Genomic DNA, 115,343 nt, shown 5'->3' with positions numbered 1-115,343 from the left:
ATATGCAGGTGGTCTTCCGATGACCGGTTCTCCAAACCGGAGTAAAGGGTGGTGGTATCAAAACAAGCAGTGGAGCTTTAGTTGGGCAGTTGCTCATTCGCTAAGGTGGCATTTAAGCGGATCTTCAGCAGGATTAAGAGGAAAAGAAGTGACCTCTGCTGAAGATCTACGCGTTGGTGATGTTATTTGTTATGATTTTGATGGGGATGGCAGATGGCAGCATACAACGTTTGTTGTTGCAAAAGATAAGAATCAAATGCCCTTAGTGAATGCTCATACAACCAACAGCAGAATGCGCTATTGGAAATATGAAGATTCTACGGCTTGGACTCCAAATATTCAATATAAGTTTTTTCATATTGTAGATGATCATTCATAACTCGCTTGAAATAATAGATAATGATATAATAAATGGCGTTATTTATGAAAAAAGAGAAGAACAATAATATGAGGTGAAAAATATGGGCTTACATATCGTAATGTATCAACCTGAAATTCCAGCGAATACAGGTAATATCGCCCGTACATGTGCAGCAACAAATGTTGTTTTACATTTAATCCATCCCCTGGGTTTTTCAACAGATGATAAGATGCTGAAGCGAGCAGGATTAGATTACTGGGAACATGTCGATATCCGCCATTATGATTCGTTAGAGATCTTTTTTAATCAAAACCCAAATGGTGAGTATTTTTATTTAACAAAGCATGGGGAAAAAACGCATACGGAGTTTGATTATAGTGATCTAAACAAGGATTACTATTTTGTGTTTGGGCGAGAAACAAGCGGGCTGCCTGCTGAGTTAATTAAAGAGAATAAAAACCATTGTCTTCGTTTGCCGATGACTAATGTGGTTCGTTCATTAAACCTTTCTAATACCGCTTCAATTATGGTATATGAAGCATTAAGACAGCAGGGATACCCTGGTCTAAATTAAAAGCTCCAAATAAAAATGACCTTCTCCTAATAGGAGAAGGTCATTTTTATTTGGAGCTTTTATTTATTAGAACCTGGACGTTCGTTATAACCTGCTGTAAAGATAGCAGTTAAAAAGGCGAGCATTACGCCTAAAATTACGACAAAGCTCATCTTAAGCCCTCCTTATAGGAATAGTTTGTCCTCACATATATTTTATTATAGACGAAGATAATCGATATGTGAACGTTTTACTGAAAAGTGATCTGAGATTGTTACACCTATTATTTGGTTTTTTTTTGCATATTGAAGTAACATAGTAACAAAGAAAATTTTTGTGCATAAGGAGAGATAAACATGTATGTCGTTATGAATGAGCTTCATGTGCCAAAACAAGCGAAAGAAGAGATGAAAAAACGTTTTGGCAAAAGCGCTGAAAACATGAAAAATGTTCCGGGCTGTGTAGAATTTCTTTTTTTAGATAATGAAAGCGAAGATGGAAAACAAATCGTTTTTACAAAATGGGAGTCTAAAGAAGCTTATCAAGCTTGGGTTGAAAGTGATTCGTTTAAAAAAGCTCACCAAGAAAAACGGGAATCACGAGAAAAATCACCTGCAAGCGGTAATGAATTAAATGCATATGAAGTCGTCTATCACACATAAGAATTTTAATAATGGGGCTGTCTCTATGCTTTTGAGACAAGCCTCATTATTTTTTATTTATTAGAAAAATAAAAGCAAAACAGCTGCCTTTTTTATTAATTTTGTGAAGGTAATCTTAACTGTTTTAAAAGATACCGGTATGAGAAAGGACATCCCTGCATACGATGTATTAAATCGCTAGACACCTTATGGAGGGGGTACTTATGGATATCTTAAGAAAACTGCAAGACCACCGTGAACAGGAAGAACGTCTCAAATGGGAAGGTACCTTCGGGGAATATTTAGAACTTATTAAAGAAAAACCTTATATTGCTCAATCAGCTCATTCACGCGTTTATAACATGATTAAAGATGCGGGTATTGAAACTGTACAAGGGGAGAAAAAGTATACTTTTTTTAACGACCAACTTTTTGGACTTGACGAATCAATTGAAAGGCTGGTAGAAGAATATTTTCATCCTGCTGCTAAACGTCTCGATGTACGTAAACGGATATTATTGTTAATGGGACCCGTCAGTGGTGGTAAATCAACTCTTGTAACCATGTTAAAACGAGGCCTTGAACAATACTCTAAAACTGATGCCGGTGGTGTTTATGCGATTAAAGGATGTCCGATGCATGAAGATCCGCTGCACCTTATTCCACATCATCTGCGCAAAGATTTTGAAGAGGAATATGGTATTCGCATTGAAGGAAGCTTATCGCCGTTAAATATGATGCGTCTAGAGCAAGAATACAGCGGTCGTATAGAAGATGTTATTGTCGAGAGAATCTTCTTCTCAGAAGACAAACGGACAGGTATAGGAACATTCAGCCCTTCTGACCCTAAATCTCAAGATATTGCTGACTTAACTGGAAGCATTGATTTTTCAACAATTGCTGAATATGGCTCAGAATCAGATCCGCGTGCATATCGCTTTGATGGAGAATTAAATAAGGCCAATCGTGGAATGATGGAATTTCAAGAAATGTTAAAATGTGATGAGAAGTTTTTATGGCATTTATTATCTCTCACACAAGAAGGCAACTTTAAAGCTGGCCGTTTCGCTTTAATTTCAGCAGATGAATTAATTGTAGCCCATACAAATGAATCAGAATATCGCTCCTTTATTTCAAATAAAAAGAATGAGGCGCTTCATTCTCGAATTATTGTAATGCCAATTCCTTATAATTTAAAAGTTAGTGAAGAAGAGCGTATTTATAAAAAAATGATCAGTGAAAGTGATATGACACATGTTCATATTGCCCCACATGCATTACGTGTTGCTGCCATTTTCTCTATCTTAACAAGACTAAAAGATTCCAAAAAGCAGGGCATTGATTTAGTGAAGAAAATGCGCTTATATGATGGAGAAAATGTAGAAGGGTTTAATCAAGTAGATGTGGATGAATTAAAGAAAGAGCATGCAGATGAAGGGATGAACGGCATTGATCCGCGTTATGTCATTAATCGAATTTCTTCTGCTATTATTCGAAAAGATGTGCCGTCCATTAATGCATTGGACGTATTGCGCTCCTTAAAAGATGGACTTGATCAACATCCGTCGATTTCAAAAGAAGACAAAGACCGCTATATGAACTTTATTTCTGTAGCGAGAAGAGAGTACGATGATATTGCCAAGAAAGAAGTACAAAAGGCATTTGTTTATTCGTATGAAGAATCAGCGAAAACGCTTATGGATAATTACTTAGATAATGTTGAAGCGTATTGTAATAAAGCGAAACTTTCCGATCCAATTACAGGTGAGGAAATGAGTCCAGATGAAAAACTTATGCGTTCGATTGAAGAACAAATTGGCATTTCTGAAAATGCGAAAAAAGCGTTCCGTGAAGAAATTTTAATTCGTATTTCTGCTTATGCACGAAAAGGAAAGCGATTTGATTATAATTCCCATGAGCGTCTTCGTGAAGCTATTCAGAAAAAGCTATTTGCCGATTTAAAAGATGTTGTTAAAATTACTACATCTTCTAAAACGCCTGATGAGTCTCAGTTAAAGAAAGTAAATGAAGTAATAGCGCGTCTTATTGATGAATATGGATATAATTCTGTATCAGCAAACGACCTTCTTCGCTATGTAGGCAGCTTATTAAATCGCTAACATTTTATTTCCACAAGAAAAAGCCGTATTAAACAAATGTTTAAGCGGCTTTTTCTTGTGGAAATAAGATGAAAATGATAAATTATTGATAAGCAAATCAATTTCATCCATAGTATGTATTATCTTTGATTTGGTGTGTGTATTTTTGGGCCGCATACAAATTGGATAAAGGAAGGTCTAGATATATGTCTGAGAAACAAAACGGCTTGTGGGATTGGGTTAAGGCTTTTACAGTAGCAATTGTTATTGCTTTTATTATTCGTGAATTTTTATTTACAAATTATGTTGTGCATGGCGAGTCAATGATGCCAACCATTAAAGATGGCAATCGTTTAATCATAAATAAAATTGGTTATGAGGTAACAGAGCCTGAGCGGTTTGATTTAATTGTTTTTCATGCTAATGAATCTGAAGATTATATTAAACGCGTAATCGGATTACCAGGCGATACGATCGAATATAAAGATGATGTTTTATATGTGAACGGTAAGAAGGTAGAAGAGCCTTATTTAAAACGCTATAAAAAGAATTTATTTGATGGAAGATTAACAGAAGACTTCACTCTTCAAGATAAAACGGGACTCTCTGAAGTTCCGGAAGGTTTTTTATTTGTTATGGGCGATAACCGCCGGCACAGCTATGACAGCCGACATATAGGGTTTGTAAATATAAAGCAGCAGGTAGTAGGAGAGGTAAATGTCCGTTATTGGCCGCTTGAGGAATTTCAACTGGACTTTTTTCAAAAAGATTAGAATAAATCTCGTTCGGGTATAGAAAGAATGAGGTGATTTTATGAGTAAAGAAGAACATAAAAAACCATGCAACAGTTCGATGGCAAGAGATCAAAAAGAGATTGAGGAACTTGGGAAAGAAATGGAACATCTAAATACGAATAAGCAAGTAAAAGAAGAAGGTCACCAACCAGATCCAGAACAACATCGTCCAAAAAGTGCACAATAAATAAATGGAGGCTGCCTTATTTTGAAGGCAGCTTTTTTCTTTGCTGTTTTAGTAACCATCTTTAGGTGTTTTTCTTATTAATGATAAATTATTTTGTGATTTGTCTGAATTAATTGGCAATTATGAGTAGAACTTGCATAGGATAAAGTAACCAAGTTATTCTCTTTATCACTTCTATATCTATTTACATGTGAGAGTTGAATAAAATTATAAAAAGGAGGGGATGAAGGTGAAGGATAAAAGTTCAAAAAATTATGTTGTTTCTCAGGAGAATTGGTCCCTCCATCGCAAAGGATACCAAGATCAACAGCGCCATATGGATAAAGTCCAAGATGCTATTCGGAATAACTTGCCAGATCTCATTAGTGAGGAAAATATTATTTTATCCAATGGTCGAGATGTCATTAAAATACCAATTCGTTCTCTAGATGAATATAAAATTCGCTATAACTATAATAAAAATAAGCATGTTGGCCAAGGCGATGGTGACAGTGAAGTTGGAGATGTTATTGCGAGAGATGGAAATGCTGATCAAAAAGGGAGTGCAGGTCCTGGGAAAGGAAAGCAAGTTGGAGATCAACCGGGAGAAGATTTCTTTGAGGCAGAAGTATCAATTGCTGAATTAGAAGAAGCGCTCTTTAAAGAATTGGAACTGCCAAACTTAAAACAAAAAGAACAAGCAGAGATTATTCGTGAAAAAATTGAATTTAATGACGTACGCAAAAAGGGACTTATGGGTAATATTGATAAAAAACGCACTATTTTATCAGCAATTAGAAGAAATGCCCGTATTGAACGAAAGGCTTCAATTACACCAATTTTCAATGAAGATTTACGCTTTAAAACTTGGAATGAAGAAGTAAAGCCTGAATCAAAAGCTGTTGTTATTGCGATGATGGATACATCAGGTTCAATGGGGAATTGGGAAAAATATATGGCAAGAAGTTTTTTCTTTTGGATGACACGTTTTTTACGTTCAAAATATGAAACGGTTGAAATTGAATTTATTGCTCATCATACAGAGGCAAAAGTTGTATCAGAGGATGACTTTTTTTCAAAAGGCGAAAGCGGTGGGACAATTTGTTCTTCAGCTTATCGAAAAGCATTAGAATTAATTCATGAAAAATATCAACCAAGTCGCTATAACATTTATCCATTCCATTTCTCTGATGGAGATAATTTAACATCTGATAATCCGCGTTGTGTAAAGCTTGTAAACGAAATTATGGAAGTGTCCAATCTTTTTGGGTATGGAGAAGTAAATGCTTATAATCGTCACTCTACGTTGATGAGTGCTTATAAAAATATAAAAGATGAAAAATTTCGCTACTATATTTTAAAAGAAAAACGAGATGTTTATCATGCGATGAAAAGCTTCTTTAAAAAAGAGGCCCATGTATAGTATGAAAAAAAACAGCTTCCTGTGCATTCAGGAAGCTGTTTTCGTTAAAATTAACAGTAAGATATTTAAGTCTGAAAGTGGGATGCCGCAATGAGAAAATTGTTCATTGTGTCTATGCTTATTCTTTTTTACAGTAGTGTTTTTCATGATTTCGCTTATTCAAAACGAAATGAAATCCAACTGCATTTTTTAGATGTTGGACAAGCAGATGCGATATTGCTTGAAACATCAACAGGAAAAACAATGTTGATTGATGCAGGAGATCAGCATCATGAACAGCAGATGATGGAATATTTACTTAAGCTTGGAATTACAAAAATTGATGTTCTTTTAGCGACCCATCCTCATCATGATCATATTGGCGGCATGGACAAAATCATTGAAACATTTTATGTGGATAAATTTTATATGACAAGTATTTCTTATCACACAAAGCATTATGAGAATTTATTAACAGCTTTAAAAAGTGAACAAATTCCTGTAAAGCGAATTGAAAGAGGCATGTCAATTTCCTTAGAACATTATCTTGATATAAAAGTGCTTGGCCCTTTTAAAAAAGAGTATGAGGATTTAAATAATCAAAGTGTAATTATTAAAATAAAACATGGAAAAAATCGCTTTTTATTAATGGGAGATGCTGGTATTGAAGCAGAAGAGGATTTAATAAAACATAAGGGTGAGCTAAAGACGGATGTCTTAAAGGTTGGCCATCATGGGGCAGACACAGCAACTTCTGATGCATTTTTAGAAAAAATAAAACCAGATTATGCAGTTATTTCAGTTGGAAGAAAAAATCGTTACGACTTTCCGGATAAATCAGTCTTAAAGCGTTTAAAAGACCATAATATTGCGGTTTATCGAACAGATCAACTTGGTACAATTATCGTTGGAAGCAATGGAAAATCGCTTTCCTTTATAACAAAAATTTCTCAGCATCATGATAATGAAGTTAACGAAAAAAGGAAAAATAATTTTTGAAAGAAAGGTCACACTAATCAAGGAAAGGAGATGAAAAACATATGCAAGAATCATTACAAAACATTATGTCAAAACAGGTAGTTTCAGTTACTCCAACTCAAACTGTTCAAGAAGCAGCCGCTCTAATGAGTGAGCATAACATTGGAGCAATTCCAGTTGTTGAAAATGGACAAATTAAAGGGATGATTACAGACCGTGACATTACGCTGCGCTCTACTGCCTCAGGGGGAAATGGTCAAACACCTGTCTCCCAATGTATGACAGATCATATCGTTTCTGCTACACCAGATATGACTGCAGATGAAGCAGCACAGCTTATGGCACAAAATCAAATTCGTCGTCTTCCGATTGTTCAAAATAACCAAGTTATTGGTATGGTTGCACTTGGTGACCTTGCAGTCCGCAACCAATATGATCAAGAAGCAGAGCAAGCATTAACAAATATTTCAAATCCTTCACATCCCCAGCAGTAATTCTAAAGGGCTCTCCATATTGGAGGGTCCTTTCCTATATTAATAAAAAGGTAAATAAAAGTGCTTTTACTTGATTGATGAAAGGAATTTATGTCATATTCAACTTAAGTAAAGAATTTGTAATGGAGCGAAGAGATCTAGATGGTTAAAGCGTTAATTTTTGATTTTGACGGTCTTATTTTAGATACTGAAACATCAGAATACCGCGCCTTACAGGAAATATTTAAAGAACATAGTGCTGAGCTTCCGCTTGTGTTTGGTGATGTAGATCATAAAATGGAATCAATGGCAGAACTTGAATTAAAAGAATTAATGACAATGCTTTATTCTTAAATGTGTAAGGCTTCATTATAAAGGGAAAAAGCTAATAAGACTATGATATGAAGGGAAAGGATTTAACAAGATGCCAAAGCTTGATGTCTCACAATTTGAGAAAAAAATTGAAATTCGTAATATTCGTTATGAAGATATTGATGAAATTTTAAATATGCAAAAAATTTGTTTTCCTGGAATGGTTCCTTGGAAAAGAGAGCATTTAGAAAGCCACCTAAGAATTTTTCCTGAAGGGCAATTTTGTGTGGAATATGATGGTGAAATCATTGGTTCATGTGCAAGTTTAATTATAAACTTTGATGAATATGATGATCAGCATACATGGGATGATATTACAGATGAAGGGTATATTACAAACCATGATCCTGACGGTTATAATTTGTATGGAATAGAGGTAATGGTTCACCCTAACTACCGGCGTATGAAAATTGGAAGAAGGCTTTATGAAGCAAGAAAAGATTTAGCGAGACGGCTTAATTTAAAAAGTATTATTATTGGCGGACGAATTCCAAATTATCATAAATATGCAGAGGAAATGACACCTAGAGAATATGTTGAAGAAGTAGCGCATCATAATATTTATGATCCAGTATTAACGTTTCAGATGATGAACGGCTTTACAATGATGAGACTTAATCCGAATTATCTTCCAGATGATAAAGCATCGCAGTCATATGCAACGCTTATGGAATGGAACAACGTTGATTATAAAGCGCAAACGAAACGCCATTTTAAAACAGCGTTTCCTGTAAGAATTTGTGTGATTCAATATATGATGAAAAATATTGATTCGTTTGAAGAGTTTGCGCAGCAAGTAGAATATTACACAAATGTTGCTTCAGATTATCGCTCAGACTTTGCAGTATTTCCAGAAATTTTTACAACGCAGTTGATGTCCTTTTTAGATGAGAAAAGCCCAAGTTTAGCTGTTCGCCGCTTAACAGAGTTTACGGAAGATTATATTCAGCTGTTTACAAAGTTAGCAGTAAAATACAATGTAAATATTATCGGTGGATCTCATTTTGTCGAAGAAGAAGATCGCATTTATAATATTGCCTACTTGTTCCGTCGTGACGGTACAATTGAAAAGCAGTATAAAATTCATGTAACACCAAATGAATACAAATGGTGGGGCATTAGTGAAGGTAATGAAGTGCGCGTCTTTGATACAGACTGTGGAAAAATTGCAATTCAAATTTGTTATGATATCGAATTTCCAGAACTTGCTCGTATTGCAACAGATCGCGGTGCAAATATTATTTTTACCCCGTTTTGCACAGACGACCGCCAAGGATACTTAAGAGTACGCTATTGTGCGCAGGCAAGAGCGGTCGAAAATCAAATTTACACAGTTATTGCGGGTACAGTAGGTAATTTATCGCAGGTGCCGAATATGGATATTCAATACGCTCAATCCGGTATTTTTACTCCGTCAGATTTCGAGTTTGCACGTGACGGTATTGTTGGAGAATGTAATGCCAATGTTGAAACCGTCGTGATTGGGGATGTGGATTTAGAAAAGTTAAGAAGACAGCGAAAATCAGGTACGGTAAGACATTTAAGAGACAGACGCCGTGATTTATATGAAATTAAATATGATATTTGATTAAAAAAGCTTACGCAAACATGATGCGTAAGCTTTTTCCTATGGGGAAAAGGTAAAAAAGGAAAAGTGTGTAATGAAATATTACACAAATATGGAAAGTAGTGGAATGCATTGGTAACATTTGAAACATGAGATAGAAAATTCAGAAAAAATAAAGGGAGATGGACGGACAAGTGAAATTAAAACCATTCCAAAAACTATTTGCGGTATTTATGGTAGTAATGTTAATTGCGGCAGCTGGATGTGCAGAACAGCAATCAGCAACAGAGACAGAGGAAAATGAAGGAAGTTCAGCAAATGATGGAGATGTCATTGAAGTAGGTATTTTACATTCATTAAGCGGAACGATGGCAATTAGTGAAGTATCCCTGCGCGATGCAGAACTATTAGCCATCGAAGAAATTAACGCCAATGGTGGGTTGTTAGGCAAACAAATTAAACCGATTATTGAAGATGGTGCATCTGATTGGCCGACATTTGCTGAGAAAGCAAAAAAACTTCTTCAGCAAGATGAAGTAGCAACAATTTTTGGAGGCTGGACTTCTGCGAGTCGTAAAGCGATGCTTCCAGTTATCGAAGAAAATAACGGTTTATTATGGTATCCAGTACAATACGAAGGAATGGAATCATCACCAAATATTTTTTACAGCGGCGCTGCGCCAAACCAGCAAATTGTTCCTGCAGTAGAGTGGCTGTTAGAAAACCGCGGTAAAAAGTTTTATTTACTAGGATCTGATTATGTATTCCCAAGAACAGCAAACGGTGCAATTAAAGTCCAGCTAGCAGCTGAAGGCGGTGAACTTGTTGGGGAAGAGTATACACCGCTTGGACATACAGACTATAATACGATCATTGCTAAAATCAAAAAAGAAAACCCTGAAGTTATTTTTAATACATTAAACGGTGACAGCAATGTGGCATTCTTTAAACAGCTAAAAGATGCGGGGATTACATCAGATGACATTACTGTTCTTTCTGTAAGTATTGCAGAGGAAGAAATTCGCGGAATTGGTGCTGATGTATTAGAAGGACATTTGGCAAGCTGGAATTATTACCAAACAACAGATACGCCTGAAAATGAAGAATTTGTAAAAAAATATAAAGAAGCATATGGAGAAGATCGTGTTACAGATGATCCGATTGAAGCAGCTTACTTCCAAGTACATTTATGGGCACAAGCAGTGGAGAAAGCAGGATCAACTGATGTAGAAAAAGTAAAAGAAGCCGCAAAAGAATTAGAATTTAATGCACCAGGCGGTCCGATCAAAATTGATGGCGACAACCAGCATGTGTATAAAACCGTGCGCATTGGAGAAATTCAAAGTGACGGTCAGTTTACAGAGCTTTGGAACTCAGGTGAGCCTGTAAAACCAGATCCATATTTAAAAGGTTATGAGTGGGCAAGCGGCTTAAGTCAATAAAGATAAAGGCGGAAAGAGGGGCTCGTAAAACGATCTGCCTCTTTCTCTTTCTTATATAAGGTAACGAGTTGGGAAGGGAGAAACACGATGGAAAGTACGCTTTTAACGTTATTTAACGGAGCGAGTTTAGGCTCTATTTTGCTGTTAATTGCTTTAGGATTGGCGATTACATTTGGGTTAATGAATGTTATTAACATGGCGCATGGGGAGTTTATTATGATTGGTGCTTATGTTACCTACATTATGCAAACAATCTTTATAAAAAATGTTTCCGAGCAATATTTTGATCTTTATTTTTTAATTGCCATTCCAGCAGCTTTTATTATTACAGCGGCAATCGGCATGCTTTTAGAAGTTTCACTAATTCAATTTTTATATAAGCGTCCGCTTGACAGTTTGCTTGCAACATGGGGTGTTGGACTAATGCTGCAGCAGCTCGCACGAACGATTTTTGGAGCGCCAAACGTGGGTGTTACAAGCCCGAGCTTTTTAAAGGGCGGTCTTGAGGCTGCAGGTCTTGTATTACCATACACACGTATTTTTATTATTTTTCTTGTTGTACTTTGTTTAGGAGCTGTTTATTTATATTTTTATCAAACATCAAACGGTAGAAGAATTCGAGCGGTTATGCAGAATAGACAAATGGCTGAATGTTTAGGTGTTCAAACGCGAAAGGTCGATCTAATGACATTTGCGATCGGTTCTGGTTTCGCAGGTATTGCCGGCTGTGCGTTAACATTACTTGGTCCGATTGGTCCTTCTATTGGAACTTATTATATTATTGATGCATTTATGGTCGTTGTAGTTGGCGGAGTCGGTATGCTTGCGGGCACGGTTGCTGGTGCGTTTGGGATTGGCTTTTTTAATACATTATTTGAATATTGGACGACTGCAACGCTTGGTAAAGTACTTATCTTCCTTCTTATCATTACCTTTTTACAATGGAAGCCATCAGGCCTTGTTGGCACGAAATCAAGGGCATTAGACTAAATTTTTAGGGGCGTCGTGTTATGCAAAGAGGTTTAACTTATAAATTGTTAAATAAAAAATGGTTTTTATTGGCATTATTGATTTTATTATGTCTTGCTCCGCTGTTTTTATCAGATTTCCGTTTAAATTTACTTGGTAAATTTTTAGCGTTTGCAATTCTTGTTATCGGATTAGATTTATTATGGGGCTATACAGGGGTTTTAAGTTTAGGTCATGGTATTTTTTTCGGCTTTGGAGCTTACGCGATGGCGATGTACTTAAAGCTTGAATCAGGAGGAGGAAGTCTGCCGGATTTTATGCAGTGGAGCGGTGTAACAGAACTTCCTCTTCTTTGGATCCCGTTTCAAAATCCGGTGTTTGCTGTTTTACTCGGGATTGCCATTCCTGCTGTACTTGCCCTTGCATTAGGATATTTAACTTTTCGAAATCGGATCAATGGTGTTTACTTTACAATTTTATCGCAGGCGCTCGTTGTAGTTGTCGTAACCCTTTTTGTCGGACAGCAGAGCATTACGGGTGGAACAAATGGAGTAACCGGCTTTACTACTATTTTTGGTTTTTCGTTGTTTTCTCCCGGTACGCAGATGATGATCTATTATGTGACGTTATTTATCTTAATCGCGGCATTTTTAGCGGTGACTAAACTTGTGAGCGGCAGATTAGGAAAAGTGTTAGTTGGAATTCGTGATGGAGAAAACCGTCTTCGTTTTTTAGGATATAATCCTTCTGTTTATAAAACATTTGTTTATGCGATCTCCGCAGGATTAGCAGGGATTGCTGGTATGCTTTTTGTTTTGCAGGTAGGAATTATTTCACCGACAATGATGGGAATTATTCCTTCAATTGAAATGGTGCTTTGGGTAGCGCTTGGCGGCCGCGGTACTCTAATTGGTCCAATCATCGGAGCGGTCCTTGTCAATGCGGCGAAAACAGGTTTTAGTGAAACGTATCCAGATATATGGCTTTATTTCTTAGGTTTAACATTTGTAATTGTTGTTGTTTTCTTACCGAATGGATTAATGGGACTGTTTAAAAATTTAATGGGAAGGTGGTCATTTAAAGGTGTCAAACAGCAAACTGATTCTGAAGTCCGAAGACATTACGGTTGATTTTAGCGGATTTAAGGCGATTCACAATTTGACGTTTGAGCTGGGAACGTGTGAGCTTCATTTTTTAATAGGACCAAATGGTGCGGGGAAAACAACGCTTCTTGATGTTATTTGCGGCAAAACAAAAATTAGCAGCGGAAAAGTTCTTTTTAAAGGAAAAGCAAATATTTCAAAACTGCAGGAGCACGAAATTGTCCATAAAGGAATTTCGAGGAAATTTCAGGCGCCTTCAATTTTCTATAATCTTACTGTTTATGAAAATTTAATGATTGCCATGAAACAGAAAAAAACGTTATGGAGTATTATCAAAGCAGTTCTTACAAACGATCAAAAAATACGTTTAGAAGAGATGCTTTCCCTGATTAACTTAACCGATGTAAAAGATCAAAAAGCAGGTTCGCTTGCACACGGTCAAAAGCAGTGGCTTGAAATTGCCATGGTTCTTCTTCAGGAGCCGGAGCTTATTTTATTAGACGAACCAATTGCCGGCATGTCAAAAGCGGAACGAACGAAAACAGGGGAACTTATCCAAAAAATTGCTGAAGAACGAACAGTCCTCATTGTCGAGCACGATATGGACTTTGTACGGGAATATGCTGAAAAGGTAACGGTTATGCATGAAGGACAACTGCTCTGTCAAGGAACGATGGAAGAAGTTCAAAGCAATTCACGAGTAAAAGAAGTGTATTTAGGAAGAGAAGGGGATCGAGATGCTAAATCTTCAACAGCTTGAAGTAGGATATGGAGAAAGTATGGTGCTGCGTGACGTCAATTTAACAGTGAAAAGCAATCAAGTCGTTTGTTTAATGGGGCGTAATGGGGTAGGCAAAACAACATTGTTAAAAGCTATTATCGGCATTTTAAGCCCAAAAAGCGGGAGCATTCATTTTCAAGAAAACGACATTTTGAAGCAGCGTCCTTCTGGGCGTGCACTAAATGGAATAAGCTATGTGCCGCAGGGGCGCGAAATTTTTCCGAAGTTAACAGTTTATGAAAATTTATTAATCGGTTTAGAAGCAAATAAAAAGAAACAGAGCATTTCAGAAGAAGTGTATGAATATTTCCCGATTTTAAAAAGCTTTGCTAAAAGGAATGGCGGTGATTTGAGCGGTGGACAGCAGCAGCAGTTAGCAATTGCCCGTGCCCTTGTGGCAGATCCGTCTTTCTTATTATTAGATGAGCCGACAGAAGGCATACAGCCAAACATTGTTGAGGATATTCAAAATGTTATTCGTAAAATTAAAGAGAATTCCAATACATCTATGCTTCTTGTCGAACAAAATTTAGATTTTGCCAAAAGTGTAGCTGATTACATTTATGTCATGGATCACGGTCAAATCGTTTATGAAAGTGATGTGGAGAGTGTAGTAGATGAAGAAGTGTATAAGTATTTAAGTGTTTAGAGATAAAAAATGATCCACGCCGTCCGGCTTGGATCATTTTTGAATTATGAAGCAAACACTTGTGTAAAAATAAGTGCTACAGCACCGATTGAAGTTGCGTCATCACCTAGTTCTGAAATCATCACTTCAGTTTGTTTTGCAGATTTTGTTAATGCTCTTGTTTCAATCGTTCGTTTAACGGTTTTTAAAATAAATTGATTTGCTTTGGAAACACCACCGCCGATTACAATGCGTTTTGGATTAACGGTATGAATTAAATTAGTAAGACCAATCCCGAGATAACGTGCTGTTTCGTGTAAGATGTCAATGCTGAGTTGATCTCCCTTTAAAGCAGCGTTATAGATTAGCGCACCGTCAATTTTCTCTAAATTGTTTTCGGTAAGTTCTGTTAGCAGACTTTCTTTACCGATCGCAAGTTCTTTTATCGCCCGTTCTGCTAAAGCGGGACCAGAAGCAAGTGTTTGCAAACAGCCGTAATTCCCACAGCTGCATTTTAATCCGTCAATATCAATTGTCATATGCCCGATTTCACCGCTAATATCATTTTCCCCGTATAACAGCTTACCGTCTATTACAATGCCAGCTCCAATTCCGCTCCCGACATTTACGGCTACCATATGATCAATTTCTTTGCCTATACCAAACCAATACTCGCCAAGTGCCATTGCACGGGCATCGTTTTCAACTTTTACAAGAATATTAAATTCATTTTCTAAGTATTCTTTAATTGGAATATCCCGCAGCTGTAGGTTCGGAGCAAAGAGCGAGAGACCGTTTTTGACGTCAACCATTCCGTGCATGGCAACTCCAATTCCGAGCAGCTTACTTTCATCTAAATTTTTTTTCATGTTGTAAATGACTTCTTTTAATAGTTCAAGCAGCTTTTCATTTGTAGCAGGAAAGGGGATTTTTACTTTATAACGCTGAAGTATATTAGCGTTTAAATCTGCTAACACTGCTTTTACGTGTTTTGGCCCAACATCTAAGCCGATAATGAAAAAATTCTTTGCATTAATGACTAACATTGTTGGTTTACGGCCGCCTTTTGAAACCCCTAAATTACTTTCAATTACCATTTCGGTTTCTAACAATTCACGTACTAAGTTGCTAACCGTCGGAGGAGTTAGTTTCGTTACCTTTGCAACATCTGCTCTTGAAATGGGTCCTTTTTCACGAATAGTATTTAAGATCAGAGAAAGGTTCAATGATTTCATTAATTGAAAACTTCCGGTCATATATTTTTGTTTCATTTATATTCCTCCAATTGTTTGTAAAGCTAATAAATAAATTTAATTTATTATAACATTATACCGGAAATGAAAACGGTTTTATATGATTCATAAAAATAATAAGATAATGAATAATAGTTGACATCGTTTTCAATTCTTGGTGTAATAGATTTACAAGTTAATATTAACAGTGTGACGGAGAATAGGAGATCCACACAAAAGCACCTAATATAGCGAAATAGGGGGGTTTTGTGTGGATTTTTTTGCACTTTAAGAAATTTAAATTTTTTAAACGGTTAAAGTATAAGAAAAACTAAGGCTTTCGCTAAAAGGGCTTGGCGGCAAGCCAAGTTTTTCTAAGCTGTTAAATAAGGGGGAGTTAAAATGACAAAAAAATATATTTTAGCGATTGATCAAGGGACAACAAGTTCAAGAGCGATTTTATTTAATAAGCAAGGTGAAGTTATAGCTTCTGCACAACAGGAGTTTACGCAGCATTTTCCTAAGCCAGGCTGGGTAGAGCATGGCCCACAGGAAATTTGGAGCAGCGTGCTTTCGGTTATTGCTCAGGTACTTTCCTCAAAGGGTGAACTTTCCCCAAAGGATATTGCTGCTATTGGAATTACAAATCAGCGTGAAACAGCTGTTGTATGGGATAAACATACAGGAAAACCTGTATATAATGCTATTGTATGGCAATCACGACAAACAGCTGACATTTGCGAGGAGTTAAAAGAGCAGGGGTATAGTGAACTTGTTCGCAATAAAACGGGACTTTTAATTGATGCTTATTTTTCAGGTACAAAAGTAAAATGGATTTTAGATCATGTGGAAGGAGCTCGTGAAAAAGCTGAAAATGGTGATTTGTTATTTGGAACAATCGATACATGGTTGATTTGGAAGCTTTCAGGTGGAAAGTCTCATGTGACTGATTATACGAATGCGTCACGAACATTACTGTATAATATTCATGAGTTAAAATGGGATGAAGAGCTGCTGGCGATGCTTGACATACCGGCATCAATGCTTCCAGAAGTACGACCTTCTTCAGAAATATATGGATATACCATTGATTATCATTTCTTTGGTGAAAGTGTGCCGATTTCAGGTGTCGCGGGAGATCAACAGGCAGCCTTATTCGGGCAGGCTTGTTTTGAAAAGGGAATGGCTAAAAATACGTACGGTACGGGCTGCTTTATGTTAATGAATACTGGTGAGCAAGCAGTAAAGTCTGAGCATGGTCTTTTAACAACAATTGCTTGGGGAGTAGACGGTAAAGTAGAATATGCATTAGAAGGAAGTATTTTTGTAGCAGGTTCAGCAATTCAATGGCTCCGCGACGGTCTTCGAATGCTTAAGGATGCAAAAGATAGCGAACAATATGCACTGCGCGTAGAATCAACTGAAGGTGTTTATATGGTTCCTGCTTTCGTTGGATTAGGAACGCCGTATTGGGATAGTGAAGTACGTGGTGCGGTATTTGGTTTAACACGTGGCACAACGAAGGAGCATTTTATTCGCGCAACACTAGAAGCTCTTTCTTATCAAACGAAAGATGTCCTTGATGCTATGATTGCCGACTCTAACATTGATTTAAAAACACTTCGTGTGGATGGAGGTGCCGTCAAAAATAATTTCCTCGTTCAATTCCAAAGCGATCTTCTGGGCGTACCGGTCGAACGTCCTGTAATCAATGAAACAACAGCATTAGGTGCCGCTTATTTAGCAGGTCTGGCAGTTGGCTTTTGGAAGAACAAAGAAGAAATTGCTTCCCAATGGAAAGTCGAGGCCGCTTTCGAAGCGAATATGGATGAAGAAAAACGCGAAAAACTGTACAGCGGATGGCAAAAAGCTGTACAGGCTGCCATTGCTTTTAAATAAAATGATTTTATTTTTAGAAAAACTATGTTATAATTAAATTAAGTTAATAACTGGTCGGAGAATAGGAGAGGACCATAACACACATAGCTAGCAGTATAGCGTTTGTGTTGTTATGGTCCTCTTTTTGTTTTCCAATTATAAGAAGGAGTGTAAAATGATGGCGAAACCATTTTCAGGATTACAACGTTCTGTAACGATAAATAATATGGCATCAGAAGATTTAGACTTACTTGTCATTGGCGGGGGAATTACAGGCGCTGGTATTTTACTTGATGCCGCTGTGCGCGGTATGAATGCAGGCTTAATTGAAATGCAGGATTTTGCGGCTGGAACGTCAAGTCGTTCAACGAAATTAGTACACGGTGGTTTGCGTTATTTAAAGCAGCTTGAAGTAAAGTTAGTTGCTGAAGTTGGAAAAGAACGGGCGATTGTTTATGAAAATGCCCCCCATGTGACAACACCTGAGTGGATGATGCTTCCGCTTATTCAAGGCGGTACGTTTGGTAAGTTTTCAACGAGTCTTGGTTTATATGTATATGATGTTCTTGCTGGTGTGAAAAGACATGAGCGCCGTCAAATGTTAGGGCGTACTGAAACACTTAAACGAGAACCATTATTAAGAAAAGATGGTTTAAAATCAAGCGGTTATTACGTAGAGTATCGTACAGATGATGCACGTTTAACTCTTGAAATTATTAAAGAAGCAGTAGCACGAGGTGCAAAGGCAGTCAACTACGTAAAAGCGGAAGAACTTCTTTACGAAAATGGGAAACTTGTTGGAGTAAGGGCTGTTGATCAGCTAACAGGGGAATCACGTGACATTCGCGCTAAGAAAATCGTAAATGCTGCTGGTCCTTGGGTTGATGAGATTCGTGAAAAAGATCAATCTAAAAAAGGCAAACATCTCCGTCTGACAAAAGGCGTACACTTAGTCATTGACCAAAGTCGTTTCCCTTTGAAAAATGCTGTCTACTTTGATACACCAAACGGTGATAAACGGATGGTGTTTGCAATTCCACGCGACGGAAAAACGTATGTTGGAACAACGGATACAAATTATACGAAAAACCCGGTTCATCCAAGAATGACAGTTGAAGATCGTGACTATATTTTAAGTGCGGTTAATTATATGTTCCCGGAAGTGAATCTTAAACCTGAAGATGTAGAATCAAGTTGGGCAGGGCTTCGTCCATTAATTCATGAAGAAGGAAAAGATCCGTCAGAAATTTCTCGTAAAGATGAAATTTTCCTTTCTGATTCAGGACTCATTACAATTGCTGGTGGTAAATTGACGGGATATCGTAAAATGGCGGAACGTACTGTTGACCTTGCAGCAGCACAGTTAAAAGATGAAGGGAAAGGTAGCTATTCAGGCTGTTCAACAGAAAAAATTAAGCTTTCAGGTGGCGATGTTGGTGGTTCTGCTAAGTTTGAAAGTTTCTTTAAAGAAAAAGTGCGTGAAGGGATAACGCTTGGTTTAGCGCAAGAGGAAGCACAAAAGCTTGTTCAGCGCTATGGTTCGAATAGTAGCCGCGTGTATGAAATAATTCGTACTGTAGGCGAAGAGGCTAAATTTCATAACTTATCTTTAGAAGTGTTTGTTTCATTAGTGTACGGAATCGAGGAAGAAATGGTGGCAGCACCAATCGATTTCTTTAACCGTCGTACAAGCGCATTATACTTTGATATTAACTGGGTTCGTAAATGGAAAGACCCTGTTATTGACTATATGGCACAGCGTTTTAACTGGAAAGAAGAAGAGAAGAGTGCACATATGGAAAAGCTTAACCAATACGTTCACGATGCTTCAACAGCTATACCAACAGAATAAATGGAAATGCCAGCATTCAATTGAATGCTGGCATTAAATTGTTTAAAGTAAATACTAGAAGGAATTTTAAAACTTATCACGAAAACAAATTAAGCAGAAAAAATACATATCAGATATTGGGAGGAAGTTATGAGCTGGAAAACAACATATGAAAAATGGGCTAATGCAGAAAATCTTGACCTTGAAATGAAAGAAATTCTAGAGAAAATAAAAAATGACGATCAAGCATTAGAAGAATGCTTTTATAAAGATCTTGAATTTGGAACAGGCGGTATGCGCGGGGAGATTGGTGCAGGAACAAACCGTATGAATGTGTATACGATTCGAAAAGCATCAGAAGGATTAGCGCGTTATATTGAAGAACAGGGTGAAGAGGCGAAAGTACGCGGTGTTGTAATTGCCTATGATTCTCGTCATAAATCACCTGAATTTGCGATGGAAGCAGCAAAAACACTTGGGGCACATGGAATTCAAACATATGTATTTGATGAACTGCGCCCAACACCTGAATTATCGTTTGCAGTTCGTTATTTAAATGCTTATGGCGGAATTGTTATTACAGCAAGCCATAATCCACCTGAATATAACGGTTTTAAAGTATATGGTCCAGATGGTGGACAAGTTCCGCCAAAGCCAGCTGCAGAAATTATTGCAAAAGTAAATGAAGTTGAAAATGAACTTGAAATTGAAGTTGCGAATGAGGAAGAGTTAAAACAATCAGGTCTTCTTCAAATGATTGGTGAAAAAGTGGATCAAGCTTATATTCGTCAATTAGAAACTATTTCAGTTAATCCAGACATTATTAAAGAAATGGCTAATGATTTGAAAATTGTTTTTACACCACTTCATGGAACAGCAAATAAACCTGTTCGTGAAGGATTAAAAGCATTAGGCTTCAATAATGTCACGGTTGTAAAAGAACAAGAACTTCCAGATCCTAATTTCTCTACGGTTAAATCACCAAACCCTGAAGAACATGCTGCATTTGAATTAGCCATTCGTGAAGGGAAAAAAATTGATGCTGATCTTCTTATTGCAACAGATCCGGATGCAGACCGTGTTGGTGTAGCTGTAAAAAATCCTGAAGGTGAATATGTTGTATTAACAGGAAATCAAACTGGGGCTTTAATGCTTCACTATCTTCTTTCAGAAAAGAAAGCAAAAGGCACTCTTCCTGAAAATGGTGTAGTCCTTAAAACAATCGTAACATCTGAAATTGGGCGTGCAGTTGCTGAAAGCTATAACCTTACAACAGTGGATACGTTAACAGGTTTTAAATTTATTGGTGAGAAAATTAAAGAATATGAAGAAAGCGGCAAACACTCTTTCTTATTCGGTTATGAAGAAAGTTACGGTTACTTAATTGGTGATTTTGCACGTGATAAAGATGCAGTTCAAGCTTGCTTAATGGCAGCAGAAATAGGAGCATATTATAAGGCTAAAGGAAAAACATTGTATGAAGCATTAATCGATGTATTTGCTGAATACGGTTATTATCAAGAAGGTCTTGAATCTTTAACACTAAAAGGCAAACAAGGTGCAGAACAAATTGTATCTATTATGGCAAACTTCCGAGATAATCCTCCTCAAGAAATTGCAGGTTATAAGGTTGCTGTCATTGAAGATTATAACCAAGGTAAACGTACTTATCTTGGTAAAGGCGAAACAGAAAATATTACCCTTCCATCCTCAAACGTATTAAAGTATAAATTAGAAAATGGTGTATGGTTCTGTCTGCGTCCATCTGGAACCGAGCCAAAAATTAAATTTTACTTCGGTGTAAACGAAAGCAGCCTTGAAAAAAGCCAAGTATTATTACAGGACATTAAACAAGATGTAATGGCAAAAGTTGATGAGCTTTTATTAAAGCTTGCATAATAAAAAAATCAGGACTGAAATTTTCAGTCCTGATTTTTTTATGGAAGTCTAGAAATCATATAAGAGCCTCTATCAGTTTTGAAATAAAAACGCAGTCCATCATAATGGTAGTCATACAGTTCATTAATGGGAATATCATAGGAAGCAGTTGGAAGAGTTGTTAAAGTATTATCTGTAACAATTTCGCCATTTCCTTGAAAATGAATCGTGAATTCTGATTGATATCCTTCACCGTCTGTTCGTTCATGATGGGAATAAGAAATATCACTTAACTGTAAAATTGTTTGATCATAATCATCGCGTTCTGTTTTGGAAATAGCGATATGATTACCGTTCCAGTAGTCCATTAGCGCTTTAAATTCTTGAAGGTTAATTTTATCCCCCATACGATCACCTCAATCATAGCATTCCAATTTTGTGTGAAATTAATCTGTATTTTCATAAGATTTCTTACTGTTATTTTAAGTAGGTTGTCTTCCATTTATCATGAATTTAAATCCTTGTCATAAAATGAGAAAAAGGGGAATCATAAGGAGGAATATTAGATGACCGATAATAATACGCTCGACCGAGCAATTGATGAAATTACAGAAATTGCGACTGGTTTTGGACTGGATTTTTACCCAATGCGCTACGAAATTTGCCCTGCTGATATTATTTATACATTTGGTGCTTATGGTATGCCGACACGTTTTTCTCATTGGAGTTTTGGAAAACAATTTCATAAAATGAAACTGCATTATGATTTAGGATTAAGTAAAATTTATGAACTTGTCATTAACTCTAACCCTTGTTATGCCTTTTTATTGGATACAAATACATTAATTCAAAATAAGTTAATTGTGGCGCATGTATTAGCTCACTGCGACTTCTTTAAAAATAATGTTCGTTTTTCAAATACACGCCGAGATATGGTGGAAAGTATGACAGCAACAGCTGAGCGAATTGCCCATTATGAAATGGTTTATGGGAAAGCCGAAGTAGAACAATTTCTTGATGCGGTGCTGTCCATTCAAGAGCATATCGACCCCTCTATTATGCGGCCAAAACTTGCATATGATTTAGAAGAAGTAGTAGAAGAACCATTGAAAAAAGAGCCAACTCCATACGATGATTTATGGAAAATTGATGCTCCAGAAGAAGAAAAAACAATGCTGCTTCCAAAAAAGAAAAAGAAATTCCCACCTCATCCAGAGAAAGACCTTTTATTATTTATTCTTCAATATAGTCGTGAACTTGAAGATTGGCAGCGCGATATTATGACAATGATGCGTGAAGAAATGCAGTATTTTTGGCCGCAGCTTGAAACAAAAATTATGAATGAAGGTTGGGCAAGTTATTGGCATGCGAGAATTTTGCGGGAAATGGACTTAACGTCCGATGAAGTGATTGAGTTTGCAACATTAAATGCAGGGGTTGTGCAGCCCTCAAGAACATCCATTAATCCCTATTACTTAGGAATAAAGGTCTTTGAAGATATCGAAGAACGATACAATAATCCTACTGAAGAAATGAGAAGACAGGGAATTAAACCTGGATCAGGTCGAGATAAAATGTTTGAAGTTCGTGAAATTGAATCGGATATTTCGTTTATTAGAAATTATTTAACAAAAGATCTTGTAAAACGTGAAGATATGTACTTGTTTCAAAAGCAAGGGAAAGACTATCGCATTACTGATAAAGAATGGGAAAACGTGCGGGATCAACTTGTCTCTATGCGTGTCAACGGAGGTTTTCCATATATTACTGTAGAAAATGGTGATTACTTAAGAAATGGTGAATTGTATTTAAAACATGGTTTTGAAGGAATTGAGCTTGATCTTCATTATTTAGAACATGTGATGCCGTATATTTATCAAATTTGGGGGCGTGCGGTTCATATGGAAACCTTTATCGAGGGTAAAAATGTTTTATATTCTTATGATGGTAAAAAAGTACATCGGAGATATTTATAAAACCACCAATTTTAGGTGGTTTTATCTTTTCTATGGCATGTAGAACGTTTAAGAGTCATTAAGGAACATGTAGGTAAGTGGGGGAGGTTCATTACTTCCATTGCTTGAAATAGGAAAGTATGAATAAAGTTATCCATGCTCTGCATATGAATGTTTAGGGAACAATATTTAGTATATAAGTACATTGTTTCCGAAAATATATTTATAGAAGGGATAAAATGGGTATAAATCTTATTAAAATTTCTGTTGTTTACTTTTTAATTGGTGTTTCAATGGGAATGTTTATGTCTATGTCGCATCAGTTTAATTTAACACCTGTACATGTTCACATTAATTTACTAGGTTGGACTTCATTAACATTAGCAGGACTTCTTTATCACTTCTTTCCGAAGGCTGGAGAAAGCATGCTGGAGAAAATTCACTTCTGGCTTCATAATATTGGACTACCAATTATGATGATTGGATTAAGCTTTGTTGTTTATGGAAAACTTAGCTTTGAGCCAATTATAGCAGTGGGTGGAACAATTACATGGCTTAGTATTTTATTATTTGTAATTAATATTATTAAAAATGTACAAAGAGACACTTCGATTGATCAGAATATTCAAAACGATAAAGGGACTTCAATTTAAATCGGGTATTTATGTTTTATATTTAACTATGCTTTCTATTTGGAATTTATAGTAAAATAATTAAATGATAAAAAGCGCTTCCCAATAAATTGAGAGGCGTTTTTGTATTTCTATTTTTTTAGAGTGATTTTAGGATGTTCTATTCCTTTTTCTGTAAGTCTATATCCTAAATAGGAATGGGGAGATATATAAAGAATTTAAGAGTAAATGAGAGAAAAATTATTATGTTATACGCTTACATAATGGGTTTTGCATATAGAAAAAACTAGGAAATGCGTGTATAATCCGTTTTGTTAAGAACGGCTCGGCTTTCATGAGAGTTGAAAGTCATATAATTAAATAGAAAGAGGTGCTTGTTTGAACACAGCAAATTTAAAGGCAGAATGGTTCTCAAATATTCGCGGAGACATTCTAGCAGGTATTGTTGTTGCGTTGGCATTAATTCCTGAGGCAATTGCATTTTCAATCATTGCAGGAGTAGACCCAATGATTGGCTTATATGCATCGTTTTGTATTGCAGTTACAATTGCTTTTGTTGGTGGACGTCCTGGGATGATTTCTGCTGCAACCGGAGCCACTGCTTTATTAATGGTTACATTAGTGGCAGAACACGGGCTGCAATATTTGTTAGCGGCAACGATCTTAACTGGAGTGCTGCAAATTATTATGGGTGTTCTTAAGCTTGGGCGTTTGATGAAATTTGTTCCTCGTTCCGTTATGACAGGTTTTGTAAATGCTTTAGCTATTTTAATTTTTATGTCGCAGCTTCCTCACTTTGTTGGAGAATCATATGTAATGTATGCTCTAGTAGCAGGTTCATTAGCGATTATTTATATTTTACCGCGTTTTACTAAAGCAGTTCCATCACCGCTTGTAGCCATTATTGTAATTTCAATAATAGCAGTGACGGCTGGATTTGATGTTCGTACTGTAGGGGATATGGGTGAATTGACACAAAAATTACCAATTTTCTTACTGCCAGACATTCCATTAAATTTTGAAACATTACAAATTATTTTTCCATATTCATTAGCAATTGCGCTTGTAGGATTACTAGAATCCCTTCTTACTGCGGCAATTGTTGACGATATGACGGATACAGAGAGTGATAAAAACAAAGAAGCAAGAGGACAAGGTATGGCAAATATTGTTTCTGGTTTCTTTGGAGGTATGGCAGGTTGTGCGATGATTGGACAATCTGTTATTAATGTAAAATCGGGTGGTAGAGGCCGTCTTTCTACACTTATTGCTGGTGTATTTTTAATGGTATTAATTATTTTGTTAAATGATCTTCTTGTACAAATTCCTATGGCTGCATTAGTAGGTGTTATGATTATGGTTTCAATTGGTACGTTTGATTGGTCATCCATTACAAATCTTCATAAAATGCCAAAAACGGATGCGGTTGTAATGGTTGTGACAGTTGTGACAGTTGTTATGACACATGATTTATCAAAGGGTGTATTTGCTGGGGTTATTTTAAGTGCTGTATTTTTTGCGGCCCAAGTTTCCAAAGTAAAAGTAACAAGTATAACTTCGAAACAGTCAAATAAGAAAGTATATCATGTGTCAGGTCAGATCTTTTTTGCATCTGTTACTGATTTTGTGAATTCTTTTAATTTCAAGGATAATGTCAAAGAAGTAGACATTGATTTAACCAATGCTCATTTATGGGATGACTCAGCAGTTGGTGCAATCGATAAAATCGTTATTAAATATCATCAAAATGGAACAAAAGTTCATTTAGTTGGTTTAAATGAAGAAAGCACAAGGTTAATTAATAATCGTGCTGTTCATAATAAGCCTGGTGGGCTGGACAGCGCTGTAGGCCATTAATAAAAACTGCTGCACTTCTTTGTGCAGCAGTTTTTATTATGAAAAGTTTTTTAATAAGTCGACGATGAAATGGACTTTCTATTTTCTTCTGTTATTATTATAAATTAAGTATAATTAAAGGGAATTGGTGTATATTATATGAGTCTAAGTCAGAAGCAGCTTTTATATACCAAACTTAAAAAGTGTAAAGAGCAGCAACATTTAAAAAGTTTTTTAGGAGAGAGCATTGACTATTTTTTGAAATCCGATAATATAAGTGATGCTGATGTAAATAGTTAAGGGTGTGAAATACACATGCTGCAAAAAGTGAAAGAGCGTTCAAGACAATTAACATCTGTTCAGTTAATTGTTTTATTTTATTTAACAGCGATTATTATTGCAACAACTTTATTAAGCTTGCCTGCAGCCCATAAACCGGGTGTTGAGTGGCATTTTATTGATGGATTATTTACCGCAGTAAGTGCGATTAGTGTAACTGGTTTAAGTGTATTTTCGGTTGCGGATACGTTTAGTGTAATAGGCGTTTTTTTGTTAGCTTTCGTTTTGCAAATTGGCGGAATAGGGATTATGGCACTTGGTACATTTATATGGGTTATATTAGGGAAAAGAATTGGGTTAAAAGAACGTCAGCTTATTATGACGGATCACAATCGGACAACTTTATCAGGGCTTGTTAATTTAATGCTGCAAATATTTCGCTTAATTCTTGCGATTGAAGCATTTGGTGCGTTTGTGTTAGGAACTTATTTTACAAAGTATTTTGATACATGGCAGGAAGCTTACCTACAAGGTTTTTTTGCTTCAGTAAGTGCTACGACAAATGCTGGATTCGATATTACAGGTGCTTCCCTTGTTCCGTTTGCCAATGATTATTTTGTTCAATTTATTATAATGATTTTAATTGTATTAGGTTCCATTGGCTTTCCTGTATTAATTGAATTAAAAGAGTTTTTAACCCATTCAGGATCAGAGATACCATATCGTTTCTCATTATTTACAAAGTTAACCTCAATGACATTTCTTGTTTTAACGGTTTTGGGAGTTGTTGTTATTTTATTATTAGAGTTTTCATTCTTTTTCCAAGATAAAGCGTGGCATGAAACCTTTTTTTATGCGCTATTTCAGTCAATCACAACTAAAAGTGGTGGCTTATCAACAGTAGATGTTAATGAATTTACTTCAGCAACACAATTATTTTTAAGTGGGATGATGTTTATTGGTGCATCCCCAAGTGGCGTGGGAGGCGGCATTCGAACAACTACTTTTGCGATTGTAGTATTAACGATCTTCTTTTTTGCGAAAGGAAATAGTGCCGTTAAAATTTTTGGGAGAGAAATTCATGAAGCTGATATTATGAAAGCTTTTGTTGTCACAAGTGTGGCTATTCTTCTTTGTGGTACTTCAGTAATTATTCTTTCTGTTACTGAAACTGCATCGCTTATTGCCATTATATTTGAAGTTAGTTCGGCTTTTGGTACAACGGGATTATCAATGGGAATTACACCAACTTTAAGTGCGCCGGGTAAAATTGTCATTATGATTTTAATGTTTATTGGAAGAATTGGACTGCTGTCTTTTCTATTTATTATTCGCGGAAATACTTCAGCAGATAAATATCATTATCCGAAAGAGCGGGTTATTATTGGCTAACAAACGAAGGAAGTTTTCCTTCGTTTTTTTATGCTAATAATTGGCAATAAAAGTTATACATAAGCAAGCGTTTTTTTCACACACTATGTTTACAAAGGAGGTGAAGAACATGCCAAACAACAACAGCTCAAATCAATTAGTAGTACCTGGTGCACAACAAGCACTTGATCAAATGAAGTATGAAATTGCACAAGAATTTGGGGTGCAGCTTGGTCCAGATTCAACAGCTCGCGCTAACGGTTCTGTTGGTGGAGAAATTACAAAACGTCTTGTCCAAATGGCGGAACAGCAATTTGGAGGTTACCAACAATAATTGCATAACATGGCTGTGAAGAGGTGGACATGCTTCCGCCTCTTCTTTATACGTTAAGGATTGACAGTCAAATTATTTTTTATTCCATGTAAAAATAAAAGAGAGGCAGAAATGTATGTATTCTCTATGTCCATTATGTAATCAGTTTGAAAGCACAATGATAACTTGTCCGACTTGTCTTCATAATATGTATGATTTAGGAAGAGTAAGCGACTATTTTGATGATTATAGTCCTTATGAAGATATTGATGGTTTAAAAAAAGTGGATGGCTATTCAGCAGACTTAGAAGAACACAAATGTCCTCATTATTTTTCTTGTCCAATTTGTCATAAAAGTGAAGTGTTTTTAATTGATGAATGGTTGACACAATAAAAAGCAAAAAGAACAGCTCTACATAGCTGTCTCTTTGCTTTTTATTGTGTTCTTATTTAATGCGAAGTTCAGTTTCTTTATCAAAGAAGTGACACTTATTCATATCGAAAGCTAAAGTAATATTGTCACCGTTATGAATATCAGAACGAGAGTCAATACGCGCTACGAAATCTTGCTCTGCAAGTTTTGAGTATAGATAAATTTCAGCCCCCATTAATTCAGCAACTTCAATTTTAGTTGTAATTTTTGCCTCTGGATTTGAATCAATAAACACAGGCTCATCATGAATATCCTCCGGACGAACACCAAGAATAATTTCCTTATTTAAATAACCTTGTTCACGAAGCATTTTCATTTTTCCTTCAGGAACTTTAATTGAAGTATTGCCAACTTTAAAGAATCCATCGTTAAGAACCCCGTTGAAGAAGTTCATTGCTGGAGAACCGATAAACCCGCCAACGAATACGTTATCTGGTGTGTCATATACTTCTTTTGGTGTACCAACTTGTTGGATAACGCCGTCTTTCATAATAACAATACGTGTTGCCATTGTCATTGCTTCTGTTTGGTCGTGTGTTACGTAAATTGTTGTCGTTTGAAGACGTTGGTGTAATTTTGAGATTTCAGCACGCATTTGAACACGAAGTTTTGCATCAAGGTTTGATAACGGCTCGTCCATTAAGAATACTTTAGGATTACGAACGATTGCACGTCCTAATGCAACACGCTGGCGCTGACCACCAGACATTGCTTTTGGTTTACGATCAAGGAAGTTTTCAAGTCCTAAAATACGAGCTGCTTCTTTAACACGCTTATCAATTTCCTCTTTACTGAACTTACGAAGTTTTAATCCAAATGCCATATTGTCATAAACATTCATATGTGGATAAAGGGCATAGTTTTGGAATACCATTGCAATGTCACGATCTTTTGGTGCTACATCATTTACGCGGCGGTCGCCGATGAAAAGGTCGCCTTCTGAAATTTCCTCAAGGCCTGCAATCATACGAAGTGTCGTTGATTTACCACAACCAGATGGACCTACGAATACAATAAATTCTTTATCTTGAATATCAAGATTGAAATCTGTTACTGCTGTTACTTTATTGTCATAACGCTTATAAATGTGATTTAAATTAATCGATGCCATTTTAAAATTCCTCCTGTGAAAACGTTTTATTTGTATTAAGTGTATCTTGTGAATGCGTTTTCGACAATTGGAAGCGTGCACAAATATTTTTGTCATTTTTGTGCACTTTTTATAAAAATCTGTCTAGAATAAGGCATATTATTTGTTTTTTGTGCATACTGTCCATTAATTTTGTACATTTTGCATTAATAATGTTAAATAAACGGTTACACCACCAGAAAAGGTTCGCACATCAATACCTGTTCTTTCAATGAATTTATCAACCCGATATTGAAGACTATTACGATGAATAAATACTTTTTTTGCAGCCATGGAAACATTTTGGTTGCATTCTAAATAAACTTGGATGCTTTCAAGAAGTTCTTTATCATCTAGGACATTTTTTAAATAGTCATGAACTAATTGGTCTCGTTCATTATTCTCTAGTTTTTGAAATAGAATATAAGGAAGTACTTCTGTATGTTGATGTACAATGTTTTTTGGGCGAAATGTCTTAGCTATTCCAAAAAAGTTTTGTTCTTGTTTAAATTGATTTTGTATTTCATGAAGGTGATTAGGATTACTTACACTAGATCCTATGTAAAACGAAACTTTAATTAAAAAGTCACTCATCAATGCTTCAGCTGTATGGTATATGTTTTCAACATCTTCAATACCTTCATGTTCAATAATAATACCTTGATTTGTATTTTCCCACACAATTGTTACTTTTGAAGAGAAAAGAGCAGCAAGTGCTTCAGTAAAACTATCTGCTTCTTCTAATCCATTTACAGTAAAATGAATAAACCGGATTTTATGAGGAAGTGAAAACTGGGATGAGACTTGGTTATTAAATAAAAGGTCATGCCATTGTTTTTCTAATTTTGTTTTCGGAAGCGGCGAGTTTGAATGAAACGGAAACAAGTTTCGTAATAAGTTTATCTCTTCGGTTGAAAGAAATTCTTTTTGAATGCCAAACCACTGTCCCTCTTCTGTCTGAAACCATTCGTATTGCTCAGGAAATTCTATATTACGATTGGAAATAAAATATGTGCCGTAGTGCTTCTTTAATTGGTTGATCATACAAACTATCTGCTCCTTCTTACCTTTTTCTTACTATTATAACAATAATATTATCCGAAATGACACCATTGAAAAACCTCAGCTAATATAGCTGAGGGAGTGAATAATTAGCAATCTCCTTCTTCACATTTTTTAGGAGGTTCTTCTTCATAAAAATCAACAGCCTGGTCAATTTGAGGATGGTCGTAATGTAAATTTACTGTTCCACCGGCCATTCCTTCATTAATCATACGATCAATATCCATATAAGCTTTGTCTCGTCCTTCATAAAGAGAATCAGTTTTTCGTTCATTCATTTTTATTATCTCCTTTTTATGTTTCTGTTATAGAGGATTGAAGGCAGCGCAATCCTTGTTTTTAATATGAGCCTCTTTTATTGAATTATGCTGAACAATGAAACAAGTTACGTTTTCGGTAAATGAAAAGAAAAGCACATTCTAAGTATTTCGTGAATGTGCTTTAATTATTGAAAACCGCTTTCGTGAAAGAAGATGTTAATTAAGTTGTTCATTCGTTTTGCTTGAATATTCTTTTCATCAAACGACATCGGTTTTGCATTTATTTCAAAAATCGAGTAATTACCTTCTTTATCACGACCAATATCCATGGAAAATTCTTTTACGTTATCATAGTTTTTCTCAAGAATTGCGGCAGAGTTTTTTATAAGCATGTGAACGATGTGAAAGTTAATCGGCGGTTTAACGGCATTTAGTGGGAACACTGTACCACCTTTTGGGACATGTGTTGTAATGCCCTTTTCTTTTGCCATGCGAATGCCAATACCAGTAATTATCCAATTTAAATTAATTTTCTGAGCAAGTACTCTAAAGTCAAAAATACAGTTGTTATAGGTTTGTAACCTGACAGATTTTTGCAAGATATAAGGTTCTTTTTGTAAGTAAGGGTTTAATATATTCCAACAGGATTGAAAGGGAAGGGCGTCACTTTTGAATTGGTGGGATTGAAGAGTGTAATGATTATTCTTCTTTTTTAAAGTGAATATGCCATTCCCTTTATTTCCATATACTGGCTTTATATAAATATGTCGATGCTTTTCTACAAAAGCTGCAGCTTGCTGCTTTGTTTGAAAAAGAATTGTTTCAGGAAGAAAGGGATGTAAGGTCGTTTCTTTCTGTAATAGTTGAGTAATCTCCCACTTGTTAAAAAAGCTCGGGTTAAAGTAAGGGATTTTTTCTGTCTGCAATTTTTTAAAGGCTTCTTTTGTAGAAGGTTTATTTTCAATTGCAGGAGATGAAATACGATTATAAACCATATTTGGATAAGGGAAAATAGCTTCCACCCATTTTTTATCCACATACATCCAACCAATTATGCTATTTTTCTTCATTCGTTCAGAGGTGAAAACAAAAGAAAGGCCGCCCTTAGCAAGCATTTTTATTTGGATGGATTGAAAATAGTCTAAATTTCCCCCAAACGGCCTTTTAGAATGAGTGTTTGTTAAGATACCAACTAGAGGTCCTATTTTACCAGCTTGCTCAATCATGGAAAAACGAATACAGTTAGAGTGAGAAGGGGGAAATGGTAAAGGAACTTGATGGTATCCCCATGTTAATTGTTTTTTTCCGCGATAGTAAAAGGATTTAGTAGGCAAGTGGTAATCTAACTGAATCATGCAAGCACAATTCCTGGTTTTAATAATGAAAGCTGTGATAAATAGAGTGCATATTCAAATGGAAGAGTGCGGGAACGAATTTCCTCGCTTTTTAAATCAGGATGTGCAAAAATGCTCCTTCCTGGCTTTGAATTTGCTTCAAACAGCCAAACCTGCCCTTTTTTATCAATCCCTAAGTCAAAGCCAATTTCACCAATAAGTCCGTCAACTCTGTTATCAATGGAATGACTTAAAGCTAAAGCTGCAGCATTTAAGTGTTGGAAATAGTCTTTTGACTCTTTCATTTCTTGCAAAATTTCAGGCATTGATTTAATAACTCCACCATTATTAATATGCGTTGTAACGCTGCCGGGACCAGCTATTTTTGCTCCTATGGCACTAACGCTCCATTCTCCCTTTCCGTTTTTATTCGTATGAACTCTAAAGTCAACAGGACGATTATTAAGCTGTATTAACTGAATTCCCTGTTGGACAAGGATATGATCTAGGCTTCCATTCGGAAATTGTTGTTGAATGAGCTGTTTTAATGTTTTAAAACGCCGTAATTTATTTTGATTTCCTTGTCGAAAACGGCAATAGTAATACTCATCTGTTTTTAATTTAATAATTTGCTGAACGCCAATACCAAGACTGCCGTTTGCAGGTTTTACGTAAACTTGTTGATATTCCGTAAGCATTGTTTTTATTTCATCAAGTGTAGGGGCTAGACGAGTTTGGGGTAAGTAATGTTTTACAGTTTGATCTTGTTCCAAGTGTGTATGAATGTTCCATTTATCAAAAAAGTTTGGATTAAACCATGGAATAAGATATTCTTTACTAAGTTTTTCTTTACTTTCAATAATTTGATCGGCCTTTTCAGATTTTCGATTAGGAAGACGATCATAAATAACATTCGGTAAAGGAATGGTGCATTTTTTCCACCCTTTTTCTGTATAAAAAAATCCTTTTGTCACACCTTGTTTCCAATCAATGTGATGAGCGCCAAAAATACAAAAATAGCCCCCAAGTTTTTTTGCTGCCGAGAGATATTGAGAAAACATGATGGAACGGTTCCCAATTGGGCGATGCAAATTATCGGTAAATCCTGCTGAAAAAATGCCGACAAGAGGACCGAGGTAAAGGGCCTTATCCTTTTCAAAAACGTGAATAGCAGTTTCGAAAGGAATCGAGAGGACCTGCCATAGATCTTCGGATAACTGCCATTCTATTTTATTATCAGGATGAGGAACAACTTGACATAGGACAGTTTTTGACCCAAACGAAATTTGGTTAGGAAACTCCCCTTTTTTTACCCATTTTTGAAAATAAGTACTCGGCACATAAAGCGTATTTTTTTGGTCTATCCCCTTTTTAAAGGGAATCGGTCTTTCAATACTCATTCTTATCAACTCCTTAACTTCCATAAATAGCGGCAATAAGCTAATGGTGCACGATATATGACTGGCTTTATTTTAAGGTTTGTTTGCAGGACAACTTGATGACCGGGCTTTGAATTTACTTCTAACAGCCAAACATGACCTTGCTCATCAACACCAATGTCAATACCAACTTCAAATAATGGACCAAATTTTTTTTCAAGAAGTGATGGTACGAATGTTTTAATGTTTTCTATTTGTTGATGCACTTTTGCTTGTTTCCAAAAAGGCAATGAATAAAACCAGTGCTCAAATTTGTGAATGATGCCTCCATTATGAATATTTGAAATAAGGCTTCCTTTTTTTCCAACCCGTAAGCCGCGCCCGCGCTCAACCCATTGTCCGTTTTCATTCTTTTGTATTAAAATTCGAATATCGAATGGTTGTTGCTTTTCGTTGAGAAGTGATAAAAAATCTTGTGCAATATACTTTGTTTTAGAAAGACGTTTTTTCAGCCATTCTTGGAATTCCTTAAGACTTTGAAAAGTATGTGTTTGAATACAGCCGTTTATATGGGTTTGGCATACGGGAATGCGATCTTTATACCAAAAGAAAAAAATTCCTTTTCCTTGAGAGCCGCTTTCTGGCTTTAACACGATTTTATGCTTTAGATTTAACAAATTGACAACTTCTTTAGGATTTTTAATACGAACAGTTAGAGGAAGCATGTAAGAAATAAATGGACTCTTCTTTAAGGATTGGTAAACAGCCCACTTGTTTGGAAGACCGTGACCGAGAAAAACAGCCTCGTTTTTAAGCCATTGTACAATAGGGTAATTTCGTTTATATAAATGGCGCGTCGAATAAAAGCAGCGGTCATAAATAAAAGTTGGAATAGGAAATCGTTCATTTATCCATGTTTGTTTCGATTGGTCATAACGCTTTCCTGTAATTATTTTTTCTTTTAAATCAATTGCTTCAGGAAGAAAGGTATATAAGTTCATTCCATATTCATCTGCGGCATCACCCATTTCATTGAAATAGGCTTTCTCCTGATCAGAACGAAGTACGATAATTCCAAGAGAGTTTGAAGGCATACGCAACCTCCTTTATTAAGAAAACTGTGACAAAAATTTCGCAAAATTTATCACCGCTTTTGCTGATGGACGAATGGTCATTGACTGATCATCATTTGTTGTTTTAGAAGGTTTGCTGTTCACTTCTAACAGCCATGGTTGACCACTTTCATCAATTGTAAGATCAATTCCAAACTCTCCAAAACTCCCCGTCATTTCCTGATCAATACGCTTAGAAATTTCTAAGGCCAATTCGAGCAGGAGCCGTTTAATGGATTTAACTGTTTGGTCATTAAATTTTTCACTTAATACTTCATTAATTGAATAAATCTCTCCGCCTTGAGCAATGTTTGATACGAACTTTTGTTCTTGGGAAACTCGAGCAACACCAGAGGTTACTTTCCATTCACCGAGTTGATTTTTATTGCAGAGTATTCGAAAGTCAACAGGACGTTTTCTAAAGTGAAGTAAAGGAATTCCCTGCTGAAGCAAAAAATGACGTTTTTTTATGATTTGACTAAGTGCATTTTTTAAGGAATGCAAGCTTTGAAATTCATTCGGAAATTCATGTCCATTGCTTGAATAATCAACAGAATAACAGCCATTGTTTTTTTGAATCCTTAAAATCCGCTTACCAAGACTTCCGTTAATTGGCTTGGCGAATATCGAATTATATTTTTTCATCATGTTTTCAAGATCACCTATTTTTTCATAAAGAAGTGATTCTGGTAAATAAGGAGTTAATTCCTCGTACATAAGCAGTGCTTGATGAACTTCCCATTTATTTAAAAAACGATTATTAAAATAGGGAATTTCTTTCTCCTCGCAATTTTGAAAAAATGCTTGAACAGAAGAAGAAGATTCTAGCTTTCTGGAATGAATTCGATTATAAATCGCATGCGGAATAGGTAATTGAGATGCACCCCATTTATGATGCTGCCATCGATAGCCGTAAATAAACTCGTTGTTTACATGTTTTAAGGAAAATAAATAGAAGAGGATATGCTCTTTCATACAACATCTTGCCATTTCTTGATAAAATGAGGTTAAAGTACCAAATGGTTCGTCTAGATCAGTCTTCATTGTTGTAAGAACAGCGATGATAGGGCCAATCTCAAAATGATTTGTTGTATGATCAAAGGTTAGATGGAGGGCAAGTGTTTCATTAGGAAGATGAAGTTCATTTGCTAGGGTACAGCTGATCTCAACCATTTCTTTGCTTTTAGATGGTAGACAATCAATTGCTCTTTCTTGAAAGCCGCATTTTATCCTATACTCCCTAGGGCGAAGATTCCACTGCTGCCATAATTTTAATGGCAGACGGATATGATAAGGGTGTTGGAATGCTTCATCAGAAAGAGGTTGAATATGAACCTTAATTGTACTCATAACGTTCCCTCGTTTAATTTATAATGAATGATTCAATAGATTTCTTTTTTAACAGTACACTAGATAGGCAGTTGCTGATATCGTATACTATGTGAAGAACAAAGACGATGTGAAAATTTAAAGAAAAGGTTGATGGTTAGTAATGGAAATTGTTTTTACGTTTCTTATATTAATAAGTGTTGGAGCGTTAATTGGAGGAATGACAAATTCATTAGCAATTAAAATGCTGTTTCGTCCCTATAAAGCATTGTACATAGGAAAGTGGAGGGTTCCTTTTACACCCGGTTTAATTCCAAAGCGTCGAGATGAACTAGCGGTTCAGTTAGGGAAAATGGTTGTAGATCATTTGTTAACAGCAGAAGGAATTCAAAAGAAGCTTTATGATTCGACGTTTAAGAAGGAGATGGTAACACTTGCAAAAACTGAAATAGAACGTCTTTTATTTAAGGACGAGTCATTAAATGAATTTTTAAGTGGATCTTTAGGGATAAAGAATGGTCAAGCAAGACTAGAATCGCTGATAACCGCCTGGATTGAAAACCATTATGAAAAACTTAGAGAAGAGTTAAAAACAAAAAAAATTGGTGAGATTGTTCCTCGTGAGCTTCATGAAAAAATTGAGAAAGGCATTCCACTTGCTTCAGCTTATATTGCTGAAAAAGGCATTGACTATTTTGAAAGTCAAGAAGGAAAAGCGAAATTAAGGGAATTAATTGATAAATTTTTAGAAGAACGCGGGACACTAGGTAATATTATTAACATGTTTTTAGGCAATGAAAGTCTTGTAAATAAAGTGCAGCCTGAAGTCATTAAATTTTTGCGCCAGCCGGCAGCGAAGAATTTATTGGAACAGTTAATTGAAAAGGAATGGGACAAGCTTAAAGAAAAAGCCTTGTATGAGTTTGATGATAAAATCAATCATGGACGTATTCTTTCTACTATTCAGGAATTTGCATTAAAAAGAGTAGCGCTCTTTTCATTGTTTGAAAAGCCCCTTAATCAATTATTTGCTCCTTACAAAACTGTACTGTTAGATCATTGGATACCAAAAGGAGTTGATTTGGCAGGACATTATTTAGCTGAACGAATTGAGCCGCTTATGAAGCAGCTTCATCTAGCTGATGTGGTGGAAAAACAAGTGCAAGGTTTTGCGGTTGAGCGTCTTGAAGAAATGGTTCTTTCCATTTCGAGACGAGAGTTTAAGATGATTACGTATTTAGGAGCCCTTCTTGGTGGACTGATTGGTATTATCCAAGGAATTTTATTTTTATTTCTATAAAAAAAATTTAATGTTTAACCGATTTGTCTTAATGAAGTGCATTTCCTTCTATCATTTGTTATAGTGGAAAGGACTGTCGCATAAAGGGCGGCAAAAAAGTAAGAGGAGGAATGAAAGATGTCAAATTTATATGATCATGCATATGAGTTAGAAAAAGCACTTCGTAACAGTGAGGAGTTTCAAACATTGAAAAAACTTCATCAAGAGGTAGAACAAGATGAAGTAGCAAAAAAGCTATTTGCAAGCTTTCGTCAACTGCAAATTGATCTTCAGCAAAAACAAATGATGGGTCAGCAGCTGTCAGAGGAAGAAGTAGAAAAAGCCCAACAGCAGCTGCAGCTTGTTCAACAGCATGAAACAATTGGGAATTTATTAAATGCTGAACAACGTCTTAGCCAAGCTATTTCAGATATTAATAAGATTATTACAAACCCGTTAGAAGAAATTTACGGAAGCCCAGAAGAGCAGCAATAAAAAAAACGCGTTATCCTTGTTAGAGGGATAATGCGTTTTTTTATGTTTGATATGAAAGTATTAATTTTCTGTCTATCTTCAGCTCCTACCTCCTCGAGTCAAATGTTCTTACGACGTAAAGGTAAAAAGCATCTTTTCATCGTAAGAACATTCGTTTGCTTGGGGGTAAACAAGGCGCTTCCGCTTTTCTTATCCATTGAAACGTTCTAATTTAGTTTAATAGTCATAAAAATAGTGATAGAAAGGAGGGGCAATGATGGTTTATAAATTATTAGCGTTAGATGTGGGTGGGACACTGCTTCGCTCAAATCAACGACTTGATCGACAAACAAAAGAAGCGGTTGAATTTGTAAAGCGAAAAGGTGTGTATGTTACGCTGGTAACAGGGAGACATTTTACTTCTGCAAAAAAAATTGCCAAATCATTAAAGCTTGAAACGGCTCTCATTACTCATAATGGAGCCTTTACCGCAGCTTCTCTTGATGAGCCATTATATGAAAAACGGATGTCTTCTGATAAAGTATATGAAATTACATCCATACTTGATAAATATGATTGTCACATTCGAATTCAACATGAACGTTTTTCTGTTGGCAATCGTGTTCGGCAGCAAAACGGTCTTATTGCCAAAATGACATTAGGTGATCCTCTTTTTTATCCAGTTACGTTTGTAGACTCTTTAACTGAACATTTAAGGGAAACTCCGATTGCCGCTTCAAAAATGGATGTGTACTTTAAAAATAGTGAGGAACAGGAAGCGGCTAAGCGTGAATTAGCTGCTGTTATTAAGCATCTTACATTATCAAATAGTGAAGATGTTCACTTAGAGATTTTTGAGGGAAATGTCTCAAAAATAAGAGGACTGCGGCTTTTAGGAGAGGAACTCGGTATTTCCCTAAATGAAATGGTAGCTGTTGGTGAATCTCTTCATGACAAAGATATGATTGAGCAAGTAGGGTTAGGTGTCGCTATGGGGAACGCTCATCCTGAAGTTAAAAAAGCTGCAAAGTGGGTAACGCGTTCAAACGACCAATATGGTGTTTCTTATATGATAAAAGAAGTATTTCGCAAGCAGCTTCGTGTACAAATAAGAGCCAGGTGATTTTTCGCCTGGCTCTTATTTTAATTTTCCTTCATCAAACGTTTGTTTAATGAAGGGGTTGTCCTCTTTTTAGGGATAAAATAACAGATGTTTTTGCTGTTTTTTGAAACTTTTAGCTATCTCAATCGTTTATTAGAGAGAGGAAGAAGGGAGGAGTTAATGGTGGCATTAGAGTTAAAAAGTGTAACAAAAAAGTTTGGAGATTTTACAGCAGTAGACCATTTAAACATTACAATCACAGAGCAGCAAATATTTGGATTGTTAGGAGGAAATGGAGCAGGTAAAACTACGACATTTCGAATGATTTTAGGATTGATTGATCAAACAGATGGAGAGATTCTTTGGAACGATGAAAAAATTAGCTATTCAAAAAGTCATGTCATCGGTTATTTACCAGAAGAAAGAGGGCTCTACCCAAAGCTAAAAGTGAAAGATCAGCTTGTTTATTTAGGACGTTTAAGAGGAATGAAAAAAAATGATGTGATAAAGGAAATGAAATACTGGTTAGAACGATTTAAAGTGCCGGAATATGCAAATAAAAAAATTGAAGAATTATCAAAGGGAAATCAACAAAAAATTCAATTTATTGCCTCTGTTATTCATCGACCGCAGCTTCTCATTTTAGATGAGCCATTCAGCGGCTTAGATCCTATTAATGTAGAAATATTAAAAGAAGCGGTAATAGATTTGAAGGAACGAGGAACAACAATCTTATTTTCAAGTCACCGTATGGAACATGTAGAAGAGCTTTGTGAACAGCTTTGTATTTTACAAAAAGGAAAAACCGTTCTTTACGGATCTCTTGCTGAAATTAAACGTTCTTTTGGAAAAAAGAATTTAAATGTAAACGGGGAGTTTGACTTAACCTTTTTAAAAGATATAAACGGTGTTACACGTTTTCAGCGGTTAGCTGAAGGTGTTCGTTTGCAAATTGCAGAAGAAGCTGTGGCCCAAGAAATATTTAAGCACATTCAAGGTAAAGGATTTGTGCGAAAATTTGAAATTGAAGAGCCGTCCTTAAATGATATTTTTATTGAAAAGGTAGGGACTTCCTATGAATAAATTTTTAACAGTGCTGTTTCATACATATATAACCCGTATTAAAATGAAATCGTTTATTATTACAACACTGATTACAATTTTGTTTTTGTTTGGAGTTGTCAATTTGCCGACAATTATTAATACATTTGATGATAATAAACAAGATAAAATTGCAGTGCTTGATCAAACGAACGAACTATTCGAGCCTCTTCGTGAACAGCTTAAAACAAATGAAAATTTAGAGTTAGTAGACTATAAAAAAAGTGAAGCAGAAGCAAAAGAAGAAGTCGAAAAGGAGGTGTATAAAGGTTATTTTATTTTATCCTATTCAGAAGACGGGCTTCCAAAAGGGACTTATAAATCGTCTATCGTTGCAGAACAAACAGCTGTTTCTGAACTTGAACAAGCTTTACAGCAGGTTAAAGCAATGCTTGTTACGCATCAACTTGGTCTAGATTCTGCAGCCTTAGCTAAAATTTATGAGCCTGTTTCGTTTAAAGCGGAAGCTCTTCAAAAAGGAGCAAAAACAGAAGAAGAGTTAGATCAAGCTCGTGTAGTTGTGTATATTTTATTATTTCTGCTTTATATTTCAGTTATGTTTTACGGGACAATGATTGCAACAGAGGTAGCAACTGAAAAATCATCTCGTGTGATGGAAATTTTAATTTCGAGTGTTTCTCCTGTTAAACAAATGTTTGGAAAGATTTTTGGAGTGGCTTTAGTTGGATTAACACAGTATCTGCTCATTTTATTAGGTGGATTTTTAGCGGTGCAGAGCGTTTTAAGAAAGGAAAGTGAAAGCAGTGATTTTTTAATATTTTTAAACTTTGATGAACTTCCAGTTTTAGTGATTGTTTATGCCGTTGTTTTCTTTCTGTTAGGGTATTTATTATTTGCGACTCTATTTGCTATGCTCGGTTCTCTCGTTACTCGTGTGGAAGAAGTAAATCAGTTAGTTTCTCCTGTAACGATGATTGTTGTCGCGGCCTTTATTATTGCAATGTTTGGTCTTGGAAACCCTAATTCACCGATAATTACGATCACATCATTTATTCCATTCTTTACACCGATGATTATGTTTTTACGTATTGGAATGTTAAATATTTCTAGTTGGGAGATAGGTTTAAGTATTGGACTGTTAATACTAACAATTGTTTTATTAGGAATAATTGGAGCGAAGATTTATCGAGGAGGTGTGCTTTTATATGGGAAAAGTGCTTCATTAAAAGATATAAAAAGAGCGCTGCTGCTGGCCAAAAGAGAATAACCAAGAAAGGGCTCTGTCAAAGAATTGGCAGAGCCTTTTCTTCATAGACCATAATCCTTAACGCTCATAGAAGAAATTATTCTGTAATTAAGATAAAATAAAATTAATTGCTTTTTTGTACAGGAGGTTAAACAAAAAATGGATTATCATGTTCATCTAGTTGAAGATGAAGAAAATTTAGCTGAAGTATTAAAAGTTTACATGGAAAAAGAAGGATGGACCGTTACTGTTTTTCATGACGGAGAATCTGCAATGAAAGCGGTGAATCAATCTTGCCACCTGTGGGTGTTAGATATTATGCTTCCTGGAATTGATGGCTATGAAGTATTAAAAAAAATAAAAATGGACGGTGATACTCCCGTTATTTTTATTTCGGCCCGCGATCAAGATCTTGATCGAATCATTGGCTTAGAACTTGGGAGCGATGATTATTTAGCAAAACCATTTTTACCAAGGGAACTTATTATTCGAGCTAAAAAGCTACTCAACAGAGTATATGAACAGGTGATAGCGAAAAAAATGGAAGTATCCGGTTATTTAATTGATTCTCATAATCGGAAAATCTTTAATGGGAATGAAAGTATTGAGCTAACAACAAAAGAGCTTGATGTTGTCCTTCTTCTTGTTGAACAGTTAAATCAAACATTAGCAAGAGAAGATATTTTATATCAAGTTTGGGGCAGAGATTATGTTGGATCCACTAGAGCAGTTGATGACGTTGTCCGGCGTATTCGTAAAAAAATGCCGCGCTTAAATTTAGAAACCCTTTATGGTTACGGTTATCGGATTGTTTCATCATGAAGCAGGGAAATTTAACAAAAAGAATTTGGCTTTCGTTTATATTGTTAATTGTTTTTGTTGGTTTGTTAATTGCCATTATTTATCCCCTTTCTATTAAAGGAACCTTAACAGAAGAGTCTTATCAAATTATTGAGCAGGAACAACAGCTTTACATGACACCATATCTTGAAGAACTTCTTCCATATCAAAGTGAAAAAGATTTTATTGAACGCCGTGATGCTGCTCGTTCTGTCGGTCACCTGCTGATTGTTAATCAGTATAGACAAGTAGAAGGAGACCCGATTCCTGATAAAGTGCTGCAAGAAATGGGAAACCATGCATTTAAGCAGAAAAGAGAAGTTGTACGCTATGAACTTACTTATGATGAAGCAACGTTATTGTATGTAATTCGAAATGTTGAGGTTGGCAGTGATCGTCTCTATTTAGTTTCATATATGTGGGATACATATCGCGATCAAATGGTACAGCGGTTATGGCAAAGACTTCTTTTGATCTTATTAATTGCTATTTTTGTAAGTTTAATTCCGGCAATTTGGCTGTCTCTTTATTTACGTCATCCTCTTGCAATTTTAGGAAAACGATTTGAGCAAATTTCAAAACGAAATTGGCAGGAACCATTTCTATGGGAAGGGGATAAAGAGTTTGAAGTATTATCTCATCAATTTGAGGCGATGCGTCAAAATTTAATGCGCTATGATCAATCCCAAAAGACGTTTATCCAACATGCTTCCCATGAGTTAAAAACGCCAATTATGATTATTCAAAGCTATGCTCAGTCCATTCAAGATGGTATTTTGCCGAAAAAAACGATGAATGAAACAATGGAAGTTATTATTAGTGAAGCAAATCGTATGGAAAAAAGAGTGAAAGATATGCTCTATTTTACGAAATTAGATGCATTAAAAGAAGAGGAACCCAAGTGGGAAACGCTTCATTTTTATGAATTAACAGATGAAATAATTGAACGTTTTCAGTATCATCGAGATGATCTTTCATTTTATGTTAGAGGAGAGAATGCGGCATTTAAAGGTGATTATGAGCAGTGGCAAATTTTACTTGAAAATCTAATCCAAAATGCAATTCGATATGCAGAAGATGAAATTATTATTTCTGCTACACAGGCGGAAGGACAACTTGTGATTTCTGTACAAAATAATGGGGAGAAAATTCCTGAAGAAGACTTGGAACGATTGTTTACACCATTTCAAAAAGGAAATAAAGGTCAATTTGGCTTAGGACTGGCAATTGTAAAGCGAATTGCAGAGCTGCACAATGGTAAGGTAGAGGTGCGGAATATGGAGAGTGGTGTATGTTTTACAATTACATTTTCAAATGATTAAAGAGAGGACGAACAAGATGGTTTGTCCGCAGCTGCTGAGAATAAACGGTAAGGGAGGTGAGAAAAGTGAAAAATGAGAAAAAAATTTCAAATAAGTATCGCGGGCCGCTTGTTGTGCTAATGGTTAATTTATTTATTGTAATGACAGGTATTGGGTTAGTTGTCCCGATTTTACCTTATTATGTTCAATCATTTGATGCTGATGGAAAAGTGCTTGGTATGCTAATAGCAAGTTATGCGTTTATGCAATTTTTATTTGCACCGTTGTGGGGTAGGTTATCTGATAAATATGGAAGAAAACCAATGGTTGCAGTTGGAATGTTTGGTTTTGCCATTGCTGAGTTTATTTTTGCGTCTGCTTCAGGAATTTGGATGTTATTTTTATCGAGAATGCTTGCTGGAATCTTTGGTTCAGCTTTACTGCCAACCGCCATGGCTTATATAGCAGATATTACACCAAATGAAAAACGGGGACAAGGTATGGGCATAATGGGAGCGGCGATGGGGTTAGGCTTTGTAATAGGTCCTGCATTAGGCGGTTGGTTAGCAGAATATTCACTATCATTACCATTTTTTACTGCAGGTTGTGCAGGTCTATTAGGTGGATTAGTTGCTTTATTTGCTTTAAAGGAGTCGCTTTTAAAAGAGCATCGCATTCATTTGGATGAACGTGAAAATCAGTTTATCCAAATTGCTCGTGCCCTGAAAAGTCCTGTAGGATTCTTGTTAATTCTTGTCTTAATTTTAAGCTTTGGATTAGCTAACTTTCAGTCAATCTTTGGGTTTTATGCCCTTCGTAAATTTGGCTATTCTCCTTCACAAGTAGGCGTTATTATTACAATTGTCGGGCTTGTTGGAACAGCTGCTCAAGGGGCGCTTGTTGGCAGGTTAACAAGTAAGTTTGGAGAAGAGCGTGTTGTAACAGGTGCTTTATTATTAAGTGCTTTTGGCTTTATTATTATGACGTTAGCTTTTGATTTTATAACAATTTTACTTACTACTTGTACCTTCTTTTTAGGAAATTCTCTTTTACGCCCTTCTGTAAATGCTTTAATTTCAAAGCTTGCTGGAAACCGACAAGGCATGATCATGGGACTTAATAACTCGTTTATGAGTCTAGGCAATGTGATAGGTCCATTAGCTGCAGGAGCATTATTTGAAGTGAACATTCACATTCCCTATTTGTTGGGTGCTTTTGTGATGGTGATAGGATTTATTGCAACAAAACGATGGATTTCTAAACATCCAAAAAAAGAAGTTGTACAATTTTAATAAGCAATTTTTAGAAAAGAAAGGAGAGCTGACAGGTGTTTGCGATTATTTTAGATGAAAACAATAAAGAGAATGTTCGTGCCGATCTAAACCACATAGTTAAAGAATTGTCATTAGAAGATGATGTTTATCAAAACGTTGAGCTGTATTGGGAAAAAGTTGAGGATTATTATCCTATTGGTTTTATTGATAACGGAAAATATTTAGGCTTTTGTTTGCTTCAATATAGTGCAGCTGAAAAGGTTTTTTTTATTCAAGTTTTTTACATAAAACCAAAGTATCAAGGTCAAGGGCTTGGAAGCAAAGCTGTCGAAAAATTAAAAGGTTTTTGTTTATCACTTGAGGAAAATCCTGTGATAAAAATTTCTTTTTCAACAACGTTAAGTGAAGCAAATCTGTTTTTTGAAAAACAAGGATTTGAACTGGAAAATCAGGAAAAAGATAAAAGCGTTTATGTGTACGGGCAAAAATAAAAAATAGGTTATGTGCTTATTTTCAAGTACTATCCGAGGCATATTCTCCTTTTAATCGTCATAACTTAGAAGCAACAAGGCTTGTCTTTCATTAGAGAAATGGGGGAATATAAACATGCGCGGAATGATGTTAGTCCTTGGTGCTTTTATTATTTATATTGCTGTAAGATTTTCAGAATGGTTAGGAGCAGTAGGAGAGTTTGCTGCTTCACTGCCGTGGTGGATTTATTTTGTGTTAGCGGGAATTATTTTTAGTGGTTATAAAGTAATTTTAGAAACTGTAGAAGAGAAGAAAGTGGATCAACAATTTATTGAACAGGAAGGGAACATATACATTAGAAGAATGGAAGATGAGAAAAAGCGTCGTACAAGTTCTTCAAATAAACAATAAAGGACACGAATTCGTGTCCTTTATTGTTTACTGCTGTTATTTTTATTCTTCTGTTTCCTCTTTAGATTCCTCAGCTTCTTCTACTTTAAAGAGATCTTTAAATTGGTCGTCTTTTGCTTTAATGTTTGCATCTTTATAAAGTTGATTCATTACTTGGTCAATTGGTGCAGCATTTTCCTGGAGATAACGATCTTTCACATCATCTTTCGCTTCATCAAAAGACTTTTCAGTACGTTCTGTTACTTCAATGATATGGAAACCATACTGGGACTCTATAGGATCGCTAATTTCTCCTTTTTTCAACGAGAAAGCAGCTTCTTCAAATTCTTGTACCATTTGCCCTGGTTGAATTTGTCCTAAGTCTCCACCATTTGCTGCAGAGCCAGGATCTTGTGAGTATTCTTCCGCAAGTTTCGCAAAGTCACCACCGTCAGCTAGCTTTTGCTTTACTTCTTTTGCTGTCTCTTCATCTTCAACAAGAATATGACGTGCTTTTACATCCGTAAAAGTATCTTTGTTTTCTTCATAATAAGCTTTAAGCTTCTCATCTGTTACTTCAACATCTTTAGTGGCAGCTTTTACGGTAAGCAGCTGTTTGCGTAATTCATCTTTAAACACATCAACACTTTCATATCCATATGCTTGTAATGTTTGTTCAAATTCTTCATCAGATGAAAAAGATTCTTTAATTTTATCAAGTTCTTTATTTAATTCTTCATCTGCTACTTCAAAATTTTCTGTAAGAATTTTATTATCAACTAACTCTTTAATAACCTCGTTACCATAACGAGTTTTTAATTCTTCATAAAATTCTTCTTTTGTAATGTTTCCAGCTTCTGTTTCAACAATGACTTCTGATTCACTTCCATTACATGCAGCCAGCGCTAAAATAGATACAGAAGCAGCAAGAGAAAGCACCAACTTCTTCATTAACAAACACTCCTATATGATTAAGTTATTTTGGGTAAGCTTGTTTACACCATAATTACTATAACATAGAAAAAAGAGAAAAGCATAATTCTCTTTACAATTATGAGAAAAATTACATATTTATCTTGTGAAAATAAAGGAATTTTTAAAAACTTGGACATCAGTCTAAACAAAACGATCCAAGAATTTATAGTATATAGTGAAAACGCATAAAGGAGGGTTTTAAATGAGTCATGATGGTTATGGAAAAGGCTTTGCGTTAATTGTTGTGCTGTTTATTTTATTAATTATTGTAGGTGCAGCATTCTGCTAATAAAAATTGAAAGGACTTGAATAGGTAACAGCCTATCCAGTCTAAGAACAGATGCATAGAATAAAGTAATTACACACAAGGAGGTGTTTGTATGAGTCACGGATATGGCTACGGAAAAGGTTTTGCGTTAATCGTTGTATTGTTTATCCTACTAATCATCGTAGGTGCTGCTTGGCTGTAAGGTTTCGATAAAGTAGAGAGGGATGCCTTTTCCCTCTTTTTAATAAAAAGGAGGAGTTATCTATGGCTCATTACGGCTATGGAAAAGGCTTTGCGTTAATCGTTGTATTGTTTATTTTATTAATTATTATCGGAGCATCTTGGGTATAAGCTTAATTAGAACTTTTTCCATTACAGAATATATAAAAAGCAGGATAAATTTATCCTGCTTTTTGCTGTACATATTAAGTGAATAATACTTCTACAAACGAAGAGATAAGCAAAATAGTAATTAAAACATTAATTGTTCGAAAAACTTTTGGCTGGCGTTCCTCAGGGATGTTCTTTTGTAAACAGAGTGCATTTGTTAATGTATTAAAAACAAATAATATAAAGAGGGCGAAAAGAATAAAAAAGCTCAAATAAAAAATCATTATTTTACCTCCTATAAAAAGAAGTACAACTATTGAAGAGTTTGAACGAATGGTATAGTTGTACACATATTATGAAATATTGTATAACTAAAACATATAATGTTGCTAGTAAAATAGGGTGGGTGAGCATGAAAAACTTTTGGAAAATCGCATTTTTTTCGCTGCTTGCAGTTATTATTGCTGCTGTGACCAGCATCTTGTTATTAATTAATATGCATCTTCCAGATCTGGAAGAAATAGAACTATCTCAAAATAAGAACAGTCTAGTAGGTAATCCGATATTTACCATTCAAGCGAAAAAAGCAAATTTAAATCAGCTAATTGATGAACAGCTAGAACCTATGAATAATAAAGAGCAGCCAATTCGTTATACAGTTCTTTTAAAAGATCATGTTATTTTTCAAGGAAGTCTTACCGTTTTTAATCGTGAACTTGATTTCTCTATGCTGCTTGATCCTGAAGTGCAGGAAAACGGAGATCTTCTTTTAAAACAAAAATCATTTCAAATTGGTTTTTTAAAAGTTCCGAGTGATGAAGTGCTGCGTTTTTTACAAAAAAGTGCCTCACTGCCAGAATGGGTCATTGTACAGCCAAAAAAGGAAAGTGTATATGTGGCACTGACAGAATTAGAGTTTAAAGAAAATATGAGCATAAAAGCTAAACACATTGACTTAAAAAATGATCACATCGTATTTGAAGTATACTATTCAACTGAAAATACTACCAACTAATTTATTGTTTGTCTATAACGTTTATTATGACCTAGCCAATTCGTTAATTCAATCATAACGTATTAGAGAGTTTTAAAAAGTAAAAAAGCATTCAAGTGCCGCTTGAATGCTTTTTTACTTTATAACATACTTTTTATTAAAATATCAAAGCCCTCTTCATGATCTTCAATAAAAGAATGTTTAGGCGCTTTATATAACTTTAAAGCATAGATAAAGTCAATAATACTATAACCAAAATTAATCGCTGAAAAAATTGCAAAATAATGCATATAAGCAGGAATTAAAAAAGCTCCAATACATGCTAAAAGAGTAATTGAGATAAAAGGAAATAACACGACAATAATTGTTAAATTACGTGATAATGGACATGGGATACAGCAAGCCATTGTTGGACGATACATTTCAAGTCCAAACTTTATCTTTAATTTTGCCTTTTTACCCATTATCCACAATGGTACACAATGCATGAGTTTATGAAATGGAACAATAATTAATAAAAGGACAAATAAAAAGAAGAGTCCTTGATCTGCTAAGTGAGCAGAAGGATACAGCATACTGTATGTTAAATAGAAAACAGTAAAGAAAGAAAGAACGCCGAACAATGATAAGAAGATTATTCTTTCTGTACCATACTCTTTAATAATATTGACAGATTTCCAACAGTTCATTAAGTATCACCCTCTTTAAGAGGAAATAGTATAATTCCTTCAAAATTTATTTCCGTTAACAGAAACTACTCGTATACTTTACGCCTTTTTAAATGCAAAATCAACCGTTTTTTTTGAAGAAAAAAGTCGATTAATTTCACTTGATTTTTTGTGGGCAATTTCATGTCATTTACAGCAGGAAATAAGAGTGTTTATATAAAGGTTTTTTCTGTGATTATATAAAAAATATTAATATTGATATAGGTTATTTTAATGTCGAATTTTTATCGTAAATCTGTATAAATTAAAAAAATTTGAGAAATTCAGGCTTTTAAAAAGGTTTTTTTCGTTTAAAATGGAAAGTGTAGGATAGAGGAAATGGATGGAGCGTGAGAAAGAAAGTCATGGAATTTATAAATGAACGTTTCAAACAAGTACAATTTCAACAGGAACTTTTATTGAAAATGGTTGATCGAAGGAAGTACCCTTTTTATTCTCTTGTTATTGAAAGAGGGTTGGTAGAAGAAGAAATGAAAGAGGTACTTTCACTTTGTGAAGAAGTAAATAAAGGTTATGAAGAAATGAAAGAGGAAGGCTTTGTTTCATACCTTCCATTATTAATACACTTTGTAGGAATGCTGAATATAAAATTAGAACCAAAAGAAACCATCGAAGCACTATATTACCAAGGGTATTATCGTACTTTGATGGTTGAATTAAAAAAATTAGTTCCAAACTATTCGGATTAAATTGAGATTATTTACTTAGAAGATACTTCTTTTTTTTCAAATTCTTCTTTTTCTAAAACTGAATCAATTAAAAAATCATTTGTTTTATAGTCATCTTCAATTTTCTGAAACGATTTTTCAAAGATACTTGTGAAATCATCCCCATAAATTTCACGAACTACACACATTAATTCAGTAAATTCAGGAAATTTACCATATAAATTACGAAGCGGCAATGAACCATTCAATACACCGTCATTGGAAGGTTGATAACTTTCCAATGTGTTTAACAATAGTTCCTTGCCTTTCTCTGTTAAAAAGACATACGTGTTACGTTTATCATTTTCCTTCTTCGAGAATTTTAAGTATCCCCGTTCTTCGAGTTTCTTTGAAAAATTAAAGGCGGTTGAAACATGCATAACACCAAATTTTGAAATATCTGAGATCGATGCTCCTTCTAAGTAATAGGAGATCCAGAGAATATGGTGTTCATTGATGTTCAAACCATAAGGTTTAATCCAAGTTTGCCAATCCTTCTCCACTACTTTCCACAATGCTTTACTTAACTGCCCGACTTTGTGACTAAAGATCATCGCTTCTTTTAATGAATAGCTTTGCTCTTCTTTCATATAAGCCCCCCCCAAATTCTTATACCTATTATGCCAGTAAATCACTAAAGAATAAAGACTGTTTTCTAGTTTTTCAAAATATTATTTTATTTTAGAAAATAGAAAAAAAGCCCATCCTTTATTATTATTGAGTTGTAAACGGTATCAGCAGAAGTTTTCTTATATAGTTTTGTTTTGAAGATATGATAAAAAAATAAATGAAAAAGGCAAAGAGATCATTGGTGATCTCTTTGCCTTTCCTTTTACGATTCCTTTGTATTATTTTTATTCATTTGATCTGCGGCTTCTTCTAATTTTTGTTGAAGTTCTTCGAGGTCTTTTTGCAGCTGCTTAAGGTTAGGGTCAACGGATCTTTTCCATTCTCCCATAGAATCTTTTACTTCTGAGGAAAGTGTAGTAAATGTTTCTTTTCCTTCTTTTGAAAGGTTAACGATTTTATTTTTGAGATCGGTTGTTTCACTTTTAAATTTTGTAAGGGAAGCTTTAAACTCTTCACCTTTTTCTTTCATATCAGTTCGCAATTCCTTTCCGGATTTTGGAGCATTAAGAAGCACAGCTGTCCCTGTTAAAAATGTCCCAAATGCAAAACCGATAAGGTAAGATCTAGCTTTTGACATATGGATCTTCCTTTCTCTCATATTGTTTCTTAATACTTACTTCGTTTTATTTTATTAATTTCCTTTGAAAATGGGAATGAAACACATTGAAAATAAAGTTATGAATTGAAAACATTCTACATATTTATTACAAAGTAGTAAAAGGAACGGTTGTTTATTCTGGATAGGAAAAGGGGGATGAGAGTTGACTGGCATTATTTTTTTACTTATTATTGGTATTTTATGTGTATATGGAATGGTTAACCGCATGTTATATATTAAAAAATACCCATTTCGTACGCCAAAAGTTATTCAGCAGCGTCAAATTGCTGTTGCTGCAGGAATTTGTGGATTTATTATCTTATGTGTTGGAATGGGACTCTATTTCTTAGGATAGAGGTCTGTTTTGCCTATTTCTCCTTTCTCTGTTCTTTCATTACACTTGTTTTTATAATTAAGGTAATATAAGGGTAGAGGAAGGAGTGAGGCAGGATGATTGAAAAAGAAAAAGTTGAAACCCATTTTAAGAAAATGGAAAATAAAGCAAAAACGCTATCGGAAAATGAACAAAAAACAGAAGAGTTGACAGAGAAAGCAGCACAAAGGGCAGAAATGTATAAAGACAAAAGAGGTTTGGACAAGCTGGCATTTGACATAAAGGCGCTTACTCGTCTTGTGAAAAATTGGCGGCAGGGTGATTATAAACAAATCTCAAAAAAATCGATTGTTATGATTGTTGCGGGACTGCTTTATTTTGTAAGTCCTGCTGATGCAGTGCCGGATTTTCTTGTAGGTTTAGGTTTTGTAGATGATGCTGCTGTGGTTGGATTTATTCTTCAAAAATTAAAAGAAGAAATTGATCGTTATTTAAAATGGGAGCAGCAATAGAGTACGTCAAAGAAGATGTTCTAGTTTTATGTGACACTGTAAAAAGCACCACTCCTTTTAAACGGAGCGGTGCTTTTTAGCATTTAGTATGCAAGCTTTGAACGTTTCATAATTGTTTGTGTAATTGGATAAACAACTGCAATTGCTGCTGTATTTACAATCGTTGCTGGTAACACAACGGATAAAAACAGTGCAAGAAATGGGGCAGGTAAGCTTACAATATAGAAAGCTGCTGTTAGGAAGATCGTCCCGCTTACTAACGTTCCAACAGCGGCTAAAATAGCAGCTGTAACAGTAGAATAACGGAATTTGGTTATTATTAGTAACATGCCGAAGAAAATATATGCTGTCATCGTTTTGTCAATAACATTTGGTAATTGTCCGCCTGGAAAATTTGTTGTTGCAGCAGAGATTAATCCTGCTGCAAGTCCAAGCATAAGAACATGCTTTTTCTCCGGAAACAGTAAAATACCTAGGAACATCATCACGAGCAGCATATCAGGTTTCATTCCAAAAAAGAATGGTGGAACAACTGCATGTAAAACCACACCTATCCCTAACAGCAATGCCATAAATACTAAATTTTTTGTTTTCAACTCAATCTCTCCTCTTCTAAGCTAGGCTCTTTTACCTTCCAATGGTGCACTCATTGCCCACTGCGAAAGTTTCTGCTTTTATGATAACAAACTATTCTTTAAATGAAAAGTTATATTTATATAGTGAAATTATGCTTTTTCTTGAAAAGATTGCATAAATTCACTTAATGCCTTTACTGCTTCAAGAGGAACGGCATTGTAAATAGAAGCACGGCATCCACCGACAGAACGGTGACCATTTAGACCAACAAATCCTTTTTCTTTTGCTTGTGATAAAAATTGTTTTGTTAATTCTTCATTTGGAAGAGTAAAGGTTACATTCATAAGGGAACGGCTATCTTTTTGAGCATGCCCTTTGTAGAAACCACCGCTGTTGTCGATTGTATCGTAAAGAAGGTTTGCTTTTTCCTTATTAATGGCTTCGACCTCAGCAACACCACCTTTTTCTTTCACCCATTCTAAGACGAGAGAAAGCATATAGATTGCAAATGTTGGTGGTGTATTAAATAAAGAATCTGATTTAATATGTGTACGATAATCGAGCATTGTTGCTAAGTTGTCTGGAATACGTTCTACTAAGTCTTTTCTCATAATGACAACCGTTACGCCAGACGGTCCTAGATTTTTTTGTGCCCCTGCATAAATCATCCCAAAATCGCTTACGTTAAGCGGACGGCTTAAAATATCACTAGACATATCGGCAATTAATGTTGGTACATTTTTAGGAAACTCATGCCACTGTGTTCCAAAAATTGTGTTATTTGATGTCACATGTAAATAAGCGTCATTCTCATTATGTTTTAGTTCAGACAGGGTAGGAATGCGATCATAATTTGTTTCTTTTGTACTTGCTGAAACAGCAGTATCCCCAATTTTCTTTGCTTCTTTAAGTGCTTTATCAGACCATGATCCAGTTAAAACATAGTTTCCTACGCCTTCTCCTAAAAGGTTCATTGGAATCATTGTAAATTGAAGGCTTGCACCGCCTTGTAAAAAGAGCACTTCATAATTTTCAGGAATTGAAAGAAGCTCACGAAGTAAACTCTTTGCTTTTTGATGAACTTTATCATAAGCAGGACTGCGGTGACTAAGCTCCATTACTGACATTCCAGTGTTTTCGAAATTAACGAGTTCATTTTGCGCTTTTTGTAATACTTCAAGTGGTAAAGCAGATGGTCCAGCATTAAAAATATAACTACGTTCCATTGATTGAATGACACTCCTTTAGTAATGTAATGAAATAGACGGGATAAATAATAATTACATCCTATCATTTTTACGTAAACGTGGCTACCTTTGTTTTTACTTTTTAAAATAGAGCTAAAATTTTAATAATAGTGTGCTGCAGTCGAACTATTTTTAACAAAAATAATTAAGAACGCGGAAAGGAGAAGTAAGGATGTATCGAGAAAATAAACCAATTGAGTTAAGTCCGTATGATCATCCGGATATTTATCCAGGACCAAGACCAAGCTCTTCATTTATTTATTATGAGGGAAAAGCACATTATATTGAGGAAACACCAGGAGTTCCTGTTGAAAATTTAACGGTTCATGTTGCTAAAAGTGAACATCTTCTTGGATCTTTTGCGTTCTCTCCTTATAAAAAAATGACGATTAAAGCCTTTTTAGAAGAGAACGAATTTACACCGATGAAGGATCGAGTGCCGCTTCTCGCATACGGATCAAATGTATGTTTAGCACAATTAAAATATAAATTCGGGTTAAATCCTTCTCAAAACGATCTTGTTATTCATATTCGAAGTCAAATAAAAGATACGGATGTGGTATATGGTGCCTTTTTAGCTCCTTATGGCTCTCTTCCGGCCGTTATTGCTCCGGTCCAAGGGGCACAGTCAGAAGTATGGGTAACATTTGTTGATAAAAAACAGCTTGAGCTTATTACAAGAACAGAAGAAACCTATGAATTACGAGAACACCGAGGCGGGAAACTTCAATTAGCCACCGGAGAGTATTTTGAATCTGTCTATGCCTATTATTACCCGCATGCATTGTTAGATGAAGGGAAGTATGTTCGTTTCAAAGATATTGGGGGGACCTCTCCTTTAAAAGGAATGTGGCAGGCAGACATGATTGATAAAGTTAAACAACGTATTGATTATAAAGGAACAAGGGAGGAATTTATTCATTTATTAAGATGGAGTTATGTTGTAAAACAGCAAGTAGAACGACAGCTTAAAGAGTTTGAAGATCATTTTGATCATCCTGATTGGAAATACGCTAAGCAGATTTTAGCAGTCGGAGAGATGGGAAGAAAGTTTCACACCTAATACATAAAGATACCCTGCATCATTTAGCTTATTATTAAATGTGCAGGATTATAAATGATAAATGTCGTTCAATTTTTATATACGCCCTTTCTAAACAGATAAGTAAGGGTCCTTTATAGATTATCTGTTATAAATTGCGTTAATCATGTCAATAACGTGCATTTCTTCTTTTACCTGTTTTTGTTCTGGTTTTTCCTTTTTTTCCACTGCTGCAGCTTTCATTTTCTCCACTACCTTCCTGTTGAGTTTTTCATGATGTCGAATATATAGAAAAGAATCTATTTTCTGAAAATTATAAATAAGTAATGGTTGAAAGTCAATAGGAAGTTTTGGGTTAAATGTTAGTTGTTTACTTTATGAAGGGTAGCAGGAAGTTGGATGTGAAAAAGGACAACTTCAAAGAATGAAGTTGTCCAAAAGAAATGAAATATGGATAGAAATTATAATTTTCCTGTTAGAAACTGTGCTTCACCAAGTCCGAAACTCCAGTCAGCATCTCCATTTTCAGTAATAGAAATCATTAGGTCTTCGGGTGAGATACCGCACTCTGATTGAAGGTTTTCTGCCATTAACGAGTATAGTTTTTCTTTTTGTTCTCTCGTTCTTGGTTTACTAGTAATGCTGATGATTACGATATCTTTGCTCCTTTGAAAGCCAAGTCCCGTATCTTCAATAATAAGTTCATTCTCAGGGTGTTGATGAACAATTTGATAGCGGTCCCGCTCCGGTACGTCAAACGCTGTTAACATTGCATGGTGTGCAGTATCTAATAATTTTCTTAAACTTTCTTCATCACGACCTTGGATTAAATCAAAACGAAGTAATGGCATTATATGTTCCTCCTTAGGTGTTTTTATTAATGAAGCTTGTCTGATATGACAAGCTTAATATCATTTATAGCTGCATATTCTTGATATACATTACCTGGTGCTTGATCAGTAACAAGAGTGTCAATGTCATTAAGATTGCAATAGGTCATTAAAGCGTATTTATCAAATTTATTAGAATCAACCAATAAATACACTTCTGCACTTTTATTAACAACTGTTTGCTTTGTTTCACTTTCAAGAGGGGACGAATGGGTTACGCCATTTGATATAGAAATACCAGTAGAAGCCATGAAAGCTTTGTTAATATTATAAGCCTTTAACAGATCCATGTTTTTTAAACTAACAAATGATTTTGTTTTACGATCAAATTCACCACCCATTGAAATAACATTTAAATTTTCATGTGGAAAGGATTTGATAATAAAGTCTAAATTGTTAGTAATAATTGTTACCTGTTTTGCCTGTAAGTACTCAATCATTTCTAATGTTGTCGTCCCTGTATCGATATAAATAATATCTCCATTATTTACGAAATTAGCTGCTGCTTTCGCAATGGATTGCTTTTGCTGTTGATGGCGTGTTTGTCTTTCGTTAAATGACTCAAGAGATGTATGCTTTACAGCGACTCCCCCATATACTTTCTGAATTTTTCCTCGTTCGACTAACTGTTGAACGTCCCGCCGAATTGTGTTTTTTGATACATTAAACACATTAACAAGGTCATCTAAAGATACGGTTTGATGTTCGAAAACATAATCTTGTATTTGCTCAATCCGTTTTGTTTTCAATCTGCTCCCCCTTGTTAATAATAGCTTTGTCTTTACATCTATATTGATATATTCATAAAGCTGCAGCAGTACTTTGTAATACTAATATAAATGATTGGGTACATTTTTTCAATAGTTAATCAAAACTTAACCAAATTTTATTTTTAAGTTGTTTAATTAATAAAAGGCTTAACCAAACTTTTGGCCTAATATAAAAAAGGAAAGTAATGAGGTTAGAGAGGGATAAAAAGAAATATACTATAATTATACGCTTGTATTTTCATGGTTTTTAAAGCCATATTTTAATTAAACAAAAAAATACTGAAATTTCTGTTGACTGAAAACGCTTTTAGTATTATGATTGGATTAGGGTTATCGATTACCCAAAAAATATTTTGAATTTTGATCTTCTGTATAGTTATTCGAAAATCTGTGGATTGAATAGGGTGATAGATTAAATTTCTGTTCAGTGAAAGCGTTTCAAAGAAAATGTTGGATTTTAAAAACAAAATATAATCAAAAAATAACTAATAAGTAATCAAGAATAATTAAAAAACAAAAAAAGTCAAGATGTTTTAAAGGAGGATTCAACTTGAATACACAAAAATCATTTTTAATGAAAGTTATTTTAATTTCAACTTTTGGAGGGCTTCTTTTTGGTTATGACACTGGGGTTATTAATGGTGCCTTACCTTATATGTCTGAAGAACTTGGTCTCAATCCCTTTACTGAAGGTCTAGTTGCAAGTATCCTACTTTTTGGAGCTGCGATAGGTGCAGTATTTGGCGGTCGACTATCAGATTATAACGGCCGACGCAAAAATATTCTTTATCTCGCCGTATTATTCTTTATCGCTACACTAGGATGTACTTTAGCTCCAAACGTTACGATTATGACAATCTCTCGTTTCCTGCTTGGACTTGCTGTAGGGGGAGCATCCGTAACGGTACCGACTTATTTAGCGGAAATGTCACCTGCTGAGAGCCGCGGAAGAATGGTAACCCAAAATGAATTAATGATTGTAAGTGGTCAGTTATTAGCTTTTGTTTTTAACGCGATTCTTGGAAACATGATGGGGGATCATCCTCATGTTTGGCGTTACATGTTGGTGATTGCAGCACTTCCAGCACTCTTCCTATTCTTTGGAATGCTGAAAATGCCTGAAAGCCCACGCTGGCTCGTTTCGAAAAAGAAAAACGATGATGCGCTCGGCGTTCTTCGCAAAATTCGTGAAGAGGACCGCGCTAAATCAGAATTAAATGAAATTAAAACAGCTTTCAGTGAAGAGAAAGAAACGAAAAAAGCGACATTTAAAGATATGCTTGCTGTTCCTTGGATTCGCCGTATCGCTTTTATCGGAATTGGGATCGCGGTGGTACAGCAAATTACAGGTGTTAACTCAATTATGTATTATGGTACTGAAATTCTGAAAGATGCAGGTTTTAAAACAGAGGCTGCACTTATCGGTAACATTGCAAATGGTGTGATTTCGGTTTTAGCAACTTTCGTAGGTATCTGGCTTCTTGGTAAAGTAGGCCGCCGTCCAATGTTGATCACTGGCTTGGCAGGAACAACGGCATCGCTTCTCCTTATCGGAATCTTTTCTCTTACACTTGAAGGAACAACAGCACTTCCATATATCGTGCTTGCTTTAACAGTTACGTTTCTTGCTTTCCAACAAGGTGCTATTTCACCAGTAACATGGTTAATGCTTTCTGAAATCTTCCCGCTTCGTTTACGTGGTGTTGGAATGGGTACTACTGTTCTTTGTCTCTGGGTTGTAAACGGTCTTATTGGTTTGATGTTCCCGGTATTACTCGCTACAGTTGGTTTGTCTACGACATTCTTTGTCTTCGTAGTTCTAGGTCTTGGAGCAATTACATTCGTGAAAAAATATTTACCAGAAACGAAAGGGCTTACACTTGAGCAGTTAGAACATTATTTCCGTACTTCTGGCAGTCAAGGCAATCAAGAAGCTGTAAATAAAATGGCTAAATGAAATAAACCTTAATAACCCGCCCCTTTCATATGAAATGTTAGGAAAGACAAACTTAAATATATATGTAAGGGGATTCAGAAGGGTTTATTAGGTTAAAAAATATTAAATTATTAAACCTTTGTAAAAAATAAAAATATTGGAGGATTTAACTATGAAACTTTGTTTTAATCAAGCAACAACACTAGAAAACTCGAATCTAGCAAAAGACCTGGAGTATTGTGAAAAACACGGCTATGATTATATTGAAATTCGTACAATGGACAAGCTGCCTGAGTATTTAAAAGAGAAGTCTATTGATGAACTAGCTGAATTCTTTAATGCAAATCATATTAAACCGCTTGCGTTTAACGCGCTTGTGTTTTTCAATAACCGTGATGAAGAAGGATACAAAGAAATTATTAATGAATTTAAAGATATGATGGAAAAAGCTCAGAAATTAGGCGTGAAATATGTGGTTGCTGTACCGCTTGTAACAGAACAAAAGATTTTAAAGAAAGATATTAAAAACAGCTGCGTTGAAGTACTAACAGAGCTTTCAGATATTGCAGAACCGTATGGAGTAAAAATTGCTGTGGAATTTGTTGGTCATCCACAATGCACGGTTAATACATTTGGTCAAGCATATGATATTGTTGAAACCGTTAATCGTGAAAATGTTGGATTAGTATTTGACTGCTTCCATTTCCATGCAATGGGATCTAATATAGAAGATTTGAAGAAAGCAGACGGCTCAAAACTATTTATTTTACACATTGATGATACAGAAGATTTTACAATTGGTTTACTGACAGATGAAGATCGCGTATGGCCTGGACACGGGGCAATTGATTTAGATGGTATTTTCTCAACATTGAAGGAAATCGGCTTACCAGAAGTGGTTTCTGTTGAATTATTCCGCCCTGAATACTATCAATTGGATGCTGAAGAAGTAATCAAAACAGCAAAAGAAACAACACTGAACGTTGTTTCAAAGTATTATAACCTCCAGTCTGTATAAGTTAAAAGAAGATATCTTATAAAAAGAACGGGGGATGTTGATGCCTGTAACAGCGAGTTTGGTGTCTATGAAAGAGATTTTAATACAAGCAAAGGAAAATCATTATGCTGTCGGTCAATACAATATTAATAACTTAGAATCCATTCAAGCGTTTTTACAAGCTGCTGAAGAAGAGCGAGCGCAGCTTATACTTGGAGCTTCTGATCGACTTGTTGACCACTTAGGAGGCTTTAAAACGATTGCTTCTATGGTTTACAGTCTTGTAGAGGAGATGGAAATCACCGTGCCGGTTGTCCTGCATTTAGATCACGGCATGAGTATTGAGCGATGCAAAAAGGCGATTGATGCTGGATTTACATCGGTAATGATTGACGGTTCTCATTATCCGATCGATGAAAATATTGCGATGACAAAACAAGTCGTTGACTATGCACGTGCAAGAGGTGTATCAGTAGAAGCGGAAGTGGGCACTGTCGGCGGAATGGAAGATGGACTAATTGGGGGTATCAGCTATGCTGACCCTGAAGAGTGTTTGCGAATTGTAAAAGAAGCGAATATTGATGCATTAGCGGCTGCCTTAGGTTCTGTTCACGGTCCATATGAAGGAGAACCGAAATTAGGTTTTGAAGAAATGCAAATCATTTCTGAATCTACAGGAGTGCCGCTCGTTCTTCACGGCGGTTCCGGCATCCCTGATTATCAAATACAAAAAGCAATTCAGCTTGGACACGCAAAAATTAATGTAAATACAGAATGCATTCAAGCTTGGACAAAAGCAATCCGCGACACTTTAACTGCCGATAAAAAAGTATATGAGCCCCGGGCGATTATTACACCGGCTAAAGAAGCAGTTATTGCCGTTGTTAAAAGCAAAATGAAAGAGTTTAAGACAAGCGGCAAAGCATAATAGAAAAGAGGAGGCGTCCAACAATAATGTTTGGACTCCTTCTTTTCAATTACATAATAGAAAGGGAGAGAGATCGAACATGACGAAAAAAACACAGCTTGGAAAAACAGATTTATATGTTAATCCAATCGGCTTTGGAGCAAATGCGGTTGGTGGTCATAACCTTTATAACAACTTAGATGAAGAAGTGGGAAAAGATTTAGTGCACACAGCGCTCGATAACGGAATCAATTTTTTAGATACTGCTTTTATATACGGACCTAAACGTTCAGAAGAACTGATCGGGGAAGTGTTAAAAGAAAGAGGAAATCGTTTCGAGGCAGTGATTGCAACAAAAGGTGCTCATAAGTTTGTTGGAAATGACGAAGTGTTTGACAACTCGCCTGCTTTTTTAAAAGAAGCAGTTGAAAGCAGTTTAAAACGCCTGCAAACAGATTATATTGATTTATTTTATATTCATTTTCCGGATAATGATACGCCAAAAGATGAAGCGGTTGGTGCATTAAAAGAGTTAAAGGATGAAGGGAAAATTAAAGCAATCGGTGTGTCAAACTTTTCGATTGAGCAGTTGAAAGAAGCAAATAAAGATGGCTATGTTGATGTATTTCAAGGTGAATATAATTTACTGCAGCGAGATGCTGAGAAAGAACTGCTGCCGTATACAAAAGAGCATAACATTTCCTTTATTCCATTCTTTCCGCTGGCATCAGGATTACTAGCAGGTAAATATAATAAGAATATGGTGTTTAACGATTTGCGCGCTGATTTACCTTACTTCCAAGAAGGCGTTTTTGAAAAAAACTTAGAAAAAGTAGAAGAGCTTCGCAAAATTGCCGATACAAAGCATGTGGAAATCGCTCACCTCGCTCTTGCTTGGTACTTAACACGTGATTCGATTGAAGCAATCATACCAGGCGCAAAGAAAACAGAACAGGTGCTCGATAATTTAAAAACATTGGATGTTCAGTTAACAGAAGAAGAAATAAAAGAAATTGATCGTATTTTTCGTTAATCATTTATAAACAAAAGGACGTGACGTGTTCACGTTCTTTTTTTATACTTGTATCTTGAAAGGATCGGTAAAAATGATAGGCGAAAGGAGGATTACAAAGTTGAGTGATTCCAAAATTACTGTTATAGGCAGCATTAATATGGATCTTGTTACAAGTACCAATGTGATACCAAATCAAGGTGAAACAGTGCTCGGAACCAACTTTTTAACAATGCCAGGTGGAAAAGGAGCTAATCAAGCGGTGGCATCTGCTAAGCTTGGTGGAAATGTTACAATGATTGGAAGTGTAGGAAGCGATGTGTTTGGTGAAGAATTAAAAGCAAACTTAAAAGAGCAAGGAGTTTCTGTTGAACATATAGGACAATCAGCAGATGCTCCAACTGGTATTGCTTCTATTATTTTATCAAATGGTGATAACCGAATTATCGTTGTTCCTGGTGCTAATCAGGGTGTAACTTCAGCAATGATTGAAGAAAAAGAAGAAATGATTGCAAGTAGTGATGTGCTGCTTCTTCAGTTAGAAATACCGTTAGAAACGGTTGAAAAAGCTGCAGAAATCGCCAAAAAGCATCATGTAAAAGTTATTTTAAATCCAGCACCTATTCAGCCGCTTTCTGAGGAATTATTAGAGAAGGTTGACTTTATTACTCCGAATGAGCATGAATTAGCACTATTATTAAAACGTATTCAATCTAAAGAAACAAAAAAGGATCTTTATGAAAAACTAATTGTGACAAAAGGGGCAGAAGGTGTAACTTATTATCAAAATGGTAGAGAGCATCATATTTCAAGCTATAAAGTAGAGGCTGTAGATACGACTGGTGCAGGTGATTCCTTTAATGGTGCTTTTGCTGTTGGAATAAGTCGGGGAATGACAAAAAGGGAGGCATGTCAACTTGGAAATGCTGTTGGTGCGTTATCTGTCACAAAATTAGGCGCGCAAACTGGGATGCCGACACAGCAAGAAGTTGAAAAGTTTTTAGAAAAGATGAAGTAATGATGCATTAAAGAATAAAGGTAGATGTTTAAAGAAAAGACTCACTCATTAGGAGTTATCCCCCTAATGAGTGAGTCTCGATTTTTTATGTACTTCTTTATTGAAGACCTTCAGAAATCGTGCTTGAAATTTCTTGTAATTGTTCAGGTGTATATTCATCTGTATGAGTTTTCCATACTGCTCCGAAACCGTCACCTTTTCCGTAACGAGGTAAAATGTGGACATGGTAGTGAAAAACAGATTGACCTGCAGCTTCTTCATTATTATTTAATAAATTAATGCCGATTGGATCAAACTGCTCTTTAATCGCTCGTGCAATAATCGGAACAACAGAGTAAACTTTTGCAGCTGTTTCCGATGTAAGTTCATAAATATCTTTTTGATGATCTTTTGGAATAACAAGCGTATGTCCTTTAGTAACTTGGCTGATGTCTAAAAATGCTAACACATTTTCATCTTCATAAACTTTTGAAGCTGGAATTTCGCCGTTTATAATTTTACAAAAAATACAGTTTGAATCATGTGCCATATTTTTCATCCTTTCTCTGTTTTTTCTACATTTCCATTATACTTTATCATGTAATCATTTTGAAATTTTTCCATAAGAAAAGGGCCCTATCGTATTGATAAGACCCTATCTGAAGAAAGGACAATAATGCACAGCATTATGTTGTCAAGCTTCTGGGGTAAAACGGTACTTGTATTTCGGAGACACCTCTTTCATTAAGAAAGTTAATTGTCAGTTGAGAAACCATTAAAGTAGCCCAATCGAACTCATCTCCTTAATAAACCGTAAATCCATCCAAAAACAATGTTGTAATCCTTTCTTCCTTATATAGAATGACCTAATTAGCTGAATTATATACAAAAAAATTTATTTAAAAACGAATTTTATAAGAATAAATAAAAAGGAAGAAGGACCTTATCTGGTGCAAGATAAGGTCCTTCTCTGAAGAAGAGAGATAATATGTGTACTTTTTTATTCAAAAAGCTTCTGGGGTATTACCGTAAATTGTCTTTCGGAGACACCTCTTTCAAACAAAGTTTGATGTTAGTTCTAGTTAGTTGTCCACCTTATGTTGTTCAATCTAACTCATCTCCTGACATTACTTTTTTAACCACCAACACTTATTTAATTGCTCTCCTCTTCGCTAATTATTATTGCCGCTTGGAAAGAATATATACATCAAAAAAAAATTTTTTTAAACATTGAGTAAAAGAATAGCGATTCGTCCGTCTTTTTTGTATGATCGAGATAATGAAAAACTTTTTTGGAGGATTTTTTATGAAAATAAAAGCATTATTTACTGCTGCTTATTTCGGTGGTCTTGTAATTGTTAGTGGATGTGGTGGAAATAATGACAGTGGGTCTCAAGAAGCCCAGGAACATCACCAAGAGGTAGTAAATGGAGATATACGTGAATTAACGGCATCAGTAAGTGAATTACCAGCATTTTTAGATGAAAAACACGAAAACATTCAAAATATTTATGCTCTTGTTCCAAAATATCAGCATGTGTTAGAAAGCATGCCTTGTTACTGCGGATGTGGTGATTCTGTTGGTCATAAAAATAATTATGATTGTTTTATCCAAGAAAATAATGAAGATGGATCAATTGTTTGGGATGATCATGGAACAAAGTGCGGCGTGTGTCTTGAAATTGCAGCAGCTTCCATGAAAATGAGCGCTGATGGCAAATCTCTTCTTGAAACTCGTCAAACCATTGATGAGCAGTATAAAACGGGATATGCCAATCCAACACCGACGCCAATGCCTGAGGCGTAGTGGTAATTTTCCTGGATAAAAAAGGTTTGTTACAATAACCTTAACACAATAAAGAAAGGAACGAGCAATGAAGACACTTTTAGATATAAAACATGTAACAGGTGGATATACATATCAAAAACCTGTTCTTCATGAAGTTTCATTTCATGTAAACGAAAATGAAATCGTTGGCTTAATCGGTTTAAACGGTGCTGGAAAAAGTACGACAATTAAACATATACTTGGCTTAATGGAACCAATAAATGGACAAATTACAATTCATGGCGAAACATTTCGTGATTCACCTGAAACGTATCGCAAACAGTTTTCATTTATACCGGAAACCCCGCTGTTATATGAAGAATTAACACTTTGGGAACACTTAAAAGTAACAGCAATGGCCTATGATATTGAGGAAAAAGAATTTGAAAAGAGAGCTGCCGTCCTTTTAAAAGAATTTCGGATGGAGAAAATGAAAAATTGGTTTCCAAGTCAATTTTCAAAAGGAATGCGTCAAAAAGTAATGATAATGTGCGCCTTTTTAGTGGAACCCCTGTTGTATATTGTCGATGAACCGTTTGTAGGGCTTGATCCAATCGGTATCCAATCTTTTTTAAATTGGATGACAGAGATGAAAAACAAGGGGGCAGGTGTCTTAATGTCTACCCACATTTTATCTACAGCAGAGCGTTATTGTGATCGCTTCGTTATTTTACATAATGGACAAGTCGCTGCGCATGGAACGTTAAAAGAATTGCAGGAACAGTTGAATGTGCCTGGCGCAAATCTTGATGATATTTATGTACATGTTACACAAGGAGATTTTTAATAATGGAGTCGTTACAATTATGGCATAGCAGAAGACGTGCTTGCTGGAATGAAAACCTTCGTTACATGCGGTTAATTGGAAACAGCGGATTTATGATGTCATTATTATTTGCAATCATTTTTGGAAGCTATTATTACAGCTTGCTTGTAAAAATGATCCCTGATTTCTTTCCAGTGCTTCCTTTATTAGCAGTTATCATGACATTTATAGTTGTTAAAAGTCCAATTCGAACGTTTTTAAAAGAAGCGGATCTTGTCTTTTTACTGCCAATGGAAGTGAAAATGAAATGGTATTTTGCTTACTCATTAGTGTATACATTCACGTTACAAAGCTTTACAGTGTTGATTGTTTTTCTTGTTCTCGGACCGCTTTATGGGATTCGGATGGATGAAAGTTCTTATTCTTACTTAGTGCTTGCCGTTTTCTTTCTTTTATTAAAAGCATGGAACCTTGTACTGCACTGGTATGAACTGCGTCTTGCGATGAAAAGGACACGAATGTTGTACAGCAGTTTGCGTATTTCTGCCGCTTTTGTGTTTATCTATTTATTGCTAACGGGGGCATCATTGCTTTATTTATTAATTGTAGCTGCTATAATGGCTGGTTGGTTCATTTACAGTTACAAAACAATTCTTTTAAAATATTCACTGAAATGGGAAACGCTCATTTCAATGGATCAAGCACTTGTGATGCGCTTTTACCGCATTGCAAATTCATTTACAGATGTCCCGAAATTAAAGCAGAAAATCAAACCGCGTAAATGGTTAAATATGTTTGTAAATCGAATATCATTAAAGAAGCAGTCCACATACTTTTATTTATATTCAAAAGCTTTTATTCGCTCTGGCGATTATTTTGGCATTTACAGCCGATTAGTGATTATTGGGGTTTTTGTACTGAGTATTCTTCCTACAGGATATGGAAGATTGATTGGGGCTTTTATCCTTCTTTATATGACGGCTCTGCAGCTGTATACGTTATGGAATCATTTTTCCGGACAAGAAATGTTTATGCTTTATCCAATTGAACAGACGGTTAAAACACAGTCATTTCAAAAGCTCTTGCTTCTTTTATTAATCATTCAAACCATTACTTATTTCTTAGCAGCACTTGTTAGTGGGTCTGGGATTTTTCATGCAATGATGATTTTGCTAATTCTTTTTGCAACAAGTTATATTTTTACTTACTATACGCTAGCAAAAAAAATAGCGTCAAGTTCATTCTAACTTCTAGTTTTATTTAAACTAGAAGTTTTTTTATTGAAACTTTTTACATAATAAATCGTATAAATTAAAAAAGGGAAATAGGGAGAAAAAGCATGAATAGTTATGAACAAATGGTAGGCGCAGAACTTAAAGAGTGGCAAAAGAAGATTACAAAGCGTTCTTCCTTAGTAGAGAGATACGCAAAATCTGTGCAAAAAAAAGTAAACAAGGTGATTCCAGATAAAGTCCATGATGTTGTAACAACAAGTGTTAAAACCATCGTCAAAGGAGCATTGCTTGGTTCAGAATATACAACGAAGAGACATGTGCTTCATCATAAAAATTTGGAAGAAAGAGAGCAGCTTGTCAAAGGGAAATTATTATCTTACAGAAGAACGGCTATCGTGGAGGGTGCTGGAACGGGAGCAGGCGGCTTGCTGCTCGGTGTGGCTGACTTTCCGCTTTTGTTAAGTATTAAAATGAAATTTCTTTTTGATGCTGCAAGTATATATGGATTTGATGTAAAAGACTACCGAGAACGTTTGTATATTATCTATTTATTTCAGCTTGCGTTTTCAAGTGATGACAAGCGAAAAGAAGCGTATGAAAAAATTGTTCACTGGGATGAAACAGTGAACAATTATCCTGTAGAAAGCACTTATTTAGAACAATTAGATTGGAAAACATTTCAACAAGAATATCGGGATTATATGGATTTAGCAAAGCTTCTTCAGCTTATCCCAGGAATTGGAGCGGTTTTTGGGGCGTACTCGAATTATAAGCTTCTTGATGAACTTGGGGAAGTTGCGATGAATGGTTATCGAATGAGATGGTTTAGCAAATAAAAAAGACCACCGTGATCACGGTGGTCTTTTTAAAGTTAAATAATTTTCGCGAATTTATAAGCGCTGATCGCTTAATAAGCGATCAAGTTCTTCCATATGATGAGTCTCATCTGCAATTAAATCATCAAGTTTTACGACAAGTTCTGTATAGCCAAGCTCTTCTGCTTGCTCTTTGCGCTGTTCATAACGTTTAATTGTTTCATATTCTGCTTTTCGTGCTTCTTCAAGCATTTCACGAACTTCTGTTACCTGCTTAACTTCTGCAGGGGTTGTTGTTGGCTGTCCGCCTAATGTTTTAATTTTTTCTGCTAAGTATAAGGCATGTCCCTGCTCATCAGCAACTTCACTTTCGAAAAATGGTTTTAAGACGGAACGGTAAATTCCTGATACAACGGCTGCATTATGTGTGTACATGATTTGTGCAGCGTATTCGTTCGCTAAGTCTTCATTCAATCCATCGATTAATTCTTTTAATTTCGGTTCCACTTTTGTATCATCCTTTCACGGTCATTTTTAGCTTCACATATAGAAGGTACCCTGTATTCCTGTCATGTAAACTTTTTATTTTAATGTTTAGTAAGGCAGAAGCAGGGAAAAGAACAAGTGTCGATTTTTTCATTACTTATTCAAAAGGGAGTGTTTTTGTGAGTAAAATTGCAGTTGTTTTAACAGATATGTTTGAAGATGTAGAGTATACAGATCCTGCCCATAGTTTTGAAGAAAATGGCCATACATTAACTGTAATTAGTGATGAAAAAGGAAAAGAATTAACGGGCAAGCAGGGAGATGCAAAAGTAACAGCAGATAAGGGAATTGAAGAGGTCTCAGAAGAATCGTTTGATGCGTTATTTATTCCAGGCGGATTTTCTCCTGACATTTTACGCGGTGATGCGCGGTTTGTAGAGTTTGTAAAACGATTTATGTATAAAGATAAGCCTGTCTTTGCGATTTGTCATGGTCCACAGCTGTTAATTACTGCAGAAGCATTGCGAGGGAGAAAAATTACAGGATACAAATCAATTCAAACGGATTTAAAATATGCAGGCGGTAATGTGTTTGATGAAGAAGTTGTTGTATGCGGAAATCTTGTTTCAAGCCGTGAGCCAGATGATATCCCGGCATTTATTGCAAAAAGTTTGGACATTTTAAGTAAATCAATAAATTAAGCGAAAAATAAGAATGCTATTTTACGGAAAGGTCGCTTTTTAAAGCGATCTTTCTTGTGTCTCTATGGCAAAGGATTTAAGATAGAAGTTAAATTGAATAAACAGTGGAAAGGTTAATTGAAATGAAAGAAAAATCATATTTAGTCATAAAGAGCTTAAAATGGATATACGACCATGCTGCTTTAGTACCTGTTATCTTAATGTTATTTGGAATTAGCACGGCGGTTGGTTCTCTTTATTTATTTGCAGAAATTGCAGAAGGCGTGTTAGGAAAACAATCTTTTCAATTCGATAGCATCGTTAATGATTGGCTTGATCATTTTAGAAGTCCGTTTATGGATCAATTGATGTTTTATATAACGGAATTAGGATCTGTTCTCTCTGTAGCTGTTTTATTAATTGGAATGATTGCTTGGCTGCTGATCAAAAAGCATGATAAGTGGAGTGTTGCTTTCTTTCTATTAACGGTTTCTGTAGGGGGGGCATTAAATGCGCTTTTAAAGCATGTGTTCGAGCGCAGCCGTCCGGAAATTAATGAAGGGGTAGGAGGAATAGGATTCAGCTTTCCGAGCGGCCATGCGATGGGAGCGATGATTTTTTACGGTTTCCTCGGTTATTTAGTCATCCGCAGTCAAAGAAGAAAAAGAACAAAGCTAATTATTATGAGCGTCTTTATCATTTTAATTTTATTAATTGGAATAAGCAGAATTTATTTTCATGTTCATTATCCAACAGACGTTATTGCAGGATATGCGGCCGGAGCGTCTTGGTTATATGTTTGTATTTTTTCACTAGAGTTTATTTTATGGATGAAGAGAAGAAGGAGGAAAAGACAACTTAGCTAATTGTTAAGTTGCCTTTTTATCTCCAACAATGACGTTTAAATGCTTTGACAGCAGTTCGATAGAAGATGGAGTGAAAAATTGTCTTTCACCATCACAATCAATTTGCTGTTCAGGAAAGGCTTGGACTTTGAGAGTATTTGTTTGAAAATAAATAAGATCATCATGCAAATTCGGTGTATTGGTAAACTTGGAACGAACCAAAGAGAAAAAGCTTTCTAAAGAACGTTCTTTAATAATTAACACATCAAACTTACCGTCTTGAATGTTGTTATGAGAAAAGAAAGTCCTCATTCCACCTATAAAAGGGCCGTTACTAACAAGCATCATGACGGCTTGATCATTAAATGTAAACGAATCAGATTTGACAGTGAGCTGAAAAGGGGTAATATCTTTAAGATTTTGCAAAGTGCTTAAATAGTAGGCAAGGCGTCCAAAGTTTTCTTTTACTGCGGAAGAAATTTGTTCAGAAATACTTGTAATCATGCCAATTCCCCAAAAGTTTGAAAAATAATTTGTATTGCTTTTTCCGATATCAATCGCTTCTGTTTTCCCTTTGACAATGTGTTCGGCAGCTTTTAATGGATTTTGAGGCAGGCCGAGCGCCCGGGAAAAATCGTTGCACGTTCCGCCTGGCAAAACGGCAAAGGTAGGGCGTTTTTTTAATGAGGATAGGGCATTGATTAACTCGTAAATGGTACCATCTCCGCCGGCACCGATAATGAGATCATGATCCGCAGCTAATTCTTTTACTAGAGCAGCGCCATCGCCTTTTGTTTTTGTTTCGTAGATTTTAAGGTGGTAAGCGCTTTTGAGTATTGCTTTAATTTCTTCAAGCATTTTTACAAGTTGTTTTTTACCTGCAGCGGGGTTAAGAATAATAGCGGCCTTTTTCAACTTTCTTTCTCCTTTCTGTAGAAAATGCTGTCTCTTCTTTTCCTTCAGATCATTTGTTTTTGTATGTTTACCCATTTTCTTTTTTCTTACACATCTTTGGCTTGAAGCGCTGCTTAGTCCAATTTTGCTGTTCATTTCATCAAAAAAGGGAAGCATTTGGCTTCCCTTTTAGATTTTATTTTATATGTTTTGTTTATGATAAACATCCTGTACCTGCTGTTCAAGCTCTGGTGTAACTCCTTGACTTGGATCATACTCCGGTCCCTGCTTGATTTGTTCTTTCGTAAGGTCAATGTATACTTTATTAGTACCCCAGCTGACATCTGTAATCCAATCAGGTGAAATAAGTACTTTTTTACCAAACCACCAATTTTTTGTGTCAATCACAAGATAACGGATTTTCCATGTATCTTCCTCAATAAGAAAATCTTCAACATGTCCAAATTCCTCATTGGAAGCTTGAATGGAATAACCGGTCACTTCTTTTGCGCTTCTTAGATGGGAGTTCTGTTCCATTTCTTTTTCTTCAAGCTGAGATTGTTCCATATGTTCATCTTGACGCATGATGTCAGCCGGATATGCTCCGGCTCCCCATAATCCTGCTCCGCCCCAGTAAGGAGCCCATCCGTAATAAAGCATTAAATCGCGCTCCTGTTGTCTGGAGATCGGCTTACTTGCATCAATATCAGGGCTGTTTTTCACTTGTTCTTTCGTAAGTGCCACACTAAAGTTATCGTGTCTTTCATAAATGTGCTCAAAAGCTGCAGGAGAAATTAACACACTTTTTCCCGGCAGCCATTTTCTTGTATTGGCAACAAGATATCGCATTGTCCATGTTTCATCATCAAAGTAGATGTCTTCCACTTTGCCAAGCTCATCATCTTTTGCAGCAATAGTAAACCCTTGAATATGTTCCGCACTGTGTAAGATAAGAATCACTCTCCTTTTATAAAGAGAAGTACCCGCTCTTACAGTGTCTAAACATTATTCTTCGTCTTCTTTATAGATAAAATAGTAGCGGATGTATGGATCACCTGAAAAAATACTAATTGGCATGCCTGTTGCTTTTTCCCGATGTTTATAGATGTCTTTATAGCCGTCTGATTGCTGCCATCGTCTAAAATAACTATCTGATTCCCAAAGAGTTACAACAGCATAGGTATTTGTGTCTAATGGACGTAAAAAGCGCAACCCATAACAACCTGGCTCTTGTTTTAGAAATTCTCCTCGATTTTTAAAGCGAAGTTCAAAGACATCACGCTGCTCTTCTTCAACAGGAATATTATCAATCACTACAAAACGAGCTCCTTCATAGTTTCCTGCTGCTTCAATAATCTCATATTTTCGGCCGCTGTGAAAAATATTTTTTTTATCTGTTTCTAATAAGAGTGCAGCACTATCAGAGCCTTGTAAAAGGTAAATTTCTTTCTTAGCTTTATGTTTATTATAAATCGTTTGTAAGAAATTTTGTGTGCCAAACGTCATATAAACATTCACACTGATTCCCCCTTTGAATGCATCAAAAAAATCATAACGAAAATTGAAACATTAAAATACTTTTCCCTTTTATGAAGAATGCTAATCGTAAAGAAAATATTTTCATTTCCGTTAAGATAAGGTAATCTCTAATTTAGCTACTTTTATTTGTTTTTGAAAGTAAGGAGTGAGGAAGATGATTAAAAAGGCATCGATTACAGCAGCCCTTTTTGTCGGTATCATTTTTTTAGGGTTAATTGGTTACTTACTAATTATTTTTGCAGGTAATTATGTGATTGATGAAAAAAAGCTTGTGATGAATGAAACAACAACAATTGTCGATGAAGAAGAGCATGTAATTACTAAATTATACGTTCAAAATAGAGAGTTAGTTGATATTAAAGATATTCCGGATCATGTGAAAAATACCTTTCTAGCAGTAGAAGATATTCGCTTTTATGAGCATAGTGGTATTGATATGAAAGCCATTTTTCGAGCACTTTATCGCGATTTATTGGCAGGCAGCAAAGTAGAAGGCGGCAGCACAATCACCCAGCAGCTTGCTAAAAATATCTTTTTATCAAACGAGAAAAGCTTTTTACGGAAAACAAAAGAAGTCATTATCGCCCTTAATTTAGAACATGAATATACAAAAAGTAAAATTTTAGAAATGTACCTAAACCAAATTTACTTTGGTCATGGAGCTTATGGTATTCAATCGGCTTCTCATTTATATTTTAATAAAAAAGTTAGTGAACTTACAGTGGAAGAAGGAGCTCTGCTTGCGGCACTTCCAAAAGCACCAGCATCCTATTCACCGATTGATTATCCTGAAAAAAGTAAAGAGCGCCGCGATTTAGTGCTATCTTTACTCGCAAAACACAATTTTATTAGCGCACAGGAAGCGGTTCGTCTACAAGGAAAAACACTTTCATTGAATGTCCAAAAATTAACAAAGGATGAAAGTTACTTAACATATATAGATATGATATTAGAAGAAGCGGAGAAAAAATACCATTTAACAAGTGCAGAAGTGTTAAGAGGCGGTTATAAAATTGTTGTGCCGATGAATAAAACGGTCCAGCAGACAGTATTTAAGCTGTTTCAAAAGGGTGAATATTTTCCTGGAAGCAATTCAGAAGAACGTCCTGAAGGAGGACTTGTGTTAATGGATTCAACAACAGGAGGGATTATTGCCGTGCAGGGAGGGCGTGAATATGCTCCACAAGGATTTAACCATATTTATGCGAAACGTCAGCCAGGATCGACCTTTAAGCCGCTTGCTGTTTATGGACCTGCCTTAGAATCCGAAAACTATGATCCCTATACGTTATTAAAAGATGAAAGGATAAATTATGGGGGCTATGAACCGCAAAACTATAATAACAGCTATCAAGGCGAAGTAACGATGTATGATGCTTTAAAAGATTCGTTAAATGCACCAGCTGTTTGGTTGTTAAATGAAATGGGGATAGACAAAGCTAAGAAAACATTAACTAAACTTGATTTCGCAATTTTTGACAATGATTTAAAGATTGCTTTAGGGGGCATTGATGAAGGTGTTTCGCCTTATCAACTCATGAAAGCATATCGAGCATTTAATGAAAATGGAAAACTAATTGAGCCATATGTTATCTCAAAGATTTATAATCAAAATGGCAAATTAATTGGACAAGCAGTACCTGAAGAAAAGCAAGTATTTTCTAAACAGACGGCTTGGTATATGACAAAAATGCTTGAGGCAGTTGTGAAAGAAGGAACCGCTCAAAAGGGAGAGATCCACACAGCATTAGCTGGAAAGACGGGGACTACCTCTTATGAAAAGATACAGAATGGCAATCGTGATGCCTGGTTTGTCGGTTATACACCTGAAGTTGTTGGAGCTGTATGGATTGGTTATGACAGAACAGATAACAATCATTACTTAACAGGAGGCAGCAGTTATCCCACAGCATTAATGAAAGATTTGTTAAATGAAATGCCCTCGCAAAACGGCTTGGTGTTTAAAAAGCCTAAAGGTGCAGCCGAGTTAGAGCCGCCCATTCGATTTGTTGAAATAAACGATTTAGAAGGAGGAGTGACTTTTGCTAACGGCTGGCCTAGTGTGAGACTTACTTGGACGCCAGCAGAGGATGATCGGCTGCAGTATCATATTTATGAAACCGATGGTGAAAAACGCACCCTTCTCGATACGGTCACCGGTGCTGGTGAGTATATCTCAAAGAATCTTTCTCTTTTCACGGAAAAACAATATCTTATTGTACCGTATAACCCACAAATTGATCGAGAGGGGAAAGAATCAAATGCTGCAAATGTTGATCTGTTTCCCGGTGTTTTTCAGAAATCTAACAGTTGAAAAACCAATCAGGGTAACCGTTTATCCTGATTGGTTATTAAATAAAAATAGAGTGAAGAAGGGGGTGGCTCATTAGGGTCTGACTCTATGCTTTTGAGACAGCCCCTTGTTACGAGAACAATAAATTTAACAGAAAAAGTAGGGAGAGAAAGCACATAAACCAAAGTTATAAAATTAAGTAAAATACTATTATATTAACGATTGCAGCCTTTTGATATGTGCGCTTTCTTTGCTCTATTTTTAGAATATAACAGTATATTAAAAAAAATTTTGTTTTTCTATTAACATTTTTACTTACATATGGTATAGTTTCATTAAAGGGTTATCGATTACCCAAAAAACTAACAAATTAAAAATGTAAATGAGTTAAATTAAATTTTTAATTAATGAAAGGGAGGTACATATTATTATGACCTTAAAATTAGGAGTTATTGGAACAGGCGCTATTGGGCAAGAGCATATTCGTAGAATTACTAATACATTATCAGGAGCTAAAATTGTCGCTGTAACGGACGTTAATGCAGAAAATGCAAACGCTGTCATCGAAAATGAAAAACTTGATGCAAAGTTTTATGAAGATGGTCATGCACTAATTAATGCTGCTGAAGTTGATGCAGTGATTGTCACATCTTGGGGTCCGACTCATGAAGAATTTGTGTTGGCATCTATTGCAGCAGGAAAGCCGGTCTTCTGTGAGAAACCTCTTGCTACAACTGCTGAAGGTTGTAAAAGAATTGTTGAGGCTGAGGTTGCATTTGGTAAACCTTTAGTTCAGGTTGGTTATATGCGTCGTTACGATCAAGGATACCGTGCATTAAAAAATGTTATTGATAACGGTAAAGTTGGAGAGCCGTTAATGGTGCATTGTGCTCATAGAAATCCAACAGTTCCAAGTTCTTATACTGGTGACATGGCGATCGTTGATACGTTTATTCATGAAATCGATGTTTTACGCTGGCTGCTAAATGATGATTATGTTTCAGTTCAAGTAGTGGCACCTCGAAAAACAAGTAACGCCTTAGAACACCTTCAGGATCCACTTATTGTGTTACTAGAAACTGAAAAAGGTGTTCGAATTGATGGGGAAATATTCGTTAACTGCCAATATGGTTACGATATTCAATGTCAGGTTGTAGGGGAAACAGGTACAGCAAACTTACCTGAACCTTCCAGCGTCATTTTACGCAGTGAAGCTAAGCTTTCAACTGAAATTTTAGTAGATTGGAAACAGCGTTTTATTGAGTCTTATGATGTTGAGCTTCAAGATTGGATTAACTCTACACTTAAAGGTGAAGTAAATGGACCGACAGCTTGGGATGGCTATGCTGCAGCAGTAACTGCTGATGCTTGTCTTGAAGCAAAGCAAACAGGTAAGATCGTACCAATTTCCATGCCGGAACGTCCTGATTTTTATAATAAGTCAGGTGCTTTAGTTAACTCTTAATTTTGCAATCAAACTATTAAACTTTCCAAATTTTATATAAGAATATGAGCTGAACATGCAGCAGCTAACGGTTAAATCCAAACAGCCAAAAAAGGAGATGTTTACATTGCGTTTAGCATATGATCCGTCACATTATCGTGATAATACAAATTTAAAAGATACAATCGATACAGTTGCTAGATTAGGGTACGAATATGTCGAGTTATCACCGCGTAAAGATTTTATTTGGTTTTATGAATATCCAAAAGTGGATAAGCAGCTCATCAAAGATTTAAAACGATATTGTTCAGATGCCGGTGTGAAAATCTCTTCTGTTCTTCCTGTGCAGCAGTGGTCGTCACCGGTTGAAGAAGAACGTCAAGCGGCAGTGCGCAATTGGAAGCGCTGCATTGAAATTACTTCTGAATTAGGCGTCGATTTAATGAACAGTGAATTTGCCGGCGACAAAAGCCGTCCGGTTGAAAGTGAAGCGGCATTTGTGAAATCAATGGAAGAACTTATGCCGATTTTTGAAAAAGAGGGAATTAAACTTAATTTACAGTCTCACCCGAATGATTTTATTGAGTTGAATACAGAAGCGATTCAAATGATTCGTGCACTTGATAAAGATTGGATTAAGTTGGTCTATTCTGTTCCACATGCTTTCTTCTATGATGATGGGATCGGCGATGTAGAAAAACACTTGGAAGAAGCGGGAGATTTGCTTGCACATGTGCTCATTGCCGATACGCTGAATCATAAAGCAGCATTTGGACTGCGATATATTGTCAATCCGCCTAATGCAAATGTCACGATTCACCAGCATTTAAACCCTGGTGAAGGGGAAATCAACTTTGAAGCCCTTTATCGGAAATTAAGAGAAATGAAATTTGACGGCATTGTCACCAATGCAGTATTCGCTTATCCTGATAGACCAGAATGGTCCAACGAAGTAACGCTGAAATCGATTAAAGAAGGATTAAACCTTAAAGAGGGATTGAATATTTAATACGTGGATAAAGAGTAACAAAAGAGTTGATGGGGAAAGAGTTAGCGCGATAAAATAAATAGTAGTGTACTTATTAATGAGGTTGACTCTAAACATAGAGTCAACCTCATTGCTTTTATAAATAAAAAATCTGGAAAACTATAAAGAGAAAAAGGGTGAGAATATGAATTTAAAAGATAAAGTGGCGATTGTAACAGGAGGAAGCAGTGGCATTGGTGGGGCAATTGCGAGCCGATACGCAAAAGAAGGAGCAAACATCGTTATTGCAGCAAGGTCACTTGATTCGCTGAAAGCAAAGAAAGAAGAACTTAAAGAGCTTGGAGCAGAAGTTGAAGCTGTACAAGCAGATGTTTCAAAAGAAGAACATGTGAAGCGAATTAAAGAAAAGACGTTAGAGCGCTTTGGGAAAATTGATATCCTTGTAAATGCGGCAGGTATGACGATGGTTGCTCCTTCTGAACAACTAACATTAGAAAATTGGAATAAATGTATGGATGTTAATTCAACAGGTACATTTCTCATGTGCCGTGAAGTTGGCCAGGAAATGATAGACACAAAACGAGGTGGGAAAATTATTAATATTACCTCTATTGTGGCGCATGCTGGTATTGCAAAGCGAGCAGCTTATGCAGCAAGTAAAGGAGCTGTTAGACAGTTAACAGAAACACTGGCGTTAGAATGGGGACCTTATAATATTAATGTGAATGCGATTAGTCCTGGGTACGTTTCTACGCCTATTTTTCAAGATTTAGTGCGAAAAGGGATTCATAATCCAGACCTGCTCGAAGCGAGAATTCCTCTAGGAAGATTGGCTCAAGTAGAGGATATCGCAGGTCCCGCCTTATTCTTAGCTTCTTCGGAGTCTGATTACGTAACTGGAGTTATTTTAAAAGTTGACGGCGGTTGGCTTGTGAATGGTCATTTAAATATTCATTAAAAGGAACAAAAGTGTGATGAATGTCATTTTTAAATTGGTTTTGATACAATAGTTTAGAAATGGAAAGAATGTCAATAGCTAATTTAGAGTGCTGTATTTCCGTCAAATTTATGACAGTTCCCCATAATAACTATACATTCAAAAAATACATCGTTATAGTAAGTAGTGGAATAAAGCAGAAGAGAGAAGTCAGCCTAATAGAGGGGTGTAAGAATGAAACATTTTAATGACCAATTTTTAAAAGCCTGCCGCGGCGAGGAAACAACTCATGTGCCGGTTTGGTATATGCGTCAAGCAGGACGTTACCAACCTGAATATCGTAAAATTAAAGAAACACATACATTATTTGAAATTACCCATGATCCAGAGCTTTGTGCGTATGTAACGAAGCTTCCGGTTGATCAGCACGGTGTTGATGCTGCGATTTTATATAAAGATATTATGACGCCGCTTCCAGCACTAGGTGTCGATGTTGAAATTAAATCAGGCGTTGGTCCTATCATTGATAATCCGATTCGTTCAAAACAAGATGTTTTAAAGCTTGGTGAAATTCATCCGGAAAAAGATGTTCCTTATGTATTAGATACAATTAAACTGCTTCGTGAACAGCTGTCTGTTCCGCTTATTAGTTTTAGTGGAGCACCGTTTACACTTGCAAGTTATATGATTGAGGGCGGTCCATCACGAAATTATCATAAAACAAAAGCATTCATGTATGCAGAGCCAAAAGCGTGGTTCCAACTGATGGACAAGCTCGGAGACATGACAATTTCTTATGTGAAAGCCCAAATTAAAGCAGGGGCACAGGCGATTCAAATTTTTGATTCATGGGTTGGCGCATTAAATGTAGCAGATTATCGTACATTTATTAAGCCCGTTATGGAGAGGATTTTTACTGAGTTAAAAGAAGAAGGGGTTCCGCTTATTATGTTTGGTGTTGGGGCAAGTCATCTTGCAAACGAATGGGCAGAGCTTCCGATTGATGTGGTTGGTTTAGATTGGCGTTTATCAATTAATGAAGCGCGTGAACGCGGCATCACTAAAACATTACAAGGAAATCTTGATCCATCATTCCTTCTTGCGCCATGGTCTGTTATTGAAGAGCGTACAAAAGAAATTTTAGATCAAGGCATGAAAGAACCAGGCTTTATTTTTAACTTAGGCCATGGTATTTTTCCTGAAGTAAAGGTAGAAACATTACAGCGGTTAACCGCGTTTGTTCACGAATATACAGCAAAGTAAAGGAGCGGATGGAATATGAAAACCATTGGATTATTAGTAATGGCATATGGAACACCAAAAAGTCCAGAGGAAATTGAACCGTATTATACGCATATTCGCCGCGGCAAAAAGCCACCTCAAGAATTGCTGGAAGATTTAACATCACGTTATGAAGCAATTGGCGGTGTGTCACCACTTGCGAAAATTACCGATGAACAAGTAGCGGAGCTCGAAAAGACCTTAAATAGTATGCATGATAATGTTCAATTTAAAGCTTATTTAGGCTTAAAGCATATTAATCCATTTGTAGAAGATGCGGTTCATCAAATGAAGCAGGATGGAATTGAAGAAGCAATCAGCATTGTCTTAGCGCCCCATTATTCAACATTTAGTGTAAAGTCTTATAATGGACGCGCAAAAGAGGAAGCGGAAAAAATCGGTGGTCCAACGATTTATTCTGTAGACAGCTGGTATAAAGAACCAAAGTTTATCGATTATTGGGTAAATAAAGTGCAGGAAACAATAAACAGCATGTCTCAATCAGAACGAGAGAAAGCGGTTGTGATTTTCTCAGCACATAGTTTACCGGAACGCATTTTACAAATGGGGGATCCATACCCAAAACAGCTTGAAGAAACAGCCAAGTTAATTGCTGAAAAAGTAGGGATTAAAAACTATGAAATTGGTTGGCAGAGTGCTGGAAATACGCCAGATCCTTGGATTGGACCAGATGTGCAGGATTTAACGCGTGATTTATATGAACAAGAAGGCTATCAAAGCTTTGTTTATTGTCCGGTTGGTTTTGTTGCTGAACATCTTGAAGTTCTGTATGACAATGATTATGAGTGTAAAGTGGTAACAGATGAGCTTCGGGCAAATTATTATCGTCCAGAGATGCCAAATGCGAAAAGTGAATTTATTGAAGCGTTAGCGGAGGTTGTTACAAAGAAATTAATAGAGAAAGTGCGTGTTTAACATGAAAGAAGGACGTCGTCACATTGCCATTATTGGTGGTGGAATGACAGGACTTGCTGCCGCTTATTATTTACAAAAAGAAATAAAAGAAAAAAAGCTGCCAATTACTTATACCTTAATTGAATCGTCAAATCGTCTTGGCGGCAAAATTCAAACAGATTATACGAATGGTTTTATTATTGAACAAGGTCCTGATTCCTTTTTAGCTCGGAAAAAAAGTGCGGGTAAACTTGCAGCTGATGTTGGTTTAAGTGATGAACTTGTTTCAAACAGTACGGGACAAGCTTATGTCTTAAGTAACGCGAAACTTCACCCGATTCCTGGTGGAGCTGTTATGGGCATCCCGACAGAGCTTGGGCCATTTATGAGTACAAGTTTGTTTTCACCAGCTGGTAAGGCAAGAGCAGCACTTGATCTTGTATTACCGAGAAAAAGCGGCAGTAATGAAGATCAATCTCTTGGTCGATTTTTTCGACGTCGGTTAGGTGATGAAGTTGTTGAAAATTTGATTGAACCGCTTTTATCAGGAATTTATGCAGGAGATATTGATCGTTTAAGCTTAATGTCAACATTTCCACAGTTTTATGAAGTAGAACAAAAGCACCGCAGTTTAATTTTTGGGATGAAGAAAACACGTCCTAAGTCTAAAAAAGAGCCAAACAAAAAGCCAAGCATGTTTTTAACATTAAAAAACGGATTAGAGTCGCTTGTTCATAAAGTGGAAGAACAACTTAATCCGCATTCGATTTATAAAAATACAAGTGTGAAAAAAGTTACCAAAGAAGACCGAGGGTACATGTTAACATTTGTAAATGGGGAGACGCTGTATGCGGATGCTGTTATTATGACAACTCCGCACAATGTGACAGCAAAAATGTTTAACAATTATTCTTTTATGAATTCATTTCATGATACCCCGTCAACAACTGTAGCCACTGTTGCAATGGCCTTTGATGAATCAGCATTAAAGCAGGAACTAAATGGTACAGGCTTTGTTATCTCAAGACAAGAGGATTTCACGATTACAGCGTGTACATGGACGAACAAAAAGTGGCCGCATACAACGCCAGATGGGAAAGTCTTGCTGCGCTGTTATGTAGGTCGTGCTGGAAATTCAAGGATTGTAGAAGAAAAGGATGAGGTTATTGTCAAAACGGTTCTTGATGATTTAAATAAAATTATGAAAATAGAAGGACGGCCGGAATTTTATCGTATTACCCGTCTTCGTGAATCAATGCCTCAATATACAGTTGGTCATAAATATCGCCTTGAAGCCATGAAATCTCGCTTAAAAAGCGAACTTTCAGGTGTATTTTTAGCAGGAATGTCATACGGTGGCGTTGGAATTCCTGACTGTATTGATCAAGGTATAAATGCCGTTCATGATGTTTTGGAATATAGTAAGGTAGAATAAATAAACGAATAATAAAAGTGCGAGCGTATAGCTCGCATCTTTGTTATTTAGATATTTTTACGACTTAATTAATTTAACTAAACTGCAAGGAGTTGAGGGACGCTGTGAATATTACAGTTGTTGGAGCAGGCGCAGTGGGCGGTTATTTTGGTGCAAGACTGCAGGAAGCTGGGGCACATGTTACATTTTTAGTACGTGAAAGACGTTATCATGAACTGAAGAAACATGGACTTCACATTACTAGTGTAAACGGCGATTATACACTGGTAGATATAGAAACAGTTATGGATAGTAATGATATTTCTTCTTGCGACTTAGTTCTCGTAGCGGTAAAAGGCTATCATTTAGAAGAAGTCATTTCTAACATACAGTCTCTTGTGAATAGGGGAGCAAAAGTTTTGCCTTTATTAAATGGTGTTGAGCATTATGAAAAACTTCAAGAACAATTTGGTAAAGAATCTGTTCTTGGGGGCTTATGCTTTATTATTACAACACTTGATGAGAATGGGCATATTATACATACAAGTCAACAGCATGATATGGTGTTTGGTACCCTGCATGAATCACAAGTTAAAATTTGTAATGATCTTGATAAACTAACAAAAAAAGCAAATGTGAATGCATTGTATAGTAATGATATTTTGAAAGATATTTGGAGAAAGTATGCGTTTATTACAGCATATTCAGGTCTCACCACAGCAAGCCGTCTTCCAATTGGTCCTGTTCGGGAAGAAAAAGCTTCCGTTGAACTGCTTCAAAGTGTCCTTCAAGAAATGAAGCTTCTTTCTTCTGCTTATGAAGTAGACTTAGGAGAAAACTTCGTGGAAGAAACAGTAGGGAAAATGTATCAACTGCCTGCTGACAGTACTTCTTCTATGCACCAAGATTTTCGAAAGGGACTTCAGTTAGAAGTAGAAGGTTTACAGGGAGGAGCAGTAAGGCTTGCGCAGGCGGTCGAGTTAAAGTTATCGGTAGTAGAAACGCTTTATGCATTGATTAAACCTCATGAGTTTCCTAAAAAACAAAAAAATTATTAAACAGCTAGTAGGATGTGTTCTCATGTAAACTATGGTATGCTTAATGGAAAATCAAGCAGGATTCTTTTTGGTTTTTAGAACATTATTATCTTTTTAGAAGATAATATTGAAAGGAAATGGTTTTATGGCAAATACGCATACTTTTTCTAAAGGTGAAGAAATCGCTAATTCTATTACACATGGAATTGGAGCGTTTTTAAGTATAGCTGCTTTAGTAATATTAATTATTTTCTCTTCCTTAAATGGAAGTGTATGGCATATTGTTAGCTTTACAATATTCGGCGTAACAATGGCCCTTTTATATATTTCTTCTACATTTGTCCATGCGCTGCCTCATGGCAGGGCAAAAGATATTTTCGAAATCCTTGATCATTCTTCCATCTACTTCTTTATCGCGGGTACTTATACTCCTTTTTTATTTTTAGCGGTTAAAGGATGGTTAGGGTGGACGTTATTTGGAATTGTTTGGGGTGTAGCGATTGCCGGAACGGTTTTTAAATCTTTTTTTGTGAAAAAATATTTATTTGTTTCTACCATTGGTTATGTACTGTTAGGGTGGCAAATTGTTTTTGCTTGGAAACCGCTTGTCGGAACTCTTCCTCATAATGGTGTTGTTTTACTAGTCATGGGAGGCATTTTTTATACAGTAGGGGCTGTTTTCTATGTTTGGAGAGGATTTAAGTTTCATCATGCAGTATGGCACTTGTTTGTATTAGGAGGAACAGCAAGCCACTTTTTTGCCGTATTGTTTTATTTGCTCTAACTGTTTTGTCATTTCTGATGAAGAACGTTTAGGACATCGGAAGCTTTCGATGTCCTATTTTGTTGTTTGCTGCATACTATCTTCTAGTTGGTGAATAAACACATACTTTTTAAGTGTAAAGTAATCATTTTCACTTAAATAGTTAATTTTAGCGCCGTAATCATAACTATTATCTGTCTTTCGGCGGTTTGCGATTGTAATTTTTTCCTTAAAAGGGAGTTCAAGTGATAAACTTTTAATTTCAAAGCTAGATTCTAAGCGAAGTTCATGTTAAGAGGAAAATCCCACTCCATCCACACTAACATCTTTAATATGCACTAAAATTTGCACGTGAGACTGTCCTTTTTCACTTTCCTGCAGGGTCGTATCCGTCATAATTGCTTTTTTATATTGGTATGAACACGTGGATGCTCTCTGCGATAAATCTTCCCATCTTGCTTTAAAAACTGCTCAAATGTATGTTTTGAGGATGAAGAAGGAAGAACTAACAGATAAAGAAACCCATGGGATGATTTAATAATTTTAGAAGTAAATATCCAGTCTAAATAATAACAGGTAAGTTCTTCTCCGAATGAGAGCTCTTCATTATTTTCGTGAAGTTGGAGCTTCATTAATTCTCCTCCCCACTTTAAAACTTTACCTAACATAGGAAATTCTTGCGGTTTATTTGTTCTTAATATGTGAATAAACATTGGTTACCCTGCTTTCTTTGAATGCAGTAAAAAAGATATTATTCCAAATTCTAGTATAATAGAAGTTGTAGTAATTTAGCAATTATCAACTTTTGAAGCTTCATTACATACTTGTGGGAATTTTCTTGCTATTTTCAATTTTAATAAAAGGAGATGAATGGGATGAAAGTAACAATTCTTGGTCAATGGGGTGGTTTTCCAAAAGTAAATGGAGCGAGTTCTGGCTATTTGTTTCAGCATGAAGGATTTAATTTATTAGTGGATTGTGGTAGTGCCGTGCTTTCGAAAGTGCAAAATTATATTGAAGTGGAAGAACTTGATGCCGTTATACTTTCTCACTATCATCCTGATCATATTGCAGATATTGGACCACTACAGCATGGCCGATTAGTAAAACATCATTTGGGCAAAAAACAAATCAATCTCCCTATTTATGGACATACATTTAATCAGTTAGAATTTTCACGATTAACTTATAAAACATTCACAAGAGGTGTGCCGTATAATCCTGATGAGCCGTTAAAAGTTGGACCATTTACGATTACTTTTATGAAAACAAAGCATCCAGTTGATTGTTATGCGATGCGAATTACAGATGGCTATTCAACTGTTGTTTATACTGCTGATTCCTCTTATTTAGCAAGCTTTATTTCTTTTTCAAAAGACGCGGATTTATTTCTTTGTGAATGCAATTTATATGCAGATATGGACGGTACAGAAATGGGACATATGAACAGTACAGATGCAGCAGCGATTGCGGCTTCAAGTAATGTGAAAAATCTTGTGTTAACGCATTTACCTCATTTTGGTGAATTAAAGGAATTAGTTAATGATGCAAAGAGAAGCTTTTCAGGTGAGGTGCAGTTAGCAGAAGAAGGATGGGTGTGGGAAACATAAAGAGATTGCTGATAGACAGCAATCTCTTTATGTTTAGTTTTTCTGGAGCTTAGAAAGAGTTTCAAAATGAGATTTTAATGAAGGGTAAAGCTCTTTGTAAGCAGTATAAAGCCGTTTATAAATCTCATGGTTCTTTTCATTCGGGATAAAGCTGTTTCTCATTGGAATGAAGTTTTTAATCTCTTCAAAAGAGTCTACTTCACCCACTGCATATAATGCTGTCCAAGCTGCACCCCAAGCCGAACTCTGGTGACTTTCCGGAACATATACTTCTTTTCCGAATATATCAGCCAAAATTTGCAGCCAAAGAGGAGAGCGGGCAAATCCACCGCTTGCAAGGAGCCGATTTGATGTTCCTGAAAGTCGCTCTAATGTTTCACCAATTTGATAAATGTTAAAAATAACGCCTTCAAGTCCTGCGCGAAGGAGATGTTCTTTTTTGTGAGACTGCGTAAGACCGATATAACTCCCCTTTGCGTTTGCATTCCAGTGCGGCGCTCTTTCTCCGTTTAAAAATGGTAAAAATAGCAGGCCTTCTGAACCAGGTTTTACTTTTTTGGCTAATGCAGTAAGCAGTTCATAGGGATCTTGATTATCTTCTAAAGCTTTCACCATCTCTAATTCACCAAGTGTTTCTTTCAGCCATCTTAACACAATACCGCCATTATTTGTTGGTCCGCCAATCACATACATATCGTTTGTGAAGGCATAACAAAATGTTTCTTGATGATGATCTGTCTGCGGTGTTGAGACCATCTGCCGAATTGCGCCGCTTGTACCAATGGTAATAGCGATATCACCATCAGAGATAGCGCCGATTCCAAGGTTTGCGAGCGGTCCATCGCTTGAGCCAATGACAAATGGAAGATCATTTCTTATACCCATTTGTTGAGCAATTTCCCCTCTTAATTCTTGATAAGTTTCAGTTGGTGGGACGGGTTGAAATAACTGTTCTCGTGAAATGCCTGCGAGTTCAAGGGCTTCCTCGTCCCAATCTAATGTATGCATATTTAATAAACCAGAAGCAGATGCGATGCCATAATCTGCCCCGCATATCCCAAACCATTTCAGCAGAAGATATTCTTTGATTGAAACAAACTTCTTTGCCTTTAAATAGGGCTCATAATGATTTTCCTTCATCCAAATTAATTTAGATAAAGGAGACATTGGATGAATGGGTGTTCCTGTTTTTAAGTAAATTTCAATTCCTTTTCCCTGCTGTAGTTGTTCGGTTTGCTCGACGCTTCTGCAGTCAGCCCATGTAATCGAAGGAGACAAGGGATTATTGTTTTTATCTAAACAAATGAGGGAGTGCATAGCGGCAGAGATACCTACGGCCGCAATTTCCTCAGTTTCAATCTGGCTTTGCTGCACAACAGTATGAATGGCTTTTACTGCCGCTCGTTCAATTTCGTCTGGATTTTGTTCAACCCATCCAGGAGAAGGGTGTGATAAAGGATACTCAATTTCATGTTCACTGATAGCGTTTCCAAGGTAATTAAAAAGGACGACTTTTGCGCTTGTCGTACCAATATCTAATCCAATCACATACTGTTTATTTTTCATATGGATCAACCCTTTCATTTAAACATTTTCTTATGTAAAAATTAAATCTTTTTAACTGAAATCGCTTTGCGAACTTTTTGCAGAGCGGCTTGACCCGCTTCTTTTCGTTTAATCATGACATTGACATAAAGAGCATCAATAATACTAAGCTGGGCAATTCGAGAGGCTAGCGCTTCTGAGCGATATTCTGTTTCTTGTGATGCTGTATAAAGGGGAATATCAACGCGTTGGCTGAGCGGTGATTTTGCTAAGTTGGTAATACCTATTGTTGTCACACCAAGCTCTTTTGCCACATCAACAACATCCAAAATATCTTTATTAGTACCAGAGTGAGAAATCGCAAAAATGACATCGTCTTTTGTTAGCTGAGATAACGAGATGAGCTGCATATGAGAGTCGTTATAGGCTGTTGTTGTAACCCCAGCTCGTAAAAACTTATGATGAGCGTCCATTGCAATAATTCCAGAGCCGCCGTTTCCATAAAACTCAACTCTTCGTGCTTGTACGATTGCATTTACGGCTTTTGTATACATTTCTTCATCAATAATATTAATTGAATCGTTAAGCGTTCGAATGTTTGATTTAAAGATTTTTTCCGCAATTTCTTTTTCTGTATCCTGTTCTTTAATCGTTTCATGAATATCTTTAATCGGTGTAACAATTTCAGAAGCTAAAACGATTTTCATCGCCTGATATCCTTTAAAGCCAATTCGTTTACAAAAACGAAAGACAGTCGCATCGGCAATTTCCAGATCCTCAGCTACTTGACTAATCGTTGAATGAAGAATGCGGTTTGGATTTTCAAGAATATAGTCGGCAATTTTTTTTTCTTTATCACTAAATGCTGCATAAGAAGCACGAATACGTGGGATACAATGTTGTATATGATCTGTTTTGCTCATATGGAAAGTCACCTCTTTGAACACTATTGTACGTCTAGTTTAAACAATTTTACCACATTAAAAAATATTTTTTCAAAAAAAAGTTTGATGAAAAAATATTTCAGGTTATAATAGGAGATGAGAAAGAAATATTTTAAACATTCATGAGAAGGGAAGGAACAAAATGTCTAAACAACAAATTGGGGTAATTGGTTTAGCAGTTATGGGGAAAAACCTTGCACTAAACATTGAAAGCAGAGACTATTCAGTTGCTGTATTTAATCGTTCATATGAAAAAACAGAAGAGTTTTTAAACAATGAGGCAGCTGGTAAAAATTTTGTTGGCGCAAAAACAATTGAAGAATTTGTTCAATCATTAGAAAAGCCGCGTAAAATCTTATTAATGGTAAAAGCTGGTGCTGCAACGGATGCAACAATTGAATCATTAAAACCATACCTTGAAACAGGCGATATTTTAATCGACGGTGGTAATACATTCTTCGAAGATACAAGAAGAAGAAATAAAGAGCTTGATCAATCTGGTATCCACTTTATTGGAACAGGTGTTTCCGGTGGTGAAGAAGGAGCGCTTAAAGGACCTTCTATTATGCCTGGCGGACAAAAAGAAGCATATGATCTTGTTGCACCAATCTTAAAAGCAATTTCTGCTAAAGTAAAGGGCGACGACTGCTGCACATACATCGGTCCAGACGGCGCTGGACATTACGTAAAAATGGTTCACAACGGTATCGAGTACGGAGATATGCAGTTAATTTGTGAATCTTATCACCTTTTAAAAGATGTACTTGGTTTAAGCGCGCAGGAACTTCATGAAATCTTTAAAGAGTGGAACGAAGGCGAGCTTGACAGCTACTTAATCGAAATTACAAAAGATATCTTTACAAAAGTAGATCCTGAAACAGGCAAGCCGCTTGTTGATGTGATTTTAGATACAGCTGGACAAAAAGGTACTGGAAAATGGACAAGCCAAAGTGCGCTTGATTTAGGTGTGCCGCTTTCAATTATTACAGAATCTGTATTCTCACGTTTCATTTCAGCGATGAAAGATGAGCGTGTAAAAGCAAGTAAAGTATTAAGCGGACCGCAAGGATCATTTGATGGCGATAAGCAAGAGTTTATCGAAAAAATCCGTAAAGCTCTTTACTTAAGCAAAATTTGTTCTTATGCGCAAGGTTTTGCACAAATGAGAGCAGCTTCTGAAGAGTATGATTGGAACTTAGAGTACGGAAACATTGCAATGATTTTTAGAGGCGGATGTATCATTCGTGCGCGTTTCCTACAAAACATTAAAGAAGCATATGATCGTGATGCAAACTTAACGAACCTGCTTCTTGATCCATATTTCAAAGAAATCGTGGAAAGCTACCAAGATGCAGCGCGTGATGTTGTTGCAACAGCAGTGAAGCTTGGTATTCCTGTACCAGGTCTTGCAAGTGCATTAGCTTACTATGACAGCTACCGTACGGAAACTCTTCCTGCGAACTTACTGCAAGCACAGCGTGACTACTTCGGTGCGCATACTTATCAGCGTATTGATAAAGAAGGCGTATTCCATACAAACTGGTTAGAAAACTAATTAAAAAGAGTGAAAAAGCAAGAATTCTCGTTGAGGATTCTTGTTTTTTTTTGTAGTTGAAAAATAAAAAAAGAAATTTTTTTCTTTTAGGTATTGAAATAAAAATTTTTTCGATATATAATAACTCATGTAAATAATTTTTCTTTAAGAAAGCATTTGAGATAAATGAAAGCGATTAAAACCTTTTGTTTGTGGGAAATGCGAAAAGAAAAATAGTTTCGATAAGCAGTCACAAAATACATATTTCTGCAAAACGTATGAAAATAATTTTTCTTTTAGGATGAATGAAAACGTTTGCTGTAGATGTATGTTAAAACTGAATGTTATCGAGATTTACAGTTATAAATGACAGCGTTTCAATTATAGACGTGCTGTTCATTATAAGAAAAGAAAAAATTTTCAAGGGGGAAATACAGATGAAAAAATTATTCGCAATGATGATGACTGCATTAATGGTATTTGTTTTAGCAGCATGCGGAGGAAGTAATGAAGCACAAAATGAAAGCGGATCCGATAATGGAGGTTCAGGTGAAGTTAAAACAATTCGTGCTGGCATTGGTTTAAATGATCAGCATCCACAATTCAAAGGGTTATTAAAATTTAAAGAAATTGTTGAAGAAAAAACAAACGGTGCTATTGTTGTTGAAGCCTATCACAGTGGACAGCTTGGTGATGACCGTACAATGACGGAAGCATTGCAGTTAGGTACACAAGAAGTAACAATTCCATCTACTGCACCACTTGCAAATTTTGTTCCTGAGTTCAGCGTTTTTGATTTCCCATTCTTATTCCCGAATGAAGAAGTAGCAGATAAAGTGTTAGATGGTGAAGTTGGACAAGGTTTCCTTCAAAAGTTAGAAAGTCAAAACTTAGTAGGTTTATCTTATTGGGAAAATGGTTTCCGTGATGTTACAAACAGTGAACGTGCAATTGCAACTGTAGAAGATTTCAAAGGATTAAAACTTCGTACAATGGAAAACGATCTTCACTTAGAAGCATTCCGTGCGTTAGGTGCAAACCCGACACCAATGGCGTTTACTGAATTATTTACAGCAATGCAGCAGGGCACTGTAGACGGACAAGAAAATCCTTATGCAACAATTTATTTACAAAAATTTTATGAAGTACAAGATCATGTATCGAATTCACATCACATTTACAGCCCGTTCGTTTTCTTAATGAGCAAATCGTTCTATGATGGTTTAACAGAAGAGCAGCAGCAAATTGTAAAAGAAGCTGCCGTAGAAGCAGGTCAATATGAGCGTGAGTTAAACCGTGAAGCAAATGAACAATATCTTGCAGATCTTCAAGCAGAAGGAATGACTTACACTGAAATTTCTCCAGAAGAGCGTGAGAAAATGGTGGAATTAGTAAAACCAGTTATTGATAAATATGCTGAAAAAATCGGTAAAGATGTTGTAGATGAAGTATATAATGCTGTTGAAGAAGCTTCAAAATAAGGATGAACTTCATTGAGGAAAGAGCTCTTAAAGCCTTTCCTCTTCCTTAAAACGATTAAACTATTTTAAGTAAAAGAGGAGATCACCATGAAAATTGTTAAATGGCTTGACCGGCACTTTGAAGAGACACTTCTTGCTTTCTTCTCTTCAATCATGGTATCAGTGATTTTTCTGCAAGTTGTGATGAGATTGTTAGATAACTCACTTTCCTGGTCTGAAGAGTTAGCAAGGTACTGTTTTATATGGCTCGTTTATATCGGGATTAGTTATGGTGTAAAAAAACAGCGTCATATTAAAGTAGACGTGTTGTTAGTACTATTAAAAGAAAAGGGACGAATTGTTCTAACAATTATTGCGAATGTCCTGTTTTTAATTTTTTGTTTGTTTGTCATTAAGCACGGTTATGAGATTGCCGCACAGCTTCTTGCATTTGGACAGCAATCACCGGCCCTTCATATTCCGATGGGACTTGTTTATATGGCAACACCAGTTGGCATTGGATTAACGGTGATTCGTCTTATTCAAAATATGATTGTATTAGTAAAATCGCTTTTAGGTAAGGAAAATAGTTTAGCAGCAACAGAAGAAGAGAGCTTACAGGAAAGCGTGAATGAATAGTCTAAGGGGTGGACAAAATGACTGCTGCCGTATTGTTTGGTAGTTTTGCTGTATTTTTATTAATCAGTGTTCCGATTGGAATCGCATTAGGATTAGCGACACTTGTAACAATCTTTTTTTCAGGTTCATTGCCAATTCCATTTTTAATGAAGGAATTAGTCACTTCAGTAGACTCATTTCCATTAATGGCTGTTCCGTTCTTTATTCTAGCAGGAGAAATTATGGGGAAAGGCGGAATTTCAGAACGTCTCTTTAAATTTGCGAATGCACTAGTTGGTAATAAAACAGGTGGTTTTGCAATTGCGACCATTATTACGTGTATGTTTTTTGCTGCTATTTCTGGTTCAGGACCGGCAACGGTTGCGGCAATTGGTGGGATTATGATCCCAGCGATGGTACGAAATGGGTACGACAAAAAGTTTGCAACAGTCGTTGTTGCAGCGGCTGGTTCAATTGGCGTTATTATCCCGCCGAGTATTCCAATGGTTATTTATGGGGTGGTAGGAAGTGCATCAATTGGAGACATGTTTATTGCAGGAATTATTCCTGGACTTCTTGTCGGTTTATCAATGATTGCTTGGACATATTATTATTCTAAGAAAAAAGGGTTCAAAGGTACAGCTGAACCTACTTCTCTAAAGAAAATATCGGCTGCATTTTGGGATGCAAAATGGGCGCTGTTAATTCCAGTTATTATTTTAGGGGGTATATACGGAGGGATCTTTACTCCAACAGAAGCGGCCGTTATTGCGGTTGTATACGGTCTGATCGCAGGATTATTTATTTACAGCGAATTAAAGTTTAAAGATTTACCGAAAGTGTTGGCAGATTCAGCATTAACAACGGCAACAGTATTAATTATTGTCGGAACAGCAACAGCTTTTGGACGTTTTTTAACGATTGAACAAGTGCCAAATAAAATTGCTTCAGCAATGCTTTCAATCTCAGATAATTCCATTGTCATTATTTTATTAATTACGATTTTATTATTAATTGTTGGTACGTTTATGGATACATTGGCAGCGATTATTATCTTAACGCCAATTCTGCTTCCAATCGCAGTGCAGCTTGGCTATGATCCGATTCATTTTGGAATCTTAATGGTTGTAAACTTAGCAATTGGATTTATTACACCGCCGCTTGGAGTTAACTTATTCGTTGCTTCCGGGATTTCAGGATTATCAATTGAAACGCTATCAAAAGCAGTGATTCCATTTTTCTTTGCGATGCTTATTTCACTATTGCTTGTAACGTTTATCCCACAGTTATCTCTATTTTTACTTAGCCTAGGAGGATAAATTTTAAAAGGAAAGAAGCTGTTTATTATTAAAAATCATCATACTAAAGTGGGGAGAGAGGGAACACAATGAAAATTACTAAGTTTGAAACCTTTATTGTACCTCCAAGATGGCTATTTTTAAAAATCGAAACAGATGAAGGGATTGTAGGCTGGGGAGAACCAGTCGTTGAAGGAAAAGCTGCAACCGTACAAGCTGCAGTCGAAGAATTAAGTGACTATTTAATAGGAAGAGATCCGCTTCGCATTGAAGATCACTGGCAAATGATGTATCGTTCCGGTTTTTACCGGGGAGGTCCGATTTTAATGAGTGCGATCGCTGGAATTGATCAAGCATTATGGGATATTAAAGGTAAATACTATAATGCGCCTGTATATGAGTTATTAGGCGGTGCTTGCCGCGAATCGGTTCGGGTGTACTCTTGGATTGGCGGTGATCGTCCAAGCGATGTTGGCCAAGCAGCGAAAGAAAAAGCAGAAGACGGATTTACAGCAGTTAAAATGAATGGAACAGAAGAGCTGCAGTATATTGATTCTTATAAAAAAATTGATGAAGTGCTGGAACGGGTAGCAGCGATTCGTGAAGCTGTCGGCAATGATTTTGGAATTGGCATTGATTTTCATGGCCGCGTTCATAAGCCAATGGCAAAAATACTTGCTAAAGAACTTGAGCAATTTAAACCGATGTTTATTGAAGAACCAGTTCTTCCAGAAAATAATGAAGCATTACGTGAAGTAGCGCGAGCGACAACGATTCCAATTGCAACAGGTGAACGAATGTTTTCGCGTTGGGATTTTAAAGAACTGTTAGCTGAGGGATATGTTGATATTATTCAACTTGATCTGTCACACGCTGGTGGTATTACAGAGTGTAAAAAGATTTTCGCGATGGCTGAAGCTTACGATGTCGCGGTTGCTCCGCATTGTCCGCTTGGTCCAATTGCTTTAGCTTCATGTTTGCAGGTAGATGCGGGTTCGCATAATGTCTTTATCCAAGAACAAAGCTTAGGTATTCATTATAACCAAGGCAGTGATTTGCTCGACTATTTAATTGATCCATCTGTATTTGAATATAAGGATGGCTATGTTGAAATGCTGAAAGGTCCTGGACTAGGAATAGAAATTAATGAAGAGTTTGTTCGGAAGCAAGCAGAGGGTGGGCATAAGTGGAAAAATCCTGTTTGGCGTCATAAAGACGGTACAATAGCTGAATGGTAAGCACAAATGCACGGTAATGAATGCTTTGCGTTCTTATCTCTTCATTTACAAAGCAAAATTTGTGGTTGAAATGAAAGGATTGAAATAAAATGGCAAAGTTTAAAGTGTTAGTCACTGATTATGAATATAAAACACTGCAGGAAGAAATAGCAGTACTAGAAAAAGTAGATGCAGAGCTTATTACAGCACAATGCCGCACGGAGGAAGAGGTCATTGAAGCTGCAAAAGATACGGATGCCATTTTAAATCAATATGCACCGATTACTAAAAACGTTATTGAAAGCTTACCAAAATGTAAAGTGATTGCTCGATATGGAATTGGTGTGGACACGATTGATGTAAAGGCGGCAACTGAAAAAGAAATACTAGTTTGTAATGTAACCGATTACTGCTGGGATGAAGTGTCTGATCATGCGTTTGCACTGTTAATGGCATGTGCAAGAAAGGTTGTTCAATTAAATGGAGCGGTAAAAAGCGGAAATTGGGATTATAACGTAGGTGTACCAATTTATCGACTAAGAGATCGGGTAATCGGTTTAGTTGGATTTGGCAATATCCCGCAGTTAGTTGCGAAAAAAGCGCAGGCTTTTGGAATGAAGGTTGTGGCCTATGATCCATTTATTTCACCTAGTATTGCTGAACGTTTAAACGTTGAACTTGTTGAGCTGCAGGAACTTTGTGAGAGAGCAGATTTTGTTTCCGTTCATGCTCCGCTTAATGAGCATACACGCAGCATGATCAGTGCTGAACAATTTAACAAAATGAAACAAGAAGCTTTTATTATTAATACGGCACGTGGTCCTGTTATTGATGAAAAAGCGTTAATCCAAGCCCTGCAGCAGGGTAAAATAGCTGGGGCTGGTTTAGATGTATTAGAACATGAACCAATTGCTCAAGATAATCCGCTTTTAGCAATGGACAATGTTATACTTAATCCTCATGTCGCGTGGTATTCAGAAGAGTCAGGGGCAGAACTGCAGCGTAAAACCGCTCAAAATGCAGCAGATGTATTAGCAGGCTATTATCCTACTTATCTAGTTAATAACGAGTTAAAAGAAAAGTTAGAGTTAAAAGAGAAGAATCCACTTATAAGAAAATGATTATTTAGAAAGTAGGTCATAGTGATGAAGAAGGAGTATTCAAAAACAATTACGGTTAATATTTCTGAGACACAAACGATTATGGAGCTGAGTGAATTAACACAAATTTATCAAGCAGAAATTTACTTAAAAAAAATTGTCCGAGGTTCTGTAATTGAAATAAGTTTAAAAAGTTTTCTCGGTCTTATTACATTACATTTACAAAATGGTGATTCAATTGTTGTTCGAACAATTGGCGAAGACAGCAGAGAAGCTTTAGAAAAAGTAGAAAGTTTTTTAACAAAGGAAAATGAATAAAATGATAAGGTTTAAAAGAGAATTGTGAAGCGGTTTCTCTTTTAAACCTTAATTAAGGTTAAGTAATAAACAAGCTGAGCGTAAATACGACAGAAAAACCGACAAGAGCAATTAGTGTTTCCATGATTGTCCAAGATTTTAGTGTTTCCTGAACATTTAAGCCTAAATAGCGGTTTACTAACCAAAACCCTGAGTCATTGACGTGAGATAAAATCGTAGCTCCAGCTGCAATCGCAATAACCATTAACCCTAATATAGGACCCTCCAGCTGAAGGCTTGTAATAAGAGGAGACATTAAACCTGCTGTTGCAATCATTGCAACCGTGGCAGAACCTTGGGCAATTCGAATAATACTGGCAATTAAAAATGCGAGTAAAAGCGGAGGCATAGATGAGGCAGCCATCATCTCCCCAAGTACGAATCCTACACCTGAATCCATTAAAATTTGTTTAAAAACACCGCCAGCACCTGTTACAAGAATAATAATTCCAGCAGGCTCAAGTGCTTTATTTGCGATAATTTGCACTTCGTTTTTTGAGTATCCTTGTTTAATACCTAAAAAATAAAACGCTAATAATGTTGCAATAATTAAAGCTGTAAATGGATGACCAACAAAAACAAGAATGTCATGAACGATACTTCCATTTGGTAATAATAATTCAGAAAATGTGTTTAAAAGAATGAGAACAAGTGGTACGAGAATAATGCCTGCAATAATATCAAAGCTTGGGAGATCTTTATCGTCAGTCTTTTCCTCAATATTCATATAATCTGGTACGTTAATATGAATTTTTTGGCCAATATACTTTCCGAATAATGGTCCTGCGATAATCATCGCTGGAATACCGGCGAGAATACCGAATAAAATCACCCAGCCTAGATCGGCCCCAATTAAATCGGCAACTGCAATCGGTCCTGGTGTTGGCGGGATAAAGCTGTGTGTAACGGCAAGACCTGCTAATAAGGGAATTGCATAGAATAATAACGATCGTCCTGTTTTCTTAGCTAATCCATAAATAATAGGAATAAGAATAATTAAACCAACATCAAAAAATACCGGAATCGCAATGAGAAAACCGGTAATACCAAGAGCCCACTGTGCCTTGTCTTCACCAAACTTTTTAATGAGAGATTGAGCAAGTCTTTCAGCGCCGCCCGATACTTCAAGCATTTGCCCAAACATAGCCCCGAGTCCTACAATAACTGCGACAAAACCAAGTGTTCCCCCCATTCCTTTTTGAATTGATTGCAGCACGCTGTTTAAAGGCATGCCTGCGCAAACCCCGACAATTAAACTAACGAGAAGCAGTGCAACAAACGCATGAAGTTTGACGCGGATAACGAAAAATAACAATAAAAAGATTCCTGCTAGAGCTGTGAAAATAAGCAGTGATCCAGACAAGATAAATTCCCCCTATAAAGTGTTAATCCTTAAAAGTAAACGTTTTCAATTGTAACTAGTATAAAAGTAACTAAAGCTGCGGGATATGAGGAATGAAAGTACTGATTAGACAAATCCATTTAATAAAGTCCATTCCTAAATTCCAAACAAAAATACTTGTAATTTCTATTATACAAAAAAAATTTCTAAAACCAACAATTAATTTCAGGAAATTATTTTCTTTTCCAAAAATTAAGGTATAATTATAAATAACAGATTAAAAATAAGAGGTGCAAAAAAATGGGACAACCTCAGTATTGTCTAACCAAAATTCAATCAAGTTACTCACAATTTAGTAAAACCGAGCAAAAAATCGCTGATTATATATTGCAGTCTCCAGAAAATATGGTGCATAAAACAATTGACCAAGTAGCCGCAGAATTAGATGTAGCGATTTCAACTGTATTTCGTTTTTCGAAAAGGCTTGGTTTTAAAGGTTATCAAGCGATGAAAATTGCCTTAGCTTCTGAGTTAAGTGCTGCTGTTAAAGAAATAGTGGAAGAAAAAATTACTGAAAATGATAATGAGCAGGCAATAACAGAAAAGCTCTTTAATTCAAATATTCGTATGTTTAAAGAAACGATTCAAGTGATGGACTTTTCTTCACTTAAAAAAGCGGTTGACGTTATCTTAAAAAGTGAAAAAGTTGAATTTTATGGGACGGGAAGTTCTGCCATTGTGGCGCTTGATGCTCATCATAAATTTATTGGTTCAGGAATTTCAACAGCAGCTTATACAGATTCATATTTGCAGTTAAAATCAGCCTCTCAGTTAACAGAAAAAGATACAGCCATCCTCATTTCTCACTCAGGAAAGGATGAAGAGCTGATTCGTGTTCTTGAAGCAGCGAAAAAACAAGGAGCTGTAACGATTGGGATTACAAATTTTTCCCAATCTCCGCTTAGTCAAAAAGCTGATTATGTTTTGTATACGGCTTCGAATCAAGTGGATGTTCGTTCCGATGATACGTTTTCAAAAATTATTCAACTTAGTTTAATTGATGCGCTGTATGTCAACGTAATGAGTTCTCAAAAAAGTTTTCTTAAAAATTCAATTAATAAATTAAAAGGCTATTGGGGAAAATAGCGCCTTCCAAAAAACACCTGTGGAATCTTGAGCACCGGTGTTTTTTTCTTTTAAAAACGAAAGAACTATTTAGGAAAACAATAAGTTAAACGAAAAAAAAGAGGTTGACTCTCTGTGTTAGAGAGTCAACCTCTTTTTGTGAACAAAAGTATGAATAAAAATGGACGAATTTTTAAAAAAAACATTTTTTTATTAATAACCCTCTTTTTATTTTGTTAAACATGATATATACTATATTTATATTACATTTGTTCATTTTTGATTTTACTAAATTTCAAAAAGGGCAATACAGTTGAGGTGAAAATGATGAAAATAGGGATGATTACTGTTGGTTCAGTACCATCGGGTGTTGATCAATTAGTAAAAACTTTCATTCATCGTCTAGTAAAGCGGCATGAAATTGTCGGAATCGAGATTGATCGTTTTACGAAAACCGCAAATTATAAAGAGATTGATGAAGAGATATTTGAAGAGTATCATGAATCAAAGTCCTCATTATTTCATTCATCTCCATTGTTTTCTTTAGTGAAGCAGCATCTATCTATTTCAGAAGTATTTGCTGCATTTGATGCAGTGGTTGTTATTGGAGGAAATGAAGCGCGTCTTGAACTAGAGGAAATAAATAAAAATCTCCATACAAAGATTTTATTTATCCCAGCATCCGTTTCGAATGATATTCCTGAATCACAGCTATCCTTAGGCTATGATTCTGCTTTAAACACCATTGCAACAGGTATTTTAAGAATTGAAGATACAGCAAATTCAATGAAATATGATCTGCCAAGATTATTTTGTATTCAAATTCCAGGAAGATCAAATGAGATGGTAAGTGAAGCAGCACTGGCTGTAAACGGTATAGCTATGCATACTCTTCATGACAATAAGGCTGTTGAAACAGTCAAGCAAACTTTTGCTTCCGGTCAAACGTATGCATTTGTAATCGTAAATGAAACCATTTCATTTAAAGAAGCTGAAGAAAAGTTTGCAAATGCATTTGAGGTTGATTGGCGTATTACACAAATTGATGATGCCCAGTGCATGGGACCATATCCAACAGCGGCTGATCGTATTTTAGCAGGTAAGCTTGCAAAACGTGCTGCAAAATGGATCGAGACAAAAGAAAATTCAGGTAAACTATTTATTCAAAATCATGGTGTTGTATTTAAGCAGGACAGCAACCCTTTTGATATTACGAGCCTATCACACGGCTAAAACTAGATTGAAGGAGTGTTAGTATGACAACAGTAGCAAATGAAAAACAAGTAGAACAGTTAGCAATTAATACAATTCGTACATTATCAATTGATGCGATTGAAAAATCAAATTCAGGTCATCCGGGAATGCCGATGGGGGCAGCACCTATGGCTTATACACTTTGGGCAAAACATATGAACCATAACCCGAGCAATCCAAACTGGTTTAACCGCGATCGTTTCGTATTATCTGCAGGTCATGGCTCAATGCTTTTATACAGCTTATTACATGTAACAGGTTATGATCTTTCTTTAGATGAAATTAAGAACTTCCGTCAATGGGGAAGTAAAACACCTGGTCACCCTGAATTTGGTCATACAGTAGGTGTTGAAGCAACGACAGGTCCGCTTGGTCAAGGTGTGGCAATGGCAGTTGGTATGGCAATGGCTGAGCGTCAATTAGCGGCAACATACAACCGCGGCGATTTAAATGTAGTGGATCACTTTACGTACAGTATTTGTGGTGACGGCGACTTAATGGAAGGTGTTTCTCAAGAAGCAGCATCTCTTGCAGGTCACTTAAAACTTGGTCGTTTAGTAGTATTATACGATTCAAATGATATTTCACTTGACGGTGACTTAAATATGTCATTCTCTGAAAATGTTGAAGATCGTTTTAAAGCGTACGGCTGGCAGGTTATTCGCGTTGAAGACGGTAATGACATTGCTGAACTAAGTGCAGCACTAGAAGCATCAAAACAAAATCTTGATCAACCAACATTAATTGAAGTAAAAACAACAATCGGTTTCGGTTCACCTAATAAAGGTGGCAAAAGTGCTTCTCACGGTGCGCCGCTTGGAGCAGAAGAAACGAAAATTGTAAAAGAAAACTACGGCTGGAATTACGAGGAGCCGTTTACAGTACCTCAAGAAGTAAAAGACCACTTTGCAGCGTTACAAGAAGAAGCAGCAAAGAAAGAAGAAGCATGGAACGAACTTTTTGCAAAATATGAAGCAGCATATCCTGAGCTTGCAAAACAATTAAAGGCTGCGATTAACAATGAACTTCCAGAAGGCTGGGACAAAGATGTGCCGGTATATGAAACAGGAAAAGATAAGCTTGCATCTCGTGAATCTGGTGGTCAAGCGTTAAATGCTATTGCTCAAAATGTTCCACAATTAGTAGGTGGATCTGCTGACTTAGCATCTTCTAACAAAACAATGTTAAAAGGTGAAGCAAACTTCAGTGCAGCTGACTACAGCGGCCGCAACATCTGGTTCGGTGTGCGTGAATTTGCAATGGCGGCAGCGGTAAACGGTATGGCACTTCACGGCGGTGTGAAAGTATTTGGTGCAACATTCTTCGTATTCTCTGATTACTTACGTCCAGCAGTTCGTTTATCTGCACTAATGAATCTGCCTGTAACGTATGTGTTTACACATGATAGCATCGCTGTAGGAGAAGATGGACCAACTCACGAGCCTGTTGAACAGCTTGCAGCATTACGCGCTATGCCTGGCGTATCTATTATTCGTCCTGGTGACGGTAATGAAACAGCAGCAGCATGGAAGCTTGCAGTTGAAAGCAAAGATCAGCCAACAGCGCTTGTATTAACTCGTCAAGGCTTACCAACGTTAGAAGGTACTGATAAAAACGCATACGAAGGTGTGAAAAAAGGTGCTTATGTTGTAGCAGAGGCAAAAGGTGATGTTGATGGACTTCTTCTTGCATCAGGTTCTGAAGTAGGTTTAGCTGTTGAAGCACAGCAAGAGCTTGCAAAAGAAGGCATTAACGTATCAGTTGTCAGCATGCCAAGCTGGGATCGTTTTGAAAAGCAATCAAAAGAATACAAAGACAGCGTGATTCCGAAAAACGTAAAAGCACGTCTTGGAATTGAAATGGGCTCTTCATTAGGCTGGCACAAATATACTGGCGACAATGGAGATGTACTTGCAATCGATGGTTTTGGTGCTTCTGCTCCTGGAGAAAAATTGATTGAAGAGTACGGCTTTACAGTTGAAAATGTAGTAGCGAAATTTAAAGCAGTACTTGAAGCAAGTAAATAATAAAATGGTAAATTAAAAAGGTTGACTCTTTAGGGTCAACCTTTTTTCTCTCATTTGTTCCTTCAACTATTTTTACGTATAATAAGAAATGAACAAATGTTTAGAGTTAGAGTGAATAAAATTTCAAACAAGGTGTCGTTATATGGAAAATGATAAAATTCAAAAAGTGATTGATGCGGCGAAACTTTATTATCAACTTGATTATAGTCAGCAGGAGATTGCGAAAAAACTTGGTATTTCTAGACCGACTGTTTCAAGACTTTTAAAGCAGGCAAAGGCAGAAGGAATTGTTCAAATTAATATTATTGACCCTTCTGAAAGTGGAGAACAGCTGGCAAATGAATTAATTGAAGCGTTTCAATTGAAAGATGCTTCTGTTGCATTTATTCCAAAATTTGAAGATATGATCGCAAAAAAGTATCTTGGTGAAGAAGCTGCCATTTATTTAAACCGTGTTGTAAAAGATCAAGATATTATTGCCACTTCCTGGGGAACAACACTCTATGAAGCAGCAACAATCGTGAAACATAAACATGTAAAAGATGTAACGATTGTTCAGTTAAATGGAGGAGTCAGTCACTCTGGTACAAAAACATATGCAACAGAGATTATTCATTTATTGGGCGAAGCTTATCAGGCTCATACCCAGCTTCTGCCGCTGCCAGCCATTGTTGATCATCTCGTTGTAAAACAAGCAATTGAGGCTGATCGCCATGTTCGTAAAGTGTTGGATTTAGGAAAAAGTGCAAATATCGCATTGTTTAGTGTGGGGGTACCAACTGCTGATTCTGTTATTGTGCAGGCGGAATATTTATCAGACGAAGACTTAAATATTATTCATTCACAGTCTGTTGGTGAAATTTGCTCCAGGTTTTTTGATCAAAACGGTGCGCTTGCACATGAACAGCTTAATAAGCGAACAATTGGTATTGAGCTTAATGATTTAACGCAAAAAGAAAAAGCGATTTTAGTAGCAGGCGGTCCGCGGAAAGTAGAAGCGATATATGGTGCACTGCAGGGCGGCTATGCTAATGTTCTTATTACAGATCAATTTACTGCAAAAGCTTTATTAGAAAGAAAAAGTCAAGCTTAAAAAGCATTGGGACTTCCCGATGCTTTTTAAGTTTATTCATGCTGTTTTTTTAAAAAAATGTTATCATTAAAGAAAGCGATTACATAAAGTGAGAAGAGGTGAATTGTTTGAGCTTACAAAGTTTAGATAATCTGCTCGTAAAGGATTTGGTCCCGACTGACATCCCTTCAGATATTCGATCTTCTTGGCAGCGCAGTCTTAAAGCAGGCGTAAAACCAACTTTAAAAAGGACACCTTCTATCTTATTGGAAAAAGAAATCGACCACATAACTTTCTCAAGTTTGCTTTATCACATGTTCAACAATACAAAAATGAAGATGGAAAAATATTTGGATAAGGACAAGCATTCATTAACACTTGCAGATGATCAAGGACGTATCATCGGAAATTATGTGCAGGGAAAGCTTGCCGATCAACTGAAAGAAATTCATTTTTACCCCGGCGGTAATTGGAAAGAAGAGCTTGTTGGAACAAATGCAATTGGAACAGCACTTGCATCTGGAAAAGAAGTGATTATTCGAGGAACACATCACTTTTGTGAAGGCTGGCAGGCTTTTTCTTGTGCCGGTGTACCTATTAAACATCCTATTCTAAATAAAATTGCCGGAGTATTAGATTTAACAACATGGCGTGAGGACTTTCCTGATCAATCTCTAACACTAACAGGAGCGATTGTACAGTCAATTGAAGCGGAGTGGCGTTCTTATATTTTACAAACACATCAACAAATCTTAAAAGCATATAGTGAATATGAAAGAGATATTAGTGAGGATATTGTTTTTGCGATTGACTGGTCGGGTGTGCTTGTTGCTGAAAATAAGTCATTTATTTTTGGGGAGAATAGTGCCAAGATAGACTTCGAAAGGACTGCTTCTTTTTGTAAAGAACGTGCTTTTTATAAAAACTATGAAGGTGAAATTACAGTTGGAGCAGCTGATAAAGAGATAGGGAAAATTATACCTGTTAGGAATCATTTTGAGTCTATTGGGTTTATTGTTCACCTTGTGAATAAAAACAAAAGAAATCAGAAGCAGGAAAAAGTAGTCCGAAAATCCCCAGCCTTTTTACCTTTAATAGGTGAAAGTGAAAGCTGGCTTCAGATGATTGAAAAAGCTCAGAAGGTAGCTGTTAATAATACTTCAGTATTATTAACAGGAGAAAGCGGAACGGGAAAAGAGCTGCTAGCCCGCGCCATTCATAATGCGAGTAATCGAAGTGGGGGGCCATTTATTGCAATTAACTGTGCGACGCTTACTCATGATTTATCCTCTAGTGAGCTGTTTGGTTATAGTGCCGGTGCTTTTACTGGCGCACTTAAATCAGGTAAAAACGGTGCATTTGAAGAAGCGGACGGCGGAACATTATTTTTAGATGAAGTGAGTGAAATGTCGCTTTCCATGCAGGCGATGTTTTTACGTGTGCTGCAGGAAAGGGAAGTTGTAAGAATTGGAGAGCATCGTCCTCGTCCAATCGATGTTCGAATTATTGCGGCAACAAACCGCAACTTATTTTCATGGACAAAAGAAGGGAACTTTCGAGAAGATTTATATTATCGTTTAAATGTAGTGAACTTAATGTTACCTTCTTTAAAAGAAAGAAAAGCAGATATTCTGCAATTAGCAGCTTATTTTCTTGAAAACTTAAGCAAAAAGAATAAAGGACAAGCACGTGATTTTTGCCTTGCTCAAAAAACAAAACAAGTCCTTACCGAGTACCACTGGCCCGGAAATGTAAGAGAATTAAAAAATGTAATGGAATATGTATACACTTTTACAAATGAATCTCTTATTCTACCAGAACATTTACCAGAGAATGTTTTTACAGTGAAACAGAAAGTAAAAGATGAAAACCACACGCAAGAGGAGCACCAGCGTCACAATCTATTAAACGATGAAGAAGCAAATCAGATATTAAATGCACTAAAAAGCCAGCGCTATAACATGTCAAAAGCAGCTCGTCAATTAGGGATTTCAAGAAGTACGCTGTACCGGAAGCTAAAACGTTATAAAATTGAAATATAAATAAAAACGGATTAGGAAGAGACCTAATCCGTTTTTTATTAATTTCTAGCTCCAGCGCTTTTCTTATTAATCCATATTAATCCATACGCTTTTTACTTCGGTATAATTATTAAGCGCATAAGAACCCATCTCTCGGCCGATACCAGATTGCTTATAGCCGCCGAATGGAGACGCTGCGTCAAAGACATTGTAGCAGTTTACCCAAACTGTACCTGCTTTAATACGGTTTGCCACATAATGCGCATGCTTTACATTCTCTGTCCAAAGCCCTGCGGCTAAGCCGTAGTCTATATTGTTTGCACGCTCAATGACTTCATCTAAATTTTCAAACGGCATGGCTGCTACAACAGGACCAAAGATTTCTTCTTTTGCAATCGACATGTTATCATTTACATCTGCAAAAATTGTTGGTTCAACGAAATAACCTTGATCAAATGGAGTTGATCCGCCTGTAAGAAGTTCTGCTCCTTCTTCTTTTCCCTTATTAATATAATTTAACACGCGCTGCTGTTGTTCGTCTGAAACAAGCGGCCCCATTGTTGTATCAGATGATAAACCAGGACCTTGTTTAATACTTTTTGAATGAGAAACAAGATCTGCTACCACATTATCAAATGCTTTTTTCTGAATAAAAAGACGGGAACCGGCGCAGCATACTTGTCCTTGGTTAAACATAATGCCAGATAGAGCACCCGGAATAGCACGAGACATATCAGCATCTGGTAAAATGATGTTTGGTGATTTACCGCCAAGTTCTAATGTTACGCGTTTTAACGAATAAGAAGCTTGTTTCATAATTAATTTACCAACTTCAGTGGAGCCGGTAAAGGCAACTTTATCAATTTTTGGATGATTAACAAGCGGTGCTCCTGCAGATTCACCGAAGCCTGGAATAACGTTTACAACACCTTCAGGGAATCCTGCCTCTTCGATAAGTTTTGCTAAATAAAGAGCGGAAAGTGGAGTTTGCTCTGCAGGCTTTAATACGACCGTACAACCTGATGCAAGAGCCGCGCCAAGTTTCCAAGCTGCCATAAGAAGCGGGAAGTTCCAAGGAATGATTTGACCAACAACGCCAAGCGGCTCATGTCTTGTATAGTTAAAAAAGTTTCCTTGAACAGGAATTGTTTGTCCGACAATTTTTGTTGCCCATCCAGCATAATAGCGGAAATGTTCAATCGCAAGGGGAACGTCAGCTGTTGTTGTTTCTTGAAGTGGTTTTCCATTATCAAGTGTATCAAGCTGTGCTAATTGCTCTTTATGCTCTTCCATTAAATCAGCAAGTTTATAAATTAAACGGCTTCTTTCCGCAGCGCTCATTTTTGACCATGGACCGTAATCAAACGCATTTCGAGCAGCTTCAACAGCGCGGTTTACATCTTCTTCACCGGCTTCACTTACAACCGCCAACACTTCACCGGTAGCAGGGTTTTTTGATTCAAATGTTTTACCGGAAGCAGCTTCTATCCATTGCCCATTAATGAATAATTTCTTCGTTCCTTTAAGAAACTCCTGCACTTTCGTTTCAGGTAATAGATTAACTGACATGCTTCATTCCTCCTTGAAATTTTTAAATTCTTTACGCCTATTTATAACTGCAAGTTTAATGCCAAAAATAAAAAGCTCTATAATAAAAGCGTTTTCATGAAGGGAGGGAAGAAAAATGATACACTTTGTCGCACTAATTTGATACAAAATGTTGCAGCAGCTGAAACATTCTGTATCAAATAAAAGAAGATATTGTTGCAATACAAACAGGTAAAATTTTATACTTTAAAGTAAGAGTCTTTAAAGCGCGCTAAGCAAGGGGAGTGTGGGGAAGTGAAACATAAAAGTTAAGCGCTTTATTTAAGGGGGAGAGTTTTTGAATATACACGATTCTAATGGTTCAATAACGCGTTTTTATCATGTATTCTTTGCTGTCGTAACGTTTGCTTATTGGTTTTCCATGTATATTTATGTTCCTGTTTTTGTTACATATCTTGAACATTTAGGAGGGTCTTATACATTAATTGGCTTAATTCTAGGAAGCTACGGAATGATGCAAGTTTTATTACGACTACCAATTGGCGTTATATCAGACAAAATGCAAATTCGGAAGCCATTTTTAATAGTTGGTTTATTAACAGGAGTGATTAGCTGCTTTGGATTTGCACTGACAGAAAGCTTAGGATTTGCCTTTTTGTCTCGCTTTATTTCAGGAATCACTGCCTCGATGTGGGTTGCCTTTACCGTTTTATATGCAAGCTATTTTAAAAAAGAAGATGCAACAAAAGCGATGGGGAATATTCAATTTGTAACCGTAGCAGCCCAACTAACAAGCATGGGACTTAGCGGCTATCTTGTTAGTCAGTGGGGATGGAAAGCACCGTTTTGGTTAGGAGGGATCGTAGGAATAATCGGCTTACTAATGACATTTTGGATTCATGATCCACATGCTAATAAGAAAAAAGAAAAGATTAAGGGAAATGATTTAAGCAGTGTCCTAAACGAGCCAATCGTTTTAAAGGCGGCATTTCTTTCAGCACTTGCACATGCTGTGTTATTTATTACAATGTTTGGTTTTTCACCCACCCATGCTTTGGATATTGGTGCATCAAAGGAAAGTTTAACAATTCTCGTTTTTACTTTTATGATTCCACATGCGGCAGCGTCTATTATTACAGGTCAGTATTTAGCTGTTCGCTTTAATAAGTGGCATATTCTTCTCGTAGGATTTTTAGGAACAGCTTTGTTTTCAGTAGTGATTCCATTTATTCATTCGTTAGAAATTCTTTACTTAACACAAGCATTTAACGGCTTCTTTCAAGGAATGACCATGCCTTTATTGATGGGAGTGGCGATTCAATCGATTTCTAATAATAAACGAGCGACAGCGATGGGGCTTTACCAAGCGCTTTATGCTCTTGGGATTTTTCTCGGTCCATTTATGGCAGGTACCTTTAGTCAGCATACAGGCTTTGCTTCCGTGTTTTACTTAGCAGGAGGGCTTGCATTAGTTGGTGTGACGTTATCTATTTTGTGGTATCGAAAAGACATTGTACATTCACTTGCAAAGAAAATAAATAAAAAAAGCGTTTAATTTAGTTAAGCGCTTTTTTATTTATTGGTTATTTTGAGAGTTGTACAAATAAAAACACTTCATAAATAAACGGTATAAGATCAATGTTTATTAACAATTATTCAGAAATTTATAAAAAAATAAAAAAGTTATTGCAAAGGTTCTAAAAATTATTTATACTAAAAATACGAAATAAAGGAAAGCGCTTAACTTAAAAATCCTTAATAACTAATAATAGTACAAACCGTAATGGAGGGATACACATTGAATTAGTTAGTTTTGCTTCTAAAAATTTTTCTTTTATATGAAAGCGTTTTAATTAAGTGTGTAACACAAGGTGCTTGCATCTTGATCATAATTTTTAAAACTATAGGGGGATTAAAAATGAAAAAACTGTTAGCGATGTTTGCAGCTCTAAGTTTGCTAGTATTTGCGGTAGGGTGTAACAGTGAGTCATCAGAAAGCGCAGGGGGAAGTGCTGAAGAAGGAACTGAAAGTGTTGCAGTAGTACTCAAAACGTTAAGCAGTCAATATTGGAAGTTCGTTGAAGCAGGTGCAAAGGATGCAGGAAAAGACTTAGGAGTAAATGTAACCGTTATCGGTCCATCTTCAGAATCACAAATTATGGAACAAGTAAACATGGTTGAAGATTCATTAAACCAAGATCCTGATGCACTCATTGTGGCACCAACACAGCCATCAACAGTTATTCCAGCTTTAGGATCAGCTGAACAGCAAAGCATTCCAGTTCTTTTTGTTGATACAGATGCAGATTGGGAAGCAAAGACAGCGTTTATTGGTACTGAAAACTTTGAGGCAGGTAAAGCAGCTGGAGAATTACTTGCTTCTAAGTTAAATAAAGGAGATAAAGTTGCGCTAATTGCGGGAGCACTTGGAAACCCAGCAATGGACGCGCGTATTGAAGGGGCAAAAGAAGCGTTAGAAAAAGCAGGTATGGTTGTAGCGGCGGAACAGCCGGCAGATAGTGACAAAACAAAAGCAATGTCAGTAATGGAAAATATTCTTCAAAATGATCCAGATATTAAAGGTGTATACAGTGCAAATGATGACATGGCTCTAGGCGCATTTCGTGCTGCAAAAGGAAAAGGTTTAGATATACCGATTATTGGTACAGATGGAACAATTGAAGCTGTCGAAGCTGTTATTGCTGGTAAACTAACTGGTACAGTTGCACAAAGTCCATATGACATGGGATATCAAGGTGTTGAAAATGCCATTAAAGCAATTAATGGGGAAGAAATTGAAAAGAGAATTGACAGCGGCATTGATATTATTACAGCAGAAAATGCTCAGGAAAAACTAGATTTTCTTAAAGGAATTGTAGGAGAATAAGTTAATAAAGTGAGGGAAAAGAGTTTTATCTTAACATGTCATTCTCTTTTCCCTTTAAGTTAAGCGCTTACTCTAAGGGGTTAGTGAGAGGAGGAATTTAAATGAGTGAAAATAACCACACCCTGTTAGAAGTAAAAGGCATTCGAAAAAGCTTTGCCGGAAATCATGTTTTAAAAGGGATTGATTTTGACGTAAGAGCAGGTGAAGTACACGTATTGCTCGGTGAAAACGGGGCTGGAAAATCAACGCTTATTAAAATTTTAACCGGAGCATACACAAAAGATGCCGGCGAGATTTATTGGGAAGATAACAAAGTTGAATACAATACGCCTTCTGAAGCGATGGAACTAGGCATCGCTACAATCTACCAGGAATTAAATGTTGTCCAAGAGCTTACTGTTTATGAAAATATCTTTCTCGGCCGTGAACTGAAAAAAAGCGGGAAATATTCCTTCTTAAACCGTAAGAAAATGAAAGAAGAAGCTGCCAAGCATTTGAAACGTTTAGGGCAGGATCCATCCTTATTAAATAAAAAGGTTTCAGAATTGGGGATTGGTAAACAGCAGTTAGTAGAAATAGCCAAAGCATTAACTGTGGATGCAAAGCTCTTAATTATGGATGAGCCAACTGCAAGTTTAAGCGGATCGGAAGTAGAACAGCTTTATGCGACCGTCGATGAACTTCGCCGTCAGGGAATGGGTATTGTATTTATTTCGCACCGCTTAGAAGAAATTAAGCGGATGGGCGACAGAATTACAATTTTACGAGACGGTGCCGGGATTGCAACACTTCCCGTGAAAGAAACGAGCGTAGATAAAATGATTGAATTGATGGTAGGTCGAAGCTTGGATGAGAAATATCCGAAGCAGTATTTTGAAAAAGGGCAAGAGGGTTTGAAGGTTAAGAATCTACGCTTAAAAGGTTCGAATCAGGAAATTAATTTTACCGCCTATCAAGGTGAAATTCTTGGTGTATCAGGGTTAGTAGGAGCTGGAAGAACCGAAGTGATGCGCGCGGTTTTTGGAGCGGATCTAAAAGAAAGCGGAACGATTAAAGTGTTCGGAAAAGAAGTAAACATTAAATCACCAAAAGATGCCATTGGTGCTGGTCTTGCCTTTATTACGGAAGACCGTAAAGGAGAAGGGTTAATTTTAGATCAGACGCTTGATTTTAATATTGGCGTTTCCAGTTTGAAGAAGTTTAAAAAAGGCGGACTGATTCAGTTAGGGGATATTAAAGAAGCAGCAAAAACGTATGTGAAAGAACTGCAGGTTCGTCCGTCTGATATTAATCTTCATGCGCGAAAATTAAGCGGCGGAAATCAGCAGAAAGTGGTTATTGCGAAATGGCTTTGTACGCAGGCGAAAGTATTTATTTTTGATGAACCAACGCGGGGTATTGATGTTGGTGCAAAAGTTGAAGTGTACCGTCTCATTAATTCGCTTGTTGAAAACGGGGCAGTTGTAATTATTGTTTCATCAGAACTGCCTGAACTATTAGGGATGTGTGACCGTATTCTTGTGATGCATGAAGGAAAGATTTCCGGTGATCTATCACGAAAAGAAGCGACGCAGGAAAAAATAATGAAAGCGGCTACAGGAGGTATGTAATATGGCGGAAATTGCGGTAAAACAAGAAACGAAAGAGTCAAAGAAAAATATAAATGAGTTTGTGAGTAAATTTGGCGCATTAATTGGATTAATTCTACTTTGTACAGCACTTACGATTTTATCGGATAAATTTATGACGGTTCATAATGTGATGAACATTGCAAGACAATCTTCTGTTAACGCTCTTTTAGCCGTAGGAATGCTTCTTCCGATTTTAACAGCTGGGATTGATTTATCGGTTGGTTCTGTGCTTGCAGTTTCGATTATGGTGATGGGCGTTGTTTCTGTCAATATGGGAATGAGTCCAATTCTTGGCATCCTTGTTTGTTTAGCTGTCGGAGCATTTTTCGGTTGGATCAATGGCATCATGTTAACGAAGCTTCGTCTTCCACACCCGTTTATTTCAACACTCGGGATGATGAACATTGCGCGTGGGTTAGCGCTTATTATTACAGCAGCAGCTCCAATTGCAGGCTTTCCATATTTAATTCAATTTTTAGGAAGTGAATTTGTTGGTCCGCTTCCAGTCAGTTTCTTACTTGTTATCGCTGTATATATTATTTTCCATTTCTTCTTAACACGAACGCAAACAGGCCGCTATATTTATGCGATTGGCGGTAATAAAGAAGCAGCGCACTTATCTGGTATAAATGTGAATCGGATTTTAGTCATCGTTTACACAATCAGCGGTCTTATGGCTGGTTTGGCAGGTCTTGTTATGGTAGGCCGTGTAAACTCTGCGTTTCCGCTTGCAGGTTTAATGTATGAGCTTGATGCGATTGCCGCAGTTATTATCGGTGGCGCAAGCTTTTTCGGCGGTGTTGGTACAGTATGGGGAACATTAATTGGAGCAATTATCATTGCGGTTCTTCGTAATGGATTAAATCTATTAAATGTCTCGGCAGATTTACAAATGACGGTTATCGGTTTAGTTATCATTGCAGCTGTATATGTTGATGTGCTTCGTCAGCGAGGGAATAAGAAATCTTAAATTAATAGAAAAGGTAAAACTCATCGCTATTAAGTTAAGTGCTTAATAGCGATGAGTTTCGTATTGATAATAGCGTATTAAAAAGAAAAGAGGTATTGTTATGAATAAAATGGTGAGAGATTATGGTCTTTGCTTATGGACTCTTGGGGAAATACCTTTTGAAGAGAAATGTAAAATTGCTAAGGAGATTGGCGTGAATGGTGTGGAAGTTCAAGGGGATTTATCACAAAATCCTGAAGAGCTGCAGGCTGTTTTAAGAAAGTTTGATTTAAAAATATTATCAGTAACACCAGATAATGTAGACATTTCAAGTGCAGATGATCAGATTCGTGCTCGTGCTGTTCAATATTTTTTAGATTTATTAAGTTGGGCACGAAAGCTTGGTGTTAATAGAATTTGTTTACATGGTGATGTTGGGAAAACACATGGATGTGGAAACTTATCAAAAGATTGGGACCTGCTTGTAAACAGTTCGTCAGAGATTTTGAAGAAAGCGGAGGAGCTTGACATTGAGGTTGTGTTTGAAGTATTAAACCGCTATGAAAACCACCAAATTGTGACAGCTCAAGAAGCATTACATTTAATTAATGAAGTGAAGAGTAAGAACCTTTATGTTTTATTAGATGCGTATCATATGAATATTGAAGAAGCTTGTCCGATTAAAGCTATTAAGGAGACGGGAGATAAACTAGGTGTCTATCATGTGACGGATTCAAACAGGCAGGGTGTAGGTGAGGGTCATTCTAATATTAAAGGTCAAATTGAAGCTTTACATGAAATAGGTTATGAGGGACCAATCATCATGGAAATGGTAGCTGAAGGTCCGAATCCGTTTACACCAATAAAGGATGACAACTCCCTAGAAAAAGTAGTAGGTTACTATAAGGAGTCTTTAAGAAAATTAAAAGAATGGGATGAAGCCAAGGTTAGCTTATAATCAATCCTAAGCTTTGTCTTTGAGTTTTGATGGCAATCGGAATCGAAAAAACTTACTATGCATAAGAAAATATTTAGAGCATAGTATAGTGCGGAAACACTATCTTCATCTATAAGATTAAGCGCTTAATCTTATAATAAGAAAATATTTATAAAATTATTAATGATAATGGTTGAAAAACACTTAAAAACTATTTATAATAAATTCATAAGGTTTGGTTAAGCGCTTTCCTTTTTTAGGGGATTCTTATAGTATTATTAACTTTTAAAAAGAAAGATCTATACACATTAGACTATTAATAAACAAAGTTAACGATGAAAGAGAGAGGGATAAAAATGGCAGAACAAATTAAATGCGGTGTATTAGGGCTTGGAAGATTAGGATATTGGCATGCTGAAAATTTAGCTTCACAAGTACGTGGAGCAAAGCTTGTGAATGTTGCCGATCCATTTGGTGACGCAGCTGAAAAAACTGCACAAAAGCTTGGAGTAGACAACTGGACAAAAAACCCGGCGGAAATTTTAGAAGATCCAAACATTGATGCAGTTATTATTGCAACCCCAACAAGTACACATGTTGAAATGATTAAAAAAGCAGCGGAAAACGGCAAACAAATTTTTGTTGAAAAGCCGCTTACACAATATGTACATGAAGCAGATGAAGTGATTGAAGCGATTAAGAAACACAATGTTACCTGCCAAGTTGGTTTTATGAGACGTTTTGATCCGGCCTATAGCGAAGCGAAGCGCCGTATTCTAGCTGGTGATATTGGAAAACCAATTTATTTTAAAGCGGTATCACGTGATCCTGGTGCACCACCAGCAGAATTTATTAAAAACAGCGGCGGCATCTTTTTAGATATGTCGATTCATGATTATGATGTTGCGAGATTTTTGATTGGTGAAGAAGTAACTTCAGCATCAGCACACGGAAATATTTTAATGAATGATTTCATGGAAGAATTTGGCGATGTTGATCAAGCGCTTACTTATTTAACATTTGAATCCGGTGCTGCAGCAGACATCGAAGGAAGCCGTAATGCTGCTTACGGATATGATATTCGCGGTGAAGTAATTGGTACAGAAGGTTCAATTATTATTGGTTCATTAAAACATCATGATGTAACGGTCCTTACAAAACAAGGAAGTACACATGATATTGTTCCTGCTTTCCCAGAGCGCTTTAAAGATGCGTATACAATTGAAATGCAGCATTTTATCGATTGTCTCCGTCTTGGAGAAAAACCAATTGTAACAGAGTATGATGGTAAAGTTGCTCTTGAAATTGCGGCTGCAGCAACAGAAGCGTTTAAAACGGGAAAAAGAGTAAAGTTAAAAACAGCAGCCGTAAAAGCATAATAATTATTTAATACTAGAAAATAGTTGAAAAGGGGTGCTTCACATAGCTATTTGCACACTCTTCAACAGCTTTTTATTGTTTTCATTATAGAAATATCATCTAGAAAATTCTTTACACAGCAAGCTTTTAGCACAGATTGTATAAATTTTTTTGATTAATTTTCAGAAAATAATTGTATTTTTTAAAAACCTATGATACATTTAAATCAACAAAAGGGTAATCGATAACCCTTAAAATAAGAGAAAAAAGTTTTTTAGTAAATGAAAGAGAAGAGCTTGATTGTAGTAAAATAAAATCGCTTTCATTTATAAAAGATAATACTCTTACTATTTATCCTCCTGAATAGGTTTAAAAAAGTGCTTAAAAGCTTAAGTGAAATGTGACTAGAGAACTAGAAAACAATGAAACAATGGGTAGACGACTATTAAATCAAAAACTAGTTAAGAAAAACCTTTTATGAAAGAGCTTTCTTAACAGAAAGAACATTATTTGAAAAAGCGCTTAACTTTTTGATGAAGTTAGATACCAAGTCATTTATTAAACAATAGGAAGGTGTAAATTATGGATAAAATAGTAATTGGGATTATTGGTGCAGGTCGAATTGGCAGACTTCATGCGGAAAACATTGTGCAAATTCCGCAAGTTGAAATTAAAACAATTTCTGATATTTTTGCAGATAATGCAAGAGAGTGGGCCGCTCAAATCGGCATTCCGCATGTAACAACAGATTATCAAGAGATTTTAAATGATTCAGACATTGATGCTGTATTTATTTGTTCACCAACGAATACACATGCACCAATTATTAAAGAAGCTGCTAAAGCCGGCAAGCACATCTTCTGTGAAAAACCGGTAAGCTTCTCAGCTGAAGAAACAAAAGAAGCGCTCCAAGTTGTAAAAGAAGCAGGCGTTAAACTTCAGGTTGGATTTAACCGCCGCTTTGATCACAATTTTAAAAAGGTACATGACACTGTAAAAGCGGGTACAATTGGTGACACACATATTGTGAAAATTACATCCCGTGATCCAGAACCGCCGCCAGCAGAGTATATTAAAAGTTCAGGTGGAATGTTTATGGATATGTCGATCCATGATTTCGATATGGCGCGTTATGTAACTGGCAGTGAAGTAGAAGAAGTTTATGTACAAGGTGCAAGTTTAGTAGATCCAGTTTTTGCAGAGCTTGGAGATGTTGACACAGCAGTAATCACATTAAAGTTTGAAAATGGTGCGATCGGCGTTATTGATAACAGCCGTAAAGCAGTATACGGCTATGATCAACGCGTTGAAGTGTTTGGTTCAAAAGGCAGTGTATCTATCCAAAATGATCAGCCGACAACTGCTGAAATAAGTACAGCTGAAGGAGTGTTCCAGGATAAGCCGCAATATTTCTTTTTAGAGCGTTATAAAGATGCTTATATTAATGAAACACATGCATTTATAAATTCTGTTCTCTACAACACACCATTAGTATGTGAAGGAAACGATGGATTGCAAGCTGAATTAATAGCAAAAGCGGCGAAGGAGTCATTTGAAACTGGTAAACCAGTAAAAGTGGCGAATAAACAATACACGTTAAATTAAATCATTGAAAATCTTTATTTTTACCGGATTGGGTTAAGCGCTTAATCCATAAAGGTTAAGCGCTTATAAGAAAAATACTTAATAGGTAGAAGAGAAAGAGGTAAACAACAAATGGGATTAGTAAAAATGAAAGATATTTTGGCGAAAGCAGAGGAAGGAAATTACGGAGTAGGAGCTTTTAGTATTGCGAATATGGAAATGGTATTAGGAGCTATTAAAGCGGCTGAGGAGTTAAAATCTCCTTTAATTCTGCAAATTGCAGAAGTACGCCTTAATCATTCCCCGCTCCATATGATCGGTCCTTTAATGGTCGAAGCTGCAAAAAATGCAGCTGTTCCTGTAGCGGTTCATTTTGATCATGGCATGACAGTTGAAAAGATTAAACAGGCCTTAGAGGTTGGTTTTAGTTCTGTTATGTATGATGGTTCTCATCATGAATTAGAAAAGAACATCCAAAATACAAAAGAAATCGTTTCTTTAGCCAAACAATACGGCGCAACAGTAGAAGCGGAAATTGGCAGAGTAGGCGGCAGCGAAGACGGCTCAGAAGATATTGAAATATTACTTACAAGTACTGAAGAAGCAAAACGTTTTGCAGATGAAACAAAGGTGGATGCGTTAGCAATTGCGATTGGTAATGCTCATGGGATGTATAAAGGGGATCCAAACTTACGATTAGATCGTCTTCATGAAATTAATGAACAAGTTGACATTCCATTAGTGTTACACGGCGGCTCAGGAATCAGTCCTGAAGATTTCCAAAAGTCTATTGGATCAGGTATCCGCAAAATAAATGTAGCAACGTCAACATTTAACCGAGTGATTGACAATGTAAATAAAGCCGTTCAATTAAAACCATATTCAGATTATTTTGATTATCATCAAGATGTCATTCAAGCAGCATATGAAAATGTAACCTATCATATGAACATCTTCGGAAGCAGTAACCGAGTATAAAAAAGGGGGAAAACGTAATGAACACGATTAAATTTGATCAAACAAAAGATATTGATGTAATTCCAATTGGGCGTGTGGCTATTGACTTTAATCCAAATGATATTCATAAACCATTAGAAGAAAGCCGCACATTCACAAAATATGTAGGCGGTTCTCCGGCGAATATTGCTGTTGGGTTATCGAGACTTGGTAAGAAAGTTGGCTTTGTTGGAAAAGTATCCGATGACCAGTTTGGACGATTCGTTACAAACTATTTTGAAAAAGAAGATATTGATACATCTAATATTGCGATTGCGAAAAATGGAGAATCATTAGGTCTTACGTTTACAGAAATTTTAAGCCCAACTGAAAGCAGTATTTTAATGTATCGAAATGGTGTTGCTGATTTAAGCTTAGAGCCGGACGAGATTAATGAGGATTATATTAAACGTGCAAAAGCGATCGTTGTTTCAGGAACAGCACTCGCTGCCAGTCCTTCACGTGAAGCGGTTTTACAGGCGGCAGAATATGCGAAAAAGCACGGTACAGTTGTCATCTTTGATGTTGATTACCGCAGCTATACATGGAAATCAAAAGAAGATATCGCCCTTTATTATTCAATTGCGGCAAGAATGAGTGATATTATCATCGGCTCTCGTGAAGAGTTTGACTTAATGGAAGCGCTTATTACGAAAGAACAAAGCACTGATCGTGAAACGGCAGACCGCTGGCTCGGTTTTGGCAGTGAAATTGTTGTGATTAAACATGGTAAAGAAGGATCTGTTGCTTATACAAAAGACGGCGGTTCTTATCAAATTAAACCGTTTCCGGTTCAGCTGTTAAAATCATTTGGCGGTGGAGACGCCTATGCATCCGCGTTTATTTACGGACTTCTTGAAGGCTGGGAAGTGATCGATGCATTAGAATTCGGAAGCGCTTCAGCGGCGATCGTTGTTGGCAGCCACAGCTGTTCAGAAGATATGCCAACTGCAGAAGCAGTAAAAGAATTTATCCAAAAAGCAAAAGAAGAACATGGTGAAATGGTAGCAAGAGCTTAATAGATTTGAGATAAAAAATAACGAAAGGTAGAGGAATTATGGAAACAATTCGACTTACTACAGCACAAGCACTTATAAAGTTTCTTAATCAGCAGTATGTTTCAATTGATGGCAAAGAGTTTCCTTTCGTCGAAGGAATTTTCAACATCTTTGGGCACGGCAATGTATTAGGAATTGGCGAAGCGCTTGAACAAGATGCAGGCCATTTAAAAGTCATTCAAGGCAAAAATGAGCAGGGAATGGCTCATGCGGCGATTGCCTATAGTAAACAAATGCTCCGTCAAAAAA

112 protein-coding genes and 2 pseudogenes (1 of these 114 running past the window's edge) are annotated in these 115,343 nt (G+C 36.2%); 86 read left to right on the top strand and 28 right to left on the bottom strand.

The features are described from left to right. The 16 genes and pseudogenes from DS031_RS12160 to urtE form a co-directional block, all read left to right on the top strand. Positions 1-379, top strand: the final stretch of a protein-coding gene (locus tag DS031_RS12160; RefSeq protein WP_113806351.1) for an amidase domain-containing protein. Its footprint begins 515 nt before the window's first position; only the last 379 of its 894 coding nucleotides appear in the window; its start codon lies beyond the left edge, outside the window; the stop codon is at positions 377-379. An 82-nt stretch (positions 380-461) separates the two neighbouring features. Continuing rightward, positions 462-935, top strand: a complete 474-nt coding sequence (gene trmL / locus DS031_RS12155; RefSeq protein ID WP_113806350.1) for a tRNA (uridine(34)/cytosine(34)/5-carboxymethylaminomethyluridine(34)-2'-O)-methyltransferase TrmL — start codon at positions 462-464, stop codon at positions 933-935. Positions 936-1,270: 335 nt separating this feature from the next. After that, positions 1,271-1,576: an antibiotic biosynthesis monooxygenase family protein gene (locus tag DS031_RS12150; RefSeq protein WP_113806349.1), complete on the top strand. Its 306-nt coding sequence runs from the start codon at positions 1,271-1,273 to the stop codon at positions 1,574-1,576. A gap of 203 nt (positions 1,577-1,779) precedes the next feature. Next, positions 1,780-3,675 (top strand): PrkA family serine protein kinase, encoded by a 1,896-nt coding sequence (locus DS031_RS12145; RefSeq protein WP_113806348.1) that lies wholly within the window; start codon positions 1,780-1,782, stop codon positions 3,673-3,675. A gap of 185 nt (positions 3,676-3,860) precedes the next feature. Further along, positions 3,861-4,427 carry a signal peptidase I gene (gene lepB, locus DS031_RS12140; protein ID WP_113806347.1) on the top strand — a complete coding sequence of 189 codons (567 nt, stop codon included), beginning with the start codon at positions 3,861-3,863 and terminating at the stop codon, positions 4,425-4,427. Positions 4,428-4,467: 40 nt separating this feature from the next. After that, complete coding sequence (locus DS031_RS23680) at positions 4,468-4,635, top strand: hypothetical protein (RefSeq protein ID WP_181833134.1); 168 nt, start codon at positions 4,468-4,470, stop codon at positions 4,633-4,635. Between the two features lie 229 nt (positions 4,636-4,864). Then, positions 4,865-6,037, top strand: coding sequence for a sporulation protein YhbH (gene yhbH / locus DS031_RS12135; protein ID WP_113806346.1), 1,173 nt, complete (start codon positions 4,865-4,867; stop codon positions 6,035-6,037). Between the two features lie 90 nt (positions 6,038-6,127). Beyond that, positions 6,128-7,015, top strand: a complete 888-nt coding sequence (locus DS031_RS12130) for a ComEC/Rec2 family competence protein (RefSeq protein ID WP_113806345.1) — start codon at positions 6,128-6,130, stop codon at positions 7,013-7,015. A gap of 41 nt (positions 7,016-7,056) precedes the next feature. Beyond that, complete coding sequence (locus DS031_RS12125) at positions 7,057-7,488, top strand: CBS domain-containing protein (protein ID WP_113806344.1); 432 nt, start codon at positions 7,057-7,059, stop codon at positions 7,486-7,488. Positions 7,489-7,629: 141 nt separating this feature from the next. Next, a pseudogene (locus DS031_RS12120) lies at positions 7,630-7,755 on the top strand (HAD hydrolase-like protein); the annotation flags it as partial. 136 nt (positions 7,756-7,891) lie between these two features. Further along, the gene (locus DS031_RS12115; RefSeq protein WP_113806342.1) at positions 7,892-9,427 is read left to right on the top strand and encodes a bifunctional GNAT family N-acetyltransferase/carbon-nitrogen hydrolase family protein; all 1,536 of its coding nucleotides are present in this window, start codon (positions 7,892-7,894) and stop codon (positions 9,425-9,427) included. 173 nt (positions 9,428-9,600) lie between these two features. Then, positions 9,601-10,848 carry an urea ABC transporter substrate-binding protein gene (gene urtA, locus DS031_RS12110; RefSeq protein ID WP_425451964.1) on the top strand — a complete coding sequence of 416 codons (1,248 nt, stop codon included), beginning with the start codon at positions 9,601-9,603 and terminating at the stop codon, positions 10,846-10,848. An 87-nt stretch (positions 10,849-10,935) separates the two neighbouring features. After that, complete coding sequence (urtB, locus tag DS031_RS12105) at positions 10,936-11,838, top strand: urea ABC transporter permease subunit UrtB (protein ID WP_113806341.1); 903 nt, start codon at positions 10,936-10,938, stop codon at positions 11,836-11,838. A gap of 20 nt (positions 11,839-11,858) precedes the next feature. Continuing rightward, complete coding sequence (urtC, locus tag DS031_RS12100; protein WP_113806340.1) at positions 11,859-12,947, top strand: urea ABC transporter permease subunit UrtC; 1,089 nt, start codon at positions 11,859-11,861, stop codon at positions 12,945-12,947. Beyond that, a complete protein-coding gene (gene urtD / locus DS031_RS12095; RefSeq protein WP_113806339.1) occupies positions 12,901-13,680 on the top strand; it encodes an urea ABC transporter ATP-binding protein UrtD in 780 nt (259 codons plus the stop codon). Before urtC ends, urtD begins: the two co-directional genes overlap by 47 nt. Continuing rightward, positions 13,658-14,350, top strand: a complete 693-nt coding sequence (gene urtE, locus DS031_RS12090; protein WP_113806338.1) for an urea ABC transporter ATP-binding subunit UrtE — start codon at positions 13,658-13,660, stop codon at positions 14,348-14,350. The genes urtD and urtE overlap by 23 nt, the downstream gene beginning before the upstream one ends. Before the next feature lie 44 nt (positions 14,351-14,394). On the opposite strand, the gene DS031_RS12085 is transcribed toward urtE, so the two are convergent. Further along, positions 14,395-15,600 (bottom strand): ROK family transcriptional regulator, encoded by a 1,206-nt coding sequence (locus tag DS031_RS12085; protein ID WP_181833131.1) that lies wholly within the window; start codon positions 15,598-15,600, stop codon positions 14,395-14,397. Positions 15,601-15,963: 363 nt separating this feature from the next. Between DS031_RS12085 and glpK the strand changes: the two genes are divergently transcribed. The 3 genes from glpK (at position 15,964) to DS031_RS12070 (ending at position 21,169) form a co-directional block, all read left to right on the top strand. Then, positions 15,964-17,460, top strand: a complete 1,497-nt coding sequence (glpK, locus tag DS031_RS12080; protein ID WP_113806337.1) for a glycerol kinase GlpK — start codon at positions 15,964-15,966, stop codon at positions 17,458-17,460. 154 nt (positions 17,461-17,614) lie between these two features. After that, on the top strand, positions 17,615-19,291 hold the full coding sequence (locus DS031_RS12075) for a glycerol-3-phosphate dehydrogenase/oxidase (RefSeq protein WP_220182086.1): 1,677 nt from the start codon (positions 17,615-17,617) through the stop codon (positions 19,289-19,291). Between the two features lie 129 nt (positions 19,292-19,420). Continuing rightward, the gene (locus tag DS031_RS12070; protein WP_113806335.1) at positions 19,421-21,169 is read left to right on the top strand and encodes a phospho-sugar mutase; all 1,749 of its coding nucleotides are present in this window, start codon (positions 19,421-19,423) and stop codon (positions 21,167-21,169) included. 38 nt (positions 21,170-21,207) lie between these two features. Here the strand turns inward: DS031_RS12070 and ymzB are convergent, their stop codons facing one another. Beyond that, positions 21,208-21,555, bottom strand: coding sequence for a protein YmzB (ymzB, locus tag DS031_RS12065; protein WP_113806334.1), 348 nt, complete (start codon positions 21,553-21,555; stop codon positions 21,208-21,210). A 159-nt stretch (positions 21,556-21,714) separates the two neighbouring features. Between ymzB and DS031_RS12060 the strand changes: the two genes are divergently transcribed. The 6 genes from DS031_RS12060 (at position 21,715) to DS031_RS12035 (ending at position 27,928) form a co-directional block, all read left to right on the top strand. Next, on the top strand, positions 21,715-23,124 hold the full coding sequence (locus DS031_RS12060; protein WP_113806333.1) for a SpoVR family protein: 1,410 nt from the start codon (positions 21,715-21,717) through the stop codon (positions 23,122-23,124). A gap of 218 nt (positions 23,125-23,342) precedes the next feature. Beyond that, positions 23,343-23,756 (top strand): heme-copper oxidase family protein, encoded by a 414-nt coding sequence (locus DS031_RS12055; protein WP_113806332.1) that lies wholly within the window; start codon positions 23,343-23,345, stop codon positions 23,754-23,756. A 357-nt stretch (positions 23,757-24,113) separates the two neighbouring features. Continuing rightward, on the top strand, positions 24,114-25,592 hold the full coding sequence (locus tag DS031_RS12050) for a SulP family inorganic anion transporter (protein WP_113806331.1): 1,479 nt from the start codon (positions 24,114-24,116) through the stop codon (positions 25,590-25,592). A gap of 294 nt (positions 25,593-25,886) precedes the next feature. Next, positions 25,887-27,242, top strand: coding sequence for a TrkH family potassium uptake protein (locus DS031_RS12045; protein ID WP_113806330.1), 1,356 nt, complete (start codon positions 25,887-25,889; stop codon positions 27,240-27,242). Positions 27,243-27,351: 109 nt separating this feature from the next. Beyond that, entirely contained in the window at positions 27,352-27,555 is a 204-nt protein-coding gene (locus tag DS031_RS12040; protein WP_113806329.1) for an alpha/beta-type small acid-soluble spore protein, read from the top strand. Positions 27,556-27,670: 115 nt separating this feature from the next. Then, complete coding sequence (locus DS031_RS12035) at positions 27,671-27,928, top strand: hypothetical protein (RefSeq protein ID WP_113806328.1); 258 nt, start codon at positions 27,671-27,673, stop codon at positions 27,926-27,928. A 52-nt stretch (positions 27,929-27,980) separates the two neighbouring features. Here the strand turns inward: DS031_RS12035 and DS031_RS12030 are convergent, their stop codons facing one another. The 7 genes from DS031_RS12030 to DS031_RS12000 all read right to left on the bottom strand — a co-directional run bounded on the left by DS031_RS12030 (position 27,981) and on the right by DS031_RS12000 (position 35,593). Further along, complete coding sequence (locus tag DS031_RS12030) at positions 27,981-29,078, bottom strand: ABC transporter ATP-binding protein (RefSeq protein WP_113806327.1); 1,098 nt, start codon at positions 29,076-29,078, stop codon at positions 27,981-27,983. A gap of 165 nt (positions 29,079-29,243) precedes the next feature. After that, positions 29,244-30,140 (bottom strand): PucR family transcriptional regulator, encoded by an 897-nt coding sequence (locus tag DS031_RS12025; protein ID WP_113806326.1) that lies wholly within the window; start codon positions 30,138-30,140, stop codon positions 29,244-29,246. Between the two features lie 107 nt (positions 30,141-30,247). Beyond that, on the bottom strand, positions 30,248-30,436 hold the full coding sequence (locus DS031_RS12020) for a hypothetical protein (RefSeq protein ID WP_113806325.1): 189 nt from the start codon (positions 30,434-30,436) through the stop codon (positions 30,248-30,250). A 167-nt stretch (positions 30,437-30,603) separates the two neighbouring features. After that, positions 30,604-31,773 carry a YheC/YheD family endospore coat-associated protein gene (locus DS031_RS12015; protein WP_113806324.1) on the bottom strand — a complete coding sequence of 390 codons (1,170 nt, stop codon included), beginning with the start codon at positions 31,771-31,773 and terminating at the stop codon, positions 30,604-30,606. After that, positions 31,770-33,152 carry a YheC/YheD family endospore coat-associated protein gene (locus DS031_RS12010; protein WP_181833130.1) on the bottom strand — a complete coding sequence of 461 codons (1,383 nt, stop codon included), beginning with the start codon at positions 33,150-33,152 and terminating at the stop codon, positions 31,770-31,772. The genes DS031_RS12015 and DS031_RS12010 overlap by 4 nt, the downstream gene beginning before the upstream one ends. A 5-nt stretch (positions 33,153-33,157) precedes the next feature. Beyond that, on the bottom strand, positions 33,158-34,225 hold the full coding sequence (locus DS031_RS12005; protein ID WP_113806322.1) for a YheC/YheD family endospore coat-associated protein: 1,068 nt from the start codon (positions 34,223-34,225) through the stop codon (positions 33,158-33,160). Between the two features lie 15 nt (positions 34,226-34,240). Further along, complete coding sequence (locus tag DS031_RS12000; protein WP_113806321.1) at positions 34,241-35,593, bottom strand: YheC/YheD family endospore coat-associated protein; 1,353 nt, start codon at positions 35,591-35,593, stop codon at positions 34,241-34,243. A 142-nt stretch (positions 35,594-35,735) separates the two neighbouring features. Between DS031_RS12000 and DS031_RS11995 the strand changes: the two genes are divergently transcribed. The 10 genes from DS031_RS11995 (at position 35,736) to DS031_RS11950 (ending at position 45,032) form a co-directional block, all read left to right on the top strand. Next, the gene (locus DS031_RS11995; RefSeq protein ID WP_113806320.1) at positions 35,736-36,872 is read left to right on the top strand and encodes a DUF445 domain-containing protein; all 1,137 of its coding nucleotides are present in this window, start codon (positions 35,736-35,738) and stop codon (positions 36,870-36,872) included. Positions 36,873-36,989: 117 nt separating this feature from the next. After that, positions 36,990-37,346, top strand: a complete 357-nt coding sequence (locus DS031_RS11990) for a YlbF/YmcA family competence regulator (RefSeq protein WP_113806319.1) — start codon at positions 36,990-36,992, stop codon at positions 37,344-37,346. Between the two features lie 256 nt (positions 37,347-37,602). Continuing rightward, positions 37,603-38,448 carry an HAD family hydrolase gene (locus tag DS031_RS11985; RefSeq protein WP_113806318.1) on the top strand — a complete coding sequence of 282 codons (846 nt, stop codon included), beginning with the start codon at positions 37,603-37,605 and terminating at the stop codon, positions 38,446-38,448. Positions 38,449-38,610: 162 nt separating this feature from the next. Next, on the top strand, positions 38,611-39,510 hold the full coding sequence (locus DS031_RS11980) for an ABC transporter ATP-binding protein (RefSeq protein ID WP_113806368.1): 900 nt from the start codon (positions 38,611-38,613) through the stop codon (positions 39,508-39,510). Continuing rightward, entirely contained in the window at positions 39,503-40,756 is a 1,254-nt protein-coding gene (locus tag DS031_RS11975) for an ABC transporter permease (protein ID WP_113806317.1), read from the top strand. The genes DS031_RS11980 and DS031_RS11975 overlap by 8 nt, the downstream gene beginning before the upstream one ends. Before the next feature lie 138 nt (positions 40,757-40,894). Then, complete coding sequence (locus DS031_RS11970) at positions 40,895-41,557, top strand: response regulator transcription factor (protein WP_113806316.1); 663 nt, start codon at positions 40,895-40,897, stop codon at positions 41,555-41,557. Further along, positions 41,554-42,897, top strand: a complete 1,344-nt coding sequence (locus DS031_RS11965; RefSeq protein WP_113806315.1) for a sensor histidine kinase — start codon at positions 41,554-41,556, stop codon at positions 42,895-42,897. Before DS031_RS11970 ends, DS031_RS11965 begins: the two co-directional genes overlap by 4 nt. Before the next feature lie 65 nt (positions 42,898-42,962). Continuing rightward, positions 42,963-44,168, top strand: coding sequence for an MFS transporter (locus DS031_RS11960; protein ID WP_245947374.1), 1,206 nt, complete (start codon positions 42,963-42,965; stop codon positions 44,166-44,168). Between the two features lie 35 nt (positions 44,169-44,203). After that, on the top strand, positions 44,204-44,641 hold the full coding sequence (locus tag DS031_RS11955) for a GNAT family N-acetyltransferase (RefSeq protein ID WP_113806314.1): 438 nt from the start codon (positions 44,204-44,206) through the stop codon (positions 44,639-44,641). Between the two features lie 115 nt (positions 44,642-44,756). Continuing rightward, positions 44,757-45,032, top strand: a complete 276-nt coding sequence (locus DS031_RS11950; RefSeq protein ID WP_281269120.1) for a sporulation YhaL family protein — start codon at positions 44,757-44,759, stop codon at positions 45,030-45,032. A 42-nt stretch (positions 45,033-45,074) separates the two neighbouring features. On the opposite strand, the gene DS031_RS11945 is transcribed toward DS031_RS11950, so the two are convergent. After that, a complete protein-coding gene (locus tag DS031_RS11945; protein WP_113806313.1) occupies positions 45,075-45,962 on the bottom strand; it encodes a peptidylprolyl isomerase in 888 nt (295 codons plus the stop codon). Between the two features lie 226 nt (positions 45,963-46,188). Between DS031_RS11945 and DS031_RS11940 the strand changes: the two genes are divergently transcribed. The 3 genes from DS031_RS11940 (at position 46,189) to DS031_RS11930 (ending at position 46,605) form a co-directional block, all read left to right on the top strand. Continuing rightward, positions 46,189-46,275: a YjcZ family sporulation protein gene (locus DS031_RS11940; RefSeq protein ID WP_113806312.1), complete on the top strand. Its 87-nt coding sequence runs from the start codon at positions 46,189-46,191 to the stop codon at positions 46,273-46,275. A gap of 91 nt (positions 46,276-46,366) precedes the next feature. Further along, positions 46,367-46,456 (top strand): YjcZ family sporulation protein, encoded by a 90-nt coding sequence (locus DS031_RS11935; protein WP_113806311.1) that lies wholly within the window; start codon positions 46,367-46,369, stop codon positions 46,454-46,456. A gap of 62 nt (positions 46,457-46,518) precedes the next feature. Further along, entirely contained in the window at positions 46,519-46,605 is an 87-nt protein-coding gene (locus DS031_RS11930) for a YjcZ family sporulation protein (RefSeq protein WP_113806310.1), read from the top strand. Between the two features lie 74 nt (positions 46,606-46,679). Here DS031_RS11930 and DS031_RS11925 read toward each other — a convergent pair whose 3' ends face one another. After that, entirely contained in the window at positions 46,680-46,868 is a 189-nt protein-coding gene (locus tag DS031_RS11925; RefSeq protein WP_113806309.1) for a hypothetical protein, read from the bottom strand. 128 nt (positions 46,869-46,996) lie between these two features. Here DS031_RS11925 and DS031_RS11920 point away from each other — a divergent pair, with 128 nt between their 5' ends. Continuing rightward, positions 46,997-47,599 carry a YpmS family protein gene (locus tag DS031_RS11920; protein ID WP_181833129.1) on the top strand — a complete coding sequence of 201 codons (603 nt, stop codon included), beginning with the start codon at positions 46,997-46,999 and terminating at the stop codon, positions 47,597-47,599. A 119-nt stretch (positions 47,600-47,718) separates the two neighbouring features. On the opposite strand, the gene DS031_RS11915 is transcribed toward DS031_RS11920, so the two are convergent. Beyond that, positions 47,719-48,267 (bottom strand): DUF3267 domain-containing protein, encoded by a 549-nt coding sequence (locus DS031_RS11915; protein ID WP_113806307.1) that lies wholly within the window; start codon positions 48,265-48,267, stop codon positions 47,719-47,721. Between the two features lie 368 nt (positions 48,268-48,635). Here DS031_RS11915 and DS031_RS11910 point away from each other — a divergent pair, with 368 nt between their 5' ends. Next, positions 48,636-48,995 (top strand): DUF1878 family protein, encoded by a 360-nt coding sequence (locus tag DS031_RS11910; RefSeq protein ID WP_181833128.1) that lies wholly within the window; start codon positions 48,636-48,638, stop codon positions 48,993-48,995. An 11-nt stretch (positions 48,996-49,006) separates the two neighbouring features. Here DS031_RS11910 and DS031_RS11905 read toward each other — a convergent pair whose 3' ends face one another. Both DS031_RS11905 and DS031_RS11900 read right to left on the bottom strand, forming a co-directional pair. Then, a complete protein-coding gene (locus DS031_RS11905) occupies positions 49,007-49,603 on the bottom strand; it encodes an HTH-type transcriptional regulator Hpr (RefSeq protein WP_113806305.1) in 597 nt (198 codons plus the stop codon). A gap of 242 nt (positions 49,604-49,845) precedes the next feature. Next, complete coding sequence (locus DS031_RS11900; protein ID WP_181833127.1) at positions 49,846-50,220, bottom strand: YtxH domain-containing protein; 375 nt, start codon at positions 50,218-50,220, stop codon at positions 49,846-49,848. A 184-nt stretch (positions 50,221-50,404) separates the two neighbouring features. Here DS031_RS11900 and DS031_RS11895 point away from each other — a divergent pair, with 184 nt between their 5' ends. Continuing rightward, entirely contained in the window at positions 50,405-50,596 is a 192-nt protein-coding gene (locus tag DS031_RS11895; RefSeq protein WP_113806303.1) for a hypothetical protein, read from the top strand. 95 nt (positions 50,597-50,691) lie between these two features. Next, a complete protein-coding gene (locus tag DS031_RS11890) occupies positions 50,692-51,087 on the top strand; it encodes a YkvA family protein (RefSeq protein WP_113806302.1) in 396 nt (131 codons plus the stop codon). Between the two features lie 83 nt (positions 51,088-51,170). Here DS031_RS11890 and DS031_RS11885 read toward each other — a convergent pair whose 3' ends face one another. Together DS031_RS11885 and serC are read right to left on the bottom strand one after the other, a co-directional pair. Beyond that, complete coding sequence (locus DS031_RS11885) at positions 51,171-51,683, bottom strand: tryptophan transporter (RefSeq protein WP_113806301.1); 513 nt, start codon at positions 51,681-51,683, stop codon at positions 51,171-51,173. 129 nt (positions 51,684-51,812) lie between these two features. Continuing rightward, positions 51,813-52,889: a 3-phosphoserine/phosphohydroxythreonine transaminase gene (gene serC / locus DS031_RS11880; protein ID WP_113806300.1), complete on the bottom strand. Its 1,077-nt coding sequence runs from the start codon at positions 52,887-52,889 to the stop codon at positions 51,813-51,815. A 193-nt stretch (positions 52,890-53,082) separates the two neighbouring features. On the opposite strand from serC, the gene DS031_RS11875 reads away from it, so the two are divergent. Next, complete coding sequence (locus DS031_RS11875) at positions 53,083-53,973, top strand: hypothetical protein (RefSeq protein ID WP_113806299.1); 891 nt, start codon at positions 53,083-53,085, stop codon at positions 53,971-53,973. 440 nt (positions 53,974-54,413) lie between these two features. On the opposite strand, the gene DS031_RS11870 is transcribed toward DS031_RS11875, so the two are convergent. Continuing rightward, positions 54,414-54,803, bottom strand: coding sequence for a tautomerase family protein (locus DS031_RS11870; protein ID WP_113806298.1), 390 nt, complete (start codon positions 54,801-54,803; stop codon positions 54,414-54,416). Positions 54,804-54,829: 26 nt separating this feature from the next. Continuing rightward, positions 54,830-55,591: a DeoR/GlpR family DNA-binding transcription regulator gene (locus tag DS031_RS11865; protein WP_113806297.1), complete on the bottom strand. Its 762-nt coding sequence runs from the start codon at positions 55,589-55,591 to the stop codon at positions 54,830-54,832. Positions 55,592-56,162: 571 nt separating this feature from the next. Here DS031_RS11865 and DS031_RS11860 point away from each other — a divergent pair. From DS031_RS11860 to rbsK, 5 genes are all read left to right on the top strand, one after another. Continuing rightward, complete coding sequence (locus tag DS031_RS11860) at positions 56,163-57,569, top strand: sugar porter family MFS transporter (RefSeq protein ID WP_113806296.1); 1,407 nt, start codon at positions 56,163-56,165, stop codon at positions 57,567-57,569. A 151-nt stretch (positions 57,570-57,720) separates the two neighbouring features. Further along, the gene (gene iolI / locus DS031_RS11855; RefSeq protein WP_113806295.1) at positions 57,721-58,566 is read left to right on the top strand and encodes a 2-keto-myo-inositol isomerase; all 846 of its coding nucleotides are present in this window, start codon (positions 57,721-57,723) and stop codon (positions 58,564-58,566) included. A gap of 40 nt (positions 58,567-58,606) precedes the next feature. Then, on the top strand, positions 58,607-59,473 hold the full coding sequence (gene fba / locus DS031_RS11850; RefSeq protein ID WP_113806294.1) for a class II fructose-1,6-bisphosphate aldolase: 867 nt from the start codon (positions 58,607-58,609) through the stop codon (positions 59,471-59,473). Positions 59,474-59,552: 79 nt separating this feature from the next. Further along, positions 59,553-60,485 (top strand): aldo/keto reductase, encoded by a 933-nt coding sequence (locus tag DS031_RS11845; RefSeq protein ID WP_113806293.1) that lies wholly within the window; start codon positions 59,553-59,555, stop codon positions 60,483-60,485. A gap of 100 nt (positions 60,486-60,585) precedes the next feature. After that, positions 60,586-61,482 (top strand): ribokinase, encoded by an 897-nt coding sequence (rbsK, locus tag DS031_RS11840; RefSeq protein ID WP_113806292.1) that lies wholly within the window; start codon positions 60,586-60,588, stop codon positions 61,480-61,482. A gap of 97 nt (positions 61,483-61,579) precedes the next feature. Here the strand turns inward: rbsK and DS031_RS11835 are convergent, their stop codons facing one another. Continuing rightward, entirely contained in the window at positions 61,580-62,011 is a 432-nt protein-coding gene (locus DS031_RS11835; RefSeq protein ID WP_113806291.1) for an HIT family protein, read from the bottom strand. Positions 62,012-62,767: 756 nt separating this feature from the next. Here DS031_RS11835 and DS031_RS11830 point away from each other — a divergent pair. The 4 genes from DS031_RS11830 (at position 62,768) to DS031_RS11815 (ending at position 66,126) form a co-directional block, all read left to right on the top strand. Further along, positions 62,768-63,268 (top strand): PCYCGC motif-containing (lipo)protein, encoded by a 501-nt coding sequence (locus tag DS031_RS11830; protein ID WP_113806290.1) that lies wholly within the window; start codon positions 62,768-62,770, stop codon positions 63,266-63,268. Positions 63,269-63,335: 67 nt separating this feature from the next. Continuing rightward, on the top strand, positions 63,336-64,076 hold the full coding sequence (locus tag DS031_RS11825) for an ABC transporter ATP-binding protein (RefSeq protein ID WP_113806289.1): 741 nt from the start codon (positions 63,336-63,338) through the stop codon (positions 64,074-64,076). 2 nt (positions 64,077-64,078) lie between these two features. Further along, the gene (locus DS031_RS11820; RefSeq protein ID WP_113806288.1) at positions 64,079-65,302 is read left to right on the top strand and encodes an ABC transporter permease; all 1,224 of its coding nucleotides are present in this window, start codon (positions 64,079-64,081) and stop codon (positions 65,300-65,302) included. A 92-nt stretch (positions 65,303-65,394) separates the two neighbouring features. After that, positions 65,395-66,126: an EcsC family protein gene (locus DS031_RS11815; RefSeq protein WP_113806287.1), complete on the top strand. Its 732-nt coding sequence runs from the start codon at positions 65,395-65,397 to the stop codon at positions 66,124-66,126. Between the two features lie 54 nt (positions 66,127-66,180). Here the strand turns inward: DS031_RS11815 and DS031_RS11810 are convergent, their stop codons facing one another. Next, complete coding sequence (locus tag DS031_RS11810; RefSeq protein WP_113806286.1) at positions 66,181-66,612, bottom strand: ferritin-like domain-containing protein; 432 nt, start codon at positions 66,610-66,612, stop codon at positions 66,181-66,183. A gap of 158 nt (positions 66,613-66,770) precedes the next feature. Between DS031_RS11810 and DS031_RS11805 the strand changes: the two genes are divergently transcribed. Continuing rightward, complete coding sequence (locus tag DS031_RS11805) at positions 66,771-67,292, top strand: type 1 glutamine amidotransferase domain-containing protein (RefSeq protein WP_281269119.1); 522 nt, start codon at positions 66,771-66,773, stop codon at positions 67,290-67,292. A 122-nt stretch (positions 67,293-67,414) separates the two neighbouring features. Continuing rightward, a complete protein-coding gene (locus DS031_RS11800; protein ID WP_113806284.1) occupies positions 67,415-68,137 on the top strand; it encodes a phosphatase PAP2 family protein in 723 nt (240 codons plus the stop codon). A gap of 3 nt (positions 68,138-68,140) precedes the next feature. Here the strand turns inward: DS031_RS11800 and DS031_RS11795 are convergent, their stop codons facing one another. From DS031_RS11795 to DS031_RS11785, 3 genes are all read right to left on the bottom strand, one after another. After that, a complete protein-coding gene (locus tag DS031_RS11795) occupies positions 68,141-69,031 on the bottom strand; it encodes a diacylglycerol/lipid kinase family protein (RefSeq protein ID WP_113806365.1) in 891 nt (296 codons plus the stop codon). Positions 69,032-69,211: 180 nt separating this feature from the next. Continuing rightward, on the bottom strand, positions 69,212-69,970 hold the full coding sequence (locus DS031_RS11790) for a PRC-barrel domain containing protein (protein ID WP_220182085.1): 759 nt from the start codon (positions 69,968-69,970) through the stop codon (positions 69,212-69,214). Positions 69,971-70,015: 45 nt separating this feature from the next. Beyond that, positions 70,016-70,528, bottom strand: a complete 513-nt coding sequence (locus DS031_RS11785) for an antibiotic biosynthesis monooxygenase family protein (protein WP_113806283.1) — start codon at positions 70,526-70,528, stop codon at positions 70,016-70,018. Between the two features lie 175 nt (positions 70,529-70,703). Here DS031_RS11785 and DS031_RS11780 point away from each other — a divergent pair, with 175 nt between their 5' ends. From DS031_RS11780 to trhA, 9 genes are all read left to right on the top strand, one after another. Beyond that, positions 70,704-72,863, top strand: coding sequence for a transglycosylase domain-containing protein (locus DS031_RS11780; protein ID WP_113806282.1), 2,160 nt, complete (start codon positions 70,704-70,706; stop codon positions 72,861-72,863). A gap of 409 nt (positions 72,864-73,272) precedes the next feature. Further along, positions 73,273-74,307 (top strand): bifunctional inositol 2-dehydrogenase/D-chiro-inositol 1-dehydrogenase, encoded by a 1,035-nt coding sequence (gene iolG, locus DS031_RS11775; RefSeq protein ID WP_113806281.1) that lies wholly within the window; start codon positions 73,273-73,275, stop codon positions 74,305-74,307. A gap of 106 nt (positions 74,308-74,413) precedes the next feature. Next, positions 74,414-75,295 (top strand): sugar phosphate isomerase/epimerase family protein, encoded by an 882-nt coding sequence (locus tag DS031_RS11770; RefSeq protein WP_113806280.1) that lies wholly within the window; start codon positions 74,414-74,416, stop codon positions 75,293-75,295. 163 nt (positions 75,296-75,458) lie between these two features. Continuing rightward, positions 75,459-76,232, top strand: coding sequence for an SDR family NAD(P)-dependent oxidoreductase (locus tag DS031_RS11765; RefSeq protein ID WP_113806279.1), 774 nt, complete (start codon positions 75,459-75,461; stop codon positions 76,230-76,232). 213 nt (positions 76,233-76,445) lie between these two features. Further along, the gene (gene hemE / locus DS031_RS11760; RefSeq protein ID WP_113806278.1) at positions 76,446-77,474 is read left to right on the top strand and encodes a uroporphyrinogen decarboxylase; all 1,029 of its coding nucleotides are present in this window, start codon (positions 76,446-76,448) and stop codon (positions 77,472-77,474) included. A 15-nt stretch (positions 77,475-77,489) separates the two neighbouring features. Further along, positions 77,490-78,428, top strand: a complete 939-nt coding sequence (hemH, locus tag DS031_RS11755; RefSeq protein WP_113806277.1) for a ferrochelatase — start codon at positions 77,490-77,492, stop codon at positions 78,426-78,428. A gap of 1 nt (position 78,429) precedes the next feature. Further along, positions 78,430-79,842 carry a protoporphyrinogen oxidase gene (gene hemY / locus DS031_RS11750; protein ID WP_113806276.1) on the top strand — a complete coding sequence of 471 codons (1,413 nt, stop codon included), beginning with the start codon at positions 78,430-78,432 and terminating at the stop codon, positions 79,840-79,842. 104 nt (positions 79,843-79,946) lie between these two features. Continuing rightward, positions 79,947-80,879 carry a ketopantoate reductase family protein gene (locus DS031_RS11745; RefSeq protein WP_113806275.1) on the top strand — a complete coding sequence of 311 codons (933 nt, stop codon included), beginning with the start codon at positions 79,947-79,949 and terminating at the stop codon, positions 80,877-80,879. 124 nt (positions 80,880-81,003) lie between these two features. After that, positions 81,004-81,642 (top strand): PAQR family membrane homeostasis protein TrhA, encoded by a 639-nt coding sequence (gene trhA / locus DS031_RS11740; RefSeq protein ID WP_113806274.1) that lies wholly within the window; start codon positions 81,004-81,006, stop codon positions 81,640-81,642. A 371-nt stretch (positions 81,643-82,013) separates the two neighbouring features. On the opposite strand, the gene DS031_RS11735 is transcribed toward trhA, so the two are convergent. After that, a complete protein-coding gene (locus tag DS031_RS11735; RefSeq protein WP_142675772.1) occupies positions 82,014-82,253 on the bottom strand; it encodes a hypothetical protein in 240 nt (79 codons plus the stop codon). A 243-nt stretch (positions 82,254-82,496) separates the two neighbouring features. Between DS031_RS11735 and DS031_RS11730 the strand changes: the two genes are divergently transcribed. Next, positions 82,497-83,231 carry an MBL fold metallo-hydrolase gene (locus DS031_RS11730; protein WP_113806272.1) on the top strand — a complete coding sequence of 245 codons (735 nt, stop codon included), beginning with the start codon at positions 82,497-82,499 and terminating at the stop codon, positions 83,229-83,231. A gap of 33 nt (positions 83,232-83,264) precedes the next feature. Here DS031_RS11730 and DS031_RS11725 read toward each other — a convergent pair whose 3' ends face one another. Together DS031_RS11725 and DS031_RS11720 are read right to left on the bottom strand one after the other, a co-directional pair. Beyond that, on the bottom strand, positions 83,265-84,797 hold the full coding sequence (locus DS031_RS11725; RefSeq protein ID WP_113806271.1) for a gluconokinase: 1,533 nt from the start codon (positions 84,795-84,797) through the stop codon (positions 83,265-83,267). 41 nt (positions 84,798-84,838) lie between these two features. Beyond that, on the bottom strand, positions 84,839-85,699 hold the full coding sequence (locus tag DS031_RS11720) for a MurR/RpiR family transcriptional regulator (RefSeq protein WP_113806270.1): 861 nt from the start codon (positions 85,697-85,699) through the stop codon (positions 84,839-84,841). 163 nt (positions 85,700-85,862) lie between these two features. On the opposite strand from DS031_RS11720, the gene gndA reads away from it, so the two are divergent. The 7 genes from gndA (at position 85,863) to DS031_RS11685 (ending at position 93,265) form a co-directional block, all read left to right on the top strand. Then, the gene (gene gndA / locus DS031_RS11715; protein ID WP_113806269.1) at positions 85,863-87,275 is read left to right on the top strand and encodes an NADP-dependent phosphogluconate dehydrogenase; all 1,413 of its coding nucleotides are present in this window, start codon (positions 85,863-85,865) and stop codon (positions 87,273-87,275) included. Between the two features lie 416 nt (positions 87,276-87,691). Further along, positions 87,692-88,735, top strand: coding sequence for a TRAP transporter substrate-binding protein (locus tag DS031_RS11710; protein ID WP_113806268.1), 1,044 nt, complete (start codon positions 87,692-87,694; stop codon positions 88,733-88,735). Between the two features lie 87 nt (positions 88,736-88,822). Further along, positions 88,823-89,353 (top strand): TRAP transporter small permease, encoded by a 531-nt coding sequence (locus tag DS031_RS11705; RefSeq protein ID WP_113806267.1) that lies wholly within the window; start codon positions 88,823-88,825, stop codon positions 89,351-89,353. Between the two features lie 17 nt (positions 89,354-89,370). Next, a complete protein-coding gene (locus DS031_RS11700; protein ID WP_113806266.1) occupies positions 89,371-90,651 on the top strand; it encodes a TRAP transporter large permease in 1,281 nt (426 codons plus the stop codon). A gap of 68 nt (positions 90,652-90,719) precedes the next feature. Continuing rightward, positions 90,720-91,868 carry a galactonate dehydratase gene (gene dgoD / locus DS031_RS11695; protein ID WP_113806265.1) on the top strand — a complete coding sequence of 383 codons (1,149 nt, stop codon included), beginning with the start codon at positions 90,720-90,722 and terminating at the stop codon, positions 91,866-91,868. 89 nt (positions 91,869-91,957) lie between these two features. After that, positions 91,958-92,968: a C-terminal binding protein gene (locus DS031_RS11690; protein WP_113806264.1), complete on the top strand. Its 1,011-nt coding sequence runs from the start codon at positions 91,958-91,960 to the stop codon at positions 92,966-92,968. Between the two features lie 24 nt (positions 92,969-92,992). Then, positions 92,993-93,265 carry an HPr family phosphocarrier protein gene (locus tag DS031_RS11685; protein ID WP_113806263.1) on the top strand — a complete coding sequence of 91 codons (273 nt, stop codon included), beginning with the start codon at positions 92,993-92,995 and terminating at the stop codon, positions 93,263-93,265. Positions 93,266-93,323: 58 nt separating this feature from the next. On the opposite strand, the gene DS031_RS11680 is transcribed toward DS031_RS11685, so the two are convergent. Beyond that, complete coding sequence (locus DS031_RS11680; RefSeq protein WP_113806262.1) at positions 93,324-94,667, bottom strand: GntT/GntP/DsdX family permease; 1,344 nt, start codon at positions 94,665-94,667, stop codon at positions 93,324-93,326. Between the two features lie 279 nt (positions 94,668-94,946). Here DS031_RS11680 and DS031_RS11675 point away from each other — a divergent pair, with 279 nt between their 5' ends. The 5 genes from DS031_RS11675 (at position 94,947) to DS031_RS11655 (ending at position 102,166) form a co-directional block, all read left to right on the top strand. Next, entirely contained in the window at positions 94,947-95,792 is an 846-nt protein-coding gene (locus DS031_RS11675) for a MurR/RpiR family transcriptional regulator (RefSeq protein WP_113806261.1), read from the top strand. 306 nt (positions 95,793-96,098) lie between these two features. Next, positions 96,099-97,004: a 6-phosphofructokinase gene (locus tag DS031_RS11670; protein ID WP_181833126.1), complete on the top strand. Its 906-nt coding sequence runs from the start codon at positions 96,099-96,101 to the stop codon at positions 97,002-97,004. 23 nt (positions 97,005-97,027) lie between these two features. Further along, positions 97,028-99,052, top strand: coding sequence for a transketolase (tkt, locus tag DS031_RS11665; RefSeq protein ID WP_113806259.1), 2,025 nt, complete (start codon positions 97,028-97,030; stop codon positions 99,050-99,052). Between the two features lie 142 nt (positions 99,053-99,194). After that, positions 99,195-100,145, top strand: coding sequence for a DNA-binding transcriptional repressor DeoR (locus DS031_RS11660; protein ID WP_113806258.1), 951 nt, complete (start codon positions 99,195-99,197; stop codon positions 100,143-100,145). A 107-nt stretch (positions 100,146-100,252) separates the two neighbouring features. Next, complete coding sequence (locus tag DS031_RS11655) at positions 100,253-102,166, top strand: sigma-54-dependent Fis family transcriptional regulator (RefSeq protein ID WP_113806257.1); 1,914 nt, start codon at positions 100,253-100,255, stop codon at positions 102,164-102,166. A 66-nt stretch (positions 102,167-102,232) separates the two neighbouring features. Here the strand turns inward: DS031_RS11655 and DS031_RS11650 are convergent, their stop codons facing one another. After that, positions 102,233-103,714: an aldehyde dehydrogenase family protein gene (locus DS031_RS11650; RefSeq protein ID WP_113806256.1), complete on the bottom strand. Its 1,482-nt coding sequence runs from the start codon at positions 103,712-103,714 to the stop codon at positions 102,233-102,235. A gap of 316 nt (positions 103,715-104,030) precedes the next feature. Between DS031_RS11650 and DS031_RS11645 the strand changes: the two genes are divergently transcribed. From DS031_RS11645 to DS031_RS11600, 10 genes and pseudogenes are all read left to right on the top strand, one after another. Next, positions 104,031-105,248 carry an MFS transporter gene (locus DS031_RS11645; RefSeq protein ID WP_245947372.1) on the top strand — a complete coding sequence of 406 codons (1,218 nt, stop codon included), beginning with the start codon at positions 104,031-104,033 and terminating at the stop codon, positions 105,246-105,248. A gap of 363 nt (positions 105,249-105,611) precedes the next feature. Next, positions 105,612-106,580: a sugar ABC transporter substrate-binding protein gene (locus DS031_RS11640; protein WP_113806255.1), complete on the top strand. Its 969-nt coding sequence runs from the start codon at positions 105,612-105,614 to the stop codon at positions 106,578-106,580. Between the two features lie 101 nt (positions 106,581-106,681). Next, complete coding sequence (locus DS031_RS11635) at positions 106,682-108,190, top strand: sugar ABC transporter ATP-binding protein (RefSeq protein ID WP_113806254.1); 1,509 nt, start codon at positions 106,682-106,684, stop codon at positions 108,188-108,190. Between the two features lies 1 nt (position 108,191). Further along, complete coding sequence (locus tag DS031_RS11630) at positions 108,192-109,181, top strand: ABC transporter permease (protein WP_113806253.1); 990 nt, start codon at positions 108,192-108,194, stop codon at positions 109,179-109,181. Positions 109,182-109,281: 100 nt separating this feature from the next. Then, positions 109,282-110,118 carry a sugar phosphate isomerase/epimerase family protein gene (locus DS031_RS11625; protein ID WP_245947370.1) on the top strand — a complete coding sequence of 279 codons (837 nt, stop codon included), beginning with the start codon at positions 109,282-109,284 and terminating at the stop codon, positions 110,116-110,118. A 335-nt stretch (positions 110,119-110,453) separates the two neighbouring features. Continuing rightward, positions 110,454-111,476 (top strand): inositol 2-dehydrogenase, encoded by a 1,023-nt coding sequence (gene iolG, locus DS031_RS11620; RefSeq protein WP_113806252.1) that lies wholly within the window; start codon positions 110,454-110,456, stop codon positions 111,474-111,476. Between the two features lie 562 nt (positions 111,477-112,038). Continuing rightward, a complete protein-coding gene (gene iolG, locus DS031_RS11615) occupies positions 112,039-113,061 on the top strand; it encodes an inositol 2-dehydrogenase (RefSeq protein WP_113806251.1) in 1,023 nt (340 codons plus the stop codon). Between the two features lie 111 nt (positions 113,062-113,172). Continuing rightward, positions 113,173-114,018: a class II fructose-bisphosphate aldolase gene (locus DS031_RS11610; RefSeq protein WP_113806250.1), complete on the top strand. Its 846-nt coding sequence runs from the start codon at positions 113,173-113,175 to the stop codon at positions 114,016-114,018. A 17-nt stretch (positions 114,019-114,035) separates the two neighbouring features. Then, positions 114,036-115,055 carry a 5-dehydro-2-deoxygluconokinase gene (iolC, locus tag DS031_RS11605; RefSeq protein WP_113806249.1) on the top strand — a complete coding sequence of 340 codons (1,020 nt, stop codon included), beginning with the start codon at positions 114,036-114,038 and terminating at the stop codon, positions 115,053-115,055. Positions 115,056-115,090: 35 nt separating this feature from the next. Continuing rightward, positions 115,091-115,343 (top strand): annotated as a pseudogene (locus DS031_RS11600) (thiamine pyrophosphate-binding protein); the annotation flags it as partial.

Source organism: Bacillus taeanensis (assembly GCF_003318295.1).
In the GTDB taxonomy this organism is placed as follows: Bacteria; Bacillota; Bacilli; order Bacillales; family UBA6769; genus Maribacillus; species Maribacillus taeanensis.
Note: the sequence above shows the minus strand (reverse complement) of the source record. Positions and strands in the feature narration are given on the sequence as shown.

Coding starts and splice junctions, on each gene's coding strand:
- DS031_RS11870 (WP_113806298.1), bottom strand. CDS start 54,803: ATGCCATTACTTCGTTTTGATTTAATCCAAGGTCGTGATGAAGAAAGT.
- iolG (WP_113806281.1), top strand. CDS start 73,273: ATGACCTTAAAATTAGGAGTTATTGGAACAGGCGCTATTGGGCAAGAG.
- DS031_RS11845 (WP_113806293.1), top strand. CDS start 59,553: ATGACGAAAAAAACACAGCTTGGAAAAACAGATTTATATGTTAATCCA.
- trhA (WP_113806274.1), top strand. CDS start 81,004: ATGGCAAATACGCATACTTTTTCTAAAGGTGAAGAAATCGCTAATTCT.
- DS031_RS12125 (WP_113806344.1), top strand. CDS start 7,057: ATGCAAGAATCATTACAAAACATTATGTCAAAACAGGTAGTTTCAGTT.
- DS031_RS11630 (WP_113806253.1), top strand. CDS start 108,192: ATGGCGGAAATTGCGGTAAAACAAGAAACGAAAGAGTCAAAGAAAAAT.
- DS031_RS11735 (WP_142675772.1), bottom strand. CDS start 82,253: ATGAAGCTCCAACTTCACGAAAATAATGAAGAGCTCTCATTCGGAGAA.
- DS031_RS11920 (WP_181833129.1), top strand. CDS start 46,997: ATGAAAAACTTTTGGAAAATCGCATTTTTTTCGCTGCTTGCAGTTATT.
- DS031_RS12070 (WP_113806335.1), top strand. CDS start 19,421: ATGAGCTGGAAAACAACATATGAAAAATGGGCTAATGCAGAAAATCTT.
- DS031_RS11815 (WP_113806287.1), top strand. CDS start 65,395: ATGAATAGTTATGAACAAATGGTAGGCGCAGAACTTAAAGAGTGGCAA.
- fba (WP_113806294.1), top strand. CDS start 58,607: ATGCCTGTAACAGCGAGTTTGGTGTCTATGAAAGAGATTTTAATACAA.
- DS031_RS11875 (WP_113806299.1), top strand. CDS start 53,083: ATGTATCGAGAAAATAAACCAATTGAGTTAAGTCCGTATGATCATCCG.
- DS031_RS11685 (WP_113806263.1), top strand. CDS start 92,993: ATGAAGAAGGAGTATTCAAAAACAATTACGGTTAATATTTCTGAGACA.
- DS031_RS11700 (WP_113806266.1), top strand. CDS start 89,371: ATGACTGCTGCCGTATTGTTTGGTAGTTTTGCTGTATTTTTATTAATC.
- DS031_RS11900 (WP_181833127.1), bottom strand. CDS start 50,220: ATGTCAAAAGCTAGATCTTACCTTATCGGTTTTGCATTTGGGACATTT.
- DS031_RS11825 (WP_113806289.1), top strand. CDS start 63,336: ATGAAGACACTTTTAGATATAAAACATGTAACAGGTGGATATACATAT.
- hemY (WP_113806276.1), top strand. CDS start 78,430: ATGAAAGAAGGACGTCGTCACATTGCCATTATTGGTGGTGGAATGACA.
- DS031_RS11675 (WP_113806261.1), top strand. CDS start 94,947: ATGGGACAACCTCAGTATTGTCTAACCAAAATTCAATCAAGTTACTCA.
- DS031_RS12025 (WP_113806326.1), bottom strand. CDS start 30,140: ATGATCAACCAATTAAAGAAGCACTACGGCACATATTTTATTTCCAAT.
- DS031_RS11640 (WP_113806255.1), top strand. CDS start 105,612: ATGAAAAAACTGTTAGCGATGTTTGCAGCTCTAAGTTTGCTAGTATTT.
- DS031_RS11940 (WP_113806312.1), top strand. CDS start 46,189: ATGAGTCATGATGGTTATGGAAAAGGCTTTGCGTTAATTGTTGTGCTG.
- DS031_RS11610 (WP_113806250.1), top strand. CDS start 113,173: ATGGGATTAGTAAAAATGAAAGATATTTTGGCGAAAGCAGAGGAAGGA.
- lepB (WP_113806347.1), top strand. CDS start 3,861: ATGTCTGAGAAACAAAACGGCTTGTGGGATTGGGTTAAGGCTTTTACA.
- DS031_RS11730 (WP_113806272.1), top strand. CDS start 82,497: ATGAAAGTAACAATTCTTGGTCAATGGGGTGGTTTTCCAAAAGTAAAT.
- DS031_RS11915 (WP_113806307.1), bottom strand. CDS start 48,267: ATGAACTGTTGGAAATCTGTCAATATTATTAAAGAGTATGGTACAGAA.
- DS031_RS12145 (WP_113806348.1), top strand. CDS start 1,780: ATGGATATCTTAAGAAAACTGCAAGACCACCGTGAACAGGAAGAACGT.
- DS031_RS12130 (WP_113806345.1), top strand. CDS start 6,128: ATGAGAAAATTGTTCATTGTGTCTATGCTTATTCTTTTTTACAGTAGT.
- DS031_RS12060 (WP_113806333.1), top strand. CDS start 21,715: ATGACCGATAATAATACGCTCGACCGAGCAATTGATGAAATTACAGAA.
- DS031_RS12075 (WP_220182086.1), top strand. CDS start 17,615: ATGATGGCGAAACCATTTTCAGGATTACAACGTTCTGTAACGATAAAT.
- DS031_RS23680 (WP_181833134.1), top strand. CDS start 4,468: ATGAGTAAAGAAGAACATAAAAAACCATGCAACAGTTCGATGGCAAGA.
- DS031_RS12015 (WP_113806324.1), bottom strand. CDS start 31,773: ATGATTCAGTTAGATTACCACTTGCCTACTAAATCCTTTTACTATCGC.
- DS031_RS11990 (WP_113806319.1), top strand. CDS start 36,990: ATGTCAAATTTATATGATCATGCATATGAGTTAGAAAAAGCACTTCGT.
- DS031_RS12150 (WP_113806349.1), top strand. CDS start 1,271: ATGTATGTCGTTATGAATGAGCTTCATGTGCCAAAACAAGCGAAAGAA.
- DS031_RS11720 (WP_113806270.1), bottom strand. CDS start 85,699: ATGAGCAAAACAGATCATATACAACATTGTATCCCACGTATTCGTGCT.
- DS031_RS11930 (WP_113806310.1), top strand. CDS start 46,519: ATGGCTCATTACGGCTATGGAAAAGGCTTTGCGTTAATCGTTGTATTG.
- glpK (WP_113806337.1), top strand. CDS start 15,964: ATGACAAAAAAATATATTTTAGCGATTGATCAAGGGACAACAAGTTCA.
- iolG (WP_113806251.1), top strand. CDS start 112,039: ATGGATAAAATAGTAATTGGGATTATTGGTGCAGGTCGAATTGGCAGA.
- DS031_RS11890 (WP_113806302.1), top strand. CDS start 50,692: ATGATTGAAAAAGAAAAAGTTGAAACCCATTTTAAGAAAATGGAAAAT.
- DS031_RS11705 (WP_113806267.1), top strand. CDS start 88,823: ATGAAAATTGTTAAATGGCTTGACCGGCACTTTGAAGAGACACTTCTT.
- DS031_RS11710 (WP_113806268.1), top strand. CDS start 87,692: ATGAAAAAATTATTCGCAATGATGATGACTGCATTAATGGTATTTGTT.
- urtB (WP_113806341.1), top strand. CDS start 10,936: ATGGAAAGTACGCTTTTAACGTTATTTAACGGAGCGAGTTTAGGCTCT.
- DS031_RS11985 (WP_113806318.1), top strand. CDS start 37,603: ATGGTTTATAAATTATTAGCGTTAGATGTGGGTGGGACACTGCTTCGC.
- DS031_RS11625 (WP_245947370.1), top strand. CDS start 109,282: ATGAATAAAATGGTGAGAGATTATGGTCTTTGCTTATGGACTCTTGGG.
- iolI (WP_113806295.1), top strand. CDS start 57,721: ATGAAACTTTGTTTTAATCAAGCAACAACACTAGAAAACTCGAATCTA.
- DS031_RS11925 (WP_113806309.1), bottom strand. CDS start 46,868: ATGATTTTTTATTTGAGCTTTTTTATTCTTTTCGCCCTCTTTATATTA.
- DS031_RS11995 (WP_113806320.1), top strand. CDS start 35,736: ATGGAAATTGTTTTTACGTTTCTTATATTAATAAGTGTTGGAGCGTTA.
- dgoD (WP_113806265.1), top strand. CDS start 90,720: ATGAAAATTACTAAGTTTGAAACCTTTATTGTACCTCCAAGATGGCTA.
- DS031_RS11970 (WP_113806316.1), top strand. CDS start 40,895: ATGGATTATCATGTTCATCTAGTTGAAGATGAAGAAAATTTAGCTGAA.
- DS031_RS12020 (WP_113806325.1), bottom strand. CDS start 30,436: ATGAATGAACGAAAAACTGATTCTCTTTATGAAGGACGAGACAAAGCT.
- DS031_RS11780 (WP_113806282.1), top strand. CDS start 70,704: ATGATTAAAAAGGCATCGATTACAGCAGCCCTTTTTGTCGGTATCATT.
- DS031_RS11635 (WP_113806254.1), top strand. CDS start 106,682: ATGAGTGAAAATAACCACACCCTGTTAGAAGTAAAAGGCATTCGAAAA.
- DS031_RS11935 (WP_113806311.1), top strand. CDS start 46,367: ATGAGTCACGGATATGGCTACGGAAAAGGTTTTGCGTTAATCGTTGTA.
- DS031_RS11965 (WP_113806315.1), top strand. CDS start 41,554: ATGAAGCAGGGAAATTTAACAAAAAGAATTTGGCTTTCGTTTATATTG.
- hemH (WP_113806277.1), top strand. CDS start 77,490: ATGAAAACCATTGGATTATTAGTAATGGCATATGGAACACCAAAAAGT.
- iolG (WP_113806252.1), top strand. CDS start 110,454: ATGGCAGAACAAATTAAATGCGGTGTATTAGGGCTTGGAAGATTAGGA.
- DS031_RS11835 (WP_113806291.1), bottom strand. CDS start 62,011: ATGGCACATGATTCAAACTGTATTTTTTGTAAAATTATAAACGGCGAA.
- DS031_RS12035 (WP_113806328.1), top strand. CDS start 27,671: ATGTATTCTCTATGTCCATTATGTAATCAGTTTGAAAGCACAATGATA.
- DS031_RS12005 (WP_113806322.1), bottom strand. CDS start 34,225: ATGCCTTCAAACTCTCTTGGAATTATCGTACTTCGTTCTGATCAGGAG.
- DS031_RS11945 (WP_113806313.1), bottom strand. CDS start 45,962: ATGAAGAAGTTGGTGCTTTCTCTTGCTGCTTCTGTATCTATTTTAGCG.
- DS031_RS11975 (WP_113806317.1), top strand. CDS start 39,503: ATGAATAAATTTTTAACAGTGCTGTTTCATACATATATAACCCGTATT.
- tkt (WP_113806259.1), top strand. CDS start 97,028: ATGACAACAGTAGCAAATGAAAAACAAGTAGAACAGTTAGCAATTAAT.
- ymzB (WP_113806334.1), bottom strand. CDS start 21,555: ATGGGGGATAAAATTAACCTTCAAGAATTTAAAGCGCTAATGGACTAC.
- DS031_RS12000 (WP_113806321.1), bottom strand. CDS start 35,593: ATGAGTACAATTAAGGTTCATATTCAACCTCTTTCTGATGAAGCATTC.
- DS031_RS12085 (WP_181833131.1), bottom strand. CDS start 15,600: ATGAAACAAAAATATATGACCGGAAGTTTTCAATTAATGAAATCATTG.
- DS031_RS11905 (WP_113806305.1), bottom strand. CDS start 49,603: ATGAAAGAAGAGCAAAGCTATTCATTAAAAGAAGCGATGATCTTTAGT.
- DS031_RS11690 (WP_113806264.1), top strand. CDS start 91,958: ATGGCAAAGTTTAAAGTGTTAGTCACTGATTATGAATATAAAACACTG.
- DS031_RS11660 (WP_113806258.1), top strand. CDS start 99,195: ATGGAAAATGATAAAATTCAAAAAGTGATTGATGCGGCGAAACTTTAT.
- iolC (WP_113806249.1), top strand. CDS start 114,036: ATGAACACGATTAAATTTGATCAAACAAAAGATATTGATGTAATTCCA.
- trmL (WP_113806350.1), top strand. CDS start 462: ATGGGCTTACATATCGTAATGTATCAACCTGAAATTCCAGCGAATACA.
- urtE (WP_113806338.1), top strand. CDS start 13,658: ATGCTAAATCTTCAACAGCTTGAAGTAGGATATGGAGAAAGTATGGTG.
- DS031_RS11800 (WP_113806284.1), top strand. CDS start 67,415: ATGAAAGAAAAATCATATTTAGTCATAAAGAGCTTAAAATGGATATAC.
- DS031_RS11830 (WP_113806290.1), top strand. CDS start 62,768: ATGAAAATAAAAGCATTATTTACTGCTGCTTATTTCGGTGGTCTTGTA.
- DS031_RS12010 (WP_181833130.1), bottom strand. CDS start 33,152: ATGAGTATTGAAAGACCGATTCCCTTTAAAAAGGGGATAGACCAAAAA.
- DS031_RS12040 (WP_113806329.1), top strand. CDS start 27,352: ATGCCAAACAACAACAGCTCAAATCAATTAGTAGTACCTGGTGCACAA.
- gndA (WP_113806269.1), top strand. CDS start 85,863: ATGTCTAAACAACAAATTGGGGTAATTGGTTTAGCAGTTATGGGGAAA.
- hemE (WP_113806278.1), top strand. CDS start 76,446: ATGAAACATTTTAATGACCAATTTTTAAAAGCCTGCCGCGGCGAGGAA.
- DS031_RS11765 (WP_113806279.1), top strand. CDS start 75,459: ATGAATTTAAAAGATAAAGTGGCGATTGTAACAGGAGGAAGCAGTGGC.
- DS031_RS12030 (WP_113806327.1), bottom strand. CDS start 29,078: ATGGCATCGATTAATTTAAATCACATTTATAAGCGTTATGACAATAAA.
- DS031_RS11725 (WP_113806271.1), bottom strand. CDS start 84,797: ATGAAAAATAAACAGTATGTGATTGGATTAGATATTGGTACGACAAGC.
- DS031_RS11670 (WP_181833126.1), top strand. CDS start 96,099: ATGAAAATAGGGATGATTACTGTTGGTTCAGTACCATCGGGTGTTGAT.
- DS031_RS11650 (WP_113806256.1), bottom strand. CDS start 103,714: ATGTCAGTTAATCTATTACCTGAAACGAAAGTGCAGGAGTTTCTTAAA.
- DS031_RS11820 (WP_113806288.1), top strand. CDS start 64,079: ATGGAGTCGTTACAATTATGGCATAGCAGAAGACGTGCTTGCTGGAAT.
- DS031_RS12045 (WP_113806330.1), top strand. CDS start 25,887: ATGCTGCAAAAAGTGAAAGAGCGTTCAAGACAATTAACATCTGTTCAG.
- DS031_RS12115 (WP_113806342.1), top strand. CDS start 7,892: ATGCCAAAGCTTGATGTCTCACAATTTGAGAAAAAAATTGAAATTCGT.
- DS031_RS11950 (WP_281269120.1), top strand. CDS start 44,757: ATGCGCGGAATGATGTTAGTCCTTGGTGCTTTTATTATTTATATTGCT.
- urtC (WP_113806340.1), top strand. CDS start 11,859: ATGCAAAGAGGTTTAACTTATAAATTGTTAAATAAAAAATGGTTTTTA.
- DS031_RS12055 (WP_113806332.1), top strand. CDS start 23,343: ATGGGTATAAATCTTATTAAAATTTCTGTTGTTTACTTTTTAATTGGT.
- serC (WP_113806300.1), bottom strand. CDS start 52,889: ATGGAACGTAGTTATATTTTTAATGCTGGACCATCTGCTTTACCACTT.